The following is an 82,102-nucleotide window of genomic DNA, read 5'->3' on the forward strand; positions in this document are numbered from 1 at the left end:
AAATGTTGAAGGAAGTAGTAGCGGTAAGTTTGCTTGGAACCCAGTTAGATTTCGTCGGTAAGCGGGTGGATAGGTGGCAGCGCTGGCGGCCCAATATCTCGTTGGTTAGTCAAGAAGATCTCATTATCAATAAGCTGTATCTATTACATGGTGAGCGGAGCTTTCGACTCGCCAACAATGTTGCTGTTGATATTGAGACCGTATCGCCTGAAACATCGGTACAACTGGTTGAAGCTAACTTTGAAGATCCTTGGGATTTTGGGGAGGTATATGCCAAGCTCTATGACTTTTGCCAGACCATCGAATTTGATCTAGATAATCGAGAGTATTTGTTTCACATTACTACCGGTACACATGTTGCTCAAATATGCAGCTATTTATTGACTGAAAGCCGCCATTTTCCCGGACGATTAGTACAAACGTCCCCTGATCCTAATAGTGACAATAAATCAGTTGGCCAGGTTCATACAATTGATTTGGACTTGTCGAAGTATGATCAATTGGCTCAGCGTTTTGATATTGAACATCAGCAAGGGGAAAGCTTTCTCAAAGGGGGAATAGAGACAAAAAACCCTGCCTTTAATCGCCTTATTACCCAAATTGAAAAAGTGGCTATTCGTTCTAGTGCTCCTATTTTATTGACCGGTCCCACAGGTGCCGGGAAAAGCCAATTGGCAGCAAGAATTTACCAACTAAAAAAGCAGCGCAATACATTGCAGGGGGATTTGGTCGTGGTGAATTGTGCGACGCTTAAGGGTGAGAACGCCATGGCAGCTTTATTTGGTCATACCAAGGGGGCATTTACTGGCGCTCAGCAAGCACGAGAAGGTTTTTTAATGGCAGCAGATAATGGCCTACTCTTTCTTGACGAGGTTGGTGAGCTAGGGCTGGAAGAGCAAGCTATGCTATTGCGGGCAATTGAAAATAAGCAATTTCATCCTGTTGGTAGCGATAGAGAAGTGAGTAGTCAATTTCAGTTAATAGCGGGCACTAACCGGGATTTAAAAGCAAATGTAGAAAGCGGTTCTTTTCGAGAAGATTTATTGGCAAGGATAAATTTATGGACATACCAGCTACCAGCATTGAAAGACCGTCGTGAAGATATTGATGCCAATATTGACTTTGAGCTAGACAAATATAGTCAAGAGCAAGGGCGTCGAGTTAGATTTAACAAAGAAGCGCGTATGGCGTATTTAAACTTTGCCCACAGTGAGCGCGCAACATGGCAAGGTAATTTTAGAGATCTAGGATCATCGATGATCCGTCTTGCAACACTCGCTGACGGTTCAAGGATCAGTAAAGATGATGTGGATGAAGAAATCAGTCGATTACAAAGAGATTGGCAATTGACCAATGCTACTCTGCATGGATCTTGCTTAATACATATTATGAACGATGGACAAATTGCCAGTTTAGATGCGTTTGACCGTCAGCAGTTAGAATATGTAGTCACCGTTTGTTTGCAAAGCCCGAGTATGGCAGCGGCAGGACGTGTGTTATTTGATGTGAGCAGAACTCAAAAATCTACGGCGAATGATTCCAGTCGATTGCAAAAGTACTTGGCAAAGTTTGGCATTAAGTGGCGAGATATTGCAGCAGCAAAGTAGCACATAGCCTGTGTAGGTAAACATCTGTAATACCCATTTACAGAGCTTTTACTACACTAAACAAGGAATTAGTGACGCAAATTAGAAGGAAAACGAACATGCGAGTCGTAAGTATATTATGTGGGCTGTTGATACTGGCCAGCTGTAGTAGTCCAAAGCCCCTTAAAAAAGCGGAAGTGATCACGGCGTACTCAATGCTTGCGCCGAGTAGCCAAGGTGACACCCTGATTTATATTAGGGCCATCATTCCGGGTATTCACACGAAACATCAGGTTTGTCCAGTTTTGGAAAGTGAAAGTGGTGAGCGAAGTCAAATGCGCATTCGTGGATTGCATCCAGGTGATAATTTTCCTGTCACTGTGTGCGAAGCTACCGCGAAGGCGGACATTGCCTACCAGGTGGGGGGCACAGAGCTGAAGTTTGATGCAATAACCTTAAACCCCAAGCATATTCAAGTGTATGGAGATTCGGGGTGTAAAGCACATGTGTGCAATGGTAATGGACCCGCAGAGCCGTTTAAAACTTTGATAACTGAAGGTGCAAAACGTGACGTTGATCTCATTTTGCATATGGGGGATTACAACTATCGAGGTACTAGTGGCAGCATCAGTAAAGGCGTCTATGCCTACGATGCTGGAGATGGCGGATATGGTGGGAAAACCTGCGGCTTAGAAGAAACCTACTATAGCCAAAATGCTCAGGGAAGCCCGAAACCGGATACTTGGCGTGCTTGGCGTGCAGACTTTTTTAGCGCAGCTGAGGCTATTTTGACTAAAGCGCCTTGGGTGTTCGCTAGAGGAAACCATGAACTTTGTAGTCGTGCTGGTTTAGGCTGGTTCTACTTTTTCGGTCCTGGTTCAGAATTGAAAGAAGGCATTGCACAACGCGCTTGTCCTGCACAAGGGAGCTTTTCTCAACCTCTAAACTCCGCAATATCGGCGATAACTATGATAGACCCCTACATGCTTAAACTTGATAAACACAATATTTGGGTTCAGGATTCGGCGAATGCTTGTGACGACAGGTTTTCAAATGCGCTTACAGCTCAGTATCAAAGCCAATATGAATCTCTGCAAAAATTTGCCAGCAAATATCCAAATAAACCTATTTGGACAGTGACGCATAGGCCGCTTTGGGGCGTAAACAATGTTGCAACGGACAATACGTTGAATATTATGTTGCAGCGAGCGTTAGCTGATACGCCATTGGGGCGTTTACCAGAGCAAGTTGCGCTTGCGCTGTCTGGTCATATGCATATCTATCAATCTTTGAGCTTTGACAAACAATATAAACGTCCACCGCAAATTGTGGTTGGAAACAGTGGTGTGAGCCTGAGTGAGGAATTGCCTTATACGAGCTTTGAAGCTGTCGTTGATGGGCTTGAAGCAAACGGAAATGAGCAGGCTAAATTTGGCTTTTTAGAGCTTGAACTGGACCGGTACTCTGGTTGGTATGGACGCTTTTTTGACCAACAAGGCGAAGCGTTTTTACGTTGTGATTCCCAGTTTGCCGCACGTGACGAGCAAGTATGTCAGTGAGTGGGCATCAATTGAGTTGAGAGAGTAAATGTTTGATGTGGTAAATTGTCTATGAGTAATTGAGCCAAGCAGCCACATCTTCATCCTTTTTGACAAGTGAGAACATCCTGCAGAATTGCCTTGAATTGAGGCATATTATTGCTAAATTGTGATTTATTAAGAACGTTCTAATATTTAGGTAAGAAACGTATTGTATTGACTGGCACTGAAATTGAAGTTGATGTGCTTTTAGGTACTTAAGTGCATGGCATAGCTCATTGCATTTAATCAGTTTTATTTTTTATTATCTTTTTTACTCTCAAATTGCACGGTTAACCAATTGTCGTTTTTATCAAAATACATCGTCTTTACGGCCCCCATACCTCTAAAGTTAACTAAGTTTATTTGCTGCGGCCAAATATCTCTTAGAACGCCGTGGCGCATTTGTAAGCCTTTCAATGGGATACTTTTGGTGTATTGTGCATCCTGATACACCCACAAGTATTTGTTATCTACTTCATATGTGGGCTTGGACAGGGCCAACGCTTGTCCACTTAATCGCCTAAGCGACGTTTGTGTATACACATAATCAATGAATTGCTGTTGTATTTTTTTGTCTTGATAGATGCTCTTTGAGTCATTAAACAAATGAACAACAGCATGCTCTAAATCATGCAAATGAAATCGATACTCAATTTTTATGTGTCCACTGTCGGGCAATACTTTTGCCGTTGCTAGGGAAACTTTTAACTTGTGTGCTTGACTTGGCATAGCCCAAATCAAGCTGAGCCCGGCAAAAAGCCAAGTTCTCATAAATCTAACTCCTTAACTCGCAAGTGATAGTGTTCACTCACTTACATATAGTCTACTTTATTTTGCAATTGTTTAAGAGGATTATTGTGATTTTTTGTCGATTCTAGCAAGTGGTTTGTCGACTTTTTGACCTCTTTAATGTGTTGAGATAATATCACATTTTTACTTTGAGTTGGGTTAACTTCATAATCTTCATCATATTTAGTGATAAATGTAATAAATTGTATGGGTGGACCTTAGGTTCAGAAATTGTTCAGCTCTTTCTATTAGGCTAGATGAGTAGTTGAGAGTGATGAGAAAATGACAATTTTTATTGTATGCCAAGTGTTCATTTTTCATATTTATTGTCTCTATTTTGAAAAAAAATTTAAAAACCACAGATTTACTGTTGATATTTGGCATTATTTATCATTAAAATCGCGCTCTTCCTTATTTTGGGTAAAACTGGCGTTAGTTTTGCTCATTGATTAATACCCGTTTATAGAAAAAATGTGGTGAGCGGTATGGACTTTTACATACTAAAAAAACAAGAGAAGTTAGTAGCGATACCTGCTGACGAACAAAATTGTAAAGCGTATATTGAAAACGGCTATTGTTATGTAGACAAGGTGGCTGCGTGTAATGAGCGAGCAGCCATAAAACGATTAGAAGCAAAACAAAGCAAGCTTTATAGAGCACCAATGTTACTATTATTGGCGTTGCCACTATTAATTTTTGCTTGGTGGCGATTGAGCTATTAATAATTAGCCCCAAGCAATGTTATATTAGCGTTCCTAATTAGGAAAGGAACGCTGTATGAAGGTTGTACACACATCAGACTGGCACCTCGGTCAACAATTTTTCGAACATAATAGATATGAAGAACATCAGGCTTTTTTAGACTGGCTTGTTCAAGAGCTAGTGCAAGTCGACGCTGATCTATTGATAGTCAGCGGTGATATTTATCATACAGCAACCCCCCCAGCATCTGCCGAGCAGCAGTTGTATGCGTTTATTAAACAAGCCAAATTGTGCTTACCTCATCTGCATATTGTGATCATTGCCGGCAATCACGACTCCGCAAATCGTATTGAGACTGCCAAACCTTTGTTACAGCAATTTGATACCCATGTGGTTGGTCGATTTGACAAGGATCAACCGCAGGATGTAGTTAAGTTAGTTGAAACACGCGATGGCTTAGTCAATATAGTTGCCATGCCATTTCTACGCAGTGCTGATATGGCACAGACTGACAGTGAAGACAATGGTTATGCACGTGCTGTAAAACAAGCCTACGACTCAGCCTATGCACAGCTTGATGATGTAACCATACCTGTGATTGCAATGGGGCACTTACATGCCAAAGGTGGCGATATTTCCTCTGATTCTGAGCGTAACATAACCATAGGTGGATTTGACTCTATTCACGCGGATGTATTTGGCGAGACGCCTGATTATGTTGCATTGGGTCACTTGCACAAAGCTCAAAAAGTCGCCAATGATGAGGCAATTCGCTATAGCGGTACCCCTTTCCCCATGTCTTTTGCGGAGCGACATTACAAACACCAAGTCGTTTTGATTGAGTTTAGTGGCAAACAAATAAGCAGCATTACTTCTCAGTATGTGCCAAGGCATAAACAAGTGATCCTATTACCTGAAAAAGGAGGGGCAACGCTAGATGAGCTGTGCGATGCGCTCCATAGCTTAGAGTTGCCGCAAGATAGTGAAATACCAAGGCCATATTTGCGATTGCGTTTAAACGCGAATGAAACGGACAGCCAGTTTCGTTTCAAGATTGAGCAGGCTCTTGCGGATAAACGCGTACACTTTTGTGGCATTGAACGCGTTTCAAATTCAGCGGAAGGTGACACAGAGCTATTATTTGAAGATTTAAGTAAGGTGAATGAGCTTGCACCATTGACCTTATTAGAGCTGGCTTATAAAGAACAGATCGATGGGGAAGCACCGCTCCCTGTCGAGTTAAAAACATGTTTAGAAACGGTGTTAGTGGCAATCAGTGAGCAAGAGGGATCATGAAAATACTGACAATACAGGTAAAAAACCTTGCTTCATTACCTGAAGCTTCTATTGATTTTACAGCGCCACCACTTAAAGACACCGGGCTATTTGCCATTACCGGAGAGACTGGTGCCGGGAAAAGTACCTTGTTGGATGCTATTTGCTTGGCATTTTACGGTAAAACTGCGCGCTTAAAGTCTGATTCCAAGAATAAAGTGTCATTTAACGGGGACGAAATAAAACTCAGCGATCCAAGACACTTATTACGCCGAGGAACCGTGTCGGGGTTTGCTCAAGTGGGTTTTGTCGGTCAAGATGCAGAGCAATATATAGCGCGTTGGCAAGTCGCTCGGGCACGCAATAAAGTCGATGGCCGAATAAAAGAAGCCGAGTTGATTTTGTTAGATGCAACGGGCGATCAAGTATTAGCACAAAAATCTGCCGCCAAGCAAAAGTTGTTGCAATTAATTGGCTTGAGTTTTGAGCAGTTTACACGCGCGGTGCTGTTGGCGCAGCATGATTTTGCAGCATTTTTAAAGGCCAGCGCCGATGAACGAGCACAATTGTTAGAGTGTCTCACCGCGACTGAGCAGTTTAGTCGAGTGGGAAAAACTATTTTTGAATTTCACAAACAAAAGTCTGAAGCGCTGTCTTTGTTTAAGCAAAAGTTAGGTGATATTGAATTACTCAGTGACGATGAGCTTCAGCAAAAGCAATTACAGCTAAGCGAGTTCAAAGAAAAACAAAGTCAGCTACAGCAAGAGGCAAAAAGCCTTGAACAGCATTTAGCTTGGTATGTGACCAAGGCAAAACTAGAACAGCAATTAAGCCTGTTAAATAACACACTGCTTGAACAAGAAACCACGCTTTCTCAGCACAGTGAATCGTTTCAGCGGGCGCACTTGGCACAGTTAACCCAACAGGTTTCTGATAACCGTGCTCAAGCGGTGCAATTGACAACGAGCATTCAACGCATGCAGGCCGACATCGCATCTTTGACAGCGGTGGATACACAAAGCGAAATTAATGCGCAGAATGCACTGCTTGATGTGTGTACTGACAAGCTTTCGCAGGCACAAGCGCTGTGGCAGAAGCACCTGCCAGATATCGCCAAGGTGGCTGAATATGATCAAACCTATAATGAGCATATTAAACTCGCAGCACAGTTTCGCACACAAGTTACGCAACAAGGTGCGTTAGAGCATCAATATGTAAATGAGTTGAACGGGCTGCGAACACAATTGATGGCGCTTGAAAGTGAACAATCCTTGGTTGAGCGTTCAATTACGCAGTCTCCAAAAATGGCTTCATTGGCAGCATCTTGGCCTGAAACTCACGAAGTTTTACAGCAGGCGCTTCGCGCTCACAATGATTTAAAAGCGATAAAAAATGAGAAGTGCACACTTGAAGCCAAGTGCCGAGATGCAAACCAAGCGGTTAAGCAATCACAACCTCAATGTGCTGAGCTAGAAAATCAAGTTGAGGGAATGCAGGCTGAAGTCAACCAATTGCAACATCGTCTGAATGAGTTAGATTATGAAAAGTTACAATTCCATAAATCTCAACTGATTAAGGCTCAGCAAGCATTTGCACAGCAAACGGAGCTCAACAATGACTCACTCCAATTGCAGGCTCAGATTGATGGGTTGCGCCATCAACAACACAGTGCAGATGCGCAGCGCAAAGATGCTGAGCACCAAGATGAACTTACTCGGCAACAGCTGATGTTAACTCAAGACAATTTACATCAAGTGAAGTTACGTGCCAGTGATAATATCAGTGCGCTGCGGAGTCAGCTGGAGCACGGAAAAGAGTGTATGGTCTGCGGTGCCACGGAGCATCCCTACCGAGTCGATCATATTGATAGTCACTGGCAGCAATTGATCCGTGACTTTGAAGGACAGTTTCAAGCAGCAGAGCAAGCCCGGCAGCAAACACAAGCTCGTTACCATGATGTTGTTTCTCAGCTAGAGCAAGTTAATGGTCAGCTTCAAGCTGCGCTGCAACAAAAGGCGCAATTAGCGCAAAAGCAGCAAGTTAATCAAACTTTGTTAAGCGAACTTCCTGAGTCGCTGAGAGATTTTAGTAGCCATGCAGAGCAACTGCAGGACATAGACCAAAACCTGTCTTTATATAGCGAGCTAAGCAAAGTACAGCAACAAAAATGGCAAGTGTTGCAGAGCAGTTCACAGCAGTTGCAAACTCAGCGCGAAGCCTTAACGCAACATCAACAACAACTCCAGGCGTTTGAGCAATCACACTCGACATTAAAGCAGCGAGAGGCCGAACTGATTGATTTGAGTTCGCAATTAGCCGAACGTGTTGCGCAGGTATATGACCATACTGATTGGTTGGCTCAGTTTAAAGAGGCACCTGCTGAAGCAATCAGAGTTCTGTCTGAACAAGTCTGTGCGTTTATTGAACTACAAGATAAGGCCGCGCAAATTGTTAAGTCAATAGAACAATGCGTGCCACAACTGACCACAACGCAAACGTTACTGGACAAAGTAACAACTCAATTGCAAGGCTTAAATACCGAGATCACCAAACATCAACAACAGGCTGAAGCTGCGCGAAGTAGTAGAAGTCAATTATTGACTCTGGAAGTGACATCGGAACAGTGGCGTCAGCAATTACAAGATGGTATTACACAGGCACAGCAACAAGTTCAGGCACAAAAAGACAAGTTAAGTGCGATGAGCAAGCGACATGATGAGCAGGCACTGCGTGTAAAGCACTTACAGCAACAGTGCGAAGAGTATCAAGTCGAACTTGAAAAAAATCAGGCCCGCTTTGATGAGTGGCTTAAAGAGACGCAAAATCAATATCCGTTATTGGATATTGCATTGGTTGATGAGTTGCTTGGGTGGCAGTCATCACAATGGCAAGCGTTACTAAAGCAATCTCAGCAATTAGAACAACAACGAAATGGCACTCGTTCCCAATTAGATCACGTAAAACAAAACTTGAGTGAGCATGCTGAGCAAGCACAACCTAATCTAGCAGAAGTTGATTTGACCGCCGCCGTAGAGAAACTAAATGGTCAGCAATCTGAGTTGCAATCCCATATTGTGACTGTTTCTGTTGCTTTACAAACACACCAAGACAACATCGATAAATTGCAGGCGCAACAAAGTACTTTAAATCAAATGCAGAATGAGTATGAGCACTGGCATTTACTTAACCGCTTGCTCGGTGATGCAACAGGTAAGACAATGCGTAACTTAGCGCAAACCCAAACTCTGAAAATACTATTACATTATGCAAATCACCATTTATCTAGCCTATCACGTCGCTATCGCCTCACCGTAATTGGTCAATCACTTGAAATAGCGATTATTGACCGAGATATGGCTGATGAGCAACGCAGTGTGAACACATTGTCAGGTGGTGAATCATTTTTGGTGTCTTTGGCTTTGGCACTGGGCCTAGCTTCGCTGTCCTCTAATCAAGTGCAAATTAACTCTTTGTTTATCGATGAAGGGTTTGGCACGCTTGATCCGGAAACTCTCAGCGTCGCTTTGGATGCATTAGATGCGTTGCAATCTCAAGGACGAAAAGTGGGTGTGATATCCCATGTTGCACAAATGACTGAGCGTGTTGCTACACAAATTCGAATTAAGAAACAATCGGGCGGATATTCAACCGTCAGCACTAAGGAAAGTTAAAGGGGAAAGAGATGCCGACATTTACCGGTGACGAAGCACTGAGTTATGATCAACGAATTGGAAAACTGGTGCCTGGGTATGAGCTACTGCATCACACAACCGCGGCGCAACTGAGCGTAATGCTCGAGCACAATGCAACTATCTTGATTGTTGGCGCAGGCACTGGCAAAGAAGTAATTGAATTGGCTCAGTACAATCCCACTTGGCACTTTATTGTACAAGATGTTTCGGCCGATATGTTGGCCATCGCAGATCAGCATTTTACCAACTTGGGACTGAGCGATAGAGTCACTATCCATCATGGCCCTTTATTGCAAGGCCAGTACCAAGCTGACGTGGCCTTGTGTTTATTGGTTATGCATTTTGTTAAAGACGACGGTGGTAAAATGAATTTGTTCGGGCAAATATGTGCAAATTTGGGCGCTACCGGATCACTTTTTTTGGCAGATCTTACGTTGCCGGAGACCTCATTCGAGCGAGAGGCACAGCTAAATTACTGCCAAAAGCACTTGGGATTATCTGAGATCGGTGTTGCCACTATGCGCAGTAACTTTAGCAATGAGTTTTTCCCAATAGATACAGCGCGTCTGAGTGAGCTTGCTCAATGCGCTGGTTTTTATTCGCCAGTTCCTTTTTTCAAAGCGCTAGGCTTTAGCGCTTTTATCCTTCATAAGCGTGATTGATCAGCTTGTATGGTCTTGAATAAGCTCAACCAGCTTGGTGATTTTTATATTGCTGAGCTGGCGATAGTCAAAATATGGACATACGATAACTTTATTAATGGGGTCAATCGCAAACTCTTCGTCTATCCATACCATTGAGTGGGTAAAATCGTGATCTCTTAACAACCGCTTGGCGTAAGTTCGGCCAGCGATAACATGCCATTGATAACTATTTTGCTCTAAATCTGGGGGGGAAAACAGTAATGCTTCTTGGCTGTGGCTTTGCAGCAACGCATTATCACGATACTGTTGCCATGTTTTAGTACCTTCGCTCTGGTTAGTAAAATGATGATCTGGATGCTGTAACTGGGCAATAAACTTGCTGTAGACATTGAAGAGCTTGCGCCAGCCATTACCACATTCTTGATTAATATAGTCTATCTCCCCCTGTTGAAGCGGGATGACATCATGTAGCTTTGTGTATTTTTCTAAGTTTGGATGGCGTTCAACATAGACGGCCAAAACCCCTTTTGCTGCCCCAAAACCGTGAGTTAGTATTTTCATGGACTGTAACGTTATTTCAAAGACTTAATATTTTGCCAGCTAGCAGATCGCTCGGCGCCAATTGGCCGTATTGACCAAGGTCGTGATTGTATCAGCCCGCTTAGTAATTTAGGAGAATAGCGCTTTGAAATTAAATCAATTGTCGAAAATAGGTGTAATTGGCTTATTACTTGTATTGACGGCTTGTACAGGTGTTCCCAAAGGTATCACGCCGGTCAATAATTTTGATTTACTGCGTTACCAAGGCACATGGTATGAAATTGCTAGACTTGATCATCGTTTTGAGCGAGGAATGCAAAATGTGATTGCAACCTATACGTTAAATGAAGATGGCAGCGTGGCGGTTGTTAATAGAGGCTATGTCACAGATGAAAACACTTGGAAACAAGCTAAAGGGGTTGCCAAGTTTGTATCTTCACAGGATAATCGGTCATCTGAAAGTATCATTTTGGGGGCCATTCTATGGCAGTTATATTGTATTTAAACTTGACCACGCTAACTATCAATACGCTTATGTAACTAGTTATGATAGGGAATACTTATGGTTATTGTCGCGTACGCCTCATGTATCCCAAGGGGTTTTAGAGGACTTTAAAAAGACGGCCAAAGACTTTGGCTACGCGATTGATGAGTTAATCTTTATGCAGCATGAGAAAATTTGACGATGTAAAGCCCCTTTACAGTTAATTTGGCATTGTCTTGTTTATGACCAAAAACTTTCATCTTTCATCAACTTAAATGTCATTACTTCCGGTCAGGCTATGTGCGCCTATGAAAAACCCAATGTAGCAACAAATAAATCGGAGTAATAAAAATGAAGCGCATAGCCTATTCGTTAATTGCCTCAGCCGTCACTGTGGCACTAACTGCATGTAGTGGAGATGATGGTGCACCTGGAGTTCAAGGTCAACAAGGTGTTCAAGGTGAGCAAGGAGCCGCTGGGCCAGCAGGTGAAAATGGTTCAAACGGGATCAATGGAGCTGATGGCACTAACGGTAAGGATGGCCAAAATGGTATTAATGGCGAGAATGGTGTTGACGGAGCAGACGGTGTCAATGGTGTTGATGGAGAAAAAGGCACCGACGGCGTAGATGGAATTGATGGAGTTAATGGTACTGATGGCGCCAATGGTGCTGATGGTATCAATGGCGGTACTGGTTTAGTGCGGATCGCAACTGTACCTAGAGGCTCGGAAGTAACGGGCATTTTCTTAACAGAGCAAGGTGACCTCTTTTTTAACGCGCAACACCCTAGTGATGAAAACACAGCGGTAGATAGCTTTAACAATCGTCCATTTAATACAGGAACTGTGGGCGTACTTACAGGTGTTAACTTCAATAAACTGCCTCGCAATTTAGTTGACGCACCGCTTCATGCAACTGAGTTTGAGGAACAAACAGTTGTAACCGCAATCGGCCAATACCAAATCTTAGGTCAAAGCGGCGACACATTTAATGACCTAGGAACAAACAGTTTAGCGGGTGGACTTGGCGTAATCTACGGCATGACCTCGGGCAACGAAATCATCAAAAATGACATGCCAGACTTTAATGGTTTTATCTATGAATCAGAGAACTCTGGTTATTTGTTCACTAACTGGGAAGATTACCCTGGCGGCATGAGCCGTTTGAAAATGAGCAAGAGCGAAAATGGCCAATGGAGCGTCGAGCAGGCCATGATGATCGACTTTGACTCAGTGAAAGGCACGGCGGCAAACTGTTTTGGCTCTGTATCTCCTTGGGGAACTCCGCTGACTTCAGAAGAGTGGATTGTCAACTCGGCTGTTGATACAACCACAGCACCAGAGTGGAATGCACCAGTTGTAAGCACGCGTTTGACTCAATTTAGAGAGTTTTTGGCACCTGAATCACCAAACCCTTATCGTTATGGCTATATTGCAGAAGTAAAGTCTCCGATGGCAGATAAGCCTGTCGTTGAGAAGCATTATACGATTGGACGATATGAGCATGAAAACGCAGTTGTCATGCCTGATAGACGCACTGTTTATTCCTCTCAAGATGATACCGGTGGTGTGCTTTTCAAATTTGTTGCCGATACAGCTGAAGATCTCAGCTCAGGCACGTTATATGGCGCGAAGCTTATTCAAGATAAGGGCTTATCAGATCCAGCTGTTACAGGGTTTGATATCGAGTGGAAAGAAATTGCAACGGGCACTAACGCGGCTATTTTAGACTGGATAGTTGAGTATGATGGCATTACACCTGACAGTTATGTAGATGGTAAAACCAACTATATTTCCATGGCTGATGTACAGGCTTGGGCAGATGGTAATGCAACCTACCCTACTGAAGCGCAGGGCGGATCTCCTGTCACCGCTGGTAAACCTATGGATGACCGAGTGGCATTTTTAGAATCGCGCCAAGCGGCACGTCTTAAGGGCGCAACCGCTGAATGGCGCAAGCTTGAAGGCTTAGCAATCAACCATGATCGTGTGCTTGAAGCTGTGTCTGGTCAAGATATGATCGCAGGTGAAGTTGTAGAAAAAGCCTACTTATACATAGGTATCGCAGATATCGACAACACCATGATTGATGGCGAAGGCGACATTCAGTTGTCTGCTCGTGTAAAAGATTGCGGTGGTGTTTATCGCGCGCACATTGATAACAACTATAGCTTAACCCGTATAGAACCTGTTGTGATGGGCTCGACTTATCGTTCATCGCTGGATGCTTCTGAGCGTTGTGATGCAAGTCAATTAGCGCAGCCTGACAATGTTGTTGTTATGCGTGATGGTCGTATTCTTATCGGGGAAGATCACAGTTCATCTTGGAAATACAACAACACATTGTGGATGTATGACCCTAAATCAAAATAACAATTAGTTACTGAGGCGGTGCTGCGCACCGCTTTTTTTGGCATTAAAAATGGAAGTCATACAAATGCAATACCCATTACTTATTTCAACACTGGCAACCTTAGTTTTATTAGCTGGGTGTACTGATGCACCTGAGCAGAGCAAAATTTTACCAACAGAAGATGTGTTAGCGAGTCAAGGTGCACCATACCAACCGGGTGATGATATTCCGGCGATGGCGTATATTGAGCACGATGAAGTATACAATCCAGAATCGGTGATCCCACCGCAGTGCTATACCAAAACAGAGGGAGTAAATAACCCGTGTTACGCCTGTCATCAGTCATATCACGGAGAAAAAAAGCGCCCAAATGTTATGAATGATGGTGATCTGCAAGGTGATTACGAATTTTCAGATCTGGGTTTAACAAACCACTGGAAAAACTTATTTATCGATCGTTCAGACCTAATCAAAACAATCTCAGATCAAGAAATTACTAACTGGATTGAACAAGATAACTATAGCCCGTTTATCGAAAAAATGACTCAGCGTAGTGATTGGCGAGGTGAAATTACACCTCTTGAAAACTTAGCATTTCCAGAAAAAGCATTTGATGAGCTTGGCTTTGCGCGTGACGGCAGCGGCTGGGTTGCGTTTAATTATAAGCCTTTTCCCAGTACATTTTGGCCTACGAATGGCTCTACTGGCGACGTAATGATACGGCTACCTCGTAATTTTCAAACCTTAAAAGGCCAATATAACAAAGATGTATACTTGGCAAACCTAAGCTTAACCGAGTTGGCACTAAAAGGTCTTAATGAGATCTCTGTCCCTGCTATTTCAGAACAGCATATTGGACAAGATCTTAATAATGATGGGCAGTTGACAGAGATAGTCCTAATAAAAAAACAAGCTCAATATGTCGGGGATGCAAACGCACCATTAGCACACATGCTCTATCCCGAAGGCACGGAATTATTGCATACAGTTCGGTACTTAGGGGTTGATAAACAAGGCAATATTTATAATGCGCCGAGGTTAAAAGAGTTGCGCTATATGAAAAAGCATAACTTTAAAACGAATCAAGAGATTGCAGCCTCATACTATCGAGAAGCGAAAGAAAAAGAGTTCGAAAAGCTACCTATCACGCTATATTTAGGAGACAAGGGCATAAACAATACGTTTGGCTGGACAATCAATGGCTATATTGAAGACAGCCAAGGTGAGCTGCGTCCTCAACATGTTCAGGAATTGGCATTTTGCAATGGATGCCATAAGACCGTTGGTTCAACTTATGACCAAACATTTTCATTTGCTCGCAAGGTCGAAGGGGCTGCTGGATGGGGTTACATCAACTTAAAAACTCAAAAAGATGTTCCCAACCTTGGTGAAGAGCAAGGTGAGTTTCTTACTTATATGTCTCGTGTCGGTGGTGGGGATGAATTCCGCCAAAACCAAGAAATGCTTAAAAAGTGGTTTACTGGTGGCAAAGTCGATAAAGAGAAAGTACAAAAAGCGGTTAATTTGTACGAGCTTATCACTCCCTCCAAAGAACGCGCATTGGCCTTAAATAAAGCATATCTAACGATAGTCAAAGAGCAAAGCTATCTATTTGGCCGCGATGCAACCATGGTGAAAGCGAAAAATGTACTTGAGCAAGTGGATGATTCACAGGCACCTCTGCGAGATGAACGGCAGTTTAAGTGGGATATGCAGTTAGATTGGTCAAAAAACGAGGACTGACAGCAGAAAAGGTGTCGTATGTACATAAATTGCAGCTATGACATATGGCACCTCTTTGAGTATATACAGCCCAGATCATTATTTTACGAACTGAATTTAAATACAATAAACTTTGCTGTCACGCTAATACCAAGGATATTTATCTCCCTCAAATACCGCTGTTCGCACCTTTTTATTGTACAGATCATATTGAAGAGATCAGGTTTTTACTAAGTTAAGCTCGATGAGATCAGAATTTAACTAACTAATAGAGCAATACTTAGTAAAAAAGTGAGTTGATATCTTACAGATCAAATTTTTACTAACTCGTGATTGTTATTTAATCAAAATATTTGCCTGAAGCTATAAAAGCTATGTATTTCAGCGTACTGGAATTAATTTAACTTACAACGAGATCATATTTTTACTAACATACAGTGAGTAATTATTGAAGAGAGATCATATTTTTACTAAGCGAACAGTCACAGATCACAATTTTACTAACAGTAAGAAGGTGAATACAGTTGAGAGATCAGGTTTTTACTAGCTTAGTGCGTTTGTTTATCAAACAAGATCAATTTTTTACTAACTTAAGGGGTAAATGGAGCCAAAAAAGTTGGGGTTTTATCTGGAGTTGATGGTGAGGCTAGTAAAATAGTGATCTCAGCGGCTGTCAGCTCCATGCGCAGCCGCTGAAATAGGTTACAGAACAGCAATTAGAATTGCCAAAGCACCAGTTGTGATAGGAAGTACGTATAAAAGTGATCTCAGCCAAAGCGGTTTGTATGTAACACACAGCGCAATTAGTAATACTGAAAGCGCCATTTGTCCACAAAACATTAAACTACCGTAACCAATAGCTTGCGTTAAATTGACTAGAAAACTTAGTAAAATAATGATCCAGGCAGCAAGTTTAAACTGTTGAGTTTGTTTTTGGCTTGGCCTAGAGCCAAATACGCTTTTGTAATGAGGGGTTTTGGCCATTGCAAATGCGTAAAATGCACCGAAGCACAATAGTGTTGCCAAGCCATAAATCATGCTTTTTGCTCCCTATTTAAAGTACGCTTTTGAGCTGGCTTTACCTTCACTGCATTTACCTTAGATGAGAGCTTTTTACCTTGTAGAGCAAAAGCCGCAGCGGTAGCCAAAAACGCAAGATCAAAGCTCGCTAGGATCCATTTACCCTCCACGATGTAAGTCATTAAGTTTCCATTAGTGGTGAGTGCGTTACAAATAGGCAGTAGTAGCCAAGTAATGGCATTGAGGTAAGCGAAGCCTTGCCAGACACGTTTATTTCTTCGGATCCCCGCGGCAATCGCAGATGCTAGCCACACGATAAAGAAGGCCAAAATTTCTTTTTCAGCGCGATCTGCAATGTCTGCTGGCAAGAGTCTATTTGCATAAAAGAAACCTGCAGTAGCTAAAGGTAATCCCATGATGGTACCAAGATTCAGAGCTTCGACAAGCTTTAGACCAAAGCTGGGAGATTGCTCCGGTTTTAGGCGCTCTCTGATGCGTTTTGCCCACATGATACAGCCAGATGCAATCATAATGCAGCCAGCGATACCACAGATGAAGTAAAGCCACCGCAAGCCAGGGTGAGCAAGTCTCCCGCTATGAACTGCAATCATGCCACCGTATAAAACTTCCCCACTACTGGGGTCTAGTCGTGCCGTTTTTAGCAGTTCTCCTGTTGTACCAGAGTATTGCCAGTATGGGTGTTCATCGCGGATCAGAGTACCATTGTCGCCATATATTTTGATAGTTGCACTCATATTACTTGGATGGTCAACGATGACGCGCTTAATTTTTTGTTCAGGCCAATTGAGATGAAAATGCTCAAAAGCACTGTCAAAGGCTGGAGTGGATAACTGTTGCTCTGTCGCTTCTGTGCGCTGACGCTCAGGGTAAAAATCAGCTCTGAACCCTTTAACACCATCTTCATATAAGGTGTTTGCAGGGTCGGGAAAGAGCATGAATATTAATGTCACTAGTCCCGTATAGGTGATCATGAGATGAAAAGGAAGCGCAAGAACAGAAGACAAGTTGTGTGCATCTAGCCATGCCCTGACGCCTTTTTGAGGCCTAAACTGGAACATATCTTTAAAGATACGCTTGTGAATTACAATGCCTGAAATAAGCGCTATTAGCATAAATAAGGAAGCAAGACATACTAGCCAGCGTGCCAATTTACGGTCCATATAGTGTAAGTCAAAGTGTAACCGGTAAAAGAAGTTACCACCTCGGGTATCGACGAGGCCATCAACTTGATTAAGCGTATTTGGATCTAACCGCTCATCGATCCATTTATCACGCTGACCATCTGGTTGACTATGTCGATGAGAAACTTGCACTTCAGGTTGCCTAGGTGATGGTAGACCAATCCACCAACGGTTGGCATCAGGTGCTGTTTTCCCTAAATATTCTAACCCCGCATCGATCAATGCACTTTGCTGTACTTTGTTATTTTCGATACTGTGCACAGCTGGTTGATTCCACAGGCTAATTTCATGACGGAAAAAACTAATAGTGCCGGCAAAGAATATTAAAAATAACAACCAGCACATCAAGAGGCCAACCCATGTATGTAACCAAGTCATTGATCGAAAAAAGCTATCTTTCATGATCCCCCCTGAATATAGCCTATGAGTAATGCTATGGCACCTATGCTAACAACAAGTGCAGTCCAGATATGTATGAGTGAGCGGACGGAAAATACGGCAATGAATACACAGCTGTAAATCAAAATGCTCAAGCACACGCTGTACAAAACAGCATCTACTTTGCTTGTGGGAAGCAACAGACTTAACAAAGAAATACTGTAAGCAGTAAAAAAGTAACCGCCCAAAATTGCAGCGCAAAATCGGGACAAAACGCTCAGCCTGTACTGAAAAGTCAAAGCATTATCGGCTTGTGACATAATGTTCCTAAAGTTTTTTATCAGATCGATGATTATCTACGAATAGTGTTGTAAATGACAGTAGTTATCATTACTAAATGCGCATAATGTACAACTATCTGGGTCCGAAAGAGAACTGTTAAAACTTTGGCTACAAAAAAGAGGTGAAATTAATTTATTGGTAATACAATCTTTATTTTGAAAACTAATTTATTCTATGTGTGCAGCGCAAGCTCTGTATTTGAAAAAGTTTATTAATTGGGCGAATTTTTATTTGCTTCAATCGGTCTATTTTTACTGACGATTGAACACCCTAGCATTACAAGATATTTTTATGAGCTTATTAAATGAAATAGCGCAATGCCGCCTGTGCAGTGCACAATTTGAACATGATCCCTCTCCTGTCGTACAGGGAAGCGCGCGAGCGAAAATACTCATTGCGGGTCAGGCTCCAAGTATGAGTGTCCACAAAACAGGGAAACCGTTCAATGATGCCAGTGGTAAAAAGTTGCGGGCATGGTTAGGCGTTAGCGAGCTGCAATTTTACGATCCATCCTTGTTTGCTATTGTCCCAATGGCGTTCTGTTATCCGGGGAAGGGCAAATCTGGAGATAAAGCCCCCCCTAAAATCTGTGCAGCTACATGGCGAAAAAAATTACTCGCTGAGTTTAACAATATTGAGTTTACGATAGTGATTGGACAGTATGCGCAAGCATACCACTTAGAAGGCTTTACCAATGTAACAGACACAGTTAGAGAGTGGGCAAGTTTCATGCCTGAGCAAATGCCCATACCACATCCGAGTCCACGTAATTTATATTGGTTAAAGCAGAATCCATGGTTTGAAATAAATGCAATTCCTGCATTAAAAAATCGTGTATCGGCAATTTTAACAAATTAACCTTCATGTATGTCACCTCAAAGGAGTTGCGAAATTGCATTACATCTACCATAATCGCCAAATACTTTGGTTTACAAAAAATAACATTTTAATTCAAAGGAACTGAAAATGATTTATCACCTATCGGGATGGATCTCGGTATTGATTTCGATATTTGCCATCTACCCAAGTTATCAACCGGGTGCCAATTCGGTTATTGGTTTCTATTTAGCCTTATTTTCCTTACTTGTCGCAGCTTTTGCCAGCCATTTAGGACACGCACTGTATTATCGCGCTGTTTTTGTATTCTCAATTATTAACGTGATGTTTGTGAATGATGGTACGAATCTATCACTTTTGACCAGTGAAAATGATTGGGTTTACATAGGGTCTATGTATGGTATCTACATTGTAGTCAGTAGTATTTGTGGGTTTTTGGTGAGTAGAGAGGATTTACTTGGCAATAGTATGCGCCGAAAACAAGCTAAGCGAGAACAAAAAAGAACGGCTTAAGGCACATTTTATATAATTAATATTTTTATTGTAAATGATTGTGAAAATTCTAATTTTTGCATTTGTTTACATATGGGATGTTGACCTGTTGTATCCAAACACTAGGGTCTTTACTGTCTGTAGCCGTCGTAACCGTGTGCCATGCACTTCTGACTGCATAACGTGGCGAATTAAGTAGCTTACTCATCACTAACCTCCCCCCTTCTTAACTACAAAATTAATTCAAGTTAGGTGTTATTGGTCTATGATTTGTCTTAGTTTGTGTTAAATAATTGCACTTAATTTATGGAAATGAGGTGGCTAGGAGAAAATATGTACTGGGGTTTAATAATTGTCATTATTCTCGCAGGTTTTTGGTTACATAACCGATACAGTTCAGAGTCTCAGGACTTTCCGCCAATTGAGACCGATCCCAATGATCCCCTTGTATTAGAGGCTATTGCGCTGGCAAAAGCGTCGTTAGACGAATTTAGAGTATTGTTTTTAAGATATCCCAATGACGCTTTTGTAAAATTGGGCTTTGAAAGTGATGGAGGTGTTGTAGAGCATCTAGGTGCACATGTAGAGGGGATCAAAGGTGATGAGGTCAGCGTATTTTTGGTAACTCCACCGATCACTCATACCGGTAAGATGGCACACAATTATGTTTGCCAGATAGACGATATTGAAGATTGGCAGATCACAGATAATGCCGGCAATATTTATGGTGGATTTATTCAGCGAGCCATGTTTACCATTGCTGAGCGTGAAGGCATTGCTTTGCCACCGGAGCTCAAAGCAATGCAAAATAAATATATTGATTAATAGGTGCTTATGGCTGCTCAGCAAAGTCTTTAAGCGCTTGTCCGGTTAAGCGGTAGATGATCCATTCATCTTGCGGCTCTGCGCCAATGCTTTGGTAAAAGTCTATGGCCGGCTTATTCCAGTCAAGTACAACCCACTCGAAGCGGCCGCAATCTTTTTGCACTGCCAATTGAGCTAAGTGTTTCATAAGCGCTTTTCCGGCACCTGCACCACGCTTATCTTGGGCGACGTACAAATCTTCAAGGTACAGGCCATATTTACCTAACCAAGTTGAATAATTGAAGAAGTAAACCGCGAAGCCAATCGCTTCATCGCCTTGTTCACAAATGACGGCATGTGCCCGGACATCATCACCAAATAGCTTTTTTTCAATGTCTTGCACAGTGTTTTTGACCGCATCTGGTTCTTTTTCGTAGATAGCTAGCTCATTGATAAAGTGCAAAATTGTCGCAGCATCTTGGATCTGAGCGGGGCGAATAGTTAGGCTCATCTTTGGTAATTCCTGTTTGACTTAGATATACAGCAGTGTACTGTTAAGTTACACATGAATAAAGTGCATAGTTTGCACTTGATGTATGCATTAAATACATGAGTAATATACCAAATATAGATTTAAATCTGTTGAAGCTGTTTGTTGTGCTGTATGAAACAGGTTCGGTCACAGAAACCGCGAATATTTTGCATATGAGTCAGTCGGCATGTAGCCATGCGCTGACCCGGCTCAGAGCGCGCCTAAAAGACGATTTATTTGTTAGAGAAAACAATAAAATGCTAGCGACAGAGTATGCCAATAGATTAGCAGCCGATGTTATGCCTGCATTTGAAGCCATCACTCTTGGACTGCAAGGCGCTAAACCATTTGAGCCACATTTAGTCGAGCGTATAACACTGGCTGCGACGGATTATACCGCTTGGTGTTTAAAACCATTTTTGCGTCACTTACTCAATCAGTTTCGCAATCTGTCTATTCAGGTCATCCAGCTTGAAGAGCGTATTCCGGTTCAAGCGCTCAAAGAGCAAAAACTAGATATTGTGTGTGGTTTTGAGCATCAACAAGAAACATCTGAAAGCCTCTCGCAGTTGAAGTGGTTTGAGGGGGAATACGTGACACTAAGTTGTGCTTCTCAATCTTTGCCGCAGAAGCTCCCTTTGGCAACATTTATGTCTAAGCCTCATGTTTTAATTGCTCCGTGGAATGAAACCCGAGGTATTGTGGATCACACATTGGCACAGTCCAAAAAGTCTCGCAAAGTGGTACTTGCTACGCCGCATATGTTAAATACCCCTTCGTTATTGGCTGGCACTGATTGGCTTTTGACGCTGCCTGCAAAATACGCAGAACATGTGGCCCAAACGCGTGATTTGATGATTCATAAACCGCCAGTAGAGATCCCCAATTACCGAGTTAAATTATATTGGCATAAAACGCGTCAGTGTGACCCAAAGCTACAGTGGTTTGTCACCCAGTTTTGTCAATTTTATAATTTGAGAAACCCCGCTAGATAGCAAGCCAATTAAGTATGCACTTTTGCTGTAATTAGTAAAAACTTGATCCCAACTTAGGATAAAGCGAGATCAGGATAAATTGGGCTTTGTGAACAATCTACTCGCATCAAACGTACAAACTGTTGAACATAACTGACGGATTAAAAATGAAACAGTTTAAATATAGCCTAATGGCATTGTTACTGCTCATGGGCGGATTTGCCAACAGCAACGAAGTTGACGCGTTAAATTTAACTAAGAATTTGAAGCAAGTCGGTCAAACTGCACGGATGACTTATTTGTTTTGGGACATTTACGATATTCGACTTTATTCCGCTACCGGGCTGTTTGACAGCCAGCAGCCTTTTGTATTGCAGCTTACCTATTTACGAGACTTAAATGGCCAAGAGATTGCGAAACGGTCGTTGCAAGAGATGCAAAAACAAGGGTTTAACAACAAACAACTCGGTCAACAGTGGCTAGGTCAAATGGAGACAATATTTCCCAATGTTACAGATAACTATTCACTCTTTGGCGTAAGGGGAGAAGACGGCGCTACACGGTTTTACGATAACAGCAAACTATTGGGGGAAATCAAAGATCAGAATTTTACTAAGTGGTTTTTTGATATTTGGCTAGGAGACAAAACATCTGAACCAGCAATGCGTGCAAAACTAATCGGAGGGAAATCATGAATAAGGTCTTTTTACTAATAGCGATGTTGCTGTTGTCTGGGTGTCAAAGTGCAGTGCAAAGCGATGAATATCAAAACATGACCCCAAAAATAGATGTGTACAATTTTTTTGATGGACGGGTTCATGCTTGGGGCATAGTGCAAAATCGTAACGGTGAATTGGTGCAACGCTTTAAAGTTAATATAAACGGTTCTGTTGACGGTGATGGCCGTTTGGTACTGGATGAAAAGTTTAGCTACGGGTATGGGGATGGAGTCAAACACCGCATTTGGACCATTAGCAAAAATGGCAGTGGATATGTAGGAAGCGCACCTGATATCGCGACTACCGCGATAGGCACTACGTATGGAAATGCTTTAAGGTGGCAATACGAAATGGACTTACCAGTCGATGATACGACATACCGAGTTGTCTTCGATGACTGGATGTGGGCCTTCGACAATTGCAGTTTGATGAATCGTTCGTATATTAAAAAGTTTGGCTTTGTTGTGGCTGAAGTAACAATTTTTATGCAAAATACTGGCGCCAATCGAGGCTGTACAGGGGGTTTACACTGATAACATGACTGCCTTAAAGCATCATATTAAAGCTTGAACTAAACCACGTAAGACCGTTTTCTCATGTAATGCAATGCGCTGAAATGCGGCTTTCTTTGTCTACCAAAAATGTTAAGCGAGCATTCAATTTAAGTGAGTAAGCTTATAGGTACAAACATCAGTGACCTAAGCTGCATTCGACTTGTTGAACACATGTAGCACCTAAATTTGAGAGCGCTACGTGGCACCCGGAACACATTTTTTACTAAGTTGGACCATTTCTACAACATTACTCAAGCACCGAAGAGAGCGCTCTTTAGTCACTGTTTCTGGGGTTGCAGCCGATCTTGATGGTTTAGGGCTTGTAATTGATCTGCTCATCGGAACCACTAATTGGTATGGTCAATTACATCATGTCTTAACGCATAATTTAGTTACAGGTGTTATTTTGGCATCGATATGTGCATGGCTTGCGAGTGCGCAAAAGCATGTGGTTTGGGCGCTATCATTTACTTGTTTTCACCTACATATATTGTGTGACGTACTGGGGTCGAAAGGACCTGACGGCTTTCAGTGGCCTATCTATTATTTATATCCACTCTCAAGCGATTTTACTTTAGTATGGGCACAACAATGGTTGCTTAATGGTTGGCAAAATCAGTTATTTACCGCAATATTGCTGCTAGCGAGCCTCTACATTGCGGCGGCAAAAAAAATAACCTGCTTGGAGGTGTTCAGTGTGCGCTTAAATACAGAGGTATTTAACATGTACACCAAATATGTTGGAAAACATCATGTTAAATAGCGACACTGAAGCTTGTTTAAAACATCCCTTCTAGTTGAAAGTGGTAGACTTTTGGGTACTATAACTTTCCGTCCATATACGCATCTATTTCTTCGGCCATATACGACTCGATGTTATCTTCCAACTCAGATTTAGTGGTGTCGTGCATGGCTATAAACTTAGCTGCTTGCTCTGCACTTAGCAGTTTGTTTTTTACTCTATATTCCCATTCGGGTAAGGTTTTATCGTACCTAGGCACTACACTGACAGTTGCGAACTGGTTTTGCCAAGGGCCTGCGTTTTCTTTTTGACAAAAAGCTTCAATATGGTCTTTACCTTGTGGCCCCATACAGCCTGGTTCTAAACGTAATTGGATATAGAGTAATAAATCACTCATACACGCTCCGTAGGTTACAGTTTCTTTGAGTCTAGACGCTCATAAAGATAATATAAATCCTATTTCTGATCTACTCGTCATTGCATCGTTGTACATTGCTTTCAAGCTCGAAGTCAGCTCAACAAGCATGTTGTTGGCGAAATTGCTGTGGACTTAGCTGTGTAACCTGCGTAAACGCACGCCTAAACTGCCTTCCACTTGAGTAGCCGCAATGCTGTGCAACCACTTCGATACTTTGATTACTGTGCTTTAAAAGTTGTTTTGCGTGACCGACTTTGATGTGCAGTAAGTACTCTCGTGGAGTTATCCCTAAATGGAGTGAAAATAAGCGGCTTAACTGTCGTTGCGACAGACTGGCAATCGTGGCGAGTTGTTCAAGGGAGTAATGTTTGTCTACGTTGCTGCAAATGGTATCTTGGACTTTGTGAATGCTTCGGTGCATATGGTTGCGATATTGAAGCCAACAACTCAGCTGTGGGTCCTGACCGGTGCGACGAAAATACACTAGCATTTCCTGCGCTACCTGTGCGCCAATGTGCTCGCCGAATCGAGTCGCGATAAAGTAGATAGCCATATCAATACCTGAACTGATCCCCGCACTACTGATAATATTGTTGTCTTCAACAAAAATGCGGTTTTCAAGTGCGACACATTCAGGAAATGCTTGGCGCATTTTTTCTATGAGGTGAAAGTGAGTGGTATAAGTACGATGCGATAATAATCCGGCTTTGGCTGCAAGCACTGCGCCGGAGCAGATCGTCAAAATTGCCTGATGAGTTATGGTATTTTTCAGCCATTGTATGGTTTGAAGTGACGCTTCTGTTGAGTATGCTTCAAAAGCATGGTGGCAACCCGGAATGACTATAATGTCGTCAGCTTCTAGTTTTTCCGGTAGAGGCGTCAAATTTTGTAGTTGCAACCCGCCATCACATATCAGTTGGTCTGAAGCGCTGACATACTTTATATCAAAGGATACACCCAATCGCCGAGCTTCCAAAAATGCCTGCAAGGGCCCAGCAAAATCGAGAGGGAGGGTATCTGCTACGAAAACAAAATAGATATTCACGGTTGTTCGCCATTGCTTAAAATCACGCCGTATCATAAAGCGTATCAGCGTGATAAGAAATAATTGATAAAAACAAGCATGGAGTTCACTTGTTTTGTGCAGGTAAACAGTTAATAGTCACTGTGCCCGCGGATCGATGCAAATCGATTGGCCAGCACTAGATTTGTCTTTGCTTGTATATCAGAAGTTGAGTACTGAATATCAGTTGTAGGACAGATCATGTCAAACGTCAGTGTTGCATCAGTGACAAATTCTACCTTGAACCCTAAATCAAATGCGACTCTGGCGGTGGTCTCACAACATTGCTCAGTTCTGATCCCTGTAATGACGAGCGTATCAATCTGATTGCGTCTTAGCCAATTTTCAAGCCCGGTATCTGTAAAGGCGTTGTGAACCGACTTATAAAAAACCTTGGAAAACTGTTGTGGTAAAAAGTCCATTGGTTTTACTAGCCCAGAGCTTGGATTGAATGGACTACCTATCGCATCTTCTCTGCTGTGCAGGACTTTGACAATCGGTTGTTTTGTCGTGGTGAAATGGCTGATTAAACTCGTTAGGTTATTTTTAAATACGCCAAAGTCTTTGTCTTGCCAGTAGTCTGTTTCAAAAAATGAGTCCTGAGTATCAATAATAATAAGTGCTTTTGTCATGGTTTTTACCTGTGTTGATTATTGGAACTCCTAAAAATATAAAGGTTTTGCAATCAGGCGTAGATACGTGTTTTCGACAAGATTAGGTCATATTAGGACATGGCATGAGCTGGGTGTTTTTTATTCAGCACGATCGTTGACACGGTTCGGTTTTGTATATACGTTTGTATATACAAAAAAGGTTTAGGTATGGCAAAAAATAAAGATGCGCAGTTACTTGTGCGAATAAACAAAGCCCAGCGAGATGAATTTGTCGCGCTTTGTAATGAGCTTGAAACCAGCTCATCTCGTGAAATAAGAAAGTTCATTAAAAGGTTTGTGAGCAAACACAAAGTTAAGCACAAAGCACCAAAAGGAGATAATGATGGTCAAGAAAGTTGAAGTTAAAAAGCTAAAGAAAGAAGTGAAGCAGCGTATTAAAAAGATTGCTAAGCATGAAGCAAAAATCAAAAAACTGAAAAAAGCGATTAAGAAAGCTTAATTGAAGTTTAATCTGAAAAAAGCAGCGCAGGCTGCTTTTTTTATCTGTGTACATCGAACCAGGATTAAGTTTTTAGGGCGAAATGCAGGTAAAGCCGAGAATTTTGAAAGTAGCTGTGATAAACCCTTTGTCGCTATATTCGCATGAGTCTAATTGTCATAGACCGGTTTTAATTATCAGGAGTATGGTATGAGTTGGATTTGTGGTAATTGCCAAATGGAGATCGAAGATGACACATTTGAAGTTTGCTGGAATTGCAGTTGCGTTAAAGGTGAAAGCCAATCAAACAATGAGGAATATACGCCAGTCGACTGTATTAGGTGCGCTATCCCGCTGACGTTTATTGGCACGAAAGAGTTTCATGAAGGTATGCGCTGGGGCTTGTTGGGCAATCTAGCTGAGTTTTTTATCAACAAAGAGCAACTTGATATGTTTGCCTGTAAGCGATGTGGCAAAGTAGAGTTTTTTTTAGCAGGTAAGCAACGTCATTGAATCTCAATAACGCAAAAACTTGCTAAGAAAAGTGTTCCTCTTTGTGGCTTACTTACAAAGTCAACACGCATTGATATAGCAACCATATTAATCTATGAGGGGAATTATCACTTTACTCATGCCTTACAAACTGAGTGTTAGCATCTACACTTAAAATAGAATTAGGAAACCTTATAATGTTTAAATTCGTTTTTACTCTATTTGTCGTGATGCTGGCGCACAGCGCTTTGGCTAAAGAGCCGAAACTTGTTTGGTTTACAGAAGATTACCCTCCATTCAACTACCATGTGAATGGTCAAGTCGAGGGGATCTCAATTAAGGCGCTCAAGCTTATTTATCAAGATTTAGGATGGAAATTTGACGACAATGAAGTGATGTTATTACCTTGGCCAAGGGCATACCAAATGACTTTGTCAAATCGCAATGCCTGCATATTTTCCATGACGTATACAGAAGAACGCGCCAAGTTATTTCAGTTTATTGGTCCGACAATGGACAATCATGTTGCTATCATTGGCCACAAAGAGACTAGCTATAAGCTTTCAAACTTAACAAGTATTGGTGATCTAAAAATAGGTGTAGTAAAAAATGATATTGGCCACCAATTGTTGCGCCAAGCGGGTATTGATAAGGAAAGTTTAGTGTTTTTGGCGTCGGGGTTTGAGTTGGTGCAAATGCTAAAGTTGAAACGCATAGATCTCATCGCATATGGAGATGTAATTGCAAGATACCAATTTAAACGAGCAGGTATTAACCCAAAACACTATCGAATAGTGATGCCTTTGAGTTCATCTTATTTAGGATTTGCTTGTAACAAGGCGGTAGATAAGCATGTTGTAGACAAAATGAATGATGCACTTAAAACCATTAAACGCCGTCAGCCAGAGATTTTCGATCCAGAATATTTCTACAGTAAAGCAGAGTGAGTTTCGCTCACCCTGCTGTCACACAACTATATGTATTTAAGCACCTGGACCACACTCTAAACAGTGTTTAATTATGTCAGGACCAAATTTCAGTTTGGCATTGACGTTACGCAATGCTGTTCGGACTCCCTCTTCGATCACTGGGTGATAATATGGCATATCGAGCATCTGTGGTACGGTCATCTTGTTCTGAATAGCCCACGCCAGTAGGTGTGCGATGTGCTCTGCCGCAGGTCCAACAAACTCGGCACCTAAGAATAGACCGGTCCCCTGCTCTGCATAGACACGCATATGGCCTTTGTTTTTCAACATAACGCGGCTTCGGCCTTGGTTTTCAAAGCTTACTTCACCTATTTCGTAACATCCACATTCGCCGTAATTTGCCGTAAGTTGCGCATAGTTGTCTCCGACCATCCCAATTTGTGGATCACTAAATACAGCCGCAATCGGTGTGCGTCTTAAACCGTTACGTATATCTGGGTAACGCCCTGCGTTGACACCAGCAATCGTACCTTGGTCGGCCGCTTCGTGTAGCAGCGGGATTTGATCGCTCGCATCACCGGCGATAAATATATGGCTATTTCCACACTGCATTGTATGCGGATCCGCAAGGGGCACGCCATGGTCTTCTAGTTCCAAAGATGTATTTTCAAGGCCTAGTAAATCTACATTGGGCACCCTACCCGTTGCCGCAAGCACATAATCAAATTGCTCAGTTTGTGCTTGGCCTTGTTTATCAATATAAGTTAGCTGCGCTTTATTATCGACTACTTTCATATCAGAGACTTTTGCATCTGTATCTACATAAAACTCCTCTGCAAACACTGTGTTTGCATAGTCTCGGATCACAGGATCTGTAAGTGGGCCTATATTTCCACCAACTCCAAATAGCTTAACTTTTACGCCCAGCCTATGAAGTGCTTGACCGAGTTCTAAGCCTATAACACCGGGTCCAAATACTGCGACGGACTCAGGTAAGTCTTGCCAATCGAAAACGTCATCATTAATGATAAGTCGGTCTCCAAAAGCCAAAAATGGTTTCGGGATATTAGGTCGAGAGCCGGTTGCAACAACAAAGCGTTTTGCAGTGATCACTGTGTGGTCGTCAATTTGAACACGCTGATCGTCCAAAAATTTGGCATGTCCAATAATCCGATCTTCAGCGGGTAACTCTTCGACTGCGTCCACAACAAAGCCTACAAATCTATCTCTTTCACTGCGTACTCGCGCCATCACGGCTTGACCGTCAATTTTGGCAGGTTCGCTCATTACGCCAAACTGCGGGGCTTGCTCTATATGGTGGGCAGCTTCAGCAGCAGCTATTAACAGTTTACTTGGCATACAACCAACACGTGCGCAAGTTGTCCCATACTTGCCTGATTCAATCATCAGCACATTGGGTGTAAATTGCTTAGCATTCCGATAAGCACTAAGGCCAGCTGTACCTGCACCAATCACTACGACATCTGTTTCAAGCTGTTTCATTATTACCTCACTAAAGATTGGAAAAGTAGTATTCAGGGGCTGTCATGCCCCTTTACAGTGCTGGCTATTAGTTATTTTCAAAATAAGTTGTTAAATCATCTGAGCCGCCAATATGTGCTCCACCAATAAATACTTGAGGCACAGTTTCACGACCGGACAAGGCTTTTAAGCTGGTTAAGCTCGCCTGTTGGCCAAGCACTAACTCTTCGTACGCCAAACCTTTTTCACTGAGTAGTGCCTTTGCTTTGGCACAGAACGGACAACCTGGCTTTGTGATAATCGAAACTGGTTCAGGCTTTTTCTGTTCTGGGTTGATATATTCAAGCATGGTGTCTGCATCAGATACTTCAAATGGGTCGCCTGGTAAATCTGGTTCGATGAACATTTTTTCAATCACGCCATCTTTAACAAGCATTGAATATCTCCAACTACGCTTACCGAAACCAAGGTCGCTTTTGTCTACTAGCATGCCCATACCATCTGTGAACTCACCATTACCATCAGGAATAAGAGTGACATTGTCTGCTTCTTGGTCTTTTGCCCAAGCATTCATGACAAAGGTATCGTTTACTGACATACATACAATGTCGTCTACGCCATTTTGTTTAAAAACATTTGCCAGTTCATTATATCTTGGCAAGTGTGTTGAAGAGCATGTAGGCGTAAACGCACCAGGTAGTGAAAAGACAATAACTGTCTTATCTTTGAACAATTCATCTGATGTAATTTGTTGAAATTCTTCACCTACGCGAACTGGAAAAGTGACAGTTGGAATGTTTTGGCCTTCAATGTTATTTAGCATTTTATATTCTCCTCGAAAGTTGATGGAGCTATTATGTCGTCGGATTGGTTATTTGTATATTTGATTGAATTAATCAGACTAATCAAAAAAAGTGATTGGTTAGCGCCAGTCAAATCAAAGCATATTCAAAATATAGACGTTAAATGACAAATTGATTAGCCATGCTATACGTTGGCAAGCCGTCAACGTCGTTGTGTGGGTCTAAGTCATACTGGAATCAGGGTGTATAGAGGATAAAAAATAGTTTGGTGGCTTTTGTAAGTGTGTTATGCCTTTATAGGTAAAGTAAATTGAATCACGATGCCACCCAAGTCACTGTGTTTGGCTTCAATACTTCCTTGGTGTAATTCGATGATTTTTTCGCAGATGGACAAACCAAGGCCTGAACCTCCCAGATCTCGACTGCGAGACTTGTCGCAGCGATACAAGCGCTCAAACAATTTGCCAAGCGCTTCTGTACTCACCCCTGGCGCACTGTCTTCGAAGTGGCAAACTACTGTTTGCTGCTGCTGGAAAACGCTTATTTTAATCTCTCCAGGTTGATCCGTATAATGTACGCTATTTCTCGCTAGGTTGTTGAAGACTTGATTTAATCGGCTAATGTCACACTCAATGTGTAAGGAGTCAGGTAACTGGTTGACATACAAGACATTGATATCTGAGTTGTCCAAAATAGGCGCTATGGCAACAGCAAGGTCATCGAACAGTGACCGCGCTTGACAAGTTTCAAACTCAAGGCGCAAGTTATTGGTATCTGCTTGGGCTAATTCGTAAATATCTGCAATCAGCGTATTGAGCATATCTAACCTACGTTGCAATACTTGGTAAGTGGTTTTTGGGTCTTCTGTTAGGTTGTATTCCAGTGCTTCAATGTTTAACTTTAAAACGGTTAAAGGTGTACGCAGTTCATGGGATACATCTGCAAGTAACTGTTGTTTCAGGCTTAAACTTTGACTAAGTAACTCAGCTTCTTTTTCCATTACTCGACGACGTTTCAAATGGTACAGGTAAAACAGCAACAAAAAGTTAATCAATACAATAATTGCGGCAGCAAGGACCACGGTACGTGTTTTTGTATCCTCTTGTTGTTTGGCAAGCCCTGCTTGCAACTCGTTGACCTCAAGTCGCTTCAGACCTATTTCACTGTTGAGCTTTTTCGCTTCTAAGCGTGTTGAAATGGCGATTTTGTCAATTTGTGTTTTCATCGTAAAAGCACGCTCTTGATAAGATAACGCCTGTTCAAACTCGCCCAAATGCTTGTGCGCCACAGCGAGGCTTTGCAGTATTTGCAAGTTAACTTCATTACTCGTAGTGTTGTGTCGCTTTAGCAACAACTCAATAGCTTCTTTAGGTCGAACATGCGCCAATGCTTGACCTAGGTATACTTGATATCTTTTGAATAAGCTCACGTTGTCTTGCTCATTTAACTGAGCAAGTGACTGTGTTATCAGTTTTATTGCCTCGGTATAGTTGCTATTGGCAAGCGCAATTTGTCCCTTTATGGCATCTGTTTTCGCTATGTTTTTGGCATTTTCAACCTGTTCGAAAAGCGCGCTTGCTTCATTGATAGCTGTGCGGGCAGCAGCCAGATCCTTAAGGGCAATGTATTGCTCTGCTATGTGCAGCTTTGCGACACCCATATAGTTTTTGTCACCAAGCTTGGTATCAATATCATAGGCCTTATTTAGTGCGTCTATCGCAGCTGGGTGATCAAATAGCTTTTCGTAGATACGAGCGAGGCTGTAATACGTTGATGAAATATGTGTCAAGCTGACATCAGGTTGTCCCGTTTGAAACTCGAGTTGTTGATTTAGTACATCAAGAGCTTTGTCGAATTGATTAAAATCACGATATATACGGGCTTCTGTGCTTAGCGCTGCACTAAATAAATGTACGTTATTAATGCGGTTGGCCGTATCTTTTGCCTGAAACACGTGAGATAGAGCTTGGAAATAATCTCGTTGCTCAGATAAAACATTGGCGAGCATACGGTGAGCATGGCTTTGCATGCGCACATCTTTGGTCTGGGAAAACAGGGATATTGCTTGTTCAAAGTGGTACTTAGCGTCCTTACTATTTCCTATCAGGATGGCCAAATCTCCTGCTACCCAATGGTATTTACCAAGAAAAACGGTATTGGGGAATTGCGCCAAGTGAGCTGAAAACTCTTCGAGGCGGGTTGCCGCTTTTGTAAATTGATTGGTTCTGACAAAGTGAAGTGCACTGCGATGCAGTACATAGGTGCGCTGCTGCGCTGTTAAGCTTGGGTCCGCAAGTAATGTATACGATTGTTCAAGCAATGCGTGTCTATCTTTTTTGCCTTTGCCTTTGGCTTCAGCTTGAGACTGATATTGCTCAAAGCTATTCGATGAATGTGTATCAAAACTGGCAAATGAAAGTGATAGTAAACACGTAGATATAAGAAGCTTAAACACCGCGATCCCATAGGATTAAAAAGCAAAAGAGCTATATTATGAGAACTTGAAGAGTGGGGGTATAGGTAATTATTATTAACAACGCCTAATTGATATGCATTTTTTGCATGCAAATGTCGCCTTTTGCATAAGCACTCATATCAATTTATTGGACTATCACTTCGACGTAAGAATTTTTTATATTTTCAGTTAGCTGTATGCTCCTTATTAAGAGCATACAGCAAGCGTAGTTGCCTAGGCTGATAGCAGGATCAGCCGTTGCCATTGATATTGTATACGTGCTTTACATTGGAGATCTTTACTTCACCAGCGCCATCTTCTTTAATATTCAATTGCTGAGCGTCGCGCACTTCGATATCGCCAGAGTCATCTTCAATTACAACTTGGCCTTGCGTTCGGGCTACTGAAATATCACCCGACCCATCAACGATGTTTACATCGCCTTCAATATTGGCTACTCGAATATCACCAGAGTCATCATGTAGTTCAACGGATAGCCCACCGTCGATCTCAATTTCACCTGAGCCATCGGTTACCGTAATGGTGCCCACAACATTACTAAGCGTGATATCACCTGAATTATCTTCGATCTCTACAGACTTGCCACCACTTATTTCGATTTTACCTGAGCCGTCTTTTAGTTGGATGGCACCAAGAATATTGTGAAGAGTGATATCGCCTGAGTCATCCTCAATTTCTACGGATTTGCCTGAATCAATGGCAATATCGCCTGATTGATCTTCAATACGGATATTACCAAGCGCGTTCGAAATTGAAATACTGCCTGAGTCATCATCAATCTCAATTTGGCCTCGGATTTTGGCTAATTCAATGTGGCCAGAGTTATCATCGATTGCCACTGCTTCAACATTCGAAATCGAGATATGGCCTGAGTCATCTTGTACATCGACGAGTAAATGCTCGGGTACAGTGACTTCGATATCAATTTTTGGGCTGTGCTGTGCATACCAAAACACTCTTACTTCAGTGTCATGTTTGGCAATCAGTTTTGCAGCATCACCCTGTTTATCTAAAGATAACGTGTAGGTTCTGTCAGATGTTGTGAAAACATTGGCTGTTAATGAAATAGCTGTCGCGCTTTTAACACCCTTAACCACAATATTTCCAGCATTGTTATCAATTGCAAGGCGGCTTAATCCTTGAGCAGGAATTGAAAGTGTTTGTGTTTGTTGTACTAAATCGTCTTGTGCATTGCCATTAACATGCACAACACAACCACTTAGTAGTAAACCGGCTATGATAGGAGTAATGATTCTTTTCATCTGATGAGTCTTCTAATTGTAATTTGTTCAGTATTGAGAGCAAAGATAGGGCCATAAATTCAATTTTTTTAAAGTTATGATTTTTAAAGGGTTTTATTTTAAAGAGAATATCGTAATTGTAATTTTGACCACTTTTTAGTTTTTAATATAATAAATTCGCCAGTTTGATGTCATGACATTGTCAATATGTGTAAGTAACTTTGGATCAGAACTGCTGACAGAAGAGCTTGATAATGTTTCAAGAAATGCCCGTATCCCCGGCCCTAGCCCAGCCCTTTGATACACAGAGTTTTCCAGATGCTGCATTATTTTTAGGTGTGGGTGATGCCAGCTCTGTTGAGCTAGGCAATTCAGCTTGCGTGTTGCTATGTCGCTCAGTACCTTGGCTGTTAATCGACTGTGGTCACGATACGTTGAGCCGATATGAACAGGTATTTCCAGATAGCTTGCCAAGTGCTGTTTTTATCACCCATTTACATTACGATCATATTGGTGGTTTAGAGCAACTATATTTTAAGGCTGCCCTATCAGGGCACCAAGTCAGACTGTATGTGCCGGTATTTTTGGTGCAACAGTTATGTGCGATGCTGAGATATACAAAATTAGCAGAGACTAAAGTTGATGTATGGCATACCTTTATTTTACACCCTGTATCCGAATCTTTTTGGCATCTGGGTGTTAAGCTGTGGACCTATCCTGTTCGCCATCACGCGCCAAACTCTGCTTTTGCACTGCATGTACCTAGCATTGTATTCTATTCAGGGGACACGCGTCCTATTCCAGAGTTATTAACGCATGTCAGTTCTGACGGCGAAGTCATATTGCATGATTGTGCTGTAAAAGGTAATCCCAGTCATAGTGGGATAGAAGATTTAATACGAGAGTACTCTCACTCGCAGCGTAACAGGTTGTGGGCTTATCATTACCACAGTGAGCAGGATAGAAATGCCTTTGTGCAAGCTGGGTTAAAATATGCCAGAGCAATGCAGCCTATTCAATTGGCTAACAACAGCCAAAACCTACCTCTCTGATTAAGACGACTTTTTGAACTTTTTGAGTTGTTTTGTACCCATTTACTGCGATAAATCGCATTTTAATAACATTTAAACTATTTTCCGTTATACTTGCGTCAAATTAGATTACACTGAATTGTTTACATGAGCGACGGCCTTCAATTTTATCTAGGCTGAATACCACAGAGATCGACTCATGACTTGTTGTGATAACTATGTATACAGCCAATAATGGTGTATTCGCAAAATTTGCGAGCGACAAAATAACAATGTAAAAGGGACCCTATGCAGCTAGTAGAGCTAACGTCTGATGATCCTAACGTACAAGATTTATTTGCAGAAATAGATCGCTTAATGAATACCCTCTACCCAATCGCGAGTGATCAATCGCTGGCACTTGTGGAGTTAAACCAGCCTAATGTTCGAGCGGTGGGGTTGAAAAATGAATCAGAGATTGTGGCATGTGGTGCCATTGTCAAACAGTTTGATAAAACTTTATATGGTGAAATAAAACGCTTGTATGTTAAACCAAGCTTCCGTGGTAAAGGCTTATCAAAACGTATTATGCAGATCCTCTTGCACTATGCAGGCGATGCCCAAATCCCCTTGATCCGCCTGGAAACTGGGGTGAAACAGGAAGAATCAATTAAGTTGTATGAATCCCTAGGATTTGAAAGATGTGAGCGATTTGGTTTATACAGGGACAACCCGCTTAGTGTATTCATGTCTTTGTCTCTACAGCCCGATTAACTGTCGGTTTTAAAGTTAATCGATTTAAAAAAAGGGTTTTGGGTTAAGGCTGTGAGCTTTAATATTGAGTCCATCTCAATAAGAACCTCTTGTCCGTCTTGCTCTACAAGCAGACATTGTGCTCGTTGACTATTGTACACGATGTCTTTCGCCACACCCTGGTACACTTTATTCAGTGTGGCCACCTTGAGCATAAAGTGTTTCATGCATGCTACTTCAATGAGATCTGTCTCTTCACAGCGCATTTTCCTTCCCCTAGAGTGATGAGTTGTATCGTTAAATTTTATCATAGTTGATGCGTCCTGCTCGAGTAAAAGCATTGATTATCACACTGGGTTTAGGTGTTGCTGTAAAGGGGTTAGACAAGAGGCTAAAAATTGTCTAATTTTGAAGTTCGACACTTAATCCAAGCGTGCTGATAAGGATATAAGATGAGAATTTTGGTGGTTGATGACATGACGTCCATGCGTCATGTGATGATTAATATGCTGAGAAAGCTTGGCTTTGATGATATTGACGAAGCAATCGATGGAAAACAAGCACTAACGTTGCTGGGTAAACGTAGATATCAACTGGTTGTCTCAGACCTTAATATGCCACATGTCGACGGATTAACGTTATTAAATACAATTAGAGACACGCCTCAATTGGCAAAAGTGCCTGTGCTAATGGTAACCTGCGAAAATAGTAAAGAGCGGGTACAGGAAATATTGCTAAAGAAAGTCGATGGATTTGTCATAAAGCCATTCAATATGGCAACTCTTATACAGCAGCTTAAGCGAATTAAAGTGCTAGATGAGCATGGCCAACTATGTGAATAGGTTGACAAGTATGTCAGCGAGTTAAGTTGGATAGCAATAAAAAGGGCGTGTAATTTCACGCCCTTTTTATTATTTAGAACCTGGCCTTATTTGGTTTCAGGAAAACCACGGTCACGCATCAGTGCGCTCACATCGGCATCGCGGCCACGGAATTTACGATAGGCTTCTGCTGGGTCCATCGCATTTCTAACCGCAAAAAGGTAGTCAACTAAGCGTTTTGCAACATCTTTGTCGTAGAAACCACCTGGTGCATTGGCAAAGGCCTCAGCTGCGTCAGAAGTCAGTACTTCAGCCCATAGGTAACCATAGTAAGCGGTCGCATAACCCTCGCCAGAGAAAACATGGCTAAAGTGCGTTGTTCTGTGTCGCATAACAATTTCGCTTGGCATACCGATCGCTTCGAGTTGTGCTTTTTCAAATGCAACTGGGTCACCGATCTTATCTGGATCTGTGGTATGGAATTTCATGTCCATAATGGCAGATGCAAGGTATTCAGTCGTTGCAAAACCTTGATTAAACGTCGAAGACTCTTTGATCTTTTTAACCAAAGATTGTGGCATTGGTTTGCCTGTTTCATTGTGTAATAAGAACTTATTGATAACTTCTTCGGTTGATAACCAACGTTCTAACAACTGAGATTGAAACTCTGTGTAGTCACGTACACCAGAGTTTGAACTAGGGTATTTTACATTTGAAGACAGTGCGTGCAGCGAGTGGCCAAATTCATGGAAATAGGTTTCTGCATCGCTCCAAGAAACTAACGTCGCCTGCCCTTCTGGGCCTTTTACGAAGTTTGAGTTGTTAGTGCTCAAGACATTTGTCTTGCCATCGATAGACGTGTGGTTACGGAATGAAACCGCCCATGCGCCAGAGCGCTTGCCTTGACGAGCAAATGGGTCTAGATACCACAAACCAATGTGCTTGCCAGTGGTTTTGTCAGTTACTTCCCATACTTTGACATCTGGGTGGTACACAGGTACTGACCCGTCTTGGATAGGTGAGAACTCATAGTTGAATAAGCGTCCCGCAACATAAAACATCGCATCTGTTAGCTTGTCTAGCTGCAGATACTGTTTAATCTCGTTTGAATCTAAGTTGTACTTGGCTTTACGTACTTTTTCAGCATAGAAACGGTAATCCCAAGGCTCAATCTTGATGTTTGCGCCTTCTTTATCCGCAATTGCTTGCATGTCCGCAACTTCTTCTTTTACGCGTGCAATCGCAGCTGGCCATACCTTGTCCATCAGAGCAATGGCATTTTTAGGGTTTTTCGCCATTCGATCTTCTAGTCGCCACTGAGCATAGTCTTCAAAACCAAGTAGCTCAACACGTTCACGGCGTAGCTTTAAGATCTCTGAAATAACGGCCTTGTTATTGTGTTCACCAGCGTTATTGCCGCGACTATAGTAATTTTGCCAAACAGCTTTACGCAATTCACGCTCTGTTGAGTAGGTTAAAAACGGATCCATAGAAGAGCGAGTGTTGGTGATCGCAAACTTACCCGGCTGACCTTTTTTCTCAGCGGCACTCGCTGCCGAATCAATAAATGCTTGTGGTAAACCTGATAGTTGGTCCTTTGTTAGGAAAGTTGTGTAACCTTCTTCATCGGCAAGGACATTGTTACCAAACTTAGTGTATAACTTTGATAGCTCAAGGTTAATTTCTGCATAGCGTTCAGCTGCCTGCCCTTCCAATGTTGCACCATGGCGTGCAAAGCTATTGTACTGAGTCCAAGTAACACGCTGCTGTTCAGGTGTTAATGTTTTATATTCTGCGCCTTCATAAACCGCTTTTACACGCTGAAACAGTGCTTTATTTTGGTTGCGCGTAGATTCAAACTCAGACAACTTAGCCATCACAATCGCTTGTTGCTCGCGTACTTCAGGGGAAGACAGATTAGTAATGTACGTGACAAAATAAGCGTATAGGCGATTTGTGGCACTACCAGAGCGCTCAAGTGCAGCAATGGTATTTTCAAAGGTTGGGGCATCTGAGGTGTTCACAATGGCTTCAAGCTCAGCTAGGTTTTCAGCCAGTGCGATTTCAGCAGCAGGTACTAAGTCTTCGAGTTTCATTTCGCCAAACTGAGGAACACCTTGATATGGGCCTGTGTACTCTTTCAGCAAATGATTGTTGTATTGTTTTTTAACTTGTTCAACTTGGGCTGAGTCTTGTGAGCTTGGTGTCGCTGTGCACCCTGCTAGCGCTAAACACACTGCTGCGCTCAAAAATGACATTTTTAATTTCATAGTGTTCTCAGTTTGCTTGGATTGATAATTGTGAGTATTTGAGTTGCAATATTGACCAAAGATTGGTCCCTATATCTTATTCTTATGGAGATACAAGCTTGCTATAACGGGAACATAGTACTGTAATCAATATAAAGTGCAAATGGGATTGATAGTTAAAGTATTGCAAAATGTGAAATCGATTTTGTGAGCTAAGTTTATCGCTTTAAAATCACATTTCGTCGAAAGTTTGGTGAAATTATTTATTTTTTCATTATAGGGGACTGTGAATTTTAAATGTGTTCATAAAACTTTCTCTTGATTGTTGGCTAAAATTGAGCCACTTTAAATGACACATACTGTAAACCCGTGATGAAATCATGGAAATTGGTATCTTTATATATAACGGTGTTGAAGCGTTGGATTTTTGTGGTCCACTCGAGGTTTTTAGCACCGCCTCACGTATTGCAAATCGCCCTATTAACGTTAGTTTGATAGCTCCGAGTAATTCGCCCATTAGAGCGCGCGGAGACTTGTCAATAAACCCACATTTTTGTATTCATGGTCATCCAAGGTTTGATTTATTAATTGTCGCCGGTGGAAAGCTGGATCGCGTCATTAACAACCAAGCAGTATTGGATTGGTTAGCGGAAACCGCGACCCACACGCGACACTGCGCTTCAATTTGCAGTGGCGTGTTTTTGTTTGCAAAAGCCGGATTGATCGAAGGGAAAACGGTCACCACACATTGGGAACGGGTAGATGAGCTAAGCAAACAGTATCCACATTTATTAGTGATTAACGATAAAAGATTCGTCACAGATCAAAATTTTACTAGCTCAGCAGGTGTTGCATCGGGCATTGATATGAGCCTCGATATGGTGAAAAAAAGGTTTGGCTTTGACGTCGCGCGAAAGACAGCTCATCAGATGGATTATCTATGGGCTGAGTTGTAACGGGTGCGATCTCGTTGGGTACTAAAAATTTTACCAAAGTTGCTAATAAATCTGTATTTTTAGCCGATACTTAGTCATTGGCTAAGGCAAGCGGTTACAGTAATGAGCAAAAAGAATACAGTATATTTGGCACAAAGCCTCGATGGCTTTATTGCCGATCAGCAGGGCAATATAGATTGGTTATCCAAAATAGACAACCCAGACCACAGTGATCTTGGGTTTGGCGCGTTTATGGCGGATATAGATGCGATTGTGATGGGGCGAAATACATTTGATCAGGTAATGAAATATGGTCAATGGCCTTATGATAAGCCTGTGTTTGTGCTCAGCAAGTCTTTAAAGGAGTTGCCCCTGCAAAGTAAAGGCAAAGCCTATCTTGTATGTGCGAGTGAGCGTGAGGTTATTAATCAGCTGCATCAGTTGGGCCATAATAGGCTGTATATCGATGGTGGCAAGCTGGTACAGAATTTCTTGAGCCAAGGGCTAATTGATGAGTTGATTGTTATAACAGTACCAGTGGTTCTTGGAAAGGGACTAAAGTGGCTACCAGAGCAGCCACTCAATTGTAAAATAAGTTTATTGGCAACGTCGGTACTGTTGGGGCAATTGGTGCAGTCCCATTATCAAATAGTAGCAAAGTAGCCGTTGTAAAGGGGGTTGACAATTAACCCCCATACAACACCATTTCGTATTCAAATTCATCTTCAAAGTAGATACTAAACCCTAGTTGCTGATAGAGCCGAACAGCAGGATTGCCTTTAAGAACGGTTAAATATGCTGGTGTGTGAGCATATTGGGCGAGGAGGCATTGCAAGATGGCGGTACCAAACCCTCGATTTTGATGTTGGGGAGCAATTTGCAACTGCATAATTTCGAGGCGTTCATCGTTCGCGCGGTATTTTAAGCATCCGACTTTATCTCTGTTAATAAATACGATCTTTGAACCTTGTAAGTGTTCTTCTAAGCGGCTGATATGGGCTTCATGGCACAAGAAGATGCCTTGTCGTTCTAGGTGCTCTGTCATTGTTTGTTTTCTTAATGACAATAAGTATGGCTTATCTGACTCGGTAGCGGGCTGAAGTGTTATTTTCATGTGCTCATCCTAGCGAACTGTATATTGGAATGCGTAATGTGAGACTACTGAAACAACTCAATGGAGACGATACCATGGCTACGTGACAAAATAGCCATGCCGAGAAAGATAAGATGAATATGTTGTTAGGACTAGAAATATGGTCGGTGGAGGCGTCTGATAGTATATAGGTATGGGAAATTTACATGAAAATAGAGCTGTTTGACTATGACCCAACTTGGCCAGACAAGTTTGAATTGGAGCGTAAGAGGTTACATTCGGCTTTGGCGCCATGGCTTTTTGGCTCTATTGAACACGTCGGCAGCACAGCAATATCAGACATGATAGCCAAACCTATAATTGATATTATGGTAGGCGTAAAAAGCCTGAATGGATCTCGTGGCGCAATCGAGGCTTTATGCCGCCATGGCTATTGTTATTACCCCTACAAACCCGAACAAATGCACTGGTTTTGCACTCCATCACCGACGTTTCGCACTCACCATGTTCATTTAACCCCTTATCGTAATGCACTTTGGTTTGAAAGAATAAAATTTCGAGATAGGTTGCGAGGTAATCAAGAACTTGCCGATCAATATGCGCAATTGAAGCTGTCATTGGCGCAAAAAAACCGCGATGATAGAGAGGCGTACACGCGTGAAAAGTGGCCATTTATTCAAAATGTATTAGAGTTGTAAAAAGCTAGTTGTGTTTATGCTTAATCAAGGCAAGCAAGAGACTTGCCCTGCTATCTCAATTCATTTTCAGCATTCTAACGCGCAACAAAACCGCCGTTGACCAACAGTGTTTGTCCAGTTGTCCACTGTGACTTTGCAGAGGCAAGGAATTCCACAACAGGAACGATGTCCTCTACTTTTCCCAATCGGCCTGCAACACTGGCGGTATTTAGAAAGGCAACAGAGTCAGGGTCTTCTTGCTGGTGAAAAAAATCAGTATCGATGGGACCTGGGCAAATCATGTTCACCGTGATCCCCCTGGCACCAACTTCTTTGGCGAGTGCTTTAGTAAATTGTTCTAACGGTGCTTTTGAGCCTGCATACAGTGCATAATTACCTGTAAACGCATCTAAGAGAGAGGTTCCGATATTAATCACTCTGCCATTGTCTTCGAGGAATTTGGCAGCTTGTTGCATGACGAAAAAAGCCCCTTTGCAATTTATGTTAAATAACCGATTAAAGTCGTCTTCGGTATAGTCGATAAAGGCTTTCTTAGAGATTTGGCCCGCATTATTAATAACAATGTCGACCTTTCCATATGCTTCTTTTGTCTGTGTGAAAAGGTTTATAACATGGGATTGCTGAGCGAGGTCACCCTGTATCACGAGTGCTCTTTGCCCCATTGCTGTGATTTTCTGTGCTGTTTTTTCTGCTTCAACAAAAGAGTGGTCACTGTGATAGTGAATAACGATATCACAGCCTTGCTTAGCAAGGTTTAAGGCAAAAGCCTGTCCCATATTTTTTGCGCCACCCGTTATTACGACAACTTTATCTTTCAACTCTGTATTCATAATGCATTCCTTTTCATTTTTGTAGTCATATTAACTATAGTTGCTTTACGCTGTGTCTATCATTTTGATTGATGTTAGACTTATCTTTTTTATAATCTTCGATTCGTATTGAGAGCCTAGAATGCAAACAGTGAGTATCTTTGTGGATGTACAGAATATCTACTACACCACAAGAAGTGCCTATAAACGTAACTTTGATTACAATCGCTTTTGGGCTGAAGTGACGAATAACCGCCTAGTGGTAAATGCCTATGCTTACGCGATTGATAGAGGTGATGAGAAACAACGTCAGTTTCAGAATATTCTCAGGGCGATTGGATTTGAGGTGAAATTAAAACCTTTTATTCAGCGTGCCGATGGCTCGGCAAAAGGTGACTGGGATGTTGGAATTACGATAGATGTACTGGAGGCTGCCGAGAAGTCAGATATTGTGGTGTTGGTATCAGGTGATGGCGACTTCGATATTTTACTCAATACGGTGCGAGACAAATATCAAGCTGAGGCTCATGTGTACGGTGTCCCATCACTTACAGCTGCTAGTTTAATGAATGCAGCATCCCGATTTATACCCATTGAAGACACTTTGCTGCTATAGAATTGAGCTAAATTACTTGTTTTTTAAAGTAACAGGAGTGGCTACTCTGCCTGCATTCACTGCACGTCGATTAGTTGCTTACCTGTTGCTTTAAGGTGCTACAAGATTGCCCTTTTAAATAGCGACTGAACAAGCTTTGGATTTTTTGTTTCAACCATACAGGACCATTATCTGTCATATCATTGTGCCTAGATTCAGGAATTTTTATCACACAGCCAGGATATGTTTTAAGTTCGCTATTTGTGTATAAGACACCCTCATCAGCTGGGAAATCGCTCGCTCGAATAGATAAGACGGGAACGTTTATGTTACGAGGAAGCGGTACGCGCCTGTGATCCAACGTTACTAAGCCAGAAATATAGTCTTTGCCGTGGTTTATTAATAATGCAGATAGGTCTCCTCCATTGGAGTGACCGACGAGCAATAAATTGTCGAAGTCATACTGTGGGTAGCTAGACGCTAATTTAGTACGGACAAACTCAATTGTTTTTGCGCCACGAAGCCAGTTTTCCTGACGTGTTTGGAACAAGTTCCCTGATACGGACAGCGGCGGATCGGTTTTCAACTCATGCCTTATTGCTACGGTTAGGTAGCCTAGATTAACTAAGGTTTCACTTAAAAATTGGTATTCTTGGTGAGGAACACCGTAGCCTGCACTGATAAATGCCACGGGGCATGGTTTTTTTACATGGCAACTACTGGCTGTTTTAGGCCGCTTTATCTCAATGGGAACTGCCCTATTGCGCGCTTTATCATGCAATAAGCTGATTGGTTGTTCCGACGCATGAACACTGACCGCAATTGTTGTTAAAAGTGCTAAAACCGTTTTTTTCACCGTACTACATTCCCTTTGATATTATGCGGCGCGAGTATACGCCGCTTTCAATAATGAGTAAACGTCTGAAAAAGCAGGATTTGTAACTGCTAATGAGGTTTACAGTTGCAAACAGTTCAAGCCGCTTAGATGGAGCCAAATTTACCTGCTTGATAATCCCTAACGGCTTGTTTAAGTTCTTCTTGAGTATTCATTACAAATGGACCCATGTGTGCAATACGCTCGTTAATAGGTTGGCCTGCCAATAATAACAGTCCCGCTGCTTGGTCTTGGCTTTCGATATGTATAGGCGCTTGGGGGTCTAAGTTAAGCAAGTAGCCAGCTTGATGGCGACTATCTTTTAAAGCGCCTGTATGAATGTAGGCCAGCACCTTTCCGTAATGGGACAAATCGAGGTGCACAGCACTGTGTGCCTTTAGCCAGATATCGCTAATTGCGCCTGTGCCAGCTAACTCATCTAAGCCAGAAGAAATTGACTGCTGTGATTCAGTCCAATTGCCAGCAAGTGCGGTGAGCTGTGCACCGCTTTCGTTGATGATAAAAGGCAATACACGGTCACTTGAGTCTTGATATTTGGGTGTATTCATCTTGTCTTTTGCGGCCATGTTTAACCAGATTTGAAAGCCGTGCATACCGTGTTGTGCATCGGCCAAAGGCATTTCTGAATGAATGACGCCTCGACCTGTGCTCATCCACTGGACTTGGCCTGCGCGAATTGCTTTTTTGTTACCCATTTGGTCTTGGTGCTCAAATCCGCCTTTGCGGATGTACGTAAAAGTTTCAATTCCCCTGTGTGGATGAGCAGGAAAGCCGCCTATATAGTCTTGCGAATTGTTTGATTTGAGTTCGTCGATCATCAAAAACGGATCTAGGCTTTTACCGTCGAAGCCAGCGATACGCTGAATTTTGACGCCTGCACCGTCTTGCGTTGAGTGTGCTCTTGTTACATTTAAAATCTTCATAGTTGCCTCGCTTATGTACGCCATTGAAGCTACTTTATGTTGCTACCTACCCGAATAAAAGTGACAAAAAACGAAGAGAACATTCTGTAAAAAAGAATAAATGCTGAATTGCACTGTAATTGCAATGATTTACTGTGGGTCTAAGCTCTGGTTGTGCAGCATGACTTGCTGTTCAGCTTGGGCGATGAGCGCTGCTAATTCTCCTGACTTCTTCATTTCAATTAGCTTGTTGTTTACCAAAGGAACAAGGTGTTGCTGAGACTCATGAATATAGTGAAACAAGTCTAGTACCGCGAGGTTCTGGCTAGAGATCACATTATCAATGCCCAGTTTTTCTAGGTGTATTAAGCCATCCATTCGATTCGTGAGCGCGACATCGGCTAAACCTTTGGAAACCAGCTTAAGTATTTGAGCGGTGGTATCCATATCTTCTACATGCTTCATACCTTGAGTGATGTTGTTGGTATGCTTGACACCTCTAACTTTGACAATATGGTGTTTTTGTAAGTCTTTTGCTGTTTTGATGTCTATTTTGCTATCTTTACGAACAAATGCAGCTGTTTCTAAGTAGTAATATGGGGTAGGCACACGAATTGTTGTCGGAGTTTCTATGCCATAGCTAAATATTCGCATGATCTCCCCATTGGATAACCCTGTTTTGGCTCTGAATTGAGCGCGTTTTCCCGGAAGCGGCGTGATGGTTATTTTGATATTCAATTGCTTGTAAACTTCGGTCAGAACAATACGGCCAACCTCTTGCTCTATTAAGTAGTTGATCGACACAAAGTGATATGTCTCAGCGTAAACGGGCCTAGTTAAAACTAAAAAAAATGCGGCTAGCAAATACTTCATTGATGAGCAAAGGCTTAAGAAAACAAAACTAATCAAAGTATAGCGCACACGAAAAGTAATTAAAGTGTCTACATATCTAGTAGGGAGAGTACGTTGATTTTGATATACTCGAGGTGCTCTCAACGCGGCTCTTTTTATCTAGAGATCAATGTATTGATCCAAAACGCAGGGAGTACAGTACCTGTATTGTGCGCACGTAGACATAGGATTGATTGGTATAGAAATATGACAGATAAAAGTAAAAAGGTCCCTTCTTCTCGAATATCTAGGTTAGCTCACTTAGGCGGGCTGGCAGGGAAAGTGGCATCCAATGTCGTAATGTCTGGTGCTCGACAAGTGCTCAGTGGCCAAACCGTAACTAAAAAGGAGCTGCTGTTACAGCCAAAAAATATCCACGCTGTGGCTGATAAGTTGGCTCATTTGAGAGGCGCTGCGATGAAGCTAGGGCAATTACTGTCTATGGACTCCGGGGATCTTTTGCCAAAAGAGCTGGCGTTGTTATTAGAAAAGCTCAGAGCAGACGCACAACCTATGCCACACAAACAGCTCATTGGCTTACTCAAGCTTAATTGGGGTCCTCATTGGCTTGATAAGTTCAGTCACTTTGAACTAAGAAGCTTCGCACGGGCATCGATTGGTCAGGTCCACGAAGCAACCACTGAATCTGGTCAAAAGCTGGCGTTAAAAATCCAATATCCGGGTGTTGCAAATAGCATTGATAGTGATGTTGACAACGTAGCCATGCTGATAAAAATATCTGGTCTTATGCCCAAGCAGGTAGCTATTGAGCCGTTGATGGCTGAAGCAAAGCAACAATTACTGGTCGAGACTGACTATTTAACCGAAGGTCGTCGCCTACAGGCGTTTAAAACGGGTTTACAATCCTATTCACAATTTAAGGTGCCAGAGTATTTCCCACAGCATTCAACAGAGCATATATTGGCGATGGAGTTTGTAGCTGGTCGGTCACTAGACTCACAGGTACACGCTTTACCAGCAGTGCGTAACAAAATTGCCAGTGACTTAATACAATTATTCTTTATTGAAATGTTTGAACTGGGCGTAATCCAAAGTGACCCCAATTTAGCGAATTATTTGTATGATGAAGCACAGGAGCAAATAGTACTACTCGATTTTGGCGCTTCTCGCAGCATCCGTCATGAATTGGCCTTAGGGTATTGGCTGTTGCTCAAAGCTGGTTTAGAGCATGACAGAGAAATGATGACTAAAGCCGTGCAGTCAATAGGTTATTTTGGTGAACAGATTGAACACGACTATCGGGATATTGTGTTGGATTTGTTTTTTATGGCCACTGAACCATTGCGTGCCGAACAACCTTATGATTTTGCAAACAGCGATATTGCCCAGCGGATCCGAGACAAGGGCATGGCATTAAGCGCGCGCGAAGGTCAGTGGCACACCCCCCCTGTGGATGCTTTATTTATTCATCGTAAATTGGCTGGGTTATATTTAATTGCAGCAAGACTGAACGCTGAAGTAGATGTCACAGAGCTATTCAATGGTTTTGAAAAGCCCGACAGTTTGGGGCTATAAAAAGTCATCGTCCTTGAAAAATGATGCTAATAGCATATGTCCATCCCATAAGTTATCTTATATACAGCATATGCTATGGTTTGAAAATTGCCGTTATAGAGTGTGATAATAAGTAAAAAAGTGTAAGTGAGCACTGACTCAATACGGTTTTTTCTCTTTGTGCCAACCAAAAAAACAGGCTATGTGCTGTCGCTTGGCGCATCTGACTGAAGTTGTAATTCCTGAATTACTGTCCATACTTCTTCCATAATTTCATTCCACACTGTGTTCTTTGTAGTTAGGAAAGGTACCTCGAGGTATTCAATGAGAACAATTACTTATGGGTTAGCGTTGGCTGCTTTGACGAGCCTACAGTTGTCGGCAGGTGAGCTCGTCGACGTAGCGGCTAAAGTGCCTAGCATTCAAACTGAGATCCGCTATTTCACCACAGATAATTTTGTTGGCAATAAAGTTGATGGTTATTTGGCGCCCAAGTGTTTACTAAGTAAAGACGCGGTGAAAGCTGTCACAAAAGCACAGTATGCGCTCAATGAGTTTGGCCTGGGGCTCAAAGTTTTTGATTGTTATCGGCCGCAAATGGCTGTGGATCATTTCGTACGCTGGGCCAAAGACCTTGAAGATACTAAGAATAAAGCGAAATACTACCCAGATGTACCTAAAAACGAATTATTCAAACGTGGTTATATCGCGGCGCGCTCAGGGCATTCTCGAGGAAGTACACTGGATGTCACCCTTATTGATTTAACGACCGGTGCTGAACTGGATATGGGATCCGGCTGGGATTTCTTTTCAAAAGTATCGTGGCCAAGTTATCAAGGGATCAGTGCCCAGCAGCGCGCAAATCGAATGCTATTGGCTAAAGCTATGCGCAGCGCCGGCTTTATTGGGCTGACTGAAGAGTGGTGGCACTTTACTTTGATTGATGAGCCTTATGCAGATCAATACTTTACACTACCTGTAAAGTAAGTTTTTTCGTAAGAGCATATTGAGTACTGTTTGTAAATAAAAGTAAACGTTGATTTTTATGCAAGTTGTTGAATTTAATGTGTCAATAGTATTACTTTATTTCATTGTGAAAATTTTGTGATTGATTAAGCTTCTTTAGTGCTTGATTAACTTGATAGCACCATTTAATGTACCTAAATAGCTGATAATTGTTAAAATAGTGATATGTATAAGGGAATAGCTTGCACGATCGCATTTTTTGTTGGATACCTTCTTTGGGGAGGTCTTAGCAATGTCTGTGCAAATGGAATAAAGCAGTACACTCTAAGCACAACAAATAATTACTCCAATTCAGGTGTGGATACTAATTCCTCCTTGGCTCAAAGTGATAAAAAACACTTTGTCATCAACAGAGCTTCTATGAATGCGAGAAAGGCATTATTTGATGAGCATCAATATATTAGCCAAGCATACATTGAGTTTGATATTAGACGTATTAAAAATTTGCATATCTCTGATTTAGTTGCCTTTTATGTTCCACAGCAAAAGCGTAGTTACATGATTGTGATAAAAAACATTCAACAGACAAAGTTGGGTGGGTTGCGTATTGCAGGTTATTTCTCAGATGATGTACAGCGACATATTGCGCTTGAACTACAGTTAGATGGACGCTCTGTATCGGGGCGTTTACAAACAACCAAAGGCGAGTATCTGTTTCGCTCTCATGCGCAATACGGTTGGATTGCAGCTCAGTATGAAGGCAAAAAACAATATTTAAAATACCCCGATGAATTTGCCAAACCCAAAGATGTTGTTGCTAAAAAGTAATTAAGATCATTTTTTTTACATGGCTTGTCGGGGTAAAATATTTATCTGTTGAAGTGAAGTTAAGTATATATTTTTCATAGCTTTAATAGCCCTTTCATTAAATCATATCCATAAAACTTCCCAATTAAACTGGAAAAAGAAAAAATATTGTTAATAATTTTGTAATCTGGAGTATTTACTCTTAATGTGACGGAATTATGATGGAAACTTTAATGAGATTACTTGGTTACATTGCTTTAATAGCTAGCTTTTCGGGGGCTGCAAATGCACTACCTACCTGCCCAAACCTCGCTTGGCTAGAAGCTGAATTCGACGCCCCTATTATGCCTAGGGCGGATTACAACAATCGCCTCAATAAGTTAATTACATGGCTACCTGAGTTTCATATGTTGCACGATCGGGTTATCGCCGAAGGTACTTCAGTGGAGGTGACGGCGAAGTTTGATTACGGCGCTATTGCACATAAAGATCTTGAATACGAGACGGTGAAATTTTACATCCGTTCAGAGCAAGACTCCCAGTGGCGTTTTCTTGCTAATGCCCAAACCAATAGTGATGGTAAAGCGAGTGTATCTTTACCTGCACTTCAGGCTGGGCAATATCGAATTTTTGCGGGTGTCCCTGCGGATGGCACTGGCACTCAGGGCTATGTGACGGTTGTTCAGCCAGGCACTCAGGCGGTGCTGTTTGATATTGATGGTACGCTCACAGAGTCGGATGCTGAGCAGATTGGGGATTATACTGGGATTGATAGAGCCGATCAGAAGGAGGGGGCATATTCATTGGTGCGTCGTTATTTAGATCTCGGGTATCAACCCGTCTATTTGACGGCACGTGTATATTGGTACGTCAAAGGGACACGCAGCTGGCTGCATTGGACTGGGTTACCTCAAGGCTTTTTACGAGCATCTTCGAGTAATGAAACCAGCTTGTTTCGCACAGCAGAGTATAAAATCAATGAAATAAACCAATTGCAGGAACAAGGGCTGGATATCGTGCGTGCATATGGCAACGCAAAAACCGATGCAGAGGCATTTATTCGTGCTGGGTTAGGTAGCGCTAACAGCTTTACAATCGGAGCTGATGCTGGCCACTATGGAACAACCGCGATAGAAAATAATCACTATTATCACCATATAGATACGCATGTTGATGGCTTTGCTGCTGCGAAATGTGAGTAACTATTACCGCGTTGAAAAGCCAATATGGTCAATCTGTTTGATATGACTGAGCGTGTTTTATGCGCTCTTCTAGGCTAGGGTGGGTGGATAAGTACTCTAGCCATTTAGGTGCTGTTTGAGATGGAGCCTCGTTGTCGTGTGTCAGTGATTGTAAGCGTTGTAATGCTTGAGCAAAATCGTCATTTGAATGTCCCAAATGTGCTAGCCGATCCAGTGCAAATTGATCCGCTTCCCATTCCATCTCTTGTGAAAACTGCGCGCCCATGACCACATTTCCCGACCCAATTAACAGTTCAACGATCCCTTCCATATCACCGAATATAAAACTCATGGCGATCGTGCCTGCGAATGCTTGCGCGGCAAGTCTGATACTATGTTTTCTTTCTACATGCCCTATTTCGTGGAGGAGAACCGCGCGAATTGCACTAGGATTATCTTTCAGCGCTTCAATTAAGTCATCGGTAAGTACAATTTGGCCGTGAGGTAGTGCGAATGCATTCGCACCAAAATGCTCAGAATCATAAATACTCAGTTGATACTGATCGTCAGACAAATCTAAAGCTTTGAGCGCATCCTTCCAAAGCGTATGGACTTGTTGTTGGGTGCCTAGGGGGAGCTCGCTAGGTGACAAGAAGCTTTCTTCAATCACGTACATAGATTGCTGGCCCATTGTATCTACTACCGATTCAGGTACATATTCGACAAGCCAAACCGCGGAAGCTGGCACAACTTTAAACAACAGCGCATATATCAATAACGGCGTTAGTATTAGTGCCGATAGGATCACCATTGTGTGGCGCTCTAAACTTGCGATACTTGTGGGTGAGGCTCGACCGGGCCAAACAAAGTTGGGATCATTGGGCACAAAACGCTCACCAGATGGCAGTGTGGCTTGTACAGGTACGCCGGGAATTGACGTCGACAAAGTCAAAGCGTCTAACGCACATTTAGCCGCACGGTTTTCTCCGTAGTGAATATGCAATTGACCATTTTCGAGCAGCGCTTCTACTTTAAATGCAGTGCTGTTCGAAAACGGATAGAGTAAGCCTGAGACACGCATACTAGGTAAGAGATACATCTATATCAAACAGCGTTGCGGCTTCATCCCCCAGAGAGGACTCTGCGTTATCTAGGGTATCGAAGACATTATCCGCATCTGCCAACATTGTGAGCGCGCTGGCGCTGGCTAGAATTTTTGCTTTGCGCACTTTTGCCCAAGGGTAAGCAAACCCAAGCGTAGCGGCAATAGCGAGGATATTGGTCACTTCTACAACGGCAAACTTCGCCGGAGATAGATCAGAGTGTAGTTCGGCGACTTGGTCAATCGACGTACTGTTAAAAATGTGGTTTCTAATCATCGCCTGATAAATGGCTTTTAATAAGTATATACACGCAAAGTAAGCAGGTATCAAAATGAACAATACTTGTGAAGAACCCGCAAGGGTACCGCCAACTGCAAAGACCCCACCCAGCACCAGTGGAATGGCTACTAATGAGCAGAGTAAAGTCGTGACTGCTGCGCTAAAGTATGTGCTAGTAGATAACGTGGTTGCAAATGGCTTATCACCAAATTGAATATTATTGCAAAGGTATTCATCTATCTTTTTCAAAACCCAAGGCATCAATAGGTACAGTGTAAATACGCTCAGGATGGGGAGTAAGACAAAGACTTTAAAAGCACCGCCGTAACTGCCGTTGAAGCTAAAACGGATGTTTCTGAAGCGAGTCATTCGCATATTGAACTTGAAACTCTGATTGATGAACCAAGGTGCGAGAAAGGTCAAAGAAATTGCCAAAGCAGCACCAACGATCGGGAAGTAATGAATACAAAACATATAGGCAACCAATAACAGCGCTGCAATAACCCGGCCGGTTAATATTTGTATAGGTGTGGCTAAATATTCAAAGCGATGACCATCAATACTCGTGTTATTGTAAAAATATTGCTTTGTACGCACTGTTGCCCATGCTGAGTATATGCCTAAAGTTGCGATACTCAATAATAGGTTAACAATCCAAATTCCAAAAAAATCTCGGCTGTTGCCTGAAAATCGAACAAGCTTAGGGGTGTGAGGGCCTGATTGAACAGGTGAATTAGCAAAATCCATTAAAAAAACTCTCCTTTAAATATGTGTACATAATACACCCAACGTACCAAAAAAGGCAACGCTTTGGCGCAGGAGAGCAGGTTTTAAAGTGAGTTTATTGCGTTGTAGTTGAAATTCGTTATTTGTTGATTAAGCTGTAAAAATGTTTAGGTGTGGTAAAAGTAAATCAGAGGTAGAAACATGGAAAAGGATAATTTTGTCATTAGGGCGATGCACAAAAATGAAGTGGATATTGCCATTAATTGGGCTGCGCAAGAGGGTTGGAATCCCGGTGACTGCGATGCATTGAGCTATTATTGTGCTGATCCACATGGATTCTTGATTGGTCTATTAAATAATCAACCTATTGCAGTTATTTCAGCGATTAAATATGACACAGCTTTTGGTTTTATAGGTTTTTACATTGTAAAACCTGAATTTCGTGGGCAGGGCTATGGCTACCAAATTTGGCAAGCGGCTATGGCCTATTTGTCAGGGTGTAATGTGGGTCTAGATGGGGTCGTCACACAGCAAGATAACTATCGTAAGTCAGGGTTTGAACTCGCGTATCGCAATATTAGATATGAAGGTGTGTTGGAAACGGCGCATTTCAAAAATCAGTCTCAACCAGACGGCGCCACGATTTGCGAAGTAGATGAAGATTTAATTGAAGGTTATGAAACCCAGTTTTTCCCTGCCCAAAGAGCGCGTTTTAATCTCCAGTGGCGAGCTCAGTCTAATGCGTGTGCTTTGAGCCTTAAAAAAAGCGGCAAAATATGTGGCTATGGCGTGATTCGGGCGTGCCAAACCGGCTATAAAATCGGACCATTATATGCGGACTGTGCACAAAACGCGAAGGCACTTGCACTGGCACTGATCTCGGAAGTTGAAAAAAACGTCGCTGGACCTGTGACTGTATTTATTGATACGCCAGAGCAAAACAGTGCTGCCGTTGCGGTCGCCGAGTCGTTAGGTATGAGTATTGCTTTTGAAACTGCGCGCATGTATACGGGGAAATTTCCAGACTTGCCAATTGGCCAGACGTTTGGCGTAGCCTCATTTGAAATTGGCTAACAGATTATTCCTTTGCATTTGCCACTTGTCCTAAGTGTGATGCATACAATTAGATTAAAAATTTTGAGGTTATTAGGAAGTCTATGACAGTACCCAATGCGATATTTATTCTTTTTAGGGGTGATGACATAACGCCTCAAGCACGTTATTTTGCTCCGCCATCATTGCAACACGAAGGGTATATACACGCTTGCAAAGCTGAGCAAGTTCACGATGTATATCAGCGTTTTTATTTGGGTTTGGATGCGGTTAAGGTTGCAGTGATTGATCTTCGTCTGATAGAGGCTCAGGTGGTTTTTGAAGCGCCATCAGAAGCCATTGGCAATCACACAGAATTCCCCCATATTTATGGTAAACTTAATACAAGTGCTATTGTAGATACTATTGAATACCCACACTTTACACACCAAGATATTGTATTAGATATACTGGATGTATTGGCTCACTATCGATTTGAACGTTTGCCAGTAGAAGGTACTTTGTATAAAAGCACTTGGCGTGCAACTGAGGAGTTAGACAGTAACGAGCCAATAGGTACAGCGATGATTGGCATGTACTGCCATGTATTGAAAAGCGTATCTTGTTTTCATCGTTTAACACACGACGAAATTTGGCACTTTTATCAAGGTGATGCATTTAATCTGTATTTGCTCCACCCCGATGGGCACTCAGAAACTGTGGTTATGGGGAATGACTTTAAACAAGGTCAAAAAATCCAGTACCGAATACCAGCAGGCGTTTGGCAAGCTGGGGAGTTGGTAGGATCAGGAAAATATGCGCTGTTTGGGTGCACTATGGCTCCTGGGTTTACCGGTTCGTGCTTTGAAGCCGCAGATCATAGAGCTTTAAAAAACAAGTATCCGGCTATGGCTGAAATTTTTGAGAGGTTGGCAGTCAACAATCATGAGACGAAAATGCCAAAGGGGTTTGCAAGTTAGCTAAACAGATTATGACCAAACGCCAAATTCGCATTTGGTCTATTTGTATTGTTCCTCTGTATTGAAGCAGTGACAAATTAATAGGAACTTGGTTTTGATAAATAAGGTTGTATTCATCGTAGCCGGGCTGCTGTTTTCAGCTGTGCTTGAGGCAAAACCATCTGTTGAGAAGCAAATGGAGGTATTACAAGAAGCTGAAGACTACTTGACTGTAAAACCTTCACACTCACTGCGTCTGTTGAATACAATGTCGCACCGTGATGTACTGCCTGTAGCACTCAAGATCCGCTGGCATATTATACGGGTTAGAGCCTCTGTTCCAACCAACCAGCTCAACATGCTGGAGGGATCCCTAAAAGCACTGTTTGAATTTGAAACGCACCCCTATTTTATGAATAAATTACCAACTGTGTTGAGTGCGTTGGGTATTTGGCTGCGTAGAAAAGGCTATCTTGCAGAAGCGGACATGAGTTTGCAGTGTGCGCTCAAACATGCTCAAGGGGATGCTCAGAGGCTAACGTTAATAAATAGTCGCGCACTGGTTGCAAGGCATATGGAAGATCACCAAAAAGCCATTAAGTTATACCAGCGTGCGGCAAGATTGGCGAAGGAACTGCAACATCGTTCTATGTCGGCGACGATTAACAATAATATGGGGGCAATCGCCTTAGACCGAGCGGACTATGTGAGATCCGACCGTTATTTTAGAGCGGCTCTTGAAGGGTATCAAAGCGTCGATAAACGTTCAGGCTATATTACCGCAGGGGTGAATTTACTCTTTCTGTTTGTGCTCAAAGGTGAGGCATTAAATTATCAACGCCTTTATTCACCGATAAAAGCGATGACAGATGCCTTTCCCAATCAGTCTAAAAAAGCATTTTTGCACTGGATCAATACGGCACATGCGGTACAACAAGGTGCAAAGTTATCCACCGAAGAGCGCCAAGCGCTGCTGAACTATTTTGCACAACTTGAAAGTACCAAGGTTAAAATTCTGGTTGCCAAACATTTAGCGCCGATTGTGCAAATTGACGTACCAAAGATCTCTGTAGAAAAAGCACCGCCATTTGAAGCAAAGTGGTTTGATAAAGTTCGCTCATGCGAGTGGTTGTAATGGCGTCATAAGGCTTAGGTCAGTAGTGCCAGCTTAATAGTTATGATGGACGATTTCTCAGCGAACCAAGGCGGTGATTAATCTCTCACCGCCCGATTGAACTAAACGTCATAGCTATTTGAAATTCTAAAGAACTGTCTAATACGTGAATCACTATAGCACCAAGTAAAAAAGGCATTTCCTTCATCTATTGCTGCTTCAATAACCGCATCACTGAACGGCGAGTTTTGGCTGACAATTAATCTCACTCGGTCTTGAAAGAGATCTGCAATTTTTTCCACCTGTTGCATTTCGACATCAGTAAAAGGGTGGCTATATCCCCCTTTGGCAGAACTCGCATCGCCAGCGCTCCCGTGATAACCAACATAAATTTTAAGTGGCCTTTGTGATGTTGCGAGCGAGTTGATGGTCGCTTCGTGCTTTTTTAAAGCAGTGTAAAAGTCATTGACGTCACCTGTGCCCGTATTTGTGACTATTCCACCGGTATAAAACTTAAAATCTATAGTCATAATGATTCCCCTTGAGTACAAAGACTTTGATATACATTGAAAAATAATTACAGCTTATGGACGTGAGCGCTCAAATTGTGCGACCTTGATAGGAGCGCCTCTTCTGGCTAAAAATGTACGCCCCTTGGTTTTCTTGTCGTCACTGACGTCGCCGTCTTCTCCCATATCTATGATGTACTTTTTATCGATAATGAGTGTCAATGTGACTCCGGGCCAGTTGAAAGCCAAATCTCCTTGGTAAAACTCATAGAGTTGCCGATTTTTAAACAGAGCTGCAAGGTCACCCCATGCTTGCTGGTAATTGGCTGGACTCAGCTTATCCCAAGGTGTATTTCTGGGGCTAGATGGATTGTATCCACTTTCATTGTGCCCTTTTTGTTTTGTGTAATCCTCATCGGCTAAGGTTTGTTCGCTGAGTGTGGCCGATCTATCTTCATCCCAACCACCAACACCTTTGTCATGGTACAAAATCATGTAGGCTTCGATGGGGTGGCATAGTCTGCGAACGACAAAACAGTTATTTTGTATATATTCTTTGATTGTGTCTGGAGTACTATTTTCGTTTTTTTCTAAAGCAATGATGGAGTTGCTTCTTTTCAATGGGTTGCTATCCATTGTAACCACCGATTAGATAAATGTATTGGTATCTCAAGTATGAAAGTGAGTGGGGTTTAAAACACGGCGAAACGGGCTATATAGTCATGGGAATAAATGAATAACGTCATAGGTGCAGCAATGAGCCAAATAGAAATTGTAGATTATCGTCCTGTTTGGGCTGAAGAGTTTAAATCGATTGCAGCAGCTTTAAAGCAAGCTTTAGGTGACCTTGCTGTCGCGATTGATCATATCGGCTCGACCTCCGTTCCTGGGTTAGCGGCCAAAGATGTAATAGACATTCAAGTAAGTGTAAAGGCCCTTGACGATCAGAAGATCGTAAACGCTTTGAGTGAGTCAGGGTATAGATACAGAGCAGATATTACCCGCGACAATCTCATTGGTTATGATGAGGGGGATTTGAATATGCAAAAAATGTACTTTCGCGAACCACAAGGGCAGCGAAAAATTCATATTCATATTCGAGAAATAGGCAGAGTTAACCAAGCTTATGCGCTGTTATTTCGGGACTTTTTACGTGATAACCCCGTTGTGTCAAAAGCTTATGAAAAGATCAAACGGGAGCTGGCGCTGCGATTCCCCAACGATGAGAGCGCTTATTACGCGATTAAAGATCCCTATATGGATACTATTTTTAGTGTTGCTTGTATGAATAAACAAGTAAATCAGGTTTAATAAAATAAGTTAATAATCAATGAGCGAGCTAGATATGGATATAGAAACGGATTGGTCAGAAATAAAGTCTTTGTTTAAGTGCTCTTTTAAGTCTTCTTTTCATTATGCGATTGCCAGTGTTACGGACGATGGCGAACCGCATATTACGCCCATAGGCTCTTTAATCTTAGCGGAGCCTGGCAAAGGCTACTATTTTGAAAAGTTCACCAAGCAATTACCTAGCAATGGGCGGACGCAGCCAAAAATTTGTGTATTGGCTGTTAACGGTGGCATGTGGTTTTGGCTAAAGTCCTTGATTAAAGGGGAGTTTGGCAGCCGACCTGCGGTGAGGCTGTATGGCACATTGGGCGTATTGCGTGATGCGACTGATTCAGAAAAAGCGCGTTTTCAACGGCGCGTAAAAAGCACACGTTTTACCAGAGGGTATAAGTTGCTGTGGAAAGATATGTCTAAAGTCAGAGAGATTGAATTTGATAGAGTCGAACAAGTTAAGATTGGTGCTATGACTAAACGTTTCTTTTAATGTCTAACGCCTTCTTAATGACCCTCTGCTTTGGCACTTGTTATCGTTCAATCAGCAGAGGGACTTTTGCCTAAGAGGCCTGCCACAGCAGCAAAGATAGCGCTGCCAACCAAACAAGCTTTATCCAGTAGGAAAGACGCTGATACAAGCCTAAATTCAACCTTAGCTTATATGCTCGAGACAACTTATATAAATAGAAAAATGCGGCGCCGGCAGATAAGCCAGAAAAAACCCGAAATTCAATCGCTAGATCACTGAAGGCGGTAATAATTGGGGCGATAAATAAAGACAGCAACATGATAAACCCAGCGTGGGAGTGGATTTGGCAATTCAGGGTCGGTGCTTCAGTATAAGGATCTTTGTCCATGGGAAAAAATCCGGCAACCCAAGTGCCGATACCATGGATAATAATTAACCAACCAACAAAAATCAGTGATAGCGTATCGCTTGCAGCTTGTGTCACTGCCCAGCCAAACACGCAAAATAATACACCTAAAGGATAGTTATTGATAAGTGGAGAAAGCTTTTCTGTCGGACTACCTGCCGCGCCAAGTTCGCTACAAAATTGCGTTTTGTGATTGTAGTTTGGGTAAAACCGCCCGGCAATATAGACACCAAGGGTGATCCAAATTGTAGCTAGCAAGCCAGCCAGCAGTAAGATGTTGCCTTCCATGGGATACCTCCTGTATTTTGATATTTATTTTATTGATGTTCAAAATAAAATACGTGAATGGCTTGGAGGTGTCAATGTACAGCTTAAAAGATGATGTTTAAAAACGATGATTCTTAATGTAGGTATAGGTTAAAGTGTCGTTTCTTGGAGTTTGATATATATTTCTTCAAAAACCTGCTTTTGCTCAGGGAAGCTCTCCATTCCCTGTTTAAAGGTGGCCATTGCCCGTTCGTAGTCTTCTAGGTTGATGTAGCACATCCCTTTGTAATATTGGGCCGTCGTACCTGCAGGGTGGATCTCTAAAGATTGATTAAAATAGTCTATAGCGGTAGCAAAATCACCCATATCCATATAGGCAAAACCAATGTTGTCTATAGCTTCAAAGTAAAGAGGGTAGATATTGATTGCTTGACGATAAGCTTCTATTGCTTGTTTGTACTGGGCGGCTTGATTTAGTGCATAGCCTTTAGTGTAGAGTGTATTTGCCCTAAAAATGAGGTCATCTACTTTTTGATTCGTCACTTCTGCATACTTGTTAAAATCATTATGTTTTAAGTAGCTAATATAGCCTTTTAACTCAGGTTTTAGCGGCACCTCATGTCCGATAAATTGCCATTTTTGCGCTAATTTTGCGTGTGCAATGGTTGAGTGGTAGGCCGATATAGGGAGCGCTCGCAATTGCTTGAGGGCAGGCTTGTCTGTGACAGGTTGATAACGCAATACATGGATAGTAGAAGATTGTGCGTTAGTATCAATATCAAGAATTTTAGCTGTGTGCCATAGATCACCATCTTTAATTGTGAATACATCACCAATTTTATAGTGGTAGGTTACTTTATAGTAAGCATTGCTGGCATGTGCGCCCGGTGTAAATACGGAGAGATAAGTAAACAGTAAAATAAATGAGATCAAGACGTTGTGCATTCTAAATATACTTATAATTATAAATTGCTATGGCGTAAGTAAATACTGACTCATCTTCTGTTTATGGTGGCGGATTCTCTCAGATATATATCGCTTTGTCATCAAAAAAAGGCAGTTTGAGAGCTTTTTATTAAGAAATGATATTATTCATAATAACAAAATAAACATCCATTGAAATAATGTTTGAACTTTGTACAGGTTGGGCTGTAAAGTGCTCAAAATGGAGACTGTGCTGTAACATAGTGGCGCCTACTGTTGCCAAAAGGGTTTTTGCTGCCTTGATGCTGTGATCAGCTCCCTATTTCAGCTGGTTCCTGTAATTTACTTGTATCAATTTCTACCACGAACAGCATCGATATCAACAGTGCACACAAGATGGCACGCAATGTATAGGCGATGATCTCATAGCTATCATATATAATGGTTAGCTTCGTTAGCACGCCGAAAAAATCATTGTTAAAGCCCAGATCTATGGCATTTCTCAATAAATTCTCGATGAGCATCAGTGCCATCAAAATTGCTGTTAAAAACAGCGAAAAAGCAATAAGGCCCTCAGCGTAAGTTGGCGCGACATGGGGCACCTGATTGAAAAAGTGTTTAGTTAACCTAACTCTGAGCAGCAAAAGGAAACTCGTACTGAGAAATAAAGTGAATTGCACGCCGTAGACAATAGTGCCAAGCCATATCATTGGTAGGGTATCTGACTCGAGAGGTATCAGGTAGTTAAATGAGGTGAACTCAAATAGTGACATTGCCAGTATTAAGATGGCGATGGATTTGGCATTGATGTTGTCTATTCTCAAAAGTAATACGCCAAAGCAACAAGAGATTGTAGCGAGCGACATAAACACCCAATCGTACGAATAGACAAACACTAAGGCTATGATCATAGAAATTGCACAAGAAATGCGCAAAACGCTCATGAGTTGAGAGCTTATTGTTGTCGGTTCGTTAGTGTGGTCGGTTTAACTGGTTTCGTTGTCGGTCGTTTAGTTTTATATGCGCCACAAACAAGGTTGTAATTGTCAGGAGTGAGGAGTTTTTCTTGGAGTGGTATTTTCATGTTTATTTTCCCTATACTTGCCGTATTAACTCAATCCGGCTTAGTTATTTCAGCGATTGTAATTGAAACCCACACGCTACTTTTCGTGTTTGAGTTTGTTGACTTTGCGATATCTGTGCAAGTTGTTTTCTACTACTAGCTCACGCAAAGTCTGGAGTTGCTCTTCTATGGCGCTTAAATCAAATCTACATGCAAGTGACCATTTTAAATAGTCTTTGTATTTAATATCACTGACACCATTTTCATAGTTAATGATTGTTGCTTCGCTGGTACCGAGCACCTTGGCCATTTGCTTTTGAGTCTTGTTTGCTGCAAGCCTCATTACCTTTAAGTCACTTAAGCTTTGCTCATCGTGCGGCCGAACAGTTTTATTCAATGTCTCGCCCTACATATAAAAATGTTAATTAATCTAAAGATTTTTAGATGTTTAAGCATTTATTATAAAAATGTTAAAATATGTAAATACTATATATGGAGCATAGCTGAATGACAAGGATAGAACATGACATTACGTTGATAAATAGGTTTCAAAGCACGGTTGAGCAACGCTTGAATAACCAAGTGAAAAGCCGATGTGTAGACATGTTGTCGACGGATAAATGCCCGGTGGTGAGTTACCAGCCTTTGTATAGCAAGCGGCCGCCAATGTGGGTTATCTATACTCAGATGGGAGAATATCAGTTTCAGTCATTAGAAAGTCTTTACACCCGCATGTCTGCGCAATTATTACGTGTGGTTTTAAATACGGGTTGTCAGCCTAGCAATATCACGGTGTGTGTCACCCTCAAGGGTATTGGCAACAAGTGTAACAGTGGTTTTTTGCTCACATTGGCAGAGTTAGTTAGTGGTGTGGATGAATACGAAGCTAAAAGTCGAGTGCAATCAGATTTTGGGGTGGCAGCGCAGCTGATTGATATGCTCAATGGGGTTGATCCCTTGATTAAGGCTATGGTCAAAGCGACATGTATTGACTCATCCGTAATACAGGTTGTGTAACTTAGTGCATGGCGGCAGTATCAGGCTATTGCGAAGAAACAAAAGATCCACTAGAATCGGAAAAAAGCTGGATATTTTATGGAGTTTTTATGGCGGATTCGAAGAAGACAGAAGTTAGATTTTCAGTAGATGCAGATTATTTAGCTGCACTGCAAAGCAGGCTAGGGCTGAAAAAATCTAGCGATCTAACCAAAGTTGCATTAACGTTGTTAGACTGGGCATCAGACGAAGTCGTCCATGATAGAACGATTTTATCCGCAAACAAACAGGGCAAAGACATACATCGTCTTGTCATACCTGAGTTAAATAATATCTCCAAATCCAATCTCTAAAAACCAAATTAGTAATGAGTTAAGTCATGTCTTCAAGTGCACAGGACTGCACACAATCGCCGCAATCCACCTCACAAGAGTCTTGGCAAGATATTGATCTTGCATCTGCACAGGATTATACCCCTGAAGATGCCCCTGTTTCAGAGCCGCTCACTGGCAAAGAAAAGGCTGGCGTAAAATTAACTTGGGGGATCATTTGCATATTGATCGGGTTTTTGGTGGTCATCCTAATTATTTTTATGTGGGGTGAATATCAGTTTTTTACCGCAATGCGAGATACGCAGCAATTGATGCTTACGAATCAGCTAGCCAGCTCAGACTTTTTAGATCAGCTAACTCAACAGAGAAACGATTTTCGCGCTTTTTGGTTTGATACGTTACAGCTCATATTACTCAACGTATTGTTTCCAACGTTAACGGCTTTACTTGGCTATGTATTTGGTACTAGTCGAAATGGCGGTGGCAATTAGGCTTGTTGGGCGCTATCGATAAGTATCTGTTAGCTAATAGAAAAGAATGAGTTCCAGCCATTAAAAGTGAATATTATTGTTATTCTATGGGCAGATCTTTGATTGTTAAGTGTACGAGTTTGTTTATAAGTCGGCTATTTTATTGCCTGACTATGAATAAACTTTTAGTGTGAGGCTACTCAATTCGTTTTGAATTACATTAGTTGCATATTAGACATGAAATAAATTAAGTTGATCTGTAGAGTAATACTTGTAGTCTTTACTCATTCTTTATGGTGAGTTTTGTTTAAAGGAGTGAGGCTTGTTTGATGCAAAACAAGTTCTCTTAAACAAAACTTGCTTTTGACCACAAGGCAATTGCATTGCCCTGCCCTGTTACATAAATATTATCTGGCTAGCCGTTCGGCCCTAAATTAAAAACGCATTTCAAGGAGCTGTTTATATGCGTGTTGAGCCTTATAGCGTCGAGGAAAGCATAAATCCTTGGTCTGTTTTTGTTTCGTTCTTGGCAACTTGCAAGGGCAAAGTGACTCTGGTGTTGAGCTTAGCTACCTCGATCAGTCTTATAGAACTAATGTCTGTCTATCTTTTATTTTTGTCTATTCAGGCGTTGCTTTTACCGTCGACCAGTTCAGTCGAACAATTGACCTGGATTGTTGTGGGCTTAGTGGGGGCAATATTGATCAAGTCTGCATTGGGCATGGCTGCGTATTATTTTAGCCATCAAATTGCGTTGAATGCATTGACTGAACTTAGACTGATGCTGGTAAATAGGTTTGCTGCCTTATCACAGAAATGCTTATCACAGCATCAACCAGAGGAGCTTAAATATCTCCTAACTGAGGATATGAAGAAGTTAGAAGTTGTAATTTCACGGCACAGTGTTGAGCTTTTACAGGCAGTTATATCTTCTTTGACGATAGTTATAGTTCTGTATTTTATTGATTGGCGGTTGGCATTAAGTATCGTAGCAGTAGCTTCTATGGCGTTATTAGTTTCTAGGTTATTCATGTCTAAAATGGCGTCATACCAAGCGAAAGCCAAGGGTGCAGAGGAGGGGCTCAATTCGGCATTGATTGATTATGTAAAATACGCCCCTTTGGCTAAGACGCATGGTTTAGATAGTCAGTATTTTACTACTTTAAGTAATAAAGCCGCCAACTATAATGATGCCGCCCTTTGCTTTGTCGAGCAAGAGGTGCGTAACCGAGCGCTGTGTTCAGCATTGTTAGGTTCCTCTTTCATTTTTATGCTGCCAACTGCTATTTGGTTGCACAGCGTTGAGTTATTAACCTTAGAGCTTGTGGTTTTAAGTATATTATTGGTCATGAGCATGGTCGCACCAATACTCAGTATTTATTATCTTTTACAGAAATTCAGCGGGTTGCAAGATAGCATCCAGCGTATTATGCCTTGGTATGTTAACCAATATTCAAGCCGAAAAAGCGCCCCGCAAGCAATTGACTTAAAGTATCCGCAGCTACAATTTTACCATGTCGGTTTCAATTACAAGCAACACTCGATACTGAGTAATGTGCACTTTGAGCTACGCCCAAATACGATCAATGTGGTCTTTGCTGGGGCTGGCAGCGGGAAGTCCACTTTGGCTATGTTAGCCAGTGGTTTGATATCTCCTTCATCAGGTCGAGTGCAGCTGTACGGCAAAGATGTATCGGAGTTATCGGATAGTGAGCGGGCAAATGACATGGGAGTGGTTACGCAGGCGTGCTACCTATTTGAAGGGTCTGTACGTGACAATATTTTGCTTGGGCGAAGTGGAGTGAGCACTGCAGCGCTTGAGCATGCGATAGTGGCATCTCAACTCAAACCCTGGTTGCAGCAGCAAACTAGTGGTCTAGAAACCCAGCTCCAAGCGCAGGGTAAAAACTTGTCTTGTCGTGAAAAGATACGTATTGCGATCGCAAGGGCCCTCATCAGTGCACCTCCTTTGGTGATCATCGATGATGCGGATTTGGCAATGGATAACCAAACCCATGCCAAATTCTATCAGACATTGAAAGGCCATTACCCAAATACGACCTTTTTGGTTTTTACATGCACATATCTCGGCCTTGAAAACGGTCAACAAATTAATGTGCTTCGCAATGGAGAAGTTATTTCGCAAGGCACACATGAAGCTCTGTTAGCACGGTGTGACCACTACGCAAAGGGTTGGCAATTACAGAGGAAAGAAGATGCTACAACAGTTTCAACTTCTCACACTCCATTGGAAAGTTTCGAGCACTAAATGCGAGCACTAAATGGATAGACAAACCATAACCAGTATTTTTCGTGTCTTAAAGCATGTAGAAGCAGGAAAAAAACGCCTTGTGAACGGTATTTTGTTTAGATCAGTAGCTGGCTGCTTATCTATTTGTCCTCTCGCATTATGCTTTTATTGGCTCTATAGCGAGTTGCGTATCACAAGTGACATAATTGTATTATTGCAGAGCCCAAGCGGTTATCTCATTATTTTGGTTGGGGTGTTTTTTGCGCAATTAGTGTGTGCCTATTTAGGTTATTCACAGAGTTTTATTGCTAGCTCCCAAATAATCCATGCTTATCGAAAAAGGTTGATAAACCACATTAAAATGCTGCCTCTTGGTCAAATAAATCAAACGCCCAACACGGAATTTGCCAAGCAATTAAATCAAGATATTAAAGCAGTTGAGCAAGGCTTAATTCACGCAATACCGAGTTTAATTGCTGTACTCATCCCGACTATAGTGGGTGTTGCAATATTGGCATTGATTTCACCCTTGTACACTTTAGGTGTGTGTCTGGGCTTGATGAGTGCATTCTATATGATGCTTTTTGCAAAGAACAAACTTGAGCAAATTGCTAAGGAAAAAGCGCTATCTGATCATCAAATTAGTCGAACGGTGACAGATTATATAGAGGCATTACGGGTAGTTAAGTTGTTCAACCAATCGTGTCATTGGCTCGCGCGGGTTGAAAAACAGCTCAGAATTAATAAACATCATAGCTTGCAGGTTGGGATATGGCAGGGCAGTCCTGTGCTGGCTTATCGAATTGCACTCAATATGACCGTGGTGCTAATCGTTGCTATGTTAGCGGTGACACGACCTGAGCAAGGTGTCTTAACCATCGACTTTGAGGCCATTATATTTACGCTTCTGTTCATGCAAATACTCTTTCCGCTATACGGTATTGATAAACAACTCAGTGTATTGCGCATTGCAATTCAATCTGAACAAAAACTCGACGCATTGTTGGAGGAGCCAATACTCACTGAACCTGCTGAGGTCCACATGCCTAAGCGCAAGAGCATTAAATTTGAGCGCGTGTCCTACAGTAATGGCATTGATCAAGCCATAGAGCATGTTTCTTTTTATGCTCCTGAAAACTCAATAACCGCCGTCGTAGGAGAAGCGAGTGGCGGTACCTCGGCATTACTTAAATTGTGTTCACGTTTTGTAGAGCCTGATTCAGGTCATATAAAAATCGGGGGTATAGACCTAAAAGATATTGGCTCTCAAGGGGTTTTCAGCATGGTTAGTGTAGTGTGCCAAAAGGTGCAACTGATAGATGCCAATGTATTGGACAATATTCGAATAGCCAAACCTGGTGCCAGTAATGAAGAGGTTTTGCAAGCTTGTGAGCAAGCTAATTGTCTTGAGTTTATTGACCAGTTACCAAATGGCGCAATGACTCAAATCGGCGACAAGGACATAAAGTTATCTGCCCATCAACGACATCGAATAGCCATTGCTAGAGCATGGTTAAAAGATGCGCCTATAGTCCTGTTTGATGAGGCAACCGCATTTTTTGACCCCATTGCACATAATGATGTGGCTTGTGCCACTGCGCGCTTGATGAAAAATCGCACGGTTATCATAGTGACACATCATTTATCGAACATCATGCACGCCGATAATATTTTAGTAATAAATGAGGGAAAGCTGGTGGAGTCAGGCACTCACCGCTGTTTATTATCAATTGGTGGTTACTACACCCGTTTGTGGCAGGCACATAAACGAGCCGCGTAAAGGGGGTTGACGGCTAGTTTCACTGTTAATAAAAAATCACTTTATTTGTGTTGCCTGCAGCATTTATACAGGTGTCACAACGTTCTTTAACAACTTGGGAAATATAAAAATTGTACCAAAAACTTTGATGGATTTTTCGCGAGGTTTTTATTTTATAAATCTAGCTCTATTTTAAGGTTGTTGCCTTTGAATGCGGTGTTAAACCGTCGAATTTAACCAGGTATTTTAAAACTGTTTATCGCATTGAAGGTGCAAAAAAGTAGTGTGATTGAAAATAACTCAATTGTTAATTTTGTGTGTTTTTTGTAGCGTCAATTTTCAAGTGTTTATTCAACTAGATATTCAAGGAAAAGCGAATGAAGAAAATGCTACTGACAGTGATCAGCTGTTTAGGTATAAGTGTCGCGGCGATTGCCGCAGATACTCAATCGGCAACTCCAAGTCAAACGGCCAATATTGATGGGATAACATCGGCAACTTATACGGCTAACACAAACATTTTGAGTCTGTTAACTCCTTCAAATGCCTGTACAGATAGATGTCAATATGAGTATGAAGCCTGTGTTAAATGGGCTCCACCTTGGAAAAACTGCCGTGCATATCTTACAAGTTGTACGAGAAACTGCGCAAATAAATAAAATAAGTGTCACGAGTCTATGAGGTCGCTTCACGACCTCATATGTTGAAATAAACTTGAAAAGTAGTGGTTTTTGGTACTTTTGAGGTTAAGTACATCAAGTAAATACCACAATTATTCTCCTTGCTGTTTAAAAAAGGAAAAATACCCTTTTATTTTTCGATAATGCTGAGGCTTTAAAAATCAACAAGTTACAGCCTATCTAAAAAATAAGGTATTTTTACTGATAGCAAGGTATGTGTTTGTAATTCATGTTTTTTTAGCTAAAAATCGATACTTCACTGCCGCATAGGCAGCTTAGAAAGATTGGATACCACAAATATGGTGCATTTAGTCCTTCACTGCCGCATAGGCAGCTTAGAAAAGTGCAAGCAAGCAAAGGTGTGTCAAACGTCACTTCACTGCCGCATAGGCAGCTTAGAAATCTCAAAGGGCTAACAATCAATAAATCAAATACTTCACTGCCGAATAGGCAGCTTAGAAAAAAACAGTAACAACGGGGTTTCGGCGTGTTCGCTTCACTGCCGAATAGGCAGCTTAGAAAAGCAAACTGACCGTCGTTAACTTGGCTGTATGCTTCACTGCCGAATAGGCAGCTTAGAAAAGTGAGAGCTGGGATGAGATATGGCAGGAAGCCTTCACTGCCGAATAGGCAGCTTAGAAAGTTTAGCGCTATTTGGCGTTGGCAATATTTAGCTTCACTGCCGAATAGGCAGCTTAGAAATTGAGGCTTTGAGCCGCCAGCGCATCTCCAACCTTCACTGCTGTACAGGCAGCATAGAAAATCTTGTGGTCGAAACCTAGTGCAATGAAAATGTTCACAGCCATGTAGGTAGTTACGAAACTGCAAAAATTGGATCCTGATTTTCATCAGGATGACGGTGAGCAGCGTGGTATTTAGGGTACTACTGGTCAAATGCAACGGGTAAATTGTTCAAATAAAATCTACATGTAACAATGTTAAATGCATTGAAAAGACCGAAAAGAGCGTGTGTCTCATTTTTAATCAATTAAAGAGGAGTTTTACCTTCTATTTTTGCTCTTTTAAAATTTTTATAGAATACAAAGAGTTAAAATTATCTGTTTGTAACAAGGTAAAAATGGGTTTTTTACCTTATTAGTTTGTTGCAACTTATCTTTTTTCATTTATCTTATAGTTCACTGCCGTACAGGCAGCTTAGAAAATAAACGGCGGCCTGCGTGTTAGGGGCAGTTCGTTCACTGCCGTACAGGCAGCTTAGAAATTACGAATATTAATAGCAGAATGAGCGATGCTGTTCACTGCCGTACAGGCAGCTTAGAAAGACCAGCGCAAATGCTGTACCGTCATGTCGTAGTTCACTGCCGTACAGGCAGCTTAGAAACAGATTTGAGTGTTGTAACCATCACTTGAATTGTTCACTGCCGTACAGGCAGCTTAGAAACAGATTTGAGTGTTGTAACCATCACTTGAATTGTTCACTGCCGTACAGGCAGCTGAGAAATTTACCCAAGCCGCAAGCCTATCTTCTATGATGTTCACTGCCGTACAGGCAGCTTAGAAATGTTCAAAAGCCTGAACCAAGAGGGGTCGAGGGTTCACTGCCGTACAGGCAGCTTAGAAACCCATGCCCAGGATAAACATGATCATCACCCGGTTCACTGCCGTACAGGCAGCTTAGAAAACAATCCTCAGCTTTCTTTTTCTTTGCCGATGGTTCACTGCCGTACAGGCAGCTTAGAAATTGTTCGTCAGTCAAGTAATTAGCGAGCTGCTGTTCACTGCCGTACAGGCAGCTTAGAAAGTAAGGTCATAGGCTCTAATCACAAGGACCTCGTTCACTGCCGTACAGGCAGCTTAGAAATTGTTCATCAGTTAAGTAGTTAGCGAGCTGCTGTTCACTGCCGTACAGGCAGCTTAGAAAAGCTAAAACCCCAGGCAATCTCTGCAATCGTAGTTCTCTGCCGTACAGGCAGCATAGAAACTTGAGTGACCGAAACGAAGTTTCGCAGCCCAAGAGGTGAGTCGCCTAGAATAAGGTCATGGGTGACCGATGAAGCTGCGCTCCATGAAATTCAACATTGAGCTTTACCTTATCACTACCTCACCGCCATTCACGCTGTCTAGATGATGGAAATCTACACTAAGTCTCCAAGCAAATGGGTACTGACAGCCGTCATTCCGAGCTTGCCTCGGAATCCATGTTTAAGAGTCTATAGCCGATTACAAAAGGGGTTTAGGTCAATAATGCAAGGTTATGGTAAATGTGTCTCTCGTACTTTAACAGGTTTGGGAATAAAGCTCGTTACAATAAATGATATGGTTAGATAAAAGATGTAGCTGGTGATACAAAATAAGCCACATAGAAAGGTGGTAAAACCTATCCCGAGCGCTATAACCGCGCCAAAAAGAGGCGATCCAATGAGTGCGACAAGCCAGCCCTTTGTTATCCATAAATAAAGTGCACTGCTTAGTGTGCACAAAGGGTAGAGTGACTCGAACGAAAGCATGCAATAAACCCTATTGGAGACAATCTCAAATAGGTGGAGACTAGAATTATGTGGCGTTGTCTTCATGGGTAAATTCATGCTTGTTACTAATAATTGTATCATTCAACTTAACAGGAAAAGGTTGAGCGATAAATAACCATCTCCAATAAGCCTGTTTTAAAGATGGTTTAGGTGAGCAAAAATAACAGCGAATAAATAAGTGGCACTTTCGGCATTGCATTACTTTTGCTGAGCTAAGGTTGTGTGTTTGAACATCACTTTGTCGCTGATCAATGACTTTCATATTTTCATTTGATACATTTATTTCACGTTAAGTTTACTAAAAGTGGCATATGCAAGCTAAGGAAGAGCAATACTTTAGATATATTGAGGCGGTGTTGTTTTGGCAAGGTGAGATCCAAACAGGTACGTTTCAAGATAAATTTAAACTATCCAGACCCAGTGCAAGGCGTTATCTAAATGACTTTATAGCGCGCTATCAAATCGATGCAAATTACAGCGAGTCGGAAAAAGCCTATGTATTGGCAACCCCCTTTACACCGAATTATATTTCCCAAGACTTTACCGAATATGCCAACTTAATTGGCGAGCAGTATGTACACAACTTAAGTACCTCAACGATTGCGACTCTGCCTTTACCTCATAGAAAATTAAACCCCACCATTTTACGGCCCATATTAAACGCTTGTCGTCGGCAAAGTGTGCTTGATATTCGTTATCAGTCGATAAAAGACGGTGGAGAGACGGAGCGTATTATTCGCCCTCATACACTTGTTAACTCAGGGCTTCGTTATCACTTAAGGGCCTATTGCGAAGATGCTAAAGGGTTTAGAGACTTTTCTTTATCTCGTATTTTATCTGCATCTCCGGAATTTAAATGCAAAGCGCAAAAGTACAAACAAGATGATGAAGCATGGCAACAAGAGGTGATCTTAACCATCATGCCTGATCCGCGTTTAAGCGAATATGCCCAGCAAGTCATTGCCCATGATTTTGATATGAATGGCAACAAGAAGCAGCTCAAAACCAATGCAGCGCTGCTTAATTATTTGATAAGCATTCTCCGCTTAGACGTACAGCACCCCAGCCCAGAAGCGCAGCAAATTGTGATGGACCCCGATTGCTATCGAGCACTGAGAAAGCAAAAGCTTCTTTGGAACTAAACACCACCTGTAAAAAATTTAACTGGTAAAACGTGCAGCATTGAAGCCGCGCATAGATAAAAGTACGTTATGTCTAAACCCAAAGGAAGTGGAAGACGATGGAAGACTTAAGCCCAAGCGATTTAAAAGCCATATTGCATTCAAAACGTGCCAATTTATTTTATCTAGAATACTGCCGAGTAATGCAAAAAGATGGCCGCGTTTTATATTTGACTGAGGCCACTAACGAGAACCTCTATTTTAATAATCCGATTGCCAATACCACTGTGATTTTATTGGGTAATGGCACTTCCATTACCCAAGCGGCGATGCGCATGCTTGCTCAAGCAGGTGTATTGGTCGGTTTTTGTGGTGGTGGCGCAACGCCTTTGTATATGGGCTCTGAAATTGAATGGATGACACCGCAAAACGAATATCGCCCCACAGAGTACCTCCAAGGCTGGATGGGATTCTGGTTTGATGATGAAAAGCGCTTGGATGCTGCAAAACGTTTTCAACAGGCTCGGATCGCGTTTTTAAAGCTAGTTTGGCAAAAAGACCGAGAATTAAAAGGAGAGGGCTTTAACTTTGATGATAAGGCCATTCAAACTGCATTGGATACGTTTTTTACACGAACGGATGCTGCGACAAGTCCTCAAGCGTTATTACTCACAGAGGCACAGCTTACCAAAGTGCTTTATAAATATGCTGCCAATGCCACCAATTGCGAAGGTTTCAAGCGCCAGCATCAGTCATCAAAATCTATCGATATTGGCAAAGCCAATGACTTTTTAAACCATGGCAATTATCTCGCTTATGGCTTGGCTGCCTGCACTTTGTGGGTGCTAGGTATCCCCCATGGCTTCGCAGTGATGCATGGCAAAACTCGCCGTGGAGCATTGGTGTTCGACATTGCTGATTTAATTAAAGACGCGCTTGTACTGCCTTGGGCATTCATTTGTGCCAAAGAAAATGCCACTGAACAAGAGTTTCGCCAGCAAATCCTACAAGCGTTTACCGACCATAAAGCACTGGATTATATGTTCGAACAAGTAAAGCAAGTGGCGCTTCAAGATCTCAGTGAAGAGCAAGTTGCAGAAATTGAAAACAGCCAAAAAGGTGACTCCTTATGATGGTCACATTTGTGTCTCAATGCGAGAAAAATGCGCTCAAGAAAACCAGACGGGTACTGGATGCCTTCGCCAACCGTATTGGGGATAACACATGGCAAACCGTGATCACCCAAGACGGGCTCGATACCGTTAAAAAGATGCTGCGTAAAACCGCCAGTCGTAGCACCGCTGTAAGTTGCCATTGGATTCGAACCCGCGCTCGCAGTCAGTTTTTGTGGGTTGTGGGGAATAAAAGCAAGTTCAATTTAGAGGGCGTGGTGCCTGTGAATTACACCATAGTTAATGATGTTAAAATGGATGAAACAAAAATCATGTCAGAAGTCGTTTATGCAAATACTCAAAAACAGTTACTTTCAGAACATCTTTTTGCTGTCGGAACTTTAGCTGCGCTAATAATCGAGCAGTTATTCGGGAGCAACCAACCCGGGTTAAAACAAGCTGCGTTCGTGAGTGGCTGTTTACATGATATTGGAAAATTAGATCCTGAATACAGAGCATGGCTTGAAAAAGCGATCAATAAAAATAAAAAGCAGGGAATAGAAACGCAAGAAGATGGATTACATATTGATACAGCTAAGTTTTCATTTGAAAAACACCCTCGTCATAATGAAATCTCATTGTGGTTATGTCAGTTCATTGATTTAGCACCTGTACTGCCAAATAAAAAGTTAATCCCATATGTTGAACATACAGTCTATTGGCATCATGCCAAGCCGATACGTAAAGATGAATATGTAAAGATTAATGATGTGCATCGTAAACTGAACGCAATCTACAAAGAAAAAGGCATGCAAGAATTAGTGGAGCATACCAAGCATCTGCTAAATGAAGTCGTCGAAATCAATAATAATTATGCTCATACTATAGTTAATGCTGACTTTACAAAGAGCACAATAAAATATGATGAAGACCTAACATCGGGTTTTCGCAATACAGATTTACCATACTATAAGCAATACGTATGTGAAGAATCGTTTCAACCCTATATCAAAGACATTAACCTTAACGCCAAGGCCAATATTTTAAGGGCATGTGTGATCAGCGCTGATCGACAAATCTCAGCATTAAGTGTGCAAGATCTCAGTAATTACATCGCAACGAGTACCTTAGATTTACTAGTTGAAAAAACACTTCAACAGCAAAGTAATTTAACCCAGCAAATACGAGATTGCTTATTAGGGTTTGAGCAAAGATACCCAAACAGTGAGCGCAATCAAGCTCAAAATGCCACAGCCAAAGAACTGTTAGATGTCGAGCAGGTGGCTGTACTTAATGGCCCAGCAGGGTGTGGTAAAACTAAAATTGCATTGGAGTGGGCAAAATTAAGCGAAGCCAATAAAATTATTTGGGTTTGTCCACGAGTACAAGTGTGTGAAGGCCTTTACCAAGACTTAACCAGTAACGAATACCTTCCATCTGGCAAAGTAGAAATATGCACAGGGGAGTTTAAATACGTTAATAACCAAGGTGAATCAGAGCTAACACCGCAAGGGCAAGAGTTTTCTGGTGATATTGTATTAACGACGATTGATCAGGTTATTAATAGCATCACTACACACACCAATGTGACTGCATTTACGGATTTTTTGAATAGTCATATTGTTTTTGATGAGTTTCATGAATACATTCCAATGCCTGCGTTTAATCTACTATTCGCGGAGTTAGTTCAAGCGAAAAAACTAATGAGTAGTAGCGCCAATACATTACTTGTTTCAGCAACGCCTAATTACAGTTTTATTGAGAGTATTTTAGAAATCGATAAACAAGACATTAAATCTATACCGAGCTTTAACCCGAGTCACTATCAGATCAACTTTGAACTTTTTGATGAATCTCAGCAAAACGAAACGAACCCATTATTTAAAACACAACCTAAAAACACCATTGTTATCAGTAATACGGCAACTCTTGCGCAACAAGCTTTTATACAAAATCAAGCGGCAGAAAACGCCATTGTGTTTCATGGCAAGTTTAAAACAAAGGATAAACTTGCCATTTTCAACAAAGTTTATGAAAGCTTTAAAGCGGGTGGCACGAAAGAATTTGATGTATTGCGAAGTGGCCCGATAGTACAAGCAGCGCTAAATATTACCTGCTCGCATATGACCAGTGAATTTACCTTGGCTGAGAACTTTTTACAGCGGCTAGGGCGCTTAGACCGATTTGGTCAGAGCCAGATTGTCAATCAATATACCGTTGCTGTGCCAAGTGTTATTCCAGAATCAAATGGCAAAATTACGTGCAATTGCGCCCGCTTTCTAAATGGTAATAACAGTTATCTCAGTGCATATGCTTGGTATGTATTTTTACAAAATCATATCAGCGAACAGTCACTAACAATCAACGAAATTTATCAGCTTTATGAACGCTTTTATCAATCCAGCCAAGGACTAGCCGCCGTAGAACAAGACTTACTAGCCGCATTAAAAGAAAGTGCCAAAGTTATCGCGGCTAAATTGCATGACCCTATTCGCTTTATTAAAAAACAAAAAGCAAGTGATAAAAAGAAATTAAAAAAATCGTCGCTACGTGGCGATAGTCGTTTTGTGCAGATGGTTGTGATGGATATTGAAACCTTCGATAACTTCACCATCACTGATGATTATGCGATTGATTGGCAAGAGTCAGACTGCGACTTTGCAAATTGCTACACGGAGTCACTTAATCTACTAAGAAACACTGGCATCATCGATTACGCAGCGAAAAAGCACCATCAAATAGACGAAACAAGCCCAAGTAAAGGCATTACAGCTAAAAACATTGGCTTGCGTAAACAGGTGTTAGAAGGTGCTGCTGTAGAGCCGCAACATCCAATTTATTTAAGTTACACGCCATCAGATTTACTAACGAAATTAGGTGAAAATGAGGGCGATGAATCTGCAATTTATTACTTAAAAGGCACAAAACAAGTAATTGGCGCAATGCCAATCAATAAAATTATTCAATCATAAACTTAGAAAGGACAAACACATGGAAAAAGTAACAGGAATTAAAAGTGTCGACTTTAAAATTGTCGCCTTAGGTCACGGTGTAGTGAATTGGAATGGACCTACAACACTTACTGGTGATGACGGTAAAACGGTTGATAATCACACACTGCCTAAATTGCGTGGCTACTCGAACTTAACGGGTAAAATAAAAGAAGAAACAGGTTATAAATATAAAAAGCAGGCTACCGATATCGACTTTAAGGAAACGCCGCTTTACATCAGCCAAAACTGTATACGCCATCATTTATTTAGATCGCAAGCATTTGATATTCACTATGCCAACAAAGCGAAGCTGGATAATTTAACTAAAGTGCTGTCATCGGTAACAGGTTTAGTGCGTGGTTATGTTGTACCAAATAGCCAAAATAAGCGTACAAGCCCGTTATTGATAGAGGATTTTGTTGACCAACTAGGCAATGGTAATTTTGAGCAATTTGGGCAAGCGGGTGAACGCGATAATTCATCGTTCTTTTCGAAAACCACCTTTGGTGACACTAAATACATTTCATACGGTTCAATCAGTATAGAGCAATTGCAATTTATTTCCCTTGATAAAAAGTTTGACCGCGAAGCAATGCAGATTAAAGAAGGACAAGGCGAGGAAGTAGCTAAGTCAGTTGAAGAGTTTATTCAAAAACTGAATCCTGAGTTATCACCCAAAGCCATTTTTCACACAAATTATGTGCGTAAAGGTACGATTTTCGATGAAGGTGAAAATGGTATTTTGCTTAATCAAGATGCGATTAAAGCATTAGTGCTATTTACTCTTAACCTAATTGCAGAGTTGTCCATTCGACAAGCGAAATCATATATGTATGTTGATGAAATAGTTATCGATTATAACGACAGCAATAAGATGATGCGTATTAAGCGTGACGAAAGTGAGACCAGTTTACAGCCGCAAACAGATTTTGCAGTTTACTTTGAAGCTAGGTAGAGGTGGTTATGAAAATAACCATTGAATATGAATCCAGTTGGCGAAATTCATTTTTAGAGGGAAGTAACAATGAAGCATTGCCTAAAACAGGGCGTAAATTTATTGGGTCGATGACGAGCTTAAAAAAGTCCGAAAACTTTATTAATCGCGCAGTTACCATAGATACCGTAATGGGTGTGTTAAATCGTTTGATTGGCGATCAGCGTAAGCTTTATCAATCTAGAAGGAGTGAAAACTATTTTTTTAAAGAGATAGAGGAGCAGGTTAGTTTTGTTGACAACCCCAAAGCTGTTAACGGTGAAATGACTTATATAAGAAATATAACAGGCAGTACAGATCAAAATGCGTTTACTGGCATGATTAAAGTCAATGACCCCATTTTTACTTCTGATTACGCAGTGCATTTTTGGGGGGTATTATCATTAGATATACCAGACTTAATTAAGTTTGTCTTAGAGCAGGAAGTAAACTTCACTTCATTATCTGCTGATCCGCTGACAATAGTTGCAAGGCTAGAAGAGATAAATAAGGAAAAGCCGTTAGAAAATGAAGGTGAGCTCGCACAAGCTTATCAACACCTTGCAGACAAATTTGAAAAATTTAAAGGAATTAATAATAAGGGGTTAATTATCCCAATTAGCATGTATTGTTCAGCACTTTATTTGCAGCTTGAAAGGCTTAGCAGTCAGTATGATATGAGTACTGCCAAAACCAAAGCAGGTGGTATCGGTGGTATCTCTAATAATGGCTTCACTAAAAAGGACTTTATGGGGCGCTACACTACAGGTGAAAAGAAAAAAATATGGGGAAACCCATATATGCGCGAGGAGATGGTAAAAGGGGTGGGTAAAGCAAAGCACTTAATGACCAAAGCTTCTGGTGAACTAGCCATTGAAATTGATATCCCCCGTGCAAAGGCAAAAGAACTCTCTCAGCTTATCGAAAATGCGGGTGTCTCATCATTTTATTTGGGCAAAAAAGGGCTGGCATACGTCAGTCATATACGGATATAGGAGGTGATAGTGGATAGTTATATTGAAATCACAATCAAACCAGATGCTGAGATGCGTGAAAATGTTTTATTGAATAAAGTGTATACAAAGCTACATAAAGCTTTGTTCACGCTGAAATCAGACAGTATTGGTGTCAGCTTCCCAAGCTATCAAGTGAAGTTAGGGCGCGTGATTCGCATACATAGTTGTGATGCCATGCTCCATGATTTAACCGGGATGAATTGGTTAGGTGGGCTAGTGGGTTACTGCGATGTGAGTGATATCCAAGCCGTACCGAGTGAGTGTGAATATCGAACCGTTTCGCGAATTCAAAGCAGCATGTCTCAATCAAAATTGAAACGCCTAATTAAGCGAGGTTCTATTAGTGATGAACAGGTGAAAAGCTATAAAGCTAAAATGTTTACTAAAGGGCTCGATAACCCATATTTTGAACTTGAAAGTGGTTCAAATGGGCATAAGCATCGTCGTTATCTGCAATTTAGTGAAATAAAAAAAGCACCTGTGCAAGGCTACTTTGATCAATTCGGTTTAAGTAAAACGGCTACGGTTCCGTGGTTTTAAAAAACCGAATGTAAGAAAGTGATAAAGGGTATCTTTACCCTTTATTTTTGATCTTTAAAAATATGTATAAAATACAAATAGTTGTGAAAGGCTGTTTTTAATAAGGTAAAAATAGGTTTTTTGCCTTATTAGCTTGTTGCAACTTATCTTTTTTCATTTATCTTATAGTTCACTGCCGTACAGGCAGCTTAGAAAAGCACAACAAAGCGGCGGCTTAGTGATTACAAGTTCACTGCCGTACAGGCAGCTTAGAAATAGTTAACAGCCCGGACGTAAGCTCGGACCGAGTTCACTGCCGTACAGGCAGCTTAGAAATATCAAGGAGTTGTTATTAGCTATTAATTCGGGTTCACTGCCGTACAGGCAGCTTAGAAATTTAATCTGCGAAAACTTCTTGCTTGCTCCGTGTTCACTGCCGTACAGGCAGCTTAGAAAAGACATTACAAGCGCATTGGCGCAGATAGGGAGTTCACTGCCGTACAGGCAGCTTAGAAATCCAAAAGCTGCCATTGCATCAATAGCGTGCTGTTCACTGCCGTACAGGCAGCTTAGAAATCTTTCAAAAGAGTTGGATCTACAACACCTTCGTTCACTGCCGTACAGGCAGCTTAGAAAATCGCGAAAGTGAGCCAAGAAAGTGTTATTCAGTTCACTGCCGTACAGGCAGCTTAGAAAATAATGCCGCCTCAATGCCGGCTGAAATGTCAGTTCACTGCCGTACAGGCAGCTTAGAAATTGCGCAGTTAGGGTGCGGCGAGGCGCTAGCGGTTCACTGCCGTACAGGCAGCTTAGAAATCGTTAGGGTGGTGAGGACAACGGCCCCCACTGTTCACTGCCGTACAGGTAGCTTAGAAATTTTACCACTGGCCCAAAGTAAACAGCTTTCGTGTTCACTGCCGTACAGGCAGCTTAGAAATTTCATCCTGAGCGCAGCTTTCAGCAGCCAATGTTCACTGCCGTACAGGCAGCTTAGAAAACTTTGTGGTCGAAACCTAGTACAATGAAAATGTTTACAGCCATGTAGGTAGTTATGAAACTGCAAAATTGGATCCTGATTTTCATCAGGATGACGGTGAGCAGCGTGATATTTAGGGTACTGCTGGTCAAATGCAACGGGTAAATTGTTCAAATAAAAGTTACATGTAGCAATGTTAAATGCATTGAAAAGACGGGAAAGAGCGCGTGTCTCATTTTTAATCAATAAAAGGGAGTTTTCCCCTTTATTTTTGACCTTTTAAAATTTACTTATAATACAAATAGTTGTGATTGGCTGTTTTTAACAAGGTAAAAATAGATTGTTTACCTTAATAGTCTGTTGCAACTTATCTTTTTTCATTTATCTTATAGTTCACTGCCGTATAGGCAGCTTAGAAAGCAACGTACCCTACAGACAAATTTCAGGTAACGTTCACTGCCGTATAGGCAGCTTAGAAATCAAGCTATGAGAGCACCAATAACTGATAAATGTTCACTGCCGTATAGGCAGCTTAGAAACTTCATGGCTCTGTCTTGTTCGACCTTGTTAGGTTCACTGCCGTATAGGCAGCTTAGAAAAGCACAGCGGTAACGTCTTGACGAGCTAGCACGTTCACTGCCGTATAGGCAGCTTAGAAATTAATTTGAACCTGCCTAAGTTCTAACCGCTTGTTCACTGCCGTATAGGCAGCTTAGAAATGTGTCGGGAGGGTGAGGAAGATCGCTTTGAGGTTCACTGCCGTATAGGCAGCTTAGAAATTCAACAGTGGCGCGGGGATTTGACATCCAAAGTTCACTGCCGTATAGGCAGCTTAGAAATTTCTTAACCACCAGTTGCGACGGTCTACTGTGTTCACTGCCGTATAGGCAGCTTAGAAATCATCTCCGGAGTTTTGGCCGGCGCCGCCCGGGTTCACTGCCGTATAGGCAGCTTAGAAAAACACTAATAACTGCAAACATGTTCTTTGGTGGTTCACTGCCGTATAGGCAGCTTAGAAATACTTCTGATATCGCAATTAATTGGAATACGGGTTCACTGCCGTACAGGCAGCTTAGAAATGTCAATGGGTTAATGAACGAAATACGTTTCGGTTCACTGCCGTACAGGCAGCTTAGAAATCAGGGGGTGGGCATTCGTTTGCCGCCCTTTCGTTCACTGCCGTACAGGCAGCTTAGAAATCAATAAAAAATAGTCGCACAAACAGCATGGATCCTGACCTTCGTCATGATGATGGGGGTTGTAAATACGTAGTTGCAGTGTTGAAGTGTATCCGAACCGTCTTCCCGAGCTTGCCTCGGGATCCATATTCAAGGGTGCAGAAAGCCTGATGGTATAGGGTGAGATGGATCCTGACTTCCGTCAGGATGACGGCTGGGCTGGCGAGTTTGATGGAATTGGGTGAGATGGATCCTGACCATCGTCAGGATGACATCGGAGATATAGGCGTGGTTGGTGGTATTTGGCGTCATGGATCCTGACGTTTATCATTGTGGCGTCGAGCATTGCGTGTTTTATACTTTTAAACCTTTATTGCTTTTTAACTCCTTCTTTGGCTAATAGGGCTTTTTTTCGCTCTAACCCCCATCGATAACCGCCTAAAGTACCATCGCTGCGTAATACTCGATGGCATGGGATCAATATACCAATACGGTTTTTACCACAGGCTGTGCCAACGGCTCGAACCGCTTTTGGGCTGTCAATTTGTGCTGCGACCTCTCCATAACTCATTACCTCGCCCTCTTTAATACTGAGCAGAAATTGCCACACTTTAAGCTGAAATGCTGTGCCTTTAATATCCAGTGGCACATCAGGTTTGGGAGCACCGTGTGAGATATGGCTGTCCAGAGCATATATCCAGTTATCAAGCTCAGGTGTATCTTGTGCCTTGGATAGTATGAGTGTTGCTTTGGGAAACTCCTCCGATAATAGGTTCATTAAGGACCTTTGATTATCTCCAAATTGCACTGAACATACTCCCCGACTCGTTGCCGCCATCACCATGTGCCCAAGTAGTAAATCACCTCTCCTTGTCCTCCAGCTCGATACGCTTTAGGTGACATGCCGATATTGCGTGTTGTTTCACCATACACTCGGCTTATTGAGCCAAATCCAGAGGAGTAGATAGCGTCAGTGATCCCTTCACCGGCCCTCAAATGACATTTGAATTGGCGCATTCGGACTGCATCCTGATAGTGTTTTGGAGACACTCCAAACATTGCTTTAAATGACCTTTGCAGTTGAGAGGGTGATAAGCCTGCAACCTCGCCCAATTGAGCAAGCGTCAGTTTTTCATCTGCGCACTTCTCTATATGGCGAGCGACATTAATAAGTGTGTCGGCTTTTTTTGTTGATGCAATGGGGTTACAGCGTTTGCATGGTCTGAAACTGGCCGCCAAAGCGGACGCTTGATCGCAAAAGAATCTTAGGTTTTCTGGCTTTGCTGATTTTGTAGGGCAAGAGGGCTGACAAAAAACGCCGGTGGTAATAACGCCATAGTAAAACTGTCCATCAAATGAGGGATCTCGGCGGTTTACTGCCGCAGCCATTTCAGTTTCAGTGAGCTTCATCATAGTCAGGTTCTTTGGCCATATAAAAGTGTTCATACTTCATCATAGCGGTTTCTAAAATAACATCTGATTCTTGCTACGCAATTATTTTAAATCAGCATACTGTCAGTCTAAATTTAAAAGGGGTGCAAGAATCGGATGTTTTGCAATACGTGCGCCCGCTAGCATTGTAGATACTTATAAATAGCTTGGTTACATGAACTATGACAACTTCCATCAATCACACAATGAATATAAAAATTTGGACCATGCTTGTTCTGCTATCTATGTTGTGGGGGGGATCTTTTTTCTTCGTAGGTGTTGCGGTTAGCTCGCTACCTTCAATGACAATTGTAACTCTACGAGTGGGTATTGCTGCGCTGGTTTTATGGGGTGTGGTCATTGCCTTAGGTGAACGACCGCCTAAAAACCTAAAAGCGTGGGGCGCGTTTTTTTCTATGGGACTGCTTAACAATGTCATCCCCTTTGTCCTGATTGTTTGGGGTCAGACGCAGATTGCGTCGGGCTTGGCATCTATTTTAAATGCTGCAACACCTATTTTTGCTGTTATCGTCGCCGGGGTTTTATTGCCAGATGAGCGGCCAAGCTTTATGAAGTTGGTGGGCGTTATTCTCGGCTTTTTCGGTGTCGTTGTTATGATTGGTATGCCTGCTTTAGAAGGAAGTGGTAGCTTACTTGCCCAGCTAGCAGTTGTTGCAGCGGCACTATCTTATGCTTTTGCGGGTGTCTATGGGCGTCGATTTAAATCACTGGGAATTAAGCCTTTAAGCACCGCTGCAGGGCAAGTGACGGCTTCAACAATGATTATGATACCGCTAACACTGCTGATAGAGGGGTCTATAGATTTTCGTTCAGTGAGTGCTACCACTTGGGGAGCCGTTGCGGGATTGGCCGTTGGCTCTACAGCCGTTGCATATGTACTCTATTTTAAGGTGTTGGAGTTGGCCGGCGCGACGAATGTGCTCCTAGTTACGTTGCTTGTTCCGGTTTCGGCGATTGTTCTTGGTTCACTGTTTTTAAATGAAACTTTAGAAACCATTCACTTTATTGGTATGGGTCTTATTGCTATAGGGTTATCAGCAATTGATGGGCGTTTATGGCGACAATTGAGGCTGGCAGGTGCTTAGTGTTTTTATAGTTTAGAGAAGTAAATAATGCTGCCTCTAAGCCAAAGTAACAACGCGTTTTAATAGTGAGTCTTATTTGGATGTGGATCCTGACTTTTGTCAGGATGACGTTGTATTGTCGATAATTCGTTGCAGTGTTGAAATGTAGCCTAACTGTCATCCCGAGCTCGCCTCGGGATCCATATTCAGGGTGCAGTTGAGTTTGATGGCATAGAGTGAGGTGGATCCTGACTTTCGTCAGGATGACGGCTGAGGTGCAGGTGAGTTTGATGGTATAGGGCGAGATGGATCCTGACTTTTGTCAGGATGACGGCTGAGGTGCAGTTGAGTTTGATGGCATAGAGTTAGATGGATCCTGACTTTTGTCAGGATGACGGTGTATTGTCGATAATTCGTTGCAGTGTTGAAGAGTATCCGACCTGTCAT

General features: G+C 41.9%; 79 protein-coding genes, 1 pseudogene and 4 CRISPR repeat arrays. Of the genes and pseudogenes, 49 read left to right on the forward strand and 31 right to left on the reverse strand.

Going from position 1 to position 82,102, the window contains the following annotated elements; genetic code table 11:
- Positions 1 to 2 precede the first annotated feature (2 nt).
- Entirely contained in the window at positions 3 to 1,607 is a 1,605-nt protein-coding gene (gene rtcR, locus MHN81_RS22160; protein ID WP_023400103.1) for an RNA repair transcriptional activator RtcR, read from the forward strand.
- 98 nt (positions 1,608 to 1,705) lie between these two features.
- Positions 1,706 to 3,145 carry a metallophosphoesterase gene (locus MHN81_RS22165; RefSeq protein ID WP_023400102.1) on the forward strand — a complete coding sequence of 480 codons (1,440 nt, stop codon included), beginning with the start codon at positions 1,706 to 1,708 and terminating at the stop codon, positions 3,143 to 3,145.
- 273 nt (positions 3,146 to 3,418) lie between these two features.
- Here MHN81_RS22165 and MHN81_RS22170 read toward each other — a convergent pair whose 3' ends face one another.
- Positions 3,419 to 3,937: a DUF6702 family protein gene (locus tag MHN81_RS22170; RefSeq protein ID WP_023400101.1), complete on the reverse strand. Its 519-nt coding sequence runs from the start codon at positions 3,935 to 3,937 to the stop codon at positions 3,419 to 3,421.
- 503 nt (positions 3,938 to 4,440) lie between these two features.
- Between MHN81_RS22170 and MHN81_RS22175 the strand changes: the two genes are divergently transcribed.
- The 4 genes from MHN81_RS22175 to MHN81_RS22190 are packed head-to-tail and all read left to right on the forward strand — an operon-like array spanning position 4,441 to position 10,286.
- On the forward strand, positions 4,441 to 4,677 hold the full coding sequence (locus tag MHN81_RS22175; RefSeq protein WP_023400100.1) for a hypothetical protein: 237 nt from the start codon (positions 4,441 to 4,443) through the stop codon (positions 4,675 to 4,677).
- Positions 4,678 to 4,732: 55 nt separating this feature from the next.
- The gene (gene sbcD, locus MHN81_RS22180; protein WP_239426742.1) at positions 4,733 to 5,953 is read left to right on the forward strand and encodes an exonuclease subunit SbcD; all 1,221 of its coding nucleotides are present in this window, start codon (positions 4,733 to 4,735) and stop codon (positions 5,951 to 5,953) included.
- A complete protein-coding gene (locus MHN81_RS22185) occupies positions 5,950 to 9,603 on the forward strand; it encodes an AAA family ATPase (RefSeq protein WP_239426743.1) in 3,654 nt (1,217 codons plus the stop codon). Before sbcD ends, MHN81_RS22185 begins: the two co-directional genes overlap by 4 nt.
- Positions 9,604 to 9,614: 11 nt before the next feature.
- Positions 9,615 to 10,286, forward strand: coding sequence for a class I SAM-dependent methyltransferase (locus tag MHN81_RS22190; protein WP_023400097.1), 672 nt, complete (start codon positions 9,615 to 9,617; stop codon positions 10,284 to 10,286).
- On the opposite strand, the gene MHN81_RS22195 is transcribed toward MHN81_RS22190, so the two are convergent.
- The gene (locus MHN81_RS22195; RefSeq protein ID WP_023400096.1) at positions 10,287 to 10,829 is read right to left on the reverse strand and encodes a hypothetical protein; all 543 of its coding nucleotides are present in this window, start codon (positions 10,827 to 10,829) and stop codon (positions 10,287 to 10,289) included.
- Between the two features lie 139 nt (positions 10,830 to 10,968).
- Between MHN81_RS22195 and MHN81_RS22200 the strand changes: the two are divergent.
- The 3 genes and pseudogenes from MHN81_RS22200 to MHN81_RS22210 all read left to right on the forward strand — a co-directional run bounded on the left by MHN81_RS22200 (position 10,969) and on the right by MHN81_RS22210 (position 15,388).
- Positions 10,969 to 11,491: pseudogene (locus MHN81_RS22200) on the forward strand (lipocalin family protein).
- 152 nt (positions 11,492 to 11,643) lie between these two features.
- Positions 11,644 to 13,665, forward strand: a complete 2,022-nt coding sequence (locus MHN81_RS22205) for an alkaline phosphatase PhoX (protein ID WP_023400094.1) — start codon at positions 11,644 to 11,646, stop codon at positions 13,663 to 13,665.
- A gap of 49 nt (positions 13,666 to 13,714) precedes the next feature.
- On the forward strand, positions 13,715 to 15,388 hold the full coding sequence (locus MHN81_RS22210) for a hypothetical protein (RefSeq protein WP_239426744.1): 1,674 nt from the start codon (positions 13,715 to 13,717) through the stop codon (positions 15,386 to 15,388).
- Between the two features lie 681 nt (positions 15,389 to 16,069).
- Here MHN81_RS22210 and MHN81_RS22215 read toward each other — a convergent pair.
- Both MHN81_RS22215 and MHN81_RS22220 read right to left on the reverse strand, forming a co-directional pair.
- Positions 16,070 to 16,405: a DUF3325 domain-containing protein gene (locus MHN81_RS22215; protein WP_239426745.1), complete on the reverse strand. Its 336-nt coding sequence runs from the start codon at positions 16,403 to 16,405 to the stop codon at positions 16,070 to 16,072.
- Positions 16,402 to 17,991 (reverse strand): PepSY-associated TM helix domain-containing protein, encoded by a 1,590-nt coding sequence (locus MHN81_RS22220; RefSeq protein WP_239426746.1) that lies wholly within the window; start codon positions 17,989 to 17,991, stop codon positions 16,402 to 16,404. The genes MHN81_RS22215 and MHN81_RS22220 overlap by 4 nt, the downstream gene beginning before the upstream one ends.
- 609 nt (positions 17,992 to 18,600) lie before the next feature.
- Between MHN81_RS22220 and MHN81_RS22225 the strand changes: the two genes are divergently transcribed.
- Both MHN81_RS22225 and MHN81_RS22230 read left to right on the forward strand, forming a co-directional pair.
- On the forward strand, positions 18,601 to 19,167 hold the full coding sequence (locus MHN81_RS22225) for a uracil-DNA glycosylase family protein (protein ID WP_023400089.1): 567 nt from the start codon (positions 18,601 to 18,603) through the stop codon (positions 19,165 to 19,167).
- Positions 19,168 to 19,275: 108 nt separating this feature from the next.
- Positions 19,276 to 19,659 (forward strand): hypothetical protein, encoded by a 384-nt coding sequence (locus tag MHN81_RS22230; protein WP_023400088.1) that lies wholly within the window; start codon positions 19,276 to 19,278, stop codon positions 19,657 to 19,659.
- Between the two features lie 49 nt (positions 19,660 to 19,708).
- Here MHN81_RS22230 and MHN81_RS22235 read toward each other — a convergent pair whose 3' ends face one another.
- Entirely contained in the window at positions 19,709 to 19,846 is a 138-nt protein-coding gene (locus MHN81_RS22235) for a hypothetical protein (RefSeq protein WP_023400087.1), read from the reverse strand.
- A gap of 125 nt (positions 19,847 to 19,971) precedes the next feature.
- Between MHN81_RS22235 and MHN81_RS22240 the strand changes: the two genes are divergently transcribed.
- Complete coding sequence (locus MHN81_RS22240; RefSeq protein WP_239426747.1) at positions 19,972 to 20,463, forward strand: DUF2314 domain-containing protein; 492 nt, start codon at positions 19,972 to 19,974, stop codon at positions 20,461 to 20,463.
- 7 nt (positions 20,464 to 20,470) lie between these two features.
- On the opposite strand, the gene MHN81_RS22245 is transcribed toward MHN81_RS22240, so the two are convergent.
- The gene (locus tag MHN81_RS22245; protein WP_023400085.1) at positions 20,471 to 20,953 is read right to left on the reverse strand and encodes a GNAT family N-acetyltransferase; all 483 of its coding nucleotides are present in this window, start codon (positions 20,951 to 20,953) and stop codon (positions 20,471 to 20,473) included.
- A 98-nt stretch (positions 20,954 to 21,051) separates the two neighbouring features.
- On the opposite strand from MHN81_RS22245, the gene MHN81_RS22250 reads away from it, so the two are divergent.
- The 4 genes from MHN81_RS22250 to MHN81_RS22265 all read left to right on the forward strand — a co-directional run bounded on the left by MHN81_RS22250 (position 21,052) and on the right by MHN81_RS22265 (position 23,984).
- Positions 21,052 to 21,969 carry a LysR family transcriptional regulator gene (locus MHN81_RS22250; protein ID WP_023400084.1) on the forward strand — a complete coding sequence of 306 codons (918 nt, stop codon included), beginning with the start codon at positions 21,052 to 21,054 and terminating at the stop codon, positions 21,967 to 21,969.
- 146 nt (positions 21,970 to 22,115) lie between these two features.
- Positions 22,116 to 22,643, forward strand: coding sequence for a chalcone isomerase family protein (locus MHN81_RS22255; RefSeq protein ID WP_239426748.1), 528 nt, complete (start codon positions 22,116 to 22,118; stop codon positions 22,641 to 22,643).
- Positions 22,640 to 23,200: a DUF3833 domain-containing protein gene (locus MHN81_RS22260; RefSeq protein WP_239426749.1), complete on the forward strand. Its 561-nt coding sequence runs from the start codon at positions 22,640 to 22,642 to the stop codon at positions 23,198 to 23,200. Before MHN81_RS22255 ends, MHN81_RS22260 begins: the two co-directional genes overlap by 4 nt.
- 220 nt (positions 23,201 to 23,420) lie before the next feature.
- Positions 23,421 to 23,984, forward strand: coding sequence for a metal-dependent hydrolase (locus MHN81_RS22265; protein WP_239426750.1), 564 nt, complete (start codon positions 23,421 to 23,423; stop codon positions 23,982 to 23,984).
- A 58-nt stretch (positions 23,985 to 24,042) separates the two neighbouring features.
- On the opposite strand, the gene MHN81_RS22270 is transcribed toward MHN81_RS22265, so the two are convergent.
- From MHN81_RS22270 to MHN81_RS22280, 3 genes are all read right to left on the reverse strand, one after another.
- Positions 24,043 to 24,360 (reverse strand): hypothetical protein, encoded by a 318-nt coding sequence (locus MHN81_RS22270; protein WP_023400080.1) that lies wholly within the window; start codon positions 24,358 to 24,360, stop codon positions 24,043 to 24,045.
- Between the two features lie 118 nt (positions 24,361 to 24,478).
- The gene (locus MHN81_RS22275) at positions 24,479 to 25,426 is read right to left on the reverse strand and encodes a helix-turn-helix domain-containing protein (protein ID WP_036976599.1); all 948 of its coding nucleotides are present in this window, start codon (positions 25,424 to 25,426) and stop codon (positions 24,479 to 24,481) included.
- Between the two features lie 110 nt (positions 25,427 to 25,536).
- The gene (locus MHN81_RS22280) at positions 25,537 to 26,076 is read right to left on the reverse strand and encodes an isochorismatase family protein (protein WP_023400078.1); all 540 of its coding nucleotides are present in this window, start codon (positions 26,074 to 26,076) and stop codon (positions 25,537 to 25,539) included.
- A 189-nt stretch (positions 26,077 to 26,265) separates the two neighbouring features.
- Here MHN81_RS22280 and MHN81_RS22285 point away from each other — a divergent pair, with 189 nt between their 5' ends.
- The 3 genes from MHN81_RS22285 (at position 26,266) to MHN81_RS22295 (ending at position 27,975) form a co-directional block, all read left to right on the forward strand.
- A complete protein-coding gene (locus MHN81_RS22285) occupies positions 26,266 to 26,457 on the forward strand; it encodes a hypothetical protein (RefSeq protein ID WP_023400077.1) in 192 nt (63 codons plus the stop codon).
- A gap of 289 nt (positions 26,458 to 26,746) precedes the next feature.
- On the forward strand, positions 26,747 to 27,049 hold the full coding sequence (locus MHN81_RS22290) for a hypothetical protein (protein WP_023400075.1): 303 nt from the start codon (positions 26,747 to 26,749) through the stop codon (positions 27,047 to 27,049).
- A 176-nt stretch (positions 27,050 to 27,225) separates the two neighbouring features.
- Positions 27,226 to 27,975: a transporter substrate-binding domain-containing protein gene (locus MHN81_RS22295; protein WP_023400074.1), complete on the forward strand. Its 750-nt coding sequence runs from the start codon at positions 27,226 to 27,228 to the stop codon at positions 27,973 to 27,975.
- A gap of 36 nt (positions 27,976 to 28,011) precedes the next feature.
- On the opposite strand, the gene MHN81_RS22300 is transcribed toward MHN81_RS22295, so the two are convergent.
- The 4 genes from MHN81_RS22300 to MHN81_RS22315 form a co-directional block, all read right to left on the reverse strand.
- Positions 28,012 to 29,460, reverse strand: coding sequence for a dihydrolipoyl dehydrogenase (locus MHN81_RS22300; RefSeq protein ID WP_239426751.1), 1,449 nt, complete (start codon positions 29,458 to 29,460; stop codon positions 28,012 to 28,014).
- Between the two features lie 67 nt (positions 29,461 to 29,527).
- The gene (locus MHN81_RS22305) at positions 29,528 to 30,262 is read right to left on the reverse strand and encodes a glutathione peroxidase (protein ID WP_239426752.1); all 735 of its coding nucleotides are present in this window, start codon (positions 30,260 to 30,262) and stop codon (positions 29,528 to 29,530) included.
- A gap of 266 nt (positions 30,263 to 30,528) precedes the next feature.
- Complete coding sequence (locus MHN81_RS22310) at positions 30,529 to 32,697, reverse strand: ATP-binding protein (RefSeq protein WP_239426753.1); 2,169 nt, start codon at positions 32,695 to 32,697, stop codon at positions 30,529 to 30,531.
- Between the two features lie 251 nt (positions 32,698 to 32,948).
- Positions 32,949 to 33,980: a DUF4097 domain-containing protein gene (locus MHN81_RS22315; protein ID WP_239426754.1), complete on the reverse strand. Its 1,032-nt coding sequence runs from the start codon at positions 33,978 to 33,980 to the stop codon at positions 32,949 to 32,951.
- A gap of 233 nt (positions 33,981 to 34,213) precedes the next feature.
- Here MHN81_RS22315 and MHN81_RS22320 point away from each other — a divergent pair, with 233 nt between their 5' ends.
- The gene (locus MHN81_RS22320) at positions 34,214 to 35,011 is read left to right on the forward strand and encodes an MBL fold metallo-hydrolase (RefSeq protein WP_239426755.1); all 798 of its coding nucleotides are present in this window, start codon (positions 34,214 to 34,216) and stop codon (positions 35,009 to 35,011) included.
- A gap of 267 nt (positions 35,012 to 35,278) precedes the next feature.
- Positions 35,279 to 35,743 (forward strand): GNAT family N-acetyltransferase, encoded by a 465-nt coding sequence (locus tag MHN81_RS22325; RefSeq protein ID WP_023400068.1) that lies wholly within the window; start codon positions 35,279 to 35,281, stop codon positions 35,741 to 35,743.
- On the opposite strand, the gene MHN81_RS22330 is transcribed toward MHN81_RS22325, so the two are convergent.
- A complete protein-coding gene (locus MHN81_RS22330) occupies positions 35,740 to 35,988 on the reverse strand; it encodes a Rho-binding antiterminator (protein ID WP_239426756.1) in 249 nt (82 codons plus the stop codon). The genes MHN81_RS22325 and MHN81_RS22330 overlap by 4 nt on opposite strands.
- A 186-nt stretch (positions 35,989 to 36,174) precedes the next feature.
- Here MHN81_RS22330 and MHN81_RS22335 point away from each other — a divergent pair, with 186 nt between their 5' ends.
- Positions 36,175 to 36,564: a response regulator gene (locus MHN81_RS22335; RefSeq protein WP_023400066.1), complete on the forward strand. Its 390-nt coding sequence runs from the start codon at positions 36,175 to 36,177 to the stop codon at positions 36,562 to 36,564.
- An 86-nt stretch (positions 36,565 to 36,650) separates the two neighbouring features.
- On the opposite strand, the gene MHN81_RS22340 is transcribed toward MHN81_RS22335, so the two are convergent.
- Positions 36,651 to 38,813, reverse strand: coding sequence for a M3 family metallopeptidase (locus MHN81_RS22340; RefSeq protein WP_023400065.1), 2,163 nt, complete (start codon positions 38,811 to 38,813; stop codon positions 36,651 to 36,653).
- Positions 38,814 to 39,172: 359 nt separating this feature from the next.
- On the opposite strand from MHN81_RS22340, the gene MHN81_RS22345 reads away from it, so the two are divergent.
- Positions 39,173 to 39,748: a DJ-1/PfpI family protein gene (locus MHN81_RS22345; RefSeq protein WP_023400064.1), complete on the forward strand. Its 576-nt coding sequence runs from the start codon at positions 39,173 to 39,175 to the stop codon at positions 39,746 to 39,748.
- Between the two features lie 102 nt (positions 39,749 to 39,850).
- A complete protein-coding gene (locus MHN81_RS22350) occupies positions 39,851 to 40,390 on the forward strand; it encodes a dihydrofolate reductase family protein (RefSeq protein WP_023400063.1) in 540 nt (179 codons plus the stop codon).
- Positions 40,391 to 40,412: 22 nt separating this feature from the next.
- Here the strand turns inward: MHN81_RS22350 and MHN81_RS22355 are convergent, their stop codons facing one another.
- Positions 40,413 to 40,841, reverse strand: coding sequence for a GNAT family N-acetyltransferase (locus MHN81_RS22355; RefSeq protein ID WP_023400062.1), 429 nt, complete (start codon positions 40,839 to 40,841; stop codon positions 40,413 to 40,415).
- Between the two features lie 185 nt (positions 40,842 to 41,026).
- Here MHN81_RS22355 and MHN81_RS22360 point away from each other — a divergent pair, with 185 nt between their 5' ends.
- Positions 41,027 to 41,518: a GrpB family protein gene (locus MHN81_RS22360; protein ID WP_239426757.1), complete on the forward strand. Its 492-nt coding sequence runs from the start codon at positions 41,027 to 41,029 to the stop codon at positions 41,516 to 41,518.
- 74 nt (positions 41,519 to 41,592) lie between these two features.
- On the opposite strand, the gene MHN81_RS22365 is transcribed toward MHN81_RS22360, so the two are convergent.
- Positions 41,593 to 42,348, reverse strand: a complete 756-nt coding sequence (locus MHN81_RS22365) for an SDR family oxidoreductase (RefSeq protein ID WP_023400060.1) — start codon at positions 42,346 to 42,348, stop codon at positions 41,593 to 41,595.
- Between the two features lie 121 nt (positions 42,349 to 42,469).
- On the opposite strand from MHN81_RS22365, the gene MHN81_RS22370 reads away from it, so the two are divergent.
- Positions 42,470 to 42,943: an NYN domain-containing protein gene (locus MHN81_RS22370; RefSeq protein WP_023400059.1), complete on the forward strand. Its 474-nt coding sequence runs from the start codon at positions 42,470 to 42,472 to the stop codon at positions 42,941 to 42,943.
- Positions 42,944 to 43,013: 70 nt separating this feature from the next.
- On the opposite strand, the gene MHN81_RS22375 is transcribed toward MHN81_RS22370, so the two are convergent.
- From MHN81_RS22375 to MHN81_RS22385, 3 genes are all read right to left on the reverse strand, one after another.
- Positions 43,014 to 43,778 (reverse strand): alpha/beta hydrolase, encoded by a 765-nt coding sequence (locus tag MHN81_RS22375; protein ID WP_239426758.1) that lies wholly within the window; start codon positions 43,776 to 43,778, stop codon positions 43,014 to 43,016.
- 125 nt (positions 43,779 to 43,903) lie between these two features.
- Positions 43,904 to 44,740, reverse strand: coding sequence for a pirin family protein (locus tag MHN81_RS22380; RefSeq protein ID WP_023400057.1), 837 nt, complete (start codon positions 44,738 to 44,740; stop codon positions 43,904 to 43,906).
- 129 nt (positions 44,741 to 44,869) lie between these two features.
- Positions 44,870 to 45,592, reverse strand: coding sequence for a transporter substrate-binding domain-containing protein (locus tag MHN81_RS22385; RefSeq protein WP_023400056.1), 723 nt, complete (start codon positions 45,590 to 45,592; stop codon positions 44,870 to 44,872).
- A 225-nt stretch (positions 45,593 to 45,817) separates the two neighbouring features.
- Here MHN81_RS22385 and MHN81_RS22390 point away from each other — a divergent pair, with 225 nt between their 5' ends.
- The 4 genes from MHN81_RS22390 to MHN81_RS22405 all read left to right on the forward strand — a co-directional run bounded on the left by MHN81_RS22390 (position 45,818) and on the right by MHN81_RS22405 (position 50,100).
- Positions 45,818 to 47,146: an AarF/ABC1/UbiB kinase family protein gene (locus MHN81_RS22390; RefSeq protein ID WP_036976593.1), complete on the forward strand. Its 1,329-nt coding sequence runs from the start codon at positions 45,818 to 45,820 to the stop codon at positions 47,144 to 47,146.
- A 303-nt stretch (positions 47,147 to 47,449) separates the two neighbouring features.
- Positions 47,450 to 48,112: a M15 family metallopeptidase gene (locus MHN81_RS22395; protein WP_239426759.1), complete on the forward strand. Its 663-nt coding sequence runs from the start codon at positions 47,450 to 47,452 to the stop codon at positions 48,110 to 48,112.
- A gap of 399 nt (positions 48,113 to 48,511) precedes the next feature.
- Positions 48,512 to 48,919, forward strand: a complete 408-nt coding sequence (locus MHN81_RS22400) for a hypothetical protein (RefSeq protein WP_023400053.1) — start codon at positions 48,512 to 48,514, stop codon at positions 48,917 to 48,919.
- A 212-nt stretch (positions 48,920 to 49,131) separates the two neighbouring features.
- On the forward strand, positions 49,132 to 50,100 hold the full coding sequence (locus MHN81_RS22405; protein WP_036976619.1) for a phosphatidylinositol transfer protein: 969 nt from the start codon (positions 49,132 to 49,134) through the stop codon (positions 50,098 to 50,100).
- Positions 50,101 to 50,128: 28 nt separating this feature from the next.
- On the opposite strand, the gene MHN81_RS22410 is transcribed toward MHN81_RS22405, so the two are convergent.
- Together MHN81_RS22410 and MHN81_RS22415 are read right to left on the reverse strand one after the other, a co-directional pair.
- On the reverse strand, positions 50,129 to 51,178 hold the full coding sequence (locus MHN81_RS22410) for a M48 family metallopeptidase (protein WP_080672620.1): 1,050 nt from the start codon (positions 51,176 to 51,178) through the stop codon (positions 50,129 to 50,131).
- Positions 51,162 to 52,208 carry a YjgN family protein gene (locus MHN81_RS22415; protein ID WP_239426760.1) on the reverse strand — a complete coding sequence of 349 codons (1,047 nt, stop codon included), beginning with the start codon at positions 52,206 to 52,208 and terminating at the stop codon, positions 51,162 to 51,164. The genes MHN81_RS22410 and MHN81_RS22415 overlap by 17 nt, the downstream gene beginning before the upstream one ends.
- Positions 52,209 to 52,388: 180 nt before the next feature.
- On the opposite strand from MHN81_RS22415, the gene MHN81_RS22420 reads away from it, so the two are divergent.
- The 3 genes from MHN81_RS22420 (at position 52,389) to MHN81_RS22430 (ending at position 55,313) form a co-directional block, all read left to right on the forward strand.
- A complete protein-coding gene (locus MHN81_RS22420) occupies positions 52,389 to 53,261 on the forward strand; it encodes a GNAT family N-acetyltransferase (protein ID WP_239426761.1) in 873 nt (290 codons plus the stop codon).
- Between the two features lie 83 nt (positions 53,262 to 53,344).
- Positions 53,345 to 54,199: a cupin domain-containing protein gene (locus MHN81_RS22425; protein WP_023400048.1), complete on the forward strand. Its 855-nt coding sequence runs from the start codon at positions 53,345 to 53,347 to the stop codon at positions 54,197 to 54,199.
- Positions 54,200 to 54,293: 94 nt separating this feature from the next.
- Positions 54,294 to 55,313: a tetratricopeptide repeat protein gene (locus MHN81_RS22430; protein ID WP_239426762.1), complete on the forward strand. Its 1,020-nt coding sequence runs from the start codon at positions 54,294 to 54,296 to the stop codon at positions 55,311 to 55,313.
- Positions 55,314 to 55,414: 101 nt separating this feature from the next.
- On the opposite strand, the gene MHN81_RS22435 is transcribed toward MHN81_RS22430, so the two are convergent.
- The gene (locus MHN81_RS22435) at positions 55,415 to 55,822 is read right to left on the reverse strand and encodes a hypothetical protein (protein WP_023400046.1); all 408 of its coding nucleotides are present in this window, start codon (positions 55,820 to 55,822) and stop codon (positions 55,415 to 55,417) included.
- Between the two features lie 54 nt (positions 55,823 to 55,876).
- A complete protein-coding gene (locus tag MHN81_RS22440; RefSeq protein ID WP_239426763.1) occupies positions 55,877 to 56,437 on the reverse strand; it encodes a hypothetical protein in 561 nt (186 codons plus the stop codon).
- A gap of 96 nt (positions 56,438 to 56,533) precedes the next feature.
- Here MHN81_RS22440 and MHN81_RS22445 point away from each other — a divergent pair, with 96 nt between their 5' ends.
- A complete protein-coding gene (locus MHN81_RS22445; protein ID WP_239426764.1) occupies positions 56,534 to 57,112 on the forward strand; it encodes a GrpB family protein in 579 nt (192 codons plus the stop codon).
- A gap of 19 nt (positions 57,113 to 57,131) precedes the next feature.
- Positions 57,132 to 57,635, forward strand: a complete 504-nt coding sequence (locus tag MHN81_RS22450) for a hypothetical protein (RefSeq protein WP_239426765.1) — start codon at positions 57,132 to 57,134, stop codon at positions 57,633 to 57,635.
- Positions 57,636 to 57,705: 70 nt separating this feature from the next.
- Here MHN81_RS22450 and MHN81_RS22455 read toward each other — a convergent pair whose 3' ends face one another.
- From MHN81_RS22455 to MHN81_RS22470, 4 genes are all read right to left on the reverse strand, one after another.
- Positions 57,706 to 58,308, reverse strand: coding sequence for a DUF998 domain-containing protein (locus tag MHN81_RS22455; protein ID WP_023400042.1), 603 nt, complete (start codon positions 58,306 to 58,308; stop codon positions 57,706 to 57,708).
- Between the two features lie 129 nt (positions 58,309 to 58,437).
- Positions 58,438 to 59,232, reverse strand: coding sequence for a tetratricopeptide repeat protein (locus tag MHN81_RS22460; RefSeq protein ID WP_239426766.1), 795 nt, complete (start codon positions 59,230 to 59,232; stop codon positions 58,438 to 58,440).
- 290 nt (positions 59,233 to 59,522) lie between these two features.
- Positions 59,523 to 60,122: a hypothetical protein gene (locus MHN81_RS22465; RefSeq protein WP_155250774.1), complete on the reverse strand. Its 600-nt coding sequence runs from the start codon at positions 60,120 to 60,122 to the stop codon at positions 59,523 to 59,525.
- Between the two features lie 249 nt (positions 60,123 to 60,371).
- A complete protein-coding gene (locus MHN81_RS22470) occupies positions 60,372 to 60,671 on the reverse strand; it encodes a helix-turn-helix transcriptional regulator (protein ID WP_023400038.1) in 300 nt (99 codons plus the stop codon).
- Positions 60,672 to 60,781: 110 nt separating this feature from the next.
- On the opposite strand from MHN81_RS22470, the gene MHN81_RS22475 reads away from it, so the two are divergent.
- From MHN81_RS22475 to MHN81_RS22535, 13 genes are all read left to right on the forward strand, one after another.
- Complete coding sequence (locus MHN81_RS22475; RefSeq protein WP_023400037.1) at positions 60,782 to 61,291, forward strand: hypothetical protein; 510 nt, start codon at positions 60,782 to 60,784, stop codon at positions 61,289 to 61,291.
- 89 nt (positions 61,292 to 61,380) lie between these two features.
- Positions 61,381 to 61,623: a hypothetical protein gene (locus tag MHN81_RS22480; RefSeq protein ID WP_023400036.1), complete on the forward strand. Its 243-nt coding sequence runs from the start codon at positions 61,381 to 61,383 to the stop codon at positions 61,621 to 61,623.
- 26 nt (positions 61,624 to 61,649) lie between these two features.
- Entirely contained in the window at positions 61,650 to 62,093 is a 444-nt protein-coding gene (locus MHN81_RS22485; RefSeq protein WP_023400035.1) for a hypothetical protein, read from the forward strand.
- Between the two features lie 442 nt (positions 62,094 to 62,535).
- On the forward strand, positions 62,536 to 64,341 hold the full coding sequence (locus MHN81_RS22490) for an ABC transporter ATP-binding protein (protein WP_239426767.1): 1,806 nt from the start codon (positions 62,536 to 62,538) through the stop codon (positions 64,339 to 64,341).
- Between the two features lie 13 nt (positions 64,342 to 64,354).
- On the forward strand, positions 64,355 to 66,103 hold the full coding sequence (locus MHN81_RS22495) for an ABC transporter ATP-binding protein (RefSeq protein ID WP_239426768.1): 1,749 nt from the start codon (positions 64,355 to 64,357) through the stop codon (positions 66,101 to 66,103).
- A 356-nt stretch (positions 66,104 to 66,459) separates the two neighbouring features.
- Positions 66,460 to 66,741, forward strand: coding sequence for a hypothetical protein (locus MHN81_RS22500; protein WP_239426769.1), 282 nt, complete (start codon positions 66,460 to 66,462; stop codon positions 66,739 to 66,741).
- Positions 66,742 to 67,016: 275 nt separating this feature from the next.
- Positions 67,017 to 67,524: a CRISPR direct-repeat array (repeat unit 28 nt; unit sequence CTTCACTGCCGAATAGGCAGCTTAGAAA).
- Between the two features lie 372 nt (positions 67,525 to 67,896).
- Positions 67,897 to 68,704: a CRISPR direct-repeat array (repeat unit 28 nt; unit sequence GTTCACTGCCGTACAGGCAGCTTAGAAA).
- 858 nt (positions 68,705 to 69,562) lie between these two features.
- The gene (locus MHN81_RS22505; RefSeq protein WP_023400031.1) at positions 69,563 to 70,393 is read left to right on the forward strand and encodes a WYL domain-containing protein; all 831 of its coding nucleotides are present in this window, start codon (positions 69,563 to 69,565) and stop codon (positions 70,391 to 70,393) included.
- Between the two features lie 98 nt (positions 70,394 to 70,491).
- The gene (gene cas1f, locus MHN81_RS22510; protein ID WP_239426770.1) at positions 70,492 to 71,505 is read left to right on the forward strand and encodes a type I-F CRISPR-associated endonuclease Cas1f; all 1,014 of its coding nucleotides are present in this window, start codon (positions 70,492 to 70,494) and stop codon (positions 71,503 to 71,505) included.
- Complete coding sequence (locus MHN81_RS22515) at positions 71,502 to 74,456, forward strand: CRISPR-associated endonuclease Cas3'' (protein ID WP_239426771.1); 2,955 nt, start codon at positions 71,502 to 71,504, stop codon at positions 74,454 to 74,456. Before cas1f ends, MHN81_RS22515 begins: the two co-directional genes overlap by 4 nt.
- 19 nt (positions 74,457 to 74,475) lie before the next feature.
- Entirely contained in the window at positions 74,476 to 75,432 is a 957-nt protein-coding gene (cas7fv, locus tag MHN81_RS22520) for a type I-Fv CRISPR-associated protein Cas7fv (protein WP_023400028.1), read from the forward strand.
- Between the two features lie 8 nt (positions 75,433 to 75,440).
- On the forward strand, positions 75,441 to 76,445 hold the full coding sequence (gene cas5fv / locus MHN81_RS22525) for a type I-Fv CRISPR-associated protein Cas5fv (protein WP_023400027.1): 1,005 nt from the start codon (positions 75,441 to 75,443) through the stop codon (positions 76,443 to 76,445).
- 9 nt (positions 76,446 to 76,454) lie between these two features.
- Positions 76,455 to 77,006, forward strand: coding sequence for a type I-F CRISPR-associated endoribonuclease Cas6/Csy4 (gene cas6f / locus MHN81_RS22530; protein ID WP_239426772.1), 552 nt, complete (start codon positions 76,455 to 76,457; stop codon positions 77,004 to 77,006).
- Positions 77,007 to 77,173: 167 nt separating this feature from the next.
- Positions 77,174 to 78,042: a CRISPR direct-repeat array (repeat unit 28 nt; unit sequence GTTCACTGCCGTACAGGCAGCTTAGAAA).
- Positions 78,043 to 78,352: 310 nt separating this feature from the next.
- Positions 78,353 to 79,160: a CRISPR direct-repeat array (repeat unit 28 nt; unit sequence GTTCACTGCCGTATAGGCAGCTTAGAAA).
- A 159-nt stretch (positions 79,161 to 79,319) separates the two neighbouring features.
- Positions 79,320 to 79,460: a hypothetical protein gene (locus MHN81_RS22535; protein ID WP_239426773.1), complete on the forward strand. Its 141-nt coding sequence runs from the start codon at positions 79,320 to 79,322 to the stop codon at positions 79,458 to 79,460.
- Positions 79,461 to 79,509: 49 nt separating this feature from the next.
- Here the strand turns inward: MHN81_RS22535 and MHN81_RS22540 are convergent, their stop codons facing one another.
- Complete coding sequence (locus MHN81_RS22540; RefSeq protein ID WP_239426774.1) at positions 79,510 to 79,917, reverse strand: methylated-DNA--[protein]-cysteine S-methyltransferase; 408 nt, start codon at positions 79,915 to 79,917, stop codon at positions 79,510 to 79,512.
- Positions 79,918 to 79,976: 59 nt separating this feature from the next.
- Positions 79,977 to 80,552, reverse strand: a complete 576-nt coding sequence (locus MHN81_RS22545) for an Ada metal-binding domain-containing protein (RefSeq protein WP_239426775.1) — start codon at positions 80,550 to 80,552, stop codon at positions 79,977 to 79,979.
- 200 nt (positions 80,553 to 80,752) lie between these two features.
- Here MHN81_RS22545 and MHN81_RS22550 point away from each other — a divergent pair, with 200 nt between their 5' ends.
- Positions 80,753 to 81,676 (forward strand): DMT family transporter, encoded by a 924-nt coding sequence (locus tag MHN81_RS22550; RefSeq protein WP_239426776.1) that lies wholly within the window; start codon positions 80,753 to 80,755, stop codon positions 81,674 to 81,676.
- A 237-nt stretch (positions 81,677 to 81,913) separates the two neighbouring features.
- Here the strand turns inward: MHN81_RS22550 and MHN81_RS22555 are convergent.
- A partial coding sequence (locus MHN81_RS22555) for a hypothetical protein (protein WP_239426777.1) occupies positions 81,914 to 82,102 on the reverse strand: 189 nt, incomplete at its 5' end.

The organism is Pseudoalteromonas sp. Of7M-16 (assembly GCF_022347805.1).
Taxonomy (GTDB): Bacteria; Pseudomonadota; Gammaproteobacteria; order Enterobacterales; family Alteromonadaceae; genus Pseudoalteromonas; species Pseudoalteromonas luteoviolacea_F.

What these genes read in the sequence shown, in the direction of transcription:
- MHN81_RS22380 (WP_023400057.1), bottom strand. Translation starts at nt 44,740, where the DNA reads ATGAAGATTTTAAATGTAACAAGAGCACACTCAACGCAAGACGGTGCA.
- MHN81_RS22290 (WP_023400075.1), top strand. Translation starts at nt 26,747, where the DNA reads ATGAGTTGGATTTGTGGTAATTGCCAAATGGAGATCGAAGATGACACA.
- MHN81_RS22230 (WP_023400088.1), top strand. Translation starts at nt 19,276, where the DNA reads ATGATTTATCACCTATCGGGATGGATCTCGGTATTGATTTCGATATTT.
- MHN81_RS22455 (WP_023400042.1), bottom strand. Translation starts at nt 58,308, where the DNA reads ATGGAAGGCAACATCTTACTGCTGGCTGGCTTGCTAGCTACAATTTGG.
- MHN81_RS22215 (WP_239426745.1), bottom strand. Translation starts at nt 16,405, where the DNA reads ATGATTTATGGCTTGGCAACACTATTGTGCTTCGGTGCATTTTACGCA.
- MHN81_RS22415 (WP_239426760.1), bottom strand. Translation starts at nt 52,208, where the DNA reads ATGGATTTTGCTAATTCACCTGTTCAATCAGGCCCTCACACCCCTAAG.
- MHN81_RS22365 (WP_023400060.1), bottom strand. Translation starts at nt 42,348, where the DNA reads ATGAATACAGAGTTGAAAGATAAAGTTGTCGTAATAACGGGTGGCGCA.
- MHN81_RS22410 (WP_080672620.1), bottom strand. Translation starts at nt 51,178, where the DNA reads ATGTATCTCTTACCTAGTATGCGTGTCTCAGGCTTACTCTATCCGTTT.
- MHN81_RS22300 (WP_239426751.1), bottom strand. Translation starts at nt 29,460, where the DNA reads ATGAAACAGCTTGAAACAGATGTCGTAGTGATTGGTGCAGGTACAGCT.
- MHN81_RS22500 (WP_239426769.1), top strand. Translation starts at nt 66,460, where the DNA reads ATGAAGAAAATGCTACTGACAGTGATCAGCTGTTTAGGTATAAGTGTC.
- MHN81_RS22385 (WP_023400056.1), bottom strand. Translation starts at nt 45,592, where the DNA reads ATGAAGTATTTGCTAGCCGCATTTTTTTTAGTTTTAACTAGGCCCGTT.
- MHN81_RS22515 (WP_239426771.1), top strand. Translation starts at nt 71,502, where the DNA reads ATGATGGTCACATTTGTGTCTCAATGCGAGAAAAATGCGCTCAAGAAA.
- MHN81_RS22185 (WP_239426743.1), top strand. Translation starts at nt 5,950, where the DNA reads ATGAAAATACTGACAATACAGGTAAAAAACCTTGCTTCATTACCTGAA.
- MHN81_RS22445 (WP_239426764.1), top strand. Translation starts at nt 56,534, where the DNA reads ATGAATAACGTCATAGGTGCAGCAATGAGCCAAATAGAAATTGTAGAT.
- MHN81_RS22305 (WP_239426752.1), bottom strand. Translation starts at nt 30,262, where the DNA reads ATGCTAAATAACATTGAAGGCCAAAACATTCCAACTGTCACTTTTCCA.
- MHN81_RS22505 (WP_023400031.1), top strand. Translation starts at nt 69,563, where the DNA reads ATGCAAGCTAAGGAAGAGCAATACTTTAGATATATTGAGGCGGTGTTG.
- MHN81_RS22225 (WP_023400089.1), top strand. Translation starts at nt 18,601, where the DNA reads ATGAGCTTATTAAATGAAATAGCGCAATGCCGCCTGTGCAGTGCACAA.
- MHN81_RS22450 (WP_239426765.1), top strand. Translation starts at nt 57,132, where the DNA reads ATGAGCGAGCTAGATATGGATATAGAAACGGATTGGTCAGAAATAAAG.
- MHN81_RS22270 (WP_023400080.1), bottom strand. Translation starts at nt 24,360, where the DNA reads ATGAGTGATTTATTACTCTATATCCAATTACGTTTAGAACCAGGCTGT.
- MHN81_RS22315 (WP_239426754.1), bottom strand. Translation starts at nt 33,980, where the DNA reads ATGAAAAGAATCATTACTCCTATCATAGCCGGTTTACTACTAAGTGGT.
- MHN81_RS22465 (WP_155250774.1), bottom strand. Translation starts at nt 60,122, where the DNA reads ATGATCATAGCCTTAGTGTTTGTCTATTCGTACGATTGGGTGTTTATG.
- MHN81_RS22480 (WP_023400036.1), top strand. Translation starts at nt 61,381, where the DNA reads ATGGCGGATTCGAAGAAGACAGAAGTTAGATTTTCAGTAGATGCAGAT.
- MHN81_RS22260 (WP_239426749.1), top strand. Translation starts at nt 22,640, where the DNA reads ATGAATAAGGTCTTTTTACTAATAGCGATGTTGCTGTTGTCTGGGTGT.
- MHN81_RS22295 (WP_023400074.1), top strand. Translation starts at nt 27,226, where the DNA reads ATGTTTAAATTCGTTTTTACTCTATTTGTCGTGATGCTGGCGCACAGC.
- MHN81_RS22405 (WP_036976619.1), top strand. Translation starts at nt 49,132, where the DNA reads ATGAGATTACTTGGTTACATTGCTTTAATAGCTAGCTTTTCGGGGGCT.
- MHN81_RS22400 (WP_023400053.1), top strand. Translation starts at nt 48,512, where the DNA reads ATGAATGCGAGAAAGGCATTATTTGATGAGCATCAATATATTAGCCAA.
- MHN81_RS22495 (WP_239426768.1), top strand. Translation starts at nt 64,355, where the DNA reads ATGGATAGACAAACCATAACCAGTATTTTTCGTGTCTTAAAGCATGTA.
- cas1f (WP_239426770.1), top strand. Translation starts at nt 70,492, where the DNA reads ATGGAAGACTTAAGCCCAAGCGATTTAAAAGCCATATTGCATTCAAAA.
- MHN81_RS22360 (WP_239426757.1), top strand. Translation starts at nt 41,027, where the DNA reads ATGAAAATAGAGCTGTTTGACTATGACCCAACTTGGCCAGACAAGTTT.
- MHN81_RS22435 (WP_023400046.1), bottom strand. Translation starts at nt 55,822, where the DNA reads ATGACTATAGATTTTAAGTTTTATACCGGTGGAATAGTCACAAATACG.
- MHN81_RS22355 (WP_023400062.1), bottom strand. Translation starts at nt 40,841, where the DNA reads ATGAAAATAACACTTCAGCCCGCTACCGAGTCAGATAAGCCATACTTA.
- MHN81_RS22340 (WP_023400065.1), bottom strand. Translation starts at nt 38,813, where the DNA reads ATGAAATTAAAAATGTCATTTTTGAGCGCAGCAGTGTGTTTAGCGCTA.
- MHN81_RS22350 (WP_023400063.1), top strand. Translation starts at nt 39,851, where the DNA reads ATGAGCAAAAAGAATACAGTATATTTGGCACAAAGCCTCGATGGCTTT.
- MHN81_RS22475 (WP_023400037.1), top strand. Translation starts at nt 60,782, where the DNA reads ATGACAAGGATAGAACATGACATTACGTTGATAAATAGGTTTCAAAGC.
- MHN81_RS22205 (WP_023400094.1), top strand. Translation starts at nt 11,644, where the DNA reads ATGAAGCGCATAGCCTATTCGTTAATTGCCTCAGCCGTCACTGTGGCA.
- cas7fv (WP_023400028.1), top strand. Translation starts at nt 74,476, where the DNA reads ATGGAAAAAGTAACAGGAATTAAAAGTGTCGACTTTAAAATTGTCGCC.
- MHN81_RS22240 (WP_239426747.1), top strand. Translation starts at nt 19,972, where the DNA reads ATGTACTGGGGTTTAATAATTGTCATTATTCTCGCAGGTTTTTGGTTA.
- rtcR (WP_023400103.1), top strand. Translation starts at nt 3, where the DNA reads ATGTTGAAGGAAGTAGTAGCGGTAAGTTTGCTTGGAACCCAGTTAGAT.
- MHN81_RS22175 (WP_023400100.1), top strand. Translation starts at nt 4,441, where the DNA reads ATGGACTTTTACATACTAAAAAAACAAGAGAAGTTAGTAGCGATACCT.
- MHN81_RS22190 (WP_023400097.1), top strand. Translation starts at nt 9,615, where the DNA reads ATGCCGACATTTACCGGTGACGAAGCACTGAGTTATGATCAACGAATT.
- MHN81_RS22550 (WP_239426776.1), top strand. Translation starts at nt 80,753, where the DNA reads ATGACAACTTCCATCAATCACACAATGAATATAAAAATTTGGACCATG.
- MHN81_RS22285 (WP_023400077.1), top strand. Translation starts at nt 26,266, where the DNA reads ATGGCAAAAAATAAAGATGCGCAGTTACTTGTGCGAATAAACAAAGCC.
- MHN81_RS22490 (WP_239426767.1), top strand. Translation starts at nt 62,536, where the DNA reads ATGCGTGTTGAGCCTTATAGCGTCGAGGAAAGCATAAATCCTTGGTCT.
- MHN81_RS22540 (WP_239426774.1), bottom strand. Translation starts at nt 79,917, where the DNA reads ATGAACCTATTATCGGAGGAGTTTCCCAAAGCAACACTCATACTATCC.
- MHN81_RS22195 (WP_023400096.1), bottom strand. Translation starts at nt 10,829, where the DNA reads ATGAAAATACTAACTCACGGTTTTGGGGCAGCAAAAGGGGTTTTGGCC.
- MHN81_RS22545 (WP_239426775.1), bottom strand. Translation starts at nt 80,552, where the DNA reads ATGATGAAGCTCACTGAAACTGAAATGGCTGCGGCAGTAAACCGCCGA.
- MHN81_RS22235 (WP_023400087.1), bottom strand. Translation starts at nt 19,846, where the DNA reads ATGAGTAAGCTACTTAATTCGCCACGTTATGCAGTCAGAAGTGCATGG.
- MHN81_RS22325 (WP_023400068.1), top strand. Translation starts at nt 35,279, where the DNA reads ATGCAGCTAGTAGAGCTAACGTCTGATGATCCTAACGTACAAGATTTA.
- MHN81_RS22255 (WP_239426748.1), top strand. Translation starts at nt 22,116, where the DNA reads ATGAAACAGTTTAAATATAGCCTAATGGCATTGTTACTGCTCATGGGC.
- MHN81_RS22345 (WP_023400064.1), top strand. Translation starts at nt 39,173, where the DNA reads ATGGAAATTGGTATCTTTATATATAACGGTGTTGAAGCGTTGGATTTT.
- MHN81_RS22250 (WP_023400084.1), top strand. Translation starts at nt 21,052, where the DNA reads ATGAGTAATATACCAAATATAGATTTAAATCTGTTGAAGCTGTTTGTT.
- MHN81_RS22220 (WP_239426746.1), bottom strand. Translation starts at nt 17,991, where the DNA reads ATGAAAGATAGCTTTTTTCGATCAATGACTTGGTTACATACATGGGTT.
- MHN81_RS22420 (WP_239426761.1), top strand. Translation starts at nt 52,389, where the DNA reads ATGGAAAAGGATAATTTTGTCATTAGGGCGATGCACAAAAATGAAGTG.
- MHN81_RS22335 (WP_023400066.1), top strand. Translation starts at nt 36,175, where the DNA reads ATGAGAATTTTGGTGGTTGATGACATGACGTCCATGCGTCATGTGATG.
- MHN81_RS22370 (WP_023400059.1), top strand. Translation starts at nt 42,470, where the DNA reads ATGCAAACAGTGAGTATCTTTGTGGATGTACAGAATATCTACTACACC.
- MHN81_RS22210 (WP_239426744.1), top strand. Translation starts at nt 13,715, where the DNA reads ATGGAAGTCATACAAATGCAATACCCATTACTTATTTCAACACTGGCA.
- MHN81_RS22330 (WP_239426756.1), bottom strand. Translation starts at nt 35,988, where the DNA reads ATGCGCTGTGAAGAGACAGATCTCATTGAAGTAGCATGCATGAAACAC.
- MHN81_RS22280 (WP_023400078.1), bottom strand. Translation starts at nt 26,076, where the DNA reads ATGACAAAAGCACTTATTATTATTGATACTCAGGACTCATTTTTTGAA.
- MHN81_RS22170 (WP_023400101.1), bottom strand. Translation starts at nt 3,937, where the DNA reads ATGAGAACTTGGCTTTTTGCCGGGCTCAGCTTGATTTGGGCTATGCCA.
- MHN81_RS22425 (WP_023400048.1), top strand. Translation starts at nt 53,345, where the DNA reads ATGACAGTACCCAATGCGATATTTATTCTTTTTAGGGGTGATGACATA.
- MHN81_RS22390 (WP_036976593.1), top strand. Translation starts at nt 45,818, where the DNA reads ATGACAGATAAAAGTAAAAAGGTCCCTTCTTCTCGAATATCTAGGTTA.
- sbcD (WP_239426742.1), top strand. Translation starts at nt 4,733, where the DNA reads ATGAAGGTTGTACACACATCAGACTGGCACCTCGGTCAACAATTTTTC.
- MHN81_RS22320 (WP_239426755.1), top strand. Translation starts at nt 34,214, where the DNA reads ATGTTTCAAGAAATGCCCGTATCCCCGGCCCTAGCCCAGCCCTTTGAT.
- MHN81_RS22440 (WP_239426763.1), bottom strand. Translation starts at nt 56,437, where the DNA reads ATGGATAGCAACCCATTGAAAAGAAGCAACTCCATCATTGCTTTAGAA.
- MHN81_RS22485 (WP_023400035.1), top strand. Translation starts at nt 61,650, where the DNA reads ATGTCTTCAAGTGCACAGGACTGCACACAATCGCCGCAATCCACCTCA.
- MHN81_RS22245 (WP_023400085.1), bottom strand. Translation starts at nt 20,953, where the DNA reads ATGAGCCTAACTATTCGCCCCGCTCAGATCCAAGATGCTGCGACAATT.
- MHN81_RS22460 (WP_239426766.1), bottom strand. Translation starts at nt 59,232, where the DNA reads ATGCACAACGTCTTGATCTCATTTATTTTACTGTTTACTTATCTCTCC.
- cas5fv (WP_023400027.1), top strand. Translation starts at nt 75,441, where the DNA reads ATGAAAATAACCATTGAATATGAATCCAGTTGGCGAAATTCATTTTTA.
- MHN81_RS22395 (WP_239426759.1), top strand. Translation starts at nt 47,450, where the DNA reads ATGAGAACAATTACTTATGGGTTAGCGTTGGCTGCTTTGACGAGCCTA.
- MHN81_RS22165 (WP_023400102.1), top strand. Translation starts at nt 1,706, where the DNA reads ATGCGAGTCGTAAGTATATTATGTGGGCTGTTGATACTGGCCAGCTGT.